Source organism: Clostridium sp. CM037, assembly GCF_055081095.1.
In genome coordinates, this window is sequence record NZ_CM143650.1 from 2,654,808 (window position 1) to 2,770,150 (window position 115,343).

The following is a 115,343-nucleotide window of genomic DNA, read 5'->3' on the forward strand; positions in this document are numbered from 1 at the left end:
GAGGCGCACGTAAGATGTATAATGATGTCATCAAAAAATCGCCTGATATAGTGTTAATAGAATTTGGTGGTAATGACTGTGACTATAACTGGAATGACATCGCTAAAAATCCTGATATGGAATACAGACCTAATACTGATATTTCTATCTTTCGTGAAACACTACTAACAATGATAGACACATTAAAAACTAATCACATATTCCCTATACTTATGACGTTGCCACCACTAGATCCTTTGAAGTATTTTAAATGGATTACAAAAGAAGATTCTACTTCAGAAAAAAATATCTTACAGTGGTTAGGCACGAAGGATAGACTCTTTAATTGGCATAACTCATATAGTAAAATCATTACTGAGATAGCCGCTGAAACTAGCACTGTTCTTATAGATGTACGCACAGAGTTTTTAAAGTACAGCGACTATAGTCAGTTTTTATGTAAAGATGGAATACATCCCAATATTGAAGGTCAATCATTAATAGCAAATGTTATATTAAAATTTTTAAAAGAAAACTACAACTTTTTATTACAACATTAAAAATGTTGATACGCTCATAGAACATATATTCAGACGTAGCATATAATTCCTTAGCAACAAAGATTGGAAATTAACTTTCAATTTTTGTTGCTTTTGTTATTTTTTAAATACAATTCATTAAGTATAATTTGTTAAATATGATTTTTTTTAAAATGAAACTTGCATTTTCATAAAATCATGGTACAATTTATATAATTCATTTATAAAATTCATTTATAAAAATCATTTATAAAATGAAAAAGGGGGTAATATCATGAGTAATAGCATTGGTTATCCTGAAAAGCAAGGATTGTATGATCCGGCCTTTGAAAAAGATAATTGTGGCGTTGGCTTTGTAGCAAATATCAGAGGTGAGAAAACCAACGGTATTATAAAAAAAGGGTTAAAAGTTCTTGTGAATTTAACTCATAGAGGTGCAGTGGGTGCAGATCCTAAAACTGGAGATGGTGCAGGTATTTTGGTACAAATTCCTGATGAATTTCTTAGGATTAGCTGTGACAATTTAGGCCTAGAGTTACCAATGGCAGGCAGCTATGCCGTAGGAATGATTTTTTTGCCAAAGGAACCTGCATTAAGATTTCAATGTGAAGGAATACTTGAAAGAATTGCCGAAGAAGAAGGACAAAAAATATTAGGTTGGAGATCTGTTCCTATAGATAATAGAAACATTGGAGACACAGCAAAAGGAACAGAGCCAATAATTAGACAGATTTTTTTAGGATCAAATTTTAAAGATCCGACTCTAACAGATGAGCAACTTCAAGAAGAATTTGAAAGAAGACTTTATATTATAAGAAAAAGAGCAGAAAAAGAAGTAATCAAATTGGTTAATAGAAGCACAGAATATTTCTATATCTGCAGTCTTTCTAGCAGAACAATTGTTTACAAGGGCCTTTTACTTGCCGACCAAATAAAAGGATTTTACATTGATTTACAAGACATAAATTTTAAGAGTGCGATTTGCCTTGTTCATCAAAGATATAGTACAAACACCTTTCCAACTTGGGATTTAGCACAACCCTTTAGATATTTGGCTCATAATGGCGAAATAAATACAATTAGAGGAAATAGAAACTGGATGAATGCTCGCGAAGGAGTTTTAAAGTCCAAGGTGTATGGAAAGAACATAAAGAAATTATTCCCAATTATTAGCCCTAATGGTAGCGATTCAGCTTCCCTGGATAATATGTTAGAACTTTTAAAAATGGATGGAAGATCTCTACCTCATAGCATAATGATGTTGATTCCTGAAGTTTGGATGTCAAATAATGATATGGAAGATTATAAAAAATCTTTTTATGAGTATCATGGTTCGTTAATTGAACCTTGGGACGGTCCTGCTGTTGTTGCATTTACAGATGGTATTCGAATAGGTGCAACACTCGATAGAAATGGACTTAGGCCCGCAAGATATATAATAACAAAGGATGGCTTTGCTGTTCTTGCATCTGAAGCTGGAGTACTTAAGTTTAAACCAGAGAATATCAAAGAAAAAGGCAAGCTTCAACCAGGAAAGATGTTTTTGATTGATACAAATGAAGGCAGAATAATTGAAGATGAAGAAGTAAAAAAAACAGTTTGCACAAACAAGCCTTATGGTGAAATGATTTTAAAAAATAAACTTTATCTAGAAGATTTTGATGCTGTAATTAATGACGTTAAAATAGACAAAGATATTTTAAAGGAAAGGCAACAAGCCTTTGGATATTCTCTAGAAGATTTAAGGATTATACTATCTCCTATGGCAAGAGATGGTAAGGAACCCATTGGCTCTATGGGAAATGATACACCACTGGCTGTATTATCTAATAGGCCTCAACTCTTATTTGCTTATTTCAAGCAACTTTTTGCTCAGGTTACCAATCCACCAATAGATCCAATTAGAGAAAAAATGGTAATGTCACTTATGAACTATTTGGGATCTCAAGATAATGTTTTAAATCAAGATCTTACTGATAACCCATTTATAGAAATAAAGAGCCCTATCTTAACTAATTTAGAAGTAGCTAAGATTAAAAATTTAAAAGATAACGCTTTTAAAACTACAACAATTCCCATAACTTTTAAAGCAGATACTGGAATTGAAGGATTTAAAGATGCCCTAGACAAGCTTTGCAAAAGAACATCTGCAAGAATTGAAGAAGGCTATAATATTATCGTTCTTAGTGATAAATCAGTAGACTCTTATGATGCTGCAATCCCAAGCTTACTTGCATTATCTGCCGTTCAGCAGCACTTAACCCGCAAAAAGACCAGAACCTCTGTTTCTATTATAGTCGAAACAGGAGAAGCTAGAGAAACAATGCATTTTGCCTTATTAATTGGCTATGGGGCAACAGGTGTTAATCCATATCTTGCATTTAAGTCTATTGATAATATTATAAATGATGGCGATATAGAAAATGTTTCTATAGAAAAAGCCCATGAAAACTATATACTTGCAATATCACAAGGGCTTCTAAAAATATTATCAAAAATGGGAATTTCAACTATACAGAGTTATCATGGAGCACAAATTTTTGACGCAGTTGGCTTAAGTTCTGATTTACTCCAAAAATATTTTGGTGGAACTTCTTCTAGAATTGGTGGAATTGGTGTAGATACCGTAGCAAGAGAAGTATTAATTAGGCATAAAAATGCCTTCAACAAATTAAGAAAACCTATAGCTGAACTTGATGTAGGAGGGGCATATTCTTGGAGAAAAGGTGGAGAACACCACTTATTTAACCCGGATACAATCTTTAAACTTCAAGTTGCTACAAAATCAAATGATTATAATTTATATAAAGAATATGCAAAAGTGATAAATGAGCAGGACAAGAACTTATGTACAATTAGAGGATTATTTGAACTTAATTATGGGAACGGAATTCCAATAGAAAGTGTTGAACCAATTAGTGAAATAGTAAAACGCTTTTGCTCAGGTGCAATGTCCTTTGGGTCCATCAGCAAGGAAGCCCATGAAACTATGGCTATAGCTATGAATAGGCTTGGTGGAAAAAGCAACACTGGTGAAGGTGGAGAGGATGCCGAAAGATTCAAAGTTGATGAGAATGGTGATTTAAGAAGAAGTGCAATTAAACAAATAGCTTCCGGTAGATTTGGTGTAACTGCTGAATATCTTGTAAATGCAGACGAATTGCAAATAAAAATAGCTCAAGGAGCAAAACCTGGTGAAGGTGGTCAACTACCAGGCAAAAAAGTTGATGCAAATATAGCTAGGCTAAGGCATTCAACCCCTGGGATTGATTTAATTTCCCCACCACCTCATCACGATATATATTCTATTGAAGATTTAGCTCAGCTTATTCATGATCTAAAGAGTGTAAACCCTAGGGCCAGAATAAGTACAAAATTGGTTTCAGAGTTAGGTGTTGGAACCATAGCCGCCGGAGTTGTTAAGGCACATTCAGACGCTATAGTAATAAGTGGTCATGATGGAGGAACAGGTGCTTCCCCACTTTCCTCAATAAAACATGCGGGGCTACCTTGGGAGCTTGGACTTGCTGAAACCCAGCAGGTATTGCTTTTAAATAATTTAAGAAGCAGAGTAACCGTTCAAACTGATGGTCAGCTTAAAACAGGACGCGATGTTGTTATTGCAGCACTTCTTGGAGCAGAAGAATTTGGGTTTGCAACTACAGCTCTTGTAGTGCTCGGTTGTACTATGCTAAGAAATTGTCATTTGAATACTTGTGATATGGGCATAGCTACGCAAGATCCAGAACTTCGTAAGAATTTCAAGGGAAAACCTGAATACGTGGTGAATTTCTTTACATTTATTGCCAAGGAAATAAGAGAGCATATGGCGAGACTTGGTTTTAGAACTATGAATGAAATGATAGGTAGAGTAGATAAAATTAATCAGAAAAAGGCTATAGACCACTGGAAAGCAAATGAACTAGATTTATCAAATATTCTATATAAACCTGATATGCCCAAAAGGATTAAGCGGTACTGTGTAATATCACAAGATCACGGGTTAGATACTTCTTTAGATTTCAAGCTTATTGAAATGGCAAAAATATCCCTAGAAAATGGAATGAAAAGCACCTCTAATTTAGAAATTGAAAATGTTAATCGTTCTGTTGGTGCAATGTTAAGTGGAAGAATTGCTATGAAATATGGCGCCGCTGGACTTCCTGACGATACAATAACATTAAATTTTGTTGGGGCAGCAGGTCAGAGTTTTGGAGCCTTTGGTGCTAATGGATTAACATTAAACTTAGTAGGAGATGCAAATGATTATGTTGGCAAAGGATTATCAGGTGCTAAAATAATTGTAAAGACACCAGAAAATTGCAGTTTTATTCAAGACGAAAACTTCATCGCGGGTAATACAATTCTTTATGGAGCGACTTCTGGTAAGTTGTTTATAAACGGATTAGTAGGCGAACGCTTTGCAGTAAGAAATTCAGGAGCCCAGGCTGTAGTTGAAGGAATTGGAGACCACGGTTGTGAGTATATGACAGGTGGAATTGTAGTTATTATCGGAAGAACAGGCAGAAACTTTGCAGCCGGAATGAGCGGTGGTATAGCATACGTTATCGACGAAGATGAAACATTAAAATCAAACTGTAATATGGAAATGATAGAAGTAGAATTAATAACTTCAGAACCAGATTTATTACAACTCCATTCGATAATAAAAGAACATTTTGAAACAACTAACAGCCATAAAGCAAGTAAAATTCTAAATAACTGGAAAGAATACAAGTTAAAGTTCAAAAAAGTAATACCAACCGCTTACAAAGCAATATTAGAAGGTAAATAGAAGCTATAGAACTGTCTCTCTTTAGGGACGGTTCTCAGTTTTCAATTTTTGGAGGTGTTAAATTTGGGAAAATTGTATGGTTTCAAAGAATTCAAAAGAGAAACTGCAAATAAACGCCCTGTAAAAGATAGAATTAAGGACTCTAAAGAATTATTCATAGAATTTCCAGTTGAAAAACTGCGTCAGCAAGGTGCAAGGTGCATGGAATGTGGTGTTCCTTTTTGTAACTGGAGTTGCCCTCTAGGAAACTTAATTCCAGATTGGAATGACATGGTATATAAAGAAAAATGGGAAAAAGCATATAACAGGTTAACCCTTACAAATAATTTCCCAGAGTTCACTGGCAGGATTTGTCCCGCCCCTTGTGAAGGTTCATGTACATTAGGAGTTAATGGAGACCCTGTTGCAATAAGGGAAATAGAATTAAATATTATAGAAAAAGCATTTTCACAAGGATGGACAAACCCTTTAGAGCCTAGAGTTCGGACTGGTAAAAAGGTCGCTATTGTTGGTTCGGGTCCATCGGGCCTTGCGGCAGCTGCTGAACTTAACTCTGTAGGCCATGATGTAACTGTTTTTGAAAGGGACGATGAAATAGGCGGGCTTTTAAGATATGGCATACCAGATTTTAAATTAGATAAAAGCATAGTTCAAAGAAGAGTGGATTTTATGATTGAGGCAGGAGTTAGCTTTAAAACTAATGTAAATGTCGGAGTTGATTATTCTGTAGACACTCTTTTATCTGAATTTGATGCAGTAGCTTTAACTGGTGGTAGTACAATTCCTAGAGATTTATTAGTTGAAGGCAGAGAATTAAAAGGTGTACATTTTGCTATGGATTATCTAAAACAACAAAATAGAAGAGTTTCAGGCAAAACAATAGAAGCTAGTGAGATAAATGCTAAAGGCAAAGTTGTACTGGTACTCGGAGGCGGAGATACTGGCTCAGATTGTATTGGAACTGCAATAAGGCAAGGAGCTAAGAGCGTATATCAATATGAAATTATGCCAAAGCCCCCTGTAGATAGAGACGACACAATGCCATGGCCTTCATACCCTAGAACACTAAAAACTACTACTTCTCATGAAGAAGGTTGCAACCGCGATTGGAATATTACTACAAGAAAATTCACTGGTGAAGATGGCGAAGTTACTACGCTCCATGCATCTAAAGTTGAGTGGACACGTAATGAAAAAGGTATGCAACAAATGAGTGAAATACCAGGTTCAGAATTTGAGCTCAAAGTTGACTTGGTTATTTTAGCTATGGGTTTCTTGCATCCACAACATGAAGGTATGCTTACGGACTTAACTTTAGACTTTGATAACCGCGGAAACGTTATTGTAGATGATAATTATATGACTAATTTACAAGGCGTTTTTGCAGCTGGAGATATGAAAAAGGGCCAATCATTAGTTGTTTGGGCAATATATGAAGGTCGCGCAGTTACTAAAAATATTGATAAGTATTTAATGGGGGAAACCTCATTAAGGGGGTAATAATAAATAGGAGTGCGAGAACTATGAACTTTCTCCTGCGTGACTCCAAATAAGAGTTTGAAACGTGAAATTCCATTAAATGTTTCTACTCTTCTTATTCAACACACCTAGGTACGAAGTCACTTCCGGAGAAAGTTCATACTATATCGCATATATAGTAATTAGTACATCCTATGGTATGTATTTTAATAATATAAAAGATAAGCCGAAAGTTTAAACACAGCCTTCTGCTTATCTTTTATATTTTGCAATCTTTAAGAAAATCCGCAAATTTTGAGTTTCCCTTAATTCGGATTATGAGAAGAATACGTAGTATGTTGACTAAAGATTATATTATTCAGCAACTTTCATACGCCACCAAATTTCCTCGTCTGTTTCCTTATATTTTTCCATTCCACACTTTTGCAAAACTCTGTGTGAAGCAATATTGTCTTTTTCTGTTTCCGCAATGATAATAGAAACATCATGTTGACTAATAGCCCACTCACAAATAGCCTGTGCTGCCTCGGTCATATACCCACTATTTTGATAGGTACTATTGATACCATATCCTATTTCAACCTCACCATTTTCATTTGGACATTTCATAAAACAAGCACTACCAATAGCCTTATTTTCTGATTTTAAAATAATCTGCCAATTTGTGTACCAACAATATCTATCTCTATTTTTTACAGCTTCTTGATATAATCCCTCCATGGCTTCTTGAGTATCTCCATCTAAACATTCATTTGAAGCACTTAATTTTAATTCCTTCTCCATTTTATCAATTCCATCAAGCAATAATTTAAACTGATGAAGTGTCAAGGGGATAATTTTTAAACGTTCTGTACTTAACTCCATTTAATTTTTCTCCTTTTCTTTTTATATGAGTAAAATATTCTATAATTAATTCGCCATTTTTTACGAGTACAACATAGCTATTTTTATGCGAAAAATATTAGTAGAACTCTACCTTTAATTCTCCATTAAAATATTTTTCGGCTTTTAACAAAAGCTGTAAGGTTTTGTCTGCATAATCACCTAAGTTAGTTTTACTATCTTGAAAGTTACTCCATACGACCGTTAATGGAAGCTCAATTTCTCCTGTAAGACAATCCCATAGAGCATCTAGATTTTTGCCATAATAGTCAGGGAGGTTTAGCGCTGATTTAAATATTAAATGAAGTTGCTCCATATTAGTAAAATCTTTACCGTCTAAAACTATTGTTTTCATGTTAAATCCCCTTAGAACCATAGTTGTCATAATAACATATAAATGTCTGATAGTGATCTATTGTACCATAAATCATACCATCATTTGAGTATAGTATTCTATCAGCACCTCTATGTCCACCAAAATAATTAATATCACATTCATGCCATACTCTACCATGTGCATCTGGCAAAACTCGTTCTGAATTAGTAAATATATCTCCTCCTATACTTTTATATGGAGCATATTTCCATAAATCCTCACCTGGGCGCCATCCTAATTTAGATGACTGAGTCTTAGTAATGTAATTGCTTGGTAATTTCCGCTGTGCATGAATATAATCCGCTACACCTTGAAAACTATTTATACCTGGATTAATATTAGTACTAGCAATGACTGAATTTTGTGGTGAAAAACCTATTAATCCAACAAGCAAAACAACAAAAGCAATACAAAGTTTTTTTAAATACTTTTTCATACCAAATACCATCCTTCCCTTTTAATTTAATCCTTATATGCTTATATCATATTTTAGTTTTTATGGGTAAGGGCACACTGCTAATATAAACACATCTACATTATACTCTTTTTTTGTAACAAGTGTATTATATTGTAATTACATTACTAAAATTTATATAAAAGCCACAGATGAGAATTTTACTCCTAACCTCAGGCTTTAACGACATTTCAGAAGGAAAGGGTAAATAAGTCCACCTAGAGAATATCTAAAATAAATATATCTAGAAGAGACGGTTACTATAAGAATTGATGATTCAGGAACGCATGTTGTGAAATTTAATCATGCACATGTGAAGTAGTAATTCAAAAAAGGAAAATACATATGGAAAAGGTATAATTAAACTTTAATAATTTTATTCTTTATTGGATAATATAACCCATTAAAAAGTATAGGTACACTCTTGCCTTTCCAATATTGTCCATCTTCACATTTTGATACTTGCATATGCAAATGAGGCCGAGGGGTTAACCCACTGTTCCCTATAATTGCTAATCGTTGCCCTGGTTTTACATCATCACCTACTTTTACAGTTATGCTATCCTTCTCCAAATGTCCCATAACTATATAATAATTATCTATTTTTAATATTACCCGATTTCCAACATTATAAGGATATTTCCCACCAAATGGAATATTATCTTCTATTCCATTTACTATTTCAACTACAGTAGCCTCACATGGGCAATATACCTTTTCATGAAATATCTCATAGATGTATTTGATTTTCCACTTTTATGTATCTGAGCTTTATTATGATAATTGAGTAATGAGCTAATCTTACCATCCCCACCATCCGTAATAATATATTTACCATCTTTAAATGGTAATAATAAATTTACACAATCCTCTGGCTTCTTTGAAGCACGAATAGCACTAATATTAAAATACATTAAGATTAAAGATGGAATTAAAACTAAAACATCTGTAAAAACTTTAATATCAAATATACTTTGTATGCCTGTATTAATAAAAATAAAATTTCTGCAAGCAACTATTAAATAAATCAAAACTAAAAAATATCTAATATAGTAGTTTGTAAATTCCCAAGGAGCTGTCTTAAATAATAATAATATGAAATTACCTACAAAGAAAATATATATAATATTATCAATGAGATTACCTTTTCCAAATTCAAAAATACCAAATAAAATTAGTATAGGTAATACTATATTTAATATTTTTGTTGCAATAAATAATTGAACTCTACTTAAAAACATTACTATTCTCCCCCGTCGTTATTAATTCTTCACAATAGCTTACAATTATGTATGTATCGCTCTTTTATGATATAAATAACCTTTAATAAAATTATAACATATTTTTCATATTATACTTAAGTAATTATTTAATAATCAACATAGAATTAGCACATTCATGAATTGGATAAACTTCGCCTTCTATACACACTCATAATAATGCCTACGGATACCATATTAATAATCCCTAAAGGGCCTCCATAGCTTATAAAAGGAAGTGCAGTTCCTATCATAGGGAATAAATTTAGATTCATTAATATATTTGCTGCGAATTGAACTATAAATATACTAATCAAACCGCTTATAAGTAATCGTCCATAATTATCTCTAACATATTTTGAAACATGTAGAATTCTATATATGAAAGAAACAATAATAGAAATAATAACCGCGGCTCCAAGCCACCCAAAAGTATGTACTATATAAATAAAAACAAAGTCTGATTGCATCTCAGGTACTTTTAACAGTGCCTCATTTGCAGAAAACCCATGTCCGAAAATTCCCGATGTATGAGCTATTTGTACATCTGTACATTTAAGAATCCTACTCCTCTTGCATCCGAGAATGGGTGTAAAAAAGTAAAAAACCTACTTATTCTATATGGTTCTGATACAATATAATACAGAAAACAAATAGTATTAAGTGCAACAATGTAAATTACATATCTTTTTTTCAGATTAGATTTAAGAGCTAAAACTATAAATGTAATAAAATAAATTCCACAGTAACCTAATCCTTGAGCAGCCAGCATTAAAAGCATTGGAATAATTAAATACCCTACAGCTTTAATTAAATTCATTTTTTTATTCCAGTCATCGTTATTGAATATACCTGCTAGTGCTATTATAAATACATATAAACTAATTGCTTTAATATCAAATGTAAATCTCCCTACACTAATAAAAGGACTTCCATTTATAGGGTGACTTATAAAAAATGATAAGGCAAATAATAAGCACATGCACCCCCCCTTATATTTTTATGGCATATGATACCATTTATACCTAGTAATCCGATACATCGATATCATAAATATAATAATAACATTATATTCCAAAATATCAATATAGAATATAATATTTTTTAATTTTAGGGACTATATTTCTCTTAAAGAAGATAATAATTAACGAAATTGTATTAAATGAAATAACAATAGACAATAATGCTGATGTTGTACTTCCATGTGAATGGAGTATATTTTCAATTATGTTTTTAACAATACCTCTTCTATAAGCTACTTCCAAATCCTTCAAAATAAAAACACCTAGAAGAATTTCTTCTAGGTGTTTTTATTTTGTCATATATTACATATCATTACTTTTAGGATTCATGATTTTCTACCCTTCCATTGTCGGGCAGGGGTCACTCATTTGAATAACTTTCTTTAGAACTAGCACAGTTCTACTAGGTGAATACACTATAATCCCAGGTTTATTCCCCTTATTTCGTAATGTTTTCGCGCTGTATATATAATCTGTTGCAATTCTGTGTTGGCCACCGAATATCGTTTCATCACTATTAAAGATAATCTTATATTCACCCATCTCGCCAGTAGGTAGTTCATATTCTGAGAAAGAAGCAGATGGATTAAAATTAAATAAAAATACTAATTCACCTTTTCTGAAAGCAATCATATTTTGCTTATCATCAGTCCAAAGATTTTGGAGGTCTGTTGCACTTAAAACATTATATGTTTTTAATAAAATTAGCATTTCTTTATCAAAATTTGACAAATATTCATACTTAAGATCTTTATTATCCATCAGACTCCATTGTCTTCTTGCGTAATTATAACTCCAATTATTACCTTCTCTTGGGAAGTCAATCCATTCCGGGTGACCAAATTCATTCCCCATGAAATTTAAATAGCCTTCACCAGCTAAAGTTATAGTAATAAATCTAATAAGTTTATGAAGTTCTACTGCTCTATTTATTATTAAATTATCATCACTTTTTAGCATGTGAGAATACATTTCCTTTCCGCCTAAACGGAACATTAAGGTCTTGTCACCTACAAGTGCTTGATCATGTGATTCAGAATACCCTATATTCTTTTCCTCAGGCCGTCTATTAGTTAACTCGTGCCACAATTGACACATGCTCCATTTTTCATCTGGCAGTTCTTTTAACAATTTCACCCAAAGATCAGGCACTCCCATAGACAAACGATAATCGAAGCCGATGCCACCAAAATCAACTGGCAGACACATTCCAGGCATTCCGCTCATATCCTCTGCAATAGTTACTGCATTAGGTTTTACTTCTCTTACTAAGTCATTAGCAAATTGAAGGTAAGTAATTGCTTCTATATCCGTATCCATACTAAAGTATTTACTGTAATCCGAGAACACTACTCCAAGCCCTTGGTGGTGATATAACATCGATGACACACCATCAAATCGATAACCATCAAAATGGTATTCCTCTAGCCAAAACTTAATATTCGACAAAAGGAAATGAAGAACTTCTGGTTTCCCATAATTAAAAAGTTTTGTACCCCATGCTGGATGATTCCCCTTAACTCCAGTATGGAAGAATTGATAATCAGTTCCGTCAAACTCATTAATCCCCTCAGCTATATTCTTAATTGAATGAGAGTGTACTAAATCAAGTAATACCGCAATTCCCATAAGGTGGGCAGCATTAACTAATGTTTTAAGCTCTTCAGGGGTTCCAAACCAAGATGAAACAGCAAAAAAATTAGATACTTGATAACCAAAAGAGGCATAATATGGATGTTGCATTACCGCCATAAGCTGCACAGTATTATAACCAGCAGCCTTTATCCTTGGAAGAATATTTTCTGTAAACTCGCTAAAAGTACCCATTCCTTCTTTTTCCTGGGACATACCTACATGAGCCTCATATATAAACAATGGCAATTCGCTATCAACATGAAATTCACTATCCCGCCACTTAAATTCAAAGTCTGGTTGCCAAATTTGTCCTACAAAATCATTAGTAATAGGATCCTGCATCGTCCGCTTAATATAAAGAGGAATTCTATCTCTTGATACACCTTTAGCCACTACCCTTACCTTAACATAGGATAAATGTTTTAGGGCTTGTACCCCTGGCAAAAAAATCTCCCAATTTCCACTTTCTTTTCTTATCAATGGATGTGTTTGAGGATTCCAAGAGTTAAAATCGCCAATTAAATAAAGAGCATCAGCCATAGGGGCCCATTCTCTATAAACCCATCCACCCTTAATTAAATGGAACCCGTAAAATAAGTCGCCACTCGCAAAAGAGTCAAAGCTTTGATTATTACCAAGTAATTCTTTTTTACAAGATGTATAACGTTCCACTCTAATCCTAATATCACTTTCAAACGGCTTGAGATATGGATCAATCTCTATTATTTTGATGTTTTTATTTTTATAATCCTCCATTTAAAAATTCCTTTCGTATTTGAAATTATTGCAAGCCAAAATATTTATTACTAATATATCTAATTCGACTAAATATTATCAATTCCTTTGTTCTTCAAATAAATAAATAAATAAATAATAAACTCAAAAATAATTATAACGACTTAAATTTAGTCTATTAGTAATGAAATTATTATATCTATTATATTTTTCTCACTTGATATTATCTTGTTTTATAAGGGCGTTTATTATAGCTGAACTAGCTATAAATAATAACCCAGCTTGTGGTGCAATCATTGTGAAGTCAACCAGTCCATGCCCAATTATTACAGCTTGAATACCTGCCAACATTGGAACTAATCTACAATTTTGTGCATGAAGTATCTTTAAATTTCGGAATAAATTAATTTTCATATAGGTATATATGAGAAGCCCAACAGCTCCAAGTGTTGTCATAATAGTAATCCAGATATTGTGACCGTGGTATAGGGTTGCATAATAATACCCTTTCATGAAGCTTTCTCCATGGTCAGTTATCCCCATAATACCCCAACCCGTAAAAGGCTTAAGTTTTATCATTTTTAAACATCCATCCCATATTCCAAAACGACTATTGAATGAGGTATCGAAATCATGTCCGGTTAAATTTTTAAGCATTTCTGGTGGTACAAAAGTAATTACAGCCGTAATTATAAATATTGTGATAAACAGCCATATATCTTTTTTATTACCTTTAAGTAGATAAAATATAAAAACGCCAAATAATAGCCCCATAAAAGCACCCCGAGATCCCGTTAAACACAATGCAATAACAAAGAGGATTGTCGCTGTCTCATAAAATAATTTTGCAGTTTTTGATTTAATGCTACAAAAATAAATACCTACAAGAATCATTATAGCAAACCAGTTCCCCGCTACATTAGGATTTCCAAAGGTGCTATATATTCTACCATTAACTGCTGGCTGAGCTGTGCTTTGAAGAAATCCCCCCCAAATATTAAAATTAAAATACTCATATAACACTTTCTCAATAATTCCAAAAATTGCTGAGAACAGAGAAAAAAACACTAAATACATATATATCTTTTCCACCATATTTTCATTTGTACAATAATTTTGCAAAAAAATACTAACACATAGATATATAAAGAGAGCAAAAGATGCAACAATTGATGTAAAACTATAATTTATAACTCCTACTATTAAAGACCAAATAAATAGTAAACAAAGTCCTATATTCCAATAATTTTTATCTATCTTAATTTTTTTAAATAACACCATATATATCATATATAATAATGGTATTATGGTCGTATAAGGAGAAATGATTGTTAATAAAACTAAAATGCCCATAATAAAGCCACCTTCATCTCTAGTAATTTTTTTTCGTAAGCATAATGATAAGTGCCCAAGAGAATTAACTTATCATTTTGTAAACTGCAATTCCATTAAGTACTAATATTAACCTTGTCACCTCTTTCTATTATATACTAGCCTTGGTATTATTGTTTACTTTATTAAAAGGGTATATTATTATTCTACAACATATAAGCCCTAAAGCTACACCGACTAAAATATCTGTAGGATATCATTTTTATTATCCCCCTTCCTCCATTATATCTCTTTTCCCATATTGTTTCAAAAAAATAAATGTAGCAAAGGATTACCCTTGCTACTAAAATGGCATAATAAAAGTTTTACCCGTTTTAGGATTTTTAGTTATATATACATCTAATCCGTAAACCTCTTTAATTATATCTTCTGTTAATACTTCCTCTGGAGTTCCATCTTTGTAAACTAAGCAATCATGCATTAGTATCATATGATTGCCATATGCAGCCGCTATGTTCAAATCATGTAGCACAGCAATAATTGTTATGTTTTTATTTTCATTTAATTGTTTTAATTGATTCATCATTTCAATTTGATGATGAATATCTAGGTGAGAAATAGGCTCATCTAAAAGAATTATTCCTGTTTCTTGGGCAATCGCTCTTGCCACTACCACTCGTTGTCTTTCTCCGCCACTTAATGCATTTATGCTTTTATTTCTAAGACCCCAAGTGTTTGTCATTTTCATAGCTTTTATAGCTATTTCCATATCTTTTTCACTTTCTGAGCAGAATCTAGAAATATGAGGCGTTCTTCCCATAAGAACTATATCTTGTACTGAAATATCGAATTCGATTTCTGTGCTTTGCGGTACCACTGCTATTTTCTTTGCTAAAACCTTTGATTTCATTTGGGCTAAGTCCTTTTCATCAATAAAAACTTCACCCTTTTCAGGTTGCAGTGATTTTGATAATATCCTTAGAAGTGTAGTTTTACCTGAACCATTTGGACCTAGAATAGTGTGAAATTTTCCTCTTTCTATGTTTATACTAATATCCTTTAATACTTCCTGTTCAAAGGAAAAACTTACGTTATTTATCTCTATCAATTACATCGCCTTCTTCTTTGTTCTATATAATAAATATATAAAAAATGGAACTCCAAAAATTGAAGTAATAATTCCTACTGGTATTTCTGATGGAGGCACTACTGCTCTTGCAAGCGTATCGCAAATTATTAAAAATATAGCTCCCCCAAGTGCAGAAAATGGTATAACCACCCTATTATCTGGTCCAAAAATCATTCTAATAGAGTGCGGCACTATAAGGCCTACAAATCCAATTATTCCACTTACAGATACGACTGCTGCCACCATCAAAGTACTTATTAAAAGTATATACTTTTTTAATCCATTTACATCTACACCAAGACTTCTAGCACTCTCTTCTCCAAGAACCATGATATTCAGATCTCTTGAAAATGTAAAAATAAATAAAATTGAGGGAACTACTATTATAAACAGTAAAATTACCTCGTGATATCCAGCTGTTGAAAAACTTCCCATCGTCCACATAACTATTTTTTCAATATTATCTCTATTAAAGGTCATCATTAATGAAATAATGGATGATAATAAATAATTTATGGCAACACCCGATAGTAAAAGTGTGGTAACTGGAACTTTAGTACCGACTCTCGCAATATTATAAACCAGAAAAGTAGTTATTATAGCACCTACAAAAGCATTGAATGCCACCATGCTCATCCCTAAAAAATTGATTTCATTAAGAAAAACCATGGTTATAGTGGCCCCAAGTGCAGCCCCTGATGAAACTCCGAGAATAAATGGATCTGCCATTGGATTTTTGAAAATACCCTGAAAAGAGGTACCAACCACTGAAAGTGCTGCTCCTACTAAACAGGATAAAATGATTCTAGGAAGTCTTAACTTTACCAATATGATTGCAGATGTAGGATTAATTCCATCTAAGGATACACTGTTATTTAATATTGGAATTTTGCTTATAATAATTAGGGCTGTCTGTTTTAAAGAAATATCTGCTACCCCAAAATTTGTTGCTACAATCATTACAATTAGGAGTAAAAATACCCCTACTGCAAAAACTCGTCGATAATAACTCTTATTTTCTATAAACGTCATGGTTATTTAACCCCTTTTATTTAAAAAGTTCAGGATGAACTAATTTAGCAATTGCTTCAAGTCCTTCTGCAAGTCTCGGTCCCTGCCTAACAATAATGTTTTCATCAATCTCCAATAATTTGCCGTTCTTAACTGCATTCAAATCTTTGTAACCATTGGTAGATTTTATACCTTTTTTTGAATCATAGAGCTTTGAACAAATTAGCACATCAGGATTCTTTTCTACAAGCTTTTCTACACTGTAGTTCCAACCAACTACGTCGCCCGCAGCATTTTTTCCGCCAGCAATGTCTATCATACTACCTATAAATGTATCTTTTCCTGCTGTAAAATCACCACTCTTGCCAAATCCTGCTACATAGTACACTGTTGGCTTCTTAGCATCCTTAACCTTATCAGTTATTTCTGCAACTTTCCTTTTCATATCTGATATTATTGTCTGGGCTTCCCCACTAGCATTTACAACCTGACCAAGTTTTGACATTGTGTCATACACACCATTAAAATTTTCTTCACCACCAAGCGCTACAACCTTTACATTAAGATCCTCTAATTTTTTAATAATAGCCTTATCAAAAAGAGCTGATACAATAACTACATCAGGTTTTAATTCAACAATTTTCTCTACACTTGGTTGCAATAAGTCACCAACAGATGTAACCTTAAGGGCCTGAGCTGGGTAATCATCGTAATCACTTCTACCAACTACACTGCTTCCTTTACCAAGTGCATATATTCCCTCTGTTATATTTGGTGCAATTGTAATAATTCTTTTAGGTTCTTTTTCAATGATAACCGTTCTATTATATGAGTCAAATACCTTTAGCGGATATACTACAGCGTTAGTTTCCTTTTTAGTAGTATTAAGAGACCCTTTATTCTCACCTTTGCTGCCACACGCGCTAAATACAACACAAACAAAAACAGCTAAAACTAGACTTATTATACCTTTTCTTTTAAACATAAGTTGCCTCCATAAATTGTATTTTTTTAATTACTTATTTAATTTTAATTGGGATACCACAAACCACCATGTGAACTTCCTGAGCCCTTGATGCAATATACTGATTAACTCTACCCGCAATATCTCTAAAAACCCTTGCCATCTTGTATTCTGGTACAATTCCAGAGCCAATTTCGTTAGTTACAAGAATTATTGTTTTTAAGTTTTTTTCTGCTTCGTCAAGAAATACTGCTACCTCTTGTAAAATCCCTTTTTCCATTGCACTTATAGCTTGATTATTAAGATCATCGAAATTATCCCCCGCTTCATCAAACATAAGATTTGTAGTCATTATTGTAATACAATCTAATAAAATCGTATCAAACTGCATTTCTTCGTTATAGAATACCTGTTTTAAATTCTTATAGCCTTCAAAAGTATACCAATTAGCTGGTCTTCTTTCTTTATGTTTTTTTACTCTGTCCTTCATTTCATCATCAAACGGAATTGAAGTTGCAATATAAAGTACGTTGCCCTTCTCTTCTTTGGCTAGCTTCTCAGCATATGTACTTTTCCCACTCCTTGCTCCACCTGTTATAAGTATAATTTTTTTCATAGTATGCTCCTTATTATTTTAATAATATACTCTAATGTAAAAAAATCAACAAAGAACAAAATCTCCCTACGGTCGAGTATTAAAGTGATGCTCCACAAATAGTGTGGCATCACCTCTTAATTATCATATCTGAACCACATTCTATACACAAAACAATAGGACTACCACTTTTCTTGTCATATTCTTCAGGCGTATAACATTCAAACGCAACAAAGTCAGGCACTTCTTCTTCAAACCCACATTTTTTACATTTAAAAAGTATCATTTTATCACGTTCTTGTGGTCGAAATGGTATGCTATCCTCATTCACTTTACCTTTAAAAATTCTTTTAATACGTTCCCATATCATATATATACCCATACTTTCTATGCCATATTTGCCACAATTCCATTAGCTGGCCGCATTTTAAACACTTTCTCGGATCTTTGGAAAAATTAATAATCATTAATTCTCTATAAGTCATTTTTCTTGTTTCCTTTTTCCAATTTATTTTTAGTGTGAACTGAATTGCCTTAAGACCACTTTTTATGTATTGCAAAAGACCAAAACACTTCCGAACTTTTACACTTATACTGCCTGAATATACTCCGTATAGTCTAACCATCTTGAAATATTTAGGGGTAATATGCATTAATAATCTACCTACGAATACTTGCGCTGTAACTGTTTCTTCTACTCTCTCATTGGTTTCATGACTCTTATACCAAAACGTTACATTTTTCTCATCATAACTAAGTATTCTATATTCTGCTATCGCAGGCCTTGCTAAGTATCTGCCTATATATCTTGCTGCACCTCTTGCACTTTTCATTCTTGATTTTGCATTTATATAGAATCCATCAGGATAATCTTTAAACATTTTTAAGTATTCTGCGTTCTTCTCTGGCTTTTTACTTATCATATAATTTATTAATTTAAACTGCCAAACTTTTCTGAAATATTTGTAGTCAAGGTATTCCATCTCCTTAACTTCATTGCCTTTTGTTTTTATTTCTGGAACCAATGCATGGACATGTGGATTAAAACCTACATTCCTTCCAAATGTATGCACTACTCCTATCATTCCACTTTGCCAAAGTACTCCTCCTTTTTTACCCCTTTTCTTTTTCTGATACTCTTCTCTATTTTTATAGTTTACACCATTCGCAAACTCGTTTATAGCCTCATATACCATGTCTTGTAAATCTTTTAAGCACTCCCTATTCCAGTAAAAATAATTCCTATATTCAGCTGGTATTGTGAATACACAATGTCTATGCGGTACATCTAAAATCTTGTTTACTTGTTTTTCTACCCATTCACTTATGTACTTTTTCCCACATTTACTGCAAAATCTACTTTTGCATGTAAACCCTATTTTAAATACTTCTAAACATTTTAAGCATATATACGCAACAAAACCTAATGAAATATCTCCACATCCTATCATTTTCATTACTTCGATATTCATATGTTCTCTCATCTTTTCAGGATACTTTTCTTTATTCAATTTCCAAAACTCTGGATAATTATCTTCAAATATTTGTTTTATAGTAATCTTATTTATTTTCATGATTTAATCATCTCATATTTATCTGATTTTTTCTATCTATTTTTTAGCTAGAATGTTATCCACAGCGGTTTCCGCAAGCTGTTTCCTATATAATAAAAAAACCACATCTCAAGGATGTGGAATAATGCAATTAAATTTTTCACATATTGGATAACCCAATATTATTGTTAAATCATGCATTTTTCATCCTCCCTCCGAAGACTAAAATTTCAAGCAATAGGCAGGTTTACTGGCTTTAGCATCATCTTACTCTCCAACCTTCTCAGTTTCCCAATGGTTCTTTGGATTTCATCCTCTAATACAGTAGCGGTGGGCTGCAGTGGTTTTATAATCACTTTCCCTTTTAACCCCTGTTACAGGGCACCTAAAACAATATTTAATTTTTATTAAGTTGACTATTTTTATTGTAACATCAAAAAAATATTAAAGCAATGTAAATCATTCTACCTACTTTCTAACGCTATTTCAGTGTTTTATTTAAGTAATATTCCATTACTCCTTTTACAATAGGTACCACATGGTGACTTCCACCTTTCTCTTTAACGTTTTCCATTAACATTGATACTACTATTTTAGGACTCGCTGTATCCATACATATAAACCATCCATTTTCTTCTGCAGCTTTATCCTTGTCATCTTTCTTAAGTTCCGCTGTTCCAGTTTTACCCGCGAGAGCTTGCCCATCAACTTTTGCCGCATGACCTGTACCATTTGGGTTATCGATAACTCCAGTGAGACCATCTTTTACAAATTTTATATTATCCGCGGAAATTGCATTAGCTTTCCATACCTTAGCCTTTACCTTTTCATTCAAACTTTCTAAAGTTGGAGACATAATATTTCCATCGTTAACAACTGCGCTATACGATAGTGCAAGGTGAAGTGGGCTCATAAGGACCTCCCCTTGACCATAACCAGTATCTGCTAATGCTACATCATTCTTAATGTTGTTACCATTGGCTACTTGTGAATTTGCTATTGGATAATCTATTGGAAGTTTTTGACCTATTCCAAAATTGTTGCATCCTTTTATAAATTCCTCTTTACCTATATTAAGAGCTGCCTTTGCGAAATATATGTTATCAGAGTATACAAATGCATCCTGTAAATTCACTGACTCTCTCGGTTCACCAACCCTAGTAACCTTATTGAGTCCCCATGATTTATCTGGTTGCCATTCGTTTCCCGGTATGTTAATAAGTTCACTAGGTTTTATCTTCCCTTGCTCTAACCCAACTGCAGCCGTTATCAGTTTAAATGTAGACCCTGGAGAATATACAGCCTTAAATCTATTTTTAAATGGATCCCCTGTTTTTTCCCATTCTGCCTTTTGGGTATTAGAAACATAAGTAGTAATTGCATTTGAATCATATGACGGGGAACTTACTAAAGCCAATACCTCTCCAGTTTTTGGATTTATTGCTGCACTGGCTCCCGGCTCTTTATTCATCCCTTCATATATTTTCTTCTGTAGTTCACTATCTACTGATAATGTTATATTTTCACCTGCTTTTGATTCTTTTTTAAGAATTACAACCTTATTGTTATTATTTTGTTTTGATATATATATTGTTGCCCCATTTTCACCCTTAAGCTTGTCTTCATAAACCTGTTCAAGACCTGCCTTTCCTATTAAACTAAATGAGTTATACCCTTTACTAGAATTCTTTTGTAGTTCCTCAGCGGTTATCGGCTTTATGTATCCTATAAGCGACCCCAAAGCTTCCCCACCTGGATATACTCTACCTTTAGGCTTGTTCTGGATTACCCCGTCAAGCTTCATAACTCCATCTATTTTTACTTTTTCAGTGCGTAGTATGTTAATAATCGGTATAAATTGATCAGAATTTTCATTATCCTTTAGTTTATTTTCTATAACCGAAGCATCAACATCTAGTATCTTAGCCATCTGCGATATATTAGCATCCTTATTTTTAATAAATGTAATGGGTTTTATTCCAATCGTAACAATTAAATCATTTATTGCAAGTGGTTTTTTACTCCTATCATAAATTTCTCCACGTATAGCCACTTCTGGCTCTACCCTAACCTTATCTCCCGCTTCCATACTAGGAAATATCATTTTCTCATTCCAAACTAATGTCCATTGCTTTTTATTGTTAACTTCTTCCTTCACCATAGTAGCCTGGTAGCCTGGCATTTTTAATTGCCCTGCTGCAGTATCCATAACTATAGAAAATGGTATATTTATAGCTTTTTTATTTCCTTCCTTAATTTTATCTTCATTCTCCACATTAATAGATATACTTTTAGCCTCTATTCCACTATAAATAGCATTGTATTTGTCTACAAATTCCTTTTCAGTTATTGTTTCCTTAGTTTTAACTGAAAGCATGCTATACATTGTTTTGAAATCCTGCTTTACCCACTTATTCTTATATGTATCAAATGTTTTTGTTGCACTATCCACTTTTGTAAAAAAATTAAACATAAGTACTGCCATTACTATTAATATAATCCCTATCGTTGTAAAAAGTATTACTTTTAAGTTTTTTTTCGACATTTTTTTACCACCCCTTACTTATTATAACACTTGAACCGTATAATTAAATAGTATGATTTTTAAAAGTTTATTTTTTGCATATTAAACAAATATATTATAAAATAAATTATATTAACTAGAGAATTAATACCCTCAGGATACTATTTTCAACACATCTTTACCCCTGTTGCTTATAATGTATTTAGTATATAATAACTATTAATTGGTGCAATAAATATTATACTCATTATTAAGGAGGCATTATTATGGATAATAAAGTTTATACTAAAAAAAGTAAAGAAGAACTAAAGAAGATCTTAACTCCAATTCAGTTTGAAGTAAGTCAGGAAAGCAGCACAGAAAAATCTTTTGAAAATGAATTTTGGAATAATAAAGAAGAAGGCATTTATGTAGATATTAATAGTGGAGAGCCCTTATTTACATCTCTTGATAAATTTGATTCAGGTTGTGGGTGGCCTAGTTTTACAAAGCCTGTTGAGGATGCTAACGTTAAAGAAAATAAGGATGCAACCCATGGTATAATGAGAACAGAAGTAAGGAGCAAATATGGTGACAGTCATTTAGGACATTTATTCAACGATGGTCCGATTTCCCAGGGTGGATTAAGATATTGCATAAATAGTGCTTCACTAAAGTTTATACCAATTCATAAGCTCTGCGATGAAGGGTATGGAGATTACTTAGAATTATTCAATAAATAAGGAGAGCGTTTCTCGCTCTCCTCCAAAACTGTCGTTACAAGTATACCTATACTTGTAATCCATTAATAGCTACTTGCTGATTATACAAAGCAAATGTCTTATCTTTCCATTTTAAAGTATTTAAAACATATCCTAAGGAGTCTGCATGGTATCTTCCAGCTATTTTTTGATAACCCAATAGCTCATATACTTTATCTGAATCAAAATCCACAGGATATAAGCCGCTTATAGGATCAACGAATCCGTTGATTGGATTCTTTAGCTTTCCGTTTTCGTCGTATATTTCATTTAAATAATCGGCGTCCTTGTTGGATATATCTATAATGTATTTTTGGTTATTTTTCTTACTGATAACTTCAACCTTGTAATCGTCTTTATAAGTAACATCGTATTTATATTGCTCATTATATACATTAAAGTCAAATAGTAATTTTACTTCATTGTTAATAAACGAATAAATGTAATAGTACATTATTCCACCACTACCACCTGTTGCAATACTTATTAAAATATCATCTACACCATCTCCTGTAAAATCCCCCAAAAATAGTGTAGGATTGTATCCTGTATTTTCACTAAGTGGCATACTAGCAAAATCACCTGTTATTCCATCTTGAATTAAAAGGATGATATTTTGAGTATATGGACTATCTGGTGTCTTTATACCTGTTAAGTACACAGCATCTGTTATTCCATCACCATTTACATCTCCACTTGCATAACTAACAACGCTCGGATTTATCCTATTATATCTATTATACATAACTGCTCCTTTGCATTATAAGATTTATAAAATATCTTATGAGCCAAGCAATAAATTGTTCCATTTATTGATTTTTATATGCCTTGTAATTGGGCGAATCTTCGCCAACTAATTTATCTAATTTCCAGTTATATCCCTTGTCAGCATCGTAAACAAGAAAATATAGCGCTACAAAAGAAACGTTTTTGTTTTCATTCTTTTTCTCATCTTTATAAGTAATACTTCCATAAACATATTTTATATTATCTAATCCCTTCTTAGACAATATTTCATTAGATTTAAAGGTCTTCGCTTCTTTAGCTGTTATTTTATGGTTATTAGACCACCAGAAAAATAAATTACTCCCTTCAATTTCGGCATTGGTAATAGAGGGTACTATTATCTCCGTAGGCACATTGTTTATTGTCCCACTATCAACGGTAGTTTTTGACCTGTTTAAAAAAGATATATTGGCGAAAGATATTGAGAAAGTATAATTAGTTGATAATACCAACTTTATTTCTCCCACTATACTTTCCCTCTTAGCATTAACAATTAATGTTCCATTTTGTACATCAAACTTTTTATCAGATATATTAATACTCTTAGTAAATCTATCATTTATAGCAAACCCCTTGCCACCAAAAAAACTTGAATAGGATACTGTTTCTCCCACTCCTTGTTCTTTTATAGTTTCAATAACCTTTTCATCAGAAAAAGTTGGTGATAAGACTAATTTAGATCCCTCTGCGCTGTTTTCTTCAATGTTATCAATTCTCCAAGTTTCATTTTCAAAAACAAGGTTACACTTTATCTTTCCTGTAGAAACCAGAAGTCCACTGTCTATAGAAGCTGTCACCAAAATTTCTTCTTTTTTGTTTTCTAAATCCGGTGTTCTTGAAACCATGCCAAGATTTGTGACATCTTGTCCGCTTAATACTTTTGGTATATCTGCAATATTAATACTTAATTTTTTTAATCCAACCCAAAACTTCTTTTCATTCATACCTACCAACGGTTTCAATGAATTAACGCTCTCAACTATAATTTTAGGGCTAATCTTCCATTGATTTTTTCCTTCATCATTATATACTAGAGCCAAAGAAGTCTTTGCCTCAATAGCGCCATTGTTTAAAGTTAAATCTACTTTTATGTCATCCTTGCCCTTATATGTATTCCTACTATTTATCTTAAAGCTTTTCATATCATTTTTGCTTATTTTTATTACTGTTCCTTTAGGAAGAGTTACTACTTTTCCTAGCAAGTCGTCTTTTATTTTCACTTCATCCACTGGTTTAACAATAAAAACTGTGTATGCAAAGACTGCGACTGAGGTAACAACTAATAATGATATTATAGGTATAATTACTTTCCTATGCACAAATGTTTTTTTAAAATAAGCAAAAACCTTATCCCTTTTATCCTTTTTTATGTTTTCCTCAGTTATTGCAGGCATCGCTATCGTCTCCTGATGTTTTTCCTCTTTTTTGTCCGCTCCAACTGTCTTTTCTTTATCCCTGTTATTATTTTTATTAGTAATCTGTTCATCTTCTAAATCTATTTTTTCTTCTATTTTCTCTCCACAATATGGGCAAAATTTTAATCCATTAATATTAGTAAATTCATTCTTACAGCTGTAGCAAACCATTTTCTCCCTCCAAACATTTATATAAAATAAACAATATGTTGTATTTAATATATTATAGCCTGTTTGCATACTATGTTCAAACATATTCACATCACTGACTGTAGATAATATTAAAAACTAATATAAATAGTAAAATAAAAATATAATTTTGACTTACTAATTTTCTTCATATGAAACTGGCACGTTATTTATTCCAAGTTCTTGCGCTGCTGCATATTGATCATGGCCCGATACAATTACAAAGCTTCCTTTTTTAATAACAATAGGTTTGTTAAACTTTTTATTATTCTTCATATAATTTATTGCTTTGTTTTTTGAACGTTTTATTGACAAATCTTCATTTTCATTTACTAACTTTGAAATATCCATTATTTCGTCTGTTCCAATTGGCATTTCGTAATTTAAATCTATTTGACCATTCGCATCTTTTAACAGATTGAATATTTTAATTGATGATGCTTCAACTGAAATAAAAGGGGTTCCCTTGCTATTTACGCACGCTTTTAATTCACCTTTAATTACAAAATAATTTACATCCTTCATACCTATTACTGCATCTCTCCAATAATCTTTTTTGACAATTACTCTATAAATTGAATTCATATCATCATAAGTTCCTATTTTAAATAGTAAATTAACATCTCCATTCTCTAACCTATTTGTTTTTACAGGTAATCCCTTAATTATAATCTCACTCTTATTCATATTTAAACTCTCCTTTTAATTGTATATATTTTAGCTCTTGAATTCCAAAAATAAAACACCTAGAAAGCTCATAGCCCTTTCTAGGTGTTTTTAACTATATTATAATTTAACTTCATATTAGTTTTCACGCAAGTAAATTTACCTATGACTATGTTAGACGTTTTTAGATATTTTTCAACTGTAGAATTTTTTTCATTATAAGCTAACACAGACTTCACCCCATTCGTAAATTCAAAAATTTTATTTGTAAATCTTAACTATTACTTATCACTATTCTTACCTATACATCTATTATATCATTGTATGCATAAAGTTACAATTCAAACCCTACAATTGCAGGAAATAGCATACTTTTAGGGTTTGAACTATCTTTTTATGCTACTATTTGCCACTTACTTAACGAAACTTTCCAGTACTTAAATCATCTCCTGCAAAGCTACACAGCTTCTAAAATGTCGTTAAAATACAGTTCTAAACTGTTCAATATGAGTAATTGTATACTCCATGCATCCCATGCCCATTGCAAAGAATGATAACATTATTATCAGCATTATTGCGCCAAAATCGTATTTCATTGCTTCTTTTTTGTTTATTAAGTAGGCTACAATAATTTCAATTCCTAGTAGAACTAAAACTAGTGGCCACATCGATGCTATTAGTAAATATTTAATACTTGGATTTATTAATCGTAGTAAAAACATTATTCCAAATATAACTAAAACTATTCCAGTAGTAAATGTTCCCACTCTACGTCCCTTAATCATTCATATCACACTCTTTTTTCTTGCCTATAATAAGTTTCGCACCCACAACAATTATTACAATACCTATTATTACTTGAGGAGCCACTCTTGTTACCTCATTAATAATATTATATAGTTCTCCCGATATATTCATACGTCCAAGTAAGGTGATTATGATGTTATTCCATATTAAATAAATGCCTAGAAACACTAGTAATATCCCTGCAATCAAGCTGTGTTTCTTAAACATTCCTTTATCTATTTTCACTAATTCATCGAGAGAAAATAAATAATTGTCCTCTAAAAGTAAAAACTCCTCATCCGTTGAATAACGTTTATTCATACAATCGAAAAACGAATAAAACCAAATCAATGGTAAAACGAATAGTAGTGGCCCTATCGAAAGCCAGCTAGAAAGAAATATTAAAAAGAAGAATGCTGTCATAAGTGATAAACCCATCTTCATAAATCCCATATACATGTGACCTGCGCCAGGTAACATTGAAAAGCTAAAGGTTAAAAATTTACTTTTTTCCTTTTTCATTATTAAAAACCTCCAAGTTAATTATTTTTTGCGAGAAATTATTAAGACTTTCATTAATTGAGTTTATGGTACTTAAACTCATAGGGGTTACCTCCAGTGTTTCACTTTTAGCATTGGCCACAAAATTTAATGGATTTGAAAAAACGAACATTAATGCTATACTTGCTGCCATTACTACTCTAAGAGAATAAAAGATAAATTGAGTATTAATTTCTTTTTCCTTATTTATTTTGTTTAGTATTTCCTGCTCAAATCCTAAAGGAGCATCAGTAAGCTCATTATCATCAAAACTATTAGCTAAAGCATCAGCACAGCCTTCACAATGGCAAATATGTTCTGATAATAAAATTAGTTCATTATCACTTAGAGATCCCTCTTTAAGTCCTTTTATTGATATTTTACTTAAGTGTCCGTTTTCTTTAAATAATGTACCACTCACATAAACTCCTCCTTCCATAAAACTTTCAACATCTTTTTGGATCTATAAAGATGTGTTTGCAATGTTTTCAAACTTTGACCTGTGTTTTTTGCCATATCAGAAAGTTTAATATCTTCACAAAAATAGTTTACTGACACCGCCCTATAAGGCTCTTTTAATTTCTTACATAAACTATATATTTTTTCGCTACTATGTTTTTTTAAAAGCGACTCCTCAGGTGTTTCCCCCTTATCCTTTATACCCTCAAAATCTTCATCAGGGATGCTGTGAATTTTTCTTGCAGGACTTTTAAGAAAATCTTTACATTTATTCACTGCAATTGTTGTAAGCCAAGCTTTAAAATTTACCCCATCAAATTTACCAAAGCTTGTATATGCAGACAAAAAAGTTTGTTGTGCCAGATCTTCTGCATCAAAGTAATTTTTTGTAAAGGATAGACAAATAGTAATGATTAAACGTTCATATTGTTTTATATAGTTTGCAAACTGTTCTTTTTGAATAACCATCACCCCCTTTTTTGCCCTTACACTTAATATAACGATTGAGAAATAAAAAACACTTCAATTATAACATTTAAAATGTAATGTTATTAAAATTAATGTTACAATTATCATGTAAATAAAGTACAATTTAATAAGCAATAGCTGTTAGGCTATTGCTTATATATTTATATAGTATAGTCGGAAAACAATAATTAACAATTTCCATATTTAAGTATTAAAAGTGCTTATTTGAATGAAAAGTTATATTTGAATTAATTACGGACATGACAAAAAGACTTTTTTATACACTATTTTAAAAAAGCCGTAGGCTGGTTATTGAATTGAAATTTATTTTAAATTACGCAGCTATATTTTTAAGAGTTGGGAAAATATCGGCAAGGGCTATTAATCTTTCTGATGCCCAAGCATCTATGAAACAGCAAAATGCACCAAGAAATACCCTTGTTATTCTACACCCAACAGAATAAATAATTGCATCTTCAGCATGAAAATTGTTATTTATTCTATCCCAACATCTTTCAGTAGTTGAACGTCTTTTATAAAGAGATTTCCATTGTTTTGAACCTCTTAATATTGGAGTGAAATACCTTGGGTTGTCTAATGTTTTAGTGTAATAAGATTTATTGCTTTTCATAGGACATTTTTCACAGTTTTCACATTGAACTGGGAATAACCATTTATGTCTATATTGTTTACTAATAATTCCCCAATTACGAAGCTGATGTCCACAAACAGTTCCGTGTGGAATAGCATTCTTATCAAGTTTAACAAATTCACTATTTGATGAAGGTTTTGAAGAACGTGAATTTAAATCAATAATAGGATTTATTCCATAATGCATGCATAAAAGATAAAAAGCATTAGCATCATAAGCAGAATCTAAGGCTACAGAATGAAATTTAATTTCAGGATATAAATCCACAAGTTCTTTAAGTGCATAAACGCCAGTAACAGCATCATGGCGTGCCGCGCTAACAAATTTAATATGGATAGGTAGGCTGTAAAAGCTATCACAGGCAGTAAATCCGTGATAGGTATGACCATAGTAATAATGTTCATTAAAGCTATCCCAACCCCAGCTAGCACTGGGGTCGGTAAACTTTCGATAACAGTCACAATGTTCTCCTGGTTTAAGTTTGCAATCACAAACTTTTTTACCGTAAGGCGAAGCCTGTGTTGGCATACAGGTTCCGTCGCCAGCAATATTTAGTTTAGAAGGATCGCCCAAAATACCCATTGATAAAGAAGGAATAACAAATAATTCTTTAAGTATGTTGTTCATTTTGGATTCGCTTCTGTCAAGGAGCTTTGAATTATCATATTTTAAGATTCTTTTAACTAAACGGTCAACTACACCAGACTTGGAGTTATTCATCTTTTGGTTTTTCTTTTGTTTTTTACGTGGTTTACGTTTAATTTTACGCAGTTTGGATTTATTAAGGATCTTATCCTTATGAATCAGCCTATCCATAAAATCATAAAAAGTACCTACACCAGGAATTCGGTCAACATGTATGCCTTCGGCTTTAGAGTCTGAATAGCAAGCGGGTATAAAGCCAGATAAAATTGAATAGAAAGGGTCTGAACGTAATGTTTTTACCCAAGATGATATACTAGTTTCTTTACAATAAGCCATGATAATAAGTGACCTGAGTAATGCTACCGCATCTTTGGGCGGAGCCCCTTGATTAGATTTAGAGTAAGTACTTTCTATTAGAGGGACAATTCCGGTTAGGTCGGTAGACCAGATTTTAGTTATTTGTGAACTACGCTCAAACAAAGTGATTTGTTGATTGGTTTGAATATAGAATTTTTCTAAAAATGTTTCAAGAAAATATTGATATTGAGAATGAGAAACCTTAACAGTTAACATAAAAACACTCCTCGCAAATGAAATAATGTAAAAAAATATACATATTTAATTTTGCGAATTTTTACTAGCTGTCAAGTCTTATTTCACAATGTTTAAGTAAAAAAGATTAAAAGTAATACGAATAGCTTAAATTTTCTAGGTTATTCGTACAATATGAGGCACCACGAATTTTTGAGGTGAAGTTGATTTTTGAGCAAAATGAATCAAGAGTTAGCAGTACCTTAAGAGTTTCCGAGAGTGCACATTTATATGATGAGAGGTAACAGTATGTTTAAATTAGCAATGAGTTCACTCATAATAGTTCTGGGAATAACACTCATTTTATTAGGAATTTATAATACTCAAAAAAAACACTAGAAATAAACATTCAAGACAAGAATGTACTAAATAAATATCTAAAACATCAAAAAGTTTCAACTGTTATAGCTGGATTTAGTTTTCTACTATTAGGTATATTATCTATATTAAATTTACTAACTGGTGAACAGATCGGGCTTTTGGGCAGTTCTATTATTAAGTAGAGTAACCGATTTTGCATTTGAAAAAAAATACCCAACAACAAATTTGTAGTTAATACTAATATATGTTATTCCCTATCCTATCTGCTTCTAATTGATTACTTATGCACTTTTTAATAATTACCTTTAAAGTAGTACCACGTCCAAGGCAATATTCGATACAAAGTGTGCACTAATTATAATAACCCTCATATTATATCAGTAGATATTAATACTATAGGAGTTAGTAATAATGAGTAAAAAAGTATCAATTAACCTGCCAGATCATGTGTATAAATTAGCACTGCGAAAATCTAAATTAACTCATGGAGAAAATAATTTTTCAGGTTATTTACGTGAATTAGTATGCAAGCAATTTACAGATAATGAACTAGAACATGAGCTTTTAAAACTTAATGAACCCCTATGGTTAGGGATTACAAAGACAGCTGAGTATAACTCTACTTGTCAGGTATGTACTAATTCCATTTCTCCTGGAGAATTAATTTGTTATACTGACTTAGGATTTCAAGAAGACTATAAAAATTGGGTTCACAAGAATTGCTGCAGAAAAGATTAATAAGTAGAACTAGAGATGACAAATTAACCTCACCCTAACTTGCTACATACACTGAATCTAATAACGTAAAAAAATAGGCCTTTTAAAGGCCTATTTTTACAGACCGTTGACAAACATAAAATGTAAAACACTCTAATTTAAAATTGGAGTGTTTTTTTCATATTCAAAAAGGATTTTAGGACATCAATGTCGAATATATATAGTATACAAACTTTATAATTCGGAGGGCATTATTATGATTAATGAAAAGAACTTCACACAACAAAAACTAGAAATGGTGTATTTAGAAGATTTAGTTCCTAAAGACCATATTCTGAGAAATATAGATAAATACATGGATTTCTCTTTTATAAGAGAACTGACTAAAAAATATTACTGCTTAGATAATGGAAGACCTGGCGTAGATCCTATTATACTTTTTAAAATGCTGTTTATTGGGTACTTATTTGGAATAAAATCTGAACGACAACTTGTAAAGGACATTGAAGTAAATGTGGCTTATAGATGGTTTCTAGGACTAAGTCTTACTGATCCTATTCCAGATCATTCAACAATTAGCCAAAATAGACGTAGACGGTTTAAAGGTACAGATGTGTTTCAAAAAATATTTGACAAAGTAGTATTTAAGGCTATAAATCTTAAGATGGTAACCGGTAAAATACTTTACACAGATTCTACACACCTAAAAGCAAATGCTAATAAGCGAAAGCTTGTGAAAATTGAAGTTGAAAAAACGCCGAAAGAATATATAGCTGAACTTAATAAAGCAGTAGAAGAAGATAGAATAAACCATGGTAAAAAACCTTTAAAAGAAAAAGAACCTGTTACCAAAATAAAAGAAACTAAAGTTAGCACAACCGACCCTGACAGTGGATATATGATGAGAGATGGCAAGCCGGAAGGCTTCTCATATTTAGATCACAGAACTGTCGATAGCAGACATAATATAATTACTGATGTGTATGTTACTCCTGGAAACATAAATGATGTTGATCCTTATATCGATAGATTAGATGTGCAAATAAAAAAGTTTAATTTTAATACAAAATATGTTGGTGCAGATGCTGGTTATGCTACAAATCTTATATGTAAAAAACTATATGAGAGGGAATTAAAATCTGTAATGGGATACCGTAGGTCTCCACATACAAAAGGAATGTACACAAAAAATAAATTCCAATATGTTAAAGAGCAGGACATTTACGTATGCCCTGACTTAAGGGCTTTACATTATAAAACAACAACAAGAGAAGGATATAAAGAATATGTTGGTAATGCAAAATATTGCGACATATGTCCAAACAGAGCTCAATGCTTTTCTGCAAAAAGCAAGTTTAAAACTATTAGAAGACATGTTTGGGAAACGTATAAAGAAGATGTTGTAAAGTTCACCAGAACAGATAAAGGCAGAAATATATATAGAAGAAGAAAAGAAACTATAGAGCGAAGCTTCGCAGATTCAAAACAACTGCATGGGCTTCGCTATTGCCATATGCGTGGATTAGAAAATGTGCAAGAGCAGTGTCTGCTTACAGCAGCAGTGCAGAATATGAAAAAGATAGCTAGCCTGCTATCTTTACTGTTTTTTGATTTTCTAACTAAGAAGATAGTTGTTATTTTAAATTTATCCATAACTCAAAATGCTATCGCATAATTGCATGTAAAAAGCCCAGTATAATAAAAAAATTATACTGGGTTTGTAAACAACCTGAAAAAATAGGCCTTTTAAAGGCCTATTTTTAATAAATAATCTATTTAGCTAAATCTTCTATAGAATTAATGTTCATATATTTAGGAACAACTAACCCTATTTTAGCTCCCTCTAGATTTGGACCTAGATCTTCAACTTTACCTTTGTAGTCAGCCATATATTTAGCGTGTGTTCCTGGTAACCATGCTGCAACAATAGCATCTACATCTCCAGTAGCTACAGCCGCCCACATAGGACCTGATTCTACTTGCGTAAGTCTAACTTTGTATCCCATATCTTCAAGTACTAATGCAATTACATTAGTAGATGCAATTTCTGTATCCCAAGAAACATAAGCAAGCTTGACTTCCTTACCATCCACTTTTTTTGCACCCGCTGTCCACTTACTTACTTTATCTTTATTGTCAGTAATCCATTGTCTTGCAACTTTCTTTACATCTTCACCCTCGTTAACTTTAAGCATAACAGCTTCCATATCATCAGCTGTCCATGAAAATTGGTCTAAAATTTTATAAGCATCTGGCTTATCTTTTTTTAATCCTAAGCGTGCAATTGTATTTATATTTTCAGCACCACCGAAAGATCCCTTAGGGTCCTTTAAGTATTTCAAATCATATTTACTAAACATCCAGTGAGGTGACCAACCAGTTATTATAATTGGCTCCTTATTTTTAATTGCATCTGAAAGTGCTTGTGTCATAGCAGCGCCTGAGCTAGTTTGCACTTTATAATCTAATTTATAGTCTTTAACAGCTTTTTCAGCAGCTTGCACTACGCCCGCGCCCGCATCTATACCTGTAATCTTATAATTTAATTGTTTTTCAATACTTGAATTATCAGTCTTTTTTACTTCGCCACTTTTACTACTACATCCTACAAAAGTCAGAGCTATTAGACTAAATGTTACTATTCCAAATTGTTTCCAATTATTTTTAATCATTAATTTACTTACTCCTTTTATTTTATTTTGAAATGTCGTTAAATCATCTTCTTCGAAGCTGCTATATTAACAACTTCAGAAGGAGATTTACACTCCCAATTATAGAAGTGGAGACTTTCCTTCTGAAATGTCGTTAAAACCTTATGTAGTGTGTTTTTTATTTAGCGCTTGAGTAATACGATCCAATATCATCGCTAATATAACAATAGCTAAACCTGAAGCAAATCCTTGTCCGGCTTCATTTCTTGTAACCGCTCTAAAGACTTCAACACCTAACCCGTCAGCACCAATCATAGAAGCTATAACAACCATAGATAGTGCTAACATAATTGTTTGGTTAACCCCTGCCATAATTGTATTTTTCGCAATCGGAAGTTGAACCTTAAATAATTTTTGTGCAGGAGTTGACCCAAAGGCATCTGCTGCCTCAATAAGTTCTGTTGAAACTTGACGAATACCAAAATTAGTTAACCTTACAACTGGAGGCATTGCAAATATAACAGATGCAATAATTCCAGGTACCATTCCTATCCCAAAGAAAGAAACAGCTGGTATTAAATAAACAAAAGCAGGCATAGTCTGCATAATATCTAATATAGGCGTTACTATATCTTGCACCATTCTGCTTTTTGACATCCAAACTCCAAGAGGAATACCAATCAAAATTGATATTGAACTAGATGTTAAAATCAATGAAAGGGTAAGCATGGTTTGTTCCCAATATCCAAGATTTAGGATTAATAGCAACCCCAATAATGCAAATATAGATAAACCCCATTTTTTCTTAGTTATAAATATAGTTAATGCTACGATAATCAGAATAAAAACCACTGGAGGGATAGCTATTAATGCGTCACTTAACCCATTTACAACAGCATTTAGAGTATCTTTAATTGGTTCAAAAAACCACTGAGCGTTATCTCTTAACCATGCTACAAGCATGTCAGCCCATTTAACTATTGGTATCGTTGGTATTTGTTTCATCGTTATTCACCTCATTTCCTGCAAGAGCCGCGAGTACCGCACCTCGAACTATAATTCCTTTTAATATTTTTTCTTCAACAACAGCTACTGGTACAGGAGAATCGTGTATTATCTCAAACAAATCATTTAATGATAAATCTGGAAGAACCACAGGAACATCCGTAATCATAACATCATAAATATCTTTAGTTCCATTTTTCACTGCTTCAGCTGCTGCATCTGCAGTTACAACTCCTAAGAACTCTTTGTTTTTATTAATAACATAGATACTTGAAATTCCGGCCTGTCTCATACGTTTTAATGCAACTCGTGGACCATGTTTTTCTACATCTATGGTCTCTGGGCGTTTCATAACATGTTGTGCAGAAAAAACCTTGGATCTATCTACATCCTCAACAAACTTTCTAACATATTCATCAGCAGGATTTGTCATAATTTCTTCTGGAGTACCAACCTGCACAATTAAACCATTTTTCATAATTGCTATTCTGTCTCCAATTTTAAGTGCTTCATCTAAGTCATGCGTAATAAATATAATTGTTTTATGCATAGTTGCTTGTAAATCTATAAGCTCATCTTGCATCTCTTTACGATTTAAAGGATCTAGTGCTGAAAAGGCTTCATCCATTAATAAAATATCTGGATTATTAGCTAGAGCCCTCGCAAGACCTACTCTTTGCTTCATCCCTCCTGATAATTGACTAGGATATTGATCCTCGTATCCTTTAAGCCCTACCATTTGTAATGATTCAAGGGCTTTTTCCTCAATTTCTTTTTTATCCATACCTTGTATTTCTAATCCGAATCCGGCATTCTCCAAAATAGTACGATGGGGAAATAATCCAAATCCTTGAAAAACCATGCTTAGTTTCTTTCTTCTAGTTTCTCTTAATTTATGTTTATCCATTTTCGCCAAATCCTCACCATCTACTAACACACTACCTGCATTTGGCTCGATTAGACGATTAATCAATCTAACAAGGGTGGACTTCCCACTTCCTGATAATCCCATAATGACAAAAATTTCTCCAGAGTGTACTTCAAACGATACCCTATTTACACCTACAGTCATTCCTGTTTCTTTTAAGATATCTGGTTTTGTTTTTCCTTCTTGTAAAAGTTTTATTCCTTGTTTAGGGTTTTTACCAAAAATCTTGGTCAAACCTTTAACTTCAATTTTCAACATTTATTCACCTCTTTGATTATTTAATCTATGTATTATTTGTAAACACATCCCTTTAGATTTAAGCGATATTCTTACATTGTACTAGACCTCGACAGTAAATACAAGTTTTCGACAATCGCATTTTCCCTATTATATTACATATATGCTATGAATAAGGTATTTGCACACTTATTCAACCTCCTGAATTATTAAAAATAATTAACATAAAAAGGTGTTCTTTATAAACACCTTTTTTTGTTGGATCTATTTTGTTATTGTGTTACATTTGTTGTTTTTCTATACAATGTTTTTACATTTAAGTTTTTTAATACTTTTCCATAAGAAGAATGCGGTTAGTGCAGTTGCGATCAAATCTGCACAAGGTTGTGAAAGCCATAATCCATCCAATTTAAAAAATAATGGAAGAATAAGAATAAGTGGAATTAGTACTATGACCTGTCTTAATATGCTTAAAATCATTGAGGTTTTTGCCTCATTTATTGCTTGAAAATAGCTTGCCCCTAAAATTTGAAACCCTAATATAGGTAAAAAGATTAAGTCTATTCTAATTCCACGTGCACCTAGATTTATTAGGTCAGTATTACTACCTACAAATACGCCAATAATCTGCTTCGCAAATACTTGTACTCCTATAAATCCAATTATAGCAATGCAAGTGCCAAAAGTTATGGCAAGCTTTAAAACCTTTAAAACCCTTGGATACAATTTAGCCCCATAATTATATCCTATTATAGGCTGAATCCCTTGACTTATACCAAATATAGGCATAAAAATAAGCATTGATATACTATTTAATATTCCCATTGCAGCTATTGCAAGATCTCCTCCGTAAGAATAAAGACCTTTATTATATAAAATAATTACAAAACTTGATGCAATTTGCATTGAAAAAGGCGCCATGCCAATAGCAAAAATATCTTTTATAATATGTTTATGCAGCTTTAAATTGGTTTTCTTTATTTTTAGCACGCTTCCACTGCTTTTAGATGTAAAATATTTCAATACTAAGATAGTATTAAAAGCTTGAGAAATTATGGTTGCTATTGCAGCACCTTGAATTCCCATATCAAAAACGAATATGAATATTGGATCTAATATAATATTAATAATTGCACCAAATACCATTGTAAGCATTGCCATTTTAGGATTACCCTCTGCTCTAATTATATTATTAATACCAAATCCTATATTTTGAAAAACAGCTCCCATAAGTATGATTTGTATATATGCTTTTGCATAGGGGATACTATTTTCACTTGCTCCAAATAAGATTAGAAGTTTATTTAAAAACAAAACTCCAAGTATACTAATCACTAATGATATTATCGTTATAAGTATAAAGGCATTTCCCAAAATATTATCTGCCGCTTCCTTGTTTTTTTCTCCTAGTTTTATTGATATAACTGCACTAGCACCTATCCCAATAAGCATTCCAAAAGCCATTATAATAACTGATATGGGGAACGTTATAGCAAGTCCTGAAAGTGCATAGGATCCTACCCCTTTAATATGCCCTATATACATTCGATCTACAATGTTATATAACGCATTTACAATCATCCCTGTTATAGCCGGCACCGAAAACTTAACCAATAGTTTTCCTATACTTTCTGTTCCTAATTCTTTTGTTTGATTCATAAAAACATTCCTCCATACTAAAAATATAAATTTAAAATGTCAGTAAGAAACTTTTACAATTTCCAGTAATTTTATATTATTCTATTTAAGTCACATATGTTTAGATATGCGGCATTAACCATTGATATACCTATTTTATAGTATAACACATGTTCTACATTTTTTCTTATTCTGCAAGCCTAAATTATTCAATCTACTTCAGGGCTCATTAACAACAAAATATATTGCAGTTTTTATAAATATAGTTTGTAATGTTTATTAGAATACATTCAAATAAACATTAACTTCAAAATTACATTTAATATATTGTCCAAAAATGTGATATAATAATTCTTTATTGTCTTCTCTATATTTAAAAAAATTTGATATGTCTAATTTATTTTAAAATAGAAGACAGAATCATATACGCAAAAATTGTTAGGAGTGACAAAACTATGAAAAATACAATATTAACACCTAGTGGAGTAATAAAATTAGAGGAAGAATTATCCCTTCGCACAGGAGAAAAAAGAAGAGAAATAACAGCCGCAATTAAAGAAGCAAAGGGCCATGGCGATTTAAGTGAGAATGCAGAGTATGATGCAGCTAAAGATGAGGAAGCAACCAATAATGATAGAATAATTGCAGTTCAAGAGTTACTTAGGAACTCTACAGTCGTAGATGATTACAGTAGTGACGACCAATTAGGTCTTGGAGGTCAGGCTGATATTAAATTTCTTGACACAGGTGATATTGAGAACATACACCTGGTATCAACAGTAGAGACCAACCCTGATTTAATGAACATAAGTATTGAATCCCCTCTTGGAATGGCAATATATAAAAAGGCACTTGGGGAAAAGTGCTCTGTTATATCTCCTGAAGGCAATTATGAAGTAAGTATAGAAAAAATTTACGAGTAAAAAAATTTAAGCAGAGATCACTCTCTGCTTAAATTTTTTTTATTAATTCTTGTTTTGTAAATTTAAAATTACCCCTTATCATTGCTTTTATGAATTCACATTTCAAACCCTTATTTCAAGGCACGGCGGAGAAACTTCATACGGATGCACGACACCCTTTACTTATTATCCACCATATTTTTTTCTGCTGCCTCTACCATTCTCTTTACCATTTCTCCACCGACATTACCTGAATTTTTTATTTTATTTACAATATTACTTGGCACATCGCCCATATCTACATTTCTGCTTTCAATATTATCTACTGCCATATCTTGTGCTACTTCCATCTTAAATTTTTGAAGTTTTCCCGCTGCTTCTGGTACTAATGTTCTTTTAGTCATTTTACTACCTCCATATAATTTTATATTGTAAATACCCAAGATATATTGTAATAATTTTGATCTCAACCTTGTATATCTACAACTAGTATTTTTTAAAACGAACTTTTTATTCATTAATTCATCTTTAAAATTTTTATTTAGTTTTATTAATTTTGATTGTGTTTGAAATAAAATAAAGAAGATAACTTTAATTATCTCCTTTTTCTATTATATTTATTTATAATAGTTATCTATTTTTTTATGCGGCTTATAAACTCTACCATTAATGATTTTTATCAGTAGAAGATGTCTTGAAACTTTTTTCAAGCCTATCCACAACTTTAGTATACTTGTCCTTTTCATTTGCTGGAAATTTAAAAATAAAAGTATTTGTTGAAGCTTTTCCTACTACTTTTTTTTGATATACTATTTCGTCACCTTCAGTATAAGATATTACAAACCAACTACCACCTTTAGCTTTATAATACATATTATTATTTTTAATTGCTTTATTGTATATTGAATCAATAGTATCATTTGGTGCATTATTAGTTCCATATACCTGCAAATAAACCTTTCCATCGTCAGATTTAAGTATATTACCATTTGCAGTATCATTAACTACTTTAAGATCATTAGGATACATAATTGAATATGAAAATTTTTCATTACTATAACTTTTATATTCATCTTCCTTAAGTTGATTCCCCTGAGACTTTGCCTCTAATATTTTTTTAGTCTCGATTGCTTTTAAATCCGATGTTTTTTTTGCCTCCGCCGCTTTTGCATCTTCTATTATTTTATCTGCTACTATTTTTGCATCTGCTATTTTTTTATCCGCTACTATTTTCGCATCTGAAATCCTTTTATCCGCTATTTGCTCTGGTGTTCCTGTTGCAGCTTCTGATGATACTTGTGATGGTGGTGTTGAGACTATTCTGTATATACTTACTACTATAACTAATAGTACTATGAGTGATAAGATTACAAGTGCTTTTACTGACTTTTCCATTTGTTTTTTCTCCTCGCATATGCTTTTATAGTGATAACTTTATAATCATAATTATTTAAAAGTTATTTGTTTTTTTTAATAAAAATGCTAAATACAATTGCTATAATAAACCCAATTAAAAACGACACCCAGATTGGCATAATTTAAACCCTCCTTAACCATCACATTAAAAAGGATACAGACTTCATGTCTATACCCTAATCAATTGTAGTCTCTAAACTTTTAAGCTCAGCTTTTTCTATTTTAGATCACTTATGAAATTTGGAAGATCAAAGCAAGATTTTGCAATCTCCTTTGTTAAATAACGAGTTTCAAGAGGCAATTTATTTACGTCCATGTTACTAGGATCATAAACATCTGAAGCCATTGTAAAACTCCATAATCCACCTGGATAAGTTGGAACAAACGCTATATAGGTTTTTACAATTTTAAAGTTATTCTTTAATATCCTTCTTGTATTCTCAATTATATTACGATGAAGCATTGGAGATTCACTTTGACATACCATTACTCCATCAGTTTTTAATGTTCTTTTTACATTTTTATAAAATTCTTCTCCAAACAAATCCTTAGCAGGACCCTCAGGGTCTGGTGAATCGACCATGACTATATCATACTTAATATCGGTCTTCTTTACGTATTCAACTCCATCACCGAATTTAAAATTGATTCTTTTATCAAAACCTGCGCCTCCGCTTATTTCCGGAAGAAATTTTATGCTTTCTTTTGTTACTACTTCGTCGAGCTCAACCATGTCAATTGTCTCAAGTCCTTTATACTTTGATAATTCTCGTACCGCTCCACAGTCTCCTCCACCAATTACCAATACGTTTTGTGGATTTTTATGTGTGATTACTGGAATATGAGTAATCATTTCATTATATATAAAACCATCTGCTGAAGTAGTCTGCATTGACCCATCAAGCACAAGACATGGACCAAATGCCACAGTATCAATCAAAGCTACCTCTTGATAGGGCGATTTGCTATATGAAAAACATTTATTAATTTTGTAAGTAATTTTCAAACTTTTTTTCTCAACTTCAACTTCCTCAAACCACAGTTCATTATCAATTTTTTTAAAATACTTTGGCAATTCATCCATTTTCATAATAATTCCTCCATTATAATAAATTTAAGCTTGTAAAGATGCAACTCTATTATAGTTAATTCAACAATTACAGCTTTAATGTTTTCTTTTGTATCTCCGAAAGCCACCACTTCAAGTATATCATAGATATTCGAAAGTTCAACTTGGATATGCTAATGATAACCCAGCACCACAATATCTTATTCTATTTAAATCTCCATCAACCAATAATAGCCAACTGAAAGTTATCCCATGGTCACTCAAGAAAAAAAGCTGAACATTATAATTAGGTTAATAATATTAATATCATGTTATTTTTTTCTAAAACCCTTTTTAAAACATAATTAAGAAAAAAGAATAATAGAAAATAATTATAATGTTTTGCGCAAACTAGAGGATGTAGATGTTGCTACTGTGGAGATGAAAATAAACAAAAATCATTAACTAAATGATAAAAAAGGCATTGATAACTCAAAAGAAACAAAAGCCACCTGCATAAAGGTGGCTTTTTATACTATAAATGTTAATTATTTATATTGCTGAAACATTCTCACATTTCAACAATTGAAGTAGCATCTTCTTTCGATTTTATTAAAATGTTTGAAATTACAAAAGCTAGTAAAGAAGGTACAAGCCATGAGAATCCTGCACTTGCTAGAGGAATAAATTTAATAAATGCGATGTTATTCCCACATAAACCATTTACTGTATCTAAAATAGTTATTATTAAAGCTGTGTATACAGTTATAGCAACAATCTTATCATTTTTCACTTTATCACCAAGAAAAGTAATAGCTATTAGAATAATTACAATTGGATATAAAATTTGTAAAATTGGAACTGCCAATATAACTATACTATCAACGCCTTTTGTAGCTATTACTCCACTTACTAAAGCCATAGAAATAGCATTAGTCGTGTAAGATACTTTGCCATTTGAGAGTTTAGTAAAGTATTTTGCTCCACTTGAAAGTAATCCTATAGAAGTTGTTAAGCATGCAAGACTCACAGATAAACTAAGAATAACGCTACCGATACTGCCTAAGTCTAGTTTTACAATTTGTGTAACTAGATTAGTTCTAGCTATATCTTCAGAGAACAAAGTAGATGTTTGAGATCCAAGATACATAAGTCCAGAATATACAAAGGCTAAACCCACTACAGCCACCATAGATGCCTTTATAGTCATCTTCATTATATCTTTTGGATTTTCATAACCCTTTGCTCTAACAGCTGAAAGAATTATTGATGCCAATATAACAGAGCCCATACCGTCCATCGTTTGATAACCTTCTAATAAAGATTTTGAAAATGCACCTTGGTAATGTGTATTTACAATTGGTCCAATAGGAAATATTATCCCTTTAAATATAATTATAGCGAGCATTAATAAAAGTGCTGGTGTAAGTATTTTACCTATATTATCAATTATTGAAGAAGGTTTAAGCACGAATGCAAGTGTTATTGCAAAATACAATATAATAGTTATGTTTTGCCCCATAAATGGGAATAAAGGCTGTATTCCAAGTTCGAAAGTCGTTGCGGCTGTTCTTGGAACTGCAAATAAAGGTCCTATAACAAGAATTAAAGCTACACCTGTTATTATTGCAAATTTTGAACCTACTCTATTTGCCATTTTATCGAAAGAACCATTAATTTTAGCACAGGCAATTATTCCAATTAGAGGAAGACCAACTCCTGTAAGGAGGAACCCTATAATAGCTATAATAAACTTGCTTCCTACCGCTTTCCCTAAGTATGGTGGAAAAATCAGGTTTCCTGCACCGAAAAACATTGCAAATAGTGCAAACCCTATAACCAAGGAATGTTTTGTTGAAGTTTTCATTTGTGTATACCTCCAGATGGATGAATTTATGTAATTTTAAAAAATAATTAAATACATACTATTATTTTAAGAATAAGGCTTACCTTATCTTTCTAAATTTCTAATTGATCCATAATGCATAGTAATGCTAGGTTGAACAATAGTTTTCCTATTTTACCGTTTTCAAAATCTGAATTCATGACAAAATCTCCTTATTAAATTATTCGAATAATAGCATTGTATAACAATGCGTGAATAATAACAACTATGAAAAGTATACCAATGAGCTAACTTCCGGATCACTGTGATGCACCCAATACATTTTTTTGCTGTTGCAATTCCCCTAGGCCATTGACATAATTACACATATTTTTTTATTTACAAACAAGCCTTTAAATGCTAAAATTAGTCCATAATTGTTATAAATTGTGAAGTAACAACATTTTTTTACACCTAGTATTAGTTACTGTAAACCTTACAGCATGATAGATTGTAGAATCTAATAAATTAAAAGTAAAAATTTGAAAATTTACATTAGTCAAGTGTATCATTATTTGAATATGTTCTTTTATCATCTAAGGAGAAGTGATTTAATGTATGAGTATTAAAATTAAAATAATTATTAGTTACCTAATATTAATTATACTTACAGCAAGTTTTTTAGGTATTTTAATTGGTAAAATATCAAAGGATGCAGTATTTAAAGAAGTTAAAGAAAAAAGTCAAACTGTAACAGAATTAATTAATACTACAATAAGTGTAAGAAATGATTCCATTATAGAAAAGTCTTATAGTAATTTAGATTCTGCTGAGAAGTTATTATGTAGTTTTGGTAATATAAACGTAGATAATACCCAAAGTATAAAAGTAGGGGATTATTATTTACCAGTTTTATATGCTGGAACACATAAGCTATCATTAGACACTAATATTGTTGATGATATACATAAATCTATAGGTAGCACAGCTTCTATATTTTTATTAAGTAATAATAAATTAATAAGGGTATCTACAACCCGTATTAAAGGCAACCAAAGACTTGAAGGGACATACTACCCTGCTGGCTCAGATATTTACAATACAATAATTAATAATCAAGAGTATTGGGGCGTAAATTTATCTGAAAATGAAAGTTATTTGTCAAGAATCAAACCATTACTTAATAAAGATAAAAAGGTTGTAGGAGCGATAGCTGTAGGGAATACGTTACTTAATGATTATCTAGAAAAAACAATAAATAACTTTAAAATTGGAAAAACAGGTTATGTATACATAATGGATTCTAATGGAAAAGCGATTGTCCATCCTACTGATAAGGGAAAGAATCTAAGCAACTATGAATCAAGTAAAAAAATAATTTCAAATAGAGATGGATTAATTGAATACACATATAAAGGTGTGCATAAATTAGCTTACTCTATGTATTTCGAACCTTGGGATTGGTATATTGTTACCACAGCTAACTATGATGACTTAGCATCGTCAAGTAAATCAATTTTGAATACCACATTATTAAGTGGGTTATTAATGATTTTATTAGGTGGGATTATAGCTGTGTTTATGGCTAACAACTTGGTTAAACCCATTAATAAATTAAAGTCATATATGGAGATTGCGGGCTCAGGCGATTTAACAGTACACTCGGACATAAAAAACAAAGATGAAATAGGGGTATTATCCGATAGTTTTAATAATATGATAACTGAAAATAAACATCTGATAGAAGAATTGGTACAATACGATAAATTAAAAACTGAATTTATTGCCAATATGTCTCATGAATTAAAGACACCGTTAAATATAATTTTTTCTACAGCACAATTATTTTCTGTATATATAAGCAAAGATATAACTTCAAATAACATGGACAAGTTAAACGAATATACAAATTATATAAAACAAAATTGTTATAGACTGTTACGACTCGTAAATAATATAATTGATATTAGTAAAATCGATTCTAAATTTATGGAGTTAAATTTAAAGAATCAAAATATAATACAAGTTGTTGAGGAAATAACCCTGTCAACTATTCCGTATGTGCAAGGCATGTCAAGAATAATTATTTTTGATACGGATATAGAAGAAAAAATTATGGCTTTCGATGAAGAAAAGATGGAGAGAATTTTACTTAATTTAATTTCTAATGCAACTAAATTTACTAGGCCTGGAGATAAAATCGAAGTTTGCGTTTACGATAAAGATAGTCACATTATACTTTCTGTAAAGGATAATGGCATAGGAATTCCAGAAGATAAGTTATCACAAATTTTTGAAAGGTTTAAGCAAGTGGACCCTATACTAAGTAGAGCACATGAAGGTAGTGGTATAGGACTTGCTCTAGTTAAATCTTTAGTTGAAATGCATGGAGGTATAATTAATGTACAAAGTAAGTATCAAGAAGGTACAGAATTTACAATAAGCTTGCCTGTTAATATAGTTGACGGTAACGATAATCCGAATTCAAAAATAGGTTTAATGAATCAAACAAACAGTGAAAAAATTCAAATTGAATTTTCCGATATATATAAATAAAAAAGCTGCATTGAATGCAGCTTTTTTATTATACCCTTTACTTTTTCTTTAATATTTGAATTTGTCCTAAAGATCTTTCCTCGCCATCATTCCCAACTCTAGTCATTATGTATATTTCATAAAAATCTCCGCTTACCTCAATATTATTTCTATCTATATACTCAATAAGACTTTTATAATACTTGCTAGTATCATTATAATCATCATCAAAATTTAATGTTATATATTCCCCCTTTGGCAAAGTTATTAAATTATCATCATTTGTAACACACTCGAAACCATTAATTAGCATATTATTATATATTAGTTCATTATATTTTTTTATATCTTCATATGATACAGCAAAAGCAAGTTCTTTAATTGAACTACTATACTTCTGCTCCATCGATACTAATATTTCACTTAGATTTATTTCAAATTCTTCTGTATATCTCTTTGTATTATTATATTTTTTGAATTTTCTTTCCTTGTTATATTTAATAAAAACATCATTAATACCTTCTTTTAAAGAATTTTTTATACGCTTCTCAAGAAAACTAATATTATTTTTTACTGTGTTTAAATCTTTTATTTTGGTATCTATCATTTCCTTTTGCTTACTTATTATATTAAGTATGGAATCAAATGAAGTATAATTTTCTATTAATTCCTTTATTTCATCTAAAGATAAGCCCATAGCCTTACATTGTTTTATTGAATTAAGTATTACAAAGTGTTTTGCAGAATAATATCTATATCTGCTCTTCTCGTCTATATATGACGGTTTTAGTAGTCCAATTTTATCATAATATCGTAATGTCTGAACTGATATATTTTGTAACTTTGACATTTCTCCTATTGAAAAGTTTGTCCCCATATTCTCACCTCATTTGTATTTAATAGTGCACTCTCGGAAACTCTTAAGGTACTGCTAACTCTTGATTCATTTTGCTCAAAAATCAACTTCACCTCAAAAATTCGTGGTGCCTCATATTGTACGAATAACCTAGAAAATTTAAGCTATTCGTATTACTTTTAATCTTTTTTACTTAAACATTGTGAAATAAGACTTGACAGCTAGTAAAAATTCGCAAAATTAAATATGTATATTTTTTTACATTATTTCATTTGCGAGGAGTGTTTTTATGTTAACTGTTAAGGTTTCTCATTCTCAATATCAATATTTTCTTGAAACATTTTTAGAAAAATTCTATATTCAAACCAATCAACAAATCACTTTGTTTGAGCGTAGTTCACAAATAACTAAAATCTGGTCTACCGACCTAACCGGAATTGTCCCTCTAATAGAAAGTACTTACTCTAAATCTAATCAAGGGGCTCCGCCCAAAGATGCGGTAGCATTACTCAGGTCACTTATTATCATGGCTTATTGTAAAGAAACTAGTATATCATCTTGGGTAAAAACATTACGTTCAGACCCTTTCTATTCAATTTTATCTGGCTTTATACCCGCTTGCTATTCAGACTCTAAAGCCGAAGGCATACATGTTGACCGAATTCCTGGTGTAGGTACTTTTTATGATTTTATGGATAGGCTGATTCATAAGGATAAGATCCTTAATAAATCCAAACTGCGTAAAATTAAACGTAAACCACGTAAAAAACAAAAGAAAAACCAAAAGATGAATAACTCCAAGTCTGGTGTAGTTGACCGTTTAGTTAAAAGAATCTTAAAATATGATAATTCAAAGCTCCTTGACAGAAGCGAATCCAAAATGAACAACATACTTAAAGAATTATTTGTTATTCCTTCTTTATCAATGGGTATTTTGGGCGATCCTTCTAAACTAAATATTGCTGGCGACGGAACCTGTATGCCAACACAGGCTTCGCCTTACGGTAAAAAAGTTTGTGATTGCAAACTTAAACCAGGAGAACATTGTGACTGTTATCGAAAGTTTACCGACCCCAGTGCTAGCTGGGGCTGGGATAGCTTTAATGAACATTATTACTATGGTCATACCTATCACGGATTTACTGCCTGTGATAGCTTTTACAGCCTACCTATCCATATTAAATTTGTTAGTGCGGCACGCCATGATGCTGTTACTGGCGTTTATGCACTTAAAGAACTTGTGGATTTATATCCTGAAATTAAATTTCATTCTATAGCATTAGATTCTGCTTATGATGCCAATGCTTTTTATCTTTTATGCATGCATTATGGAATAAATCCTATTATTGATTTAAATTCGCGTTCTTCAAAACCTTCATCAAGTAGTGAATTTGTTAAACTTGATAAGAATGCTATCCCCCACGGAACTGTTTGTGGACATCAGCTTCGCAATTGGGGAATTATTACTAAACAATATAGACATAAATGGTTATTCCCAGTTCAATGTGAAAACTGTGAAAAATATCCTATGAAAAGCAACAAAACTTATTACACTAAAACATTAGACAATCCAAGGTATTTCACTCCAATATTAAGAGGTTCAAAACAATGGAAATCTCTTTATAAAAGACGTTCAACTACTGAAAGATGTTGGGATAGAATAAATAACAATTTTCATGCTGAAGATGCAATTATTTATTCTGTTGGGTGTAGAATAACAAGGGTATTTCTTGGTGCATTTTGCTGTTTCATAGATGCTTGGGCATCAGAAAGATTAATAGCCCTTGCCGATATTTTCCCAACTCTTAAAAATATAGCTGCGTAATTTAAAATAAATTTCAATTCAATAACCAGCCTACGGCTTTTTTAAAATAGTGTATAAAAAAGTCTTTTTGTCATGTCCGTAATTAATTCAAATATAACTTTTCATTCAAATAAGCACTTTTAATTCTTAAATATGGAAATTGTTAATTATTGTTTTCCGACTATACTAATTTAATATTTCCAAATAGTGATGTTATTTTTTACTTTTAATGCATCTTCAAACTATTATTTTCCTTTAAGTTCCACATTTAACTCGGTTAAAACCGCTTGTGTAGAAGTTTTTATGTTTGCAATTAATTTTATAGTTATAAATGTTAAACTTTCGGATACTATTGCACTTATCCATATTCCATTTATTCCAAACATACCTCCAAATAAAGTTAAGCATATTGGCAAGAAAATAACTGATCTACATACACAACTTATATTTGCATACTTTGGTTTTTCTATAGCTTGATAATACACAAGAGTATTTAAATTTATTCCTACTACAAAATAGCTAAAACTTGCTATTCGAAGGGCCTTATATGCTAATTGTGCTATGTATGGATCTCTTGTGAATATTCCTATAATCTTCTGTCCAAAGCTAAAACTTGTTATAACAAAAAAACCACTTATTAAAATTGATGCTACGCATGTTATTTTAAAGAATCCTATCAATTTCTCAACATCTTTTCTTCCATAGCTGTAACTTAAAAGTGGTTGTACTCCGAGTGTTATTCCATAAAGAACCATATAAATATTTGTAGTTAAATAATTTATTATACTATATGCAGAAATCCCTACCTCCCCTACATATTTTGCTAAAGCTATATTATGCAATAACACAATTATTGAATAACTTGCTTGTGCAAAGAATGATGGAAACCCTATAAGTGAAAACTCTTTAATAAGTCCCTTACTAATCTTTACATTCCCAAAAGTTAATTGACCTTCTCCTTTTAAGAAATGACGGAATAGCATACATACCGTAACTATTTGACCAAGGCCTGTAGCTATAGCTGCTCCTTTTATTCCAAAACCAAGTTGAAATATAAATATATAATCTAATATTACATTAGTTATTGCACCACTTATTGTAGATACCATTGCAAGTTTTGGTCTTCCATCGTTTCTAACAAAACTACTAAGAACTATTCCCGTTAAATTAGGAATACAAAATAGTGCATAAAACCTTAAATACTCTACTGACAAACCCTGTAGCCTCTCTGTTGCTCCTAATAATTTTACTATTGGTTCTGTAAATATAACACCAATTACACTTATTACAACACTAATTATTAGCAGAAATTTAAATACTTGTCTAAATATATTTACTGCTCTTTCAGTATTATTTGCTCCAAAATTTTTAGAGACTAGAGCTCCTCCACCTATTGCAAACATAGAAGCTAATCCAAATAACATAACTGTAAATGGTAGCACTATGTTGACTGCTGCTAATGCTGAATCACCAACACCTTGTCCTACGAATATTCCATCAACAACTGTATATAAAGATGAAATAAACATAGCAAGTGCTGATGGAATAGCATATTTCAAAAATCTCTTTGTCATATATATCCACCTTTTTTCATTATTTTCACACTTTCTTATTATAAACTGTATTGTTACTATAGAGTCAACTTCTTTCTAAATAAGCAAAAGTATTACTAAAAAATAGAGCCAACAGATAAATTTTCATCCGCGACTCTATTTTTTTATTTTTTTGAATACTACAGAAATAACGTTAAAATGTCTAATTTATTATGCTCTATCCATTTAGAAAAACGTGTTTAAATAAATTTCTCAGCACTCTTCCAATGTTTTGAAGCTAAATCATACTTTTTAAAGTCTGGTATAGTTCCACCTGTTTCAAGTAAAGCTTTTGCCACTTTTTTAAAATCCCTTCTTGTTTCACATTTAAAAGAATTTGATTCTTCTATTGATTCCATTACATCTCCAATTTTTTGCTGAAAGCTATTCATTCTTAAACCTCCTTCTATTTTGATGTGATAGATAATAGCCCTGAATTTTATCTACTTCAGCTTTATTTCCCTACTAGAGCCTCATTTAATAAACACTAATGCCTTGATTGCGTAGAACTTTCACTTGATTTTATTTCTTCTTCTAAAGCGACATCAGTAATGTCACTAGACATATTAGATATGTTATACATAATAGACATCTCAGTGTTTGAAACGCCACTACTTCCTTTATTAGCATCTAATTGATTAATTGATTTTTTTGCTTTTCCTAACTTATTTTTATTCATTAGTATCTCCCTTCGAGTACTGAAATTACACTATATATTACACTATATAGTTTAACCATTTTGTTATAAAGTATAACAGGGAACTAATGAACTCTATTTTTAATAGGTTATTAAGTATGAGTCATATATGTAAATCAGATATAAATAAATATGTTTCAGCAATAAGTATAAATAGTATTTTTACACATACTATATTTATAGTAAAATTGGCGGTGAAGGATAAATGAAAATTTTATTTATGACAGTTACCCTAAGAGCATCGTGGTCGCATTCATTAAAAGAAAAAAGAATGGTTGTAAAAAGCATAGTTCAAAAACTAAAAAACAAGTTTAATATATCAGTAGCAGAAGTAGCTGAGCAGGATATTCATCAAACAATAGTTATCGGTATCGTAGGAATATGTGGAACTTCATCACAACTAGATTCTACAATGGAGCATATTATAACTTTTATAGAATATAATACTGATGCAGAAATAATTGATATTCAAAAGGAGGATATCCAAGGTATGTAGACTTTCTATTGATGCTATAATTGGTCTTGTTGCAAAAAAATCTGCATAACATATTCAATGTGAAGAGTTGTTGAATATGTTATGCAAGTGTTTTTTTGTATGTGGGTAAAAATCTTTTCCCTTATATTTCTATATCCTTCCAACACACCTTGAAACTAGTTTTCCAAAGAATTACATTAACTATCAAAAGCACGATCGCATAAATACCAATAAATGTCACATTATTTCTAATAACTACATGGATTCCAGCAAATACTAGAAGCAGCATAATTGTAATTACTGATGGTAGTATAAGTTTACCACTATCAGCTGTAGCAAACTTTACACTAAAGGGCATTGCCTTATTTGCTGCTTTAAAATACACCAATGATAATATTAAAAGAACTAGAAACATTACTATTAAGTCTAAAATTATAGACGGTCCTTTAAATATTGTGAACACTATAGATTCTAATATATAGAGTGGTAGTATTAGTTTGAATATAGTTCCTTTTACTGCCCCTTTTAATATTACTCCTGGATTTTCTATTGGCAATACCTTGTATATAAAGGCCCCCTTATAATTATCACTATTATTTATAAACGCTGTACAAAAGCATAATAGGAATATAGTTATATACATTAATAAATGAATTTTCCCACCATATCCTGTTTTAATATTAGCCATGAAGGATTTATCTTGTCCGCTACCCATAAACATAAATAGAACTGGCATAAATACTGCCATTGCAAGTGTTGGATACACCTTAAGCTTCAAGTTTCTTTCTGTAGCTATCATATTTTGAGTAAATTTAAACATACTCTTTTCAATCTTGTCCTTGCAAACAAGTCCTGCTATAAATTCTTTTCTAGTTTCACTTTTGCGACTTACGGCTCCCCCTCTATCATTTAATTTTTGGAGGTTCTTTTCAAAATAAGGTACTACGCTTTTAATATAAAGCGTCATCAACATAATCGGACCTAATATTGCGAGTGTACATAAAAATATTAGAAAAGGTTGTTTATTCCCATCTATTAGTATACCAAATGGAGATGCAAGCCACATAGATGGAAGTAATGCATGCCACAACTTGGGTATATATTCACTGTTCATATTTGTAGCATCAAAGACTCTTGCAACTAGTTGATATCCAAAAGCAAATACAAATGCTAATAATATTTGAAAATAGTTTATTATATCCTTTAATTTTTCTCCATCAAAAAATTCAAAACTAAAGTATATAATAAAGATGTTAAAGCTATAACTAAGAATACTACAAGTATATTGTCTATAAAAAATATCGCAGAAAATAAAGCCCCATATTTTACGCTGCCAATAACTAGTGGAATCAAATTTAATGACAGTGATAAACCTATTAAATATATACATATATGAGTAGTCTTTGCTGCATTAAATGTTTTACTATCGATTGGCTTAGGTAGTAATATATTTTTCTCTTTTACATCTAGTAATACTGCCGAAAAATCAGATATCATAAGTGATACCATCATAAATAAATTTATACCTATTACAATATTTGCAGCTTTCATAGATGACATATCACCTGTCATTATTAATCCAATAAAAATACTCATAAATACATTGAACATCAATAAGGATAGAAAATTATTCTTGTCCTTGCTTTCATCTCTCTTTTTATTATTCCCCATAACAGTACTTACTCTACGACCATCCGTGGTTAATTTTATCTGAAGAATCATTCTCATAGTCTTATAGTTAACGCCTAATTTTTCATATAATGATTGATATTTATCCAATATCGCGAGTACGGTGAAATTCTTCATAATTACACCTCGCAAACCAAAGAAACAAATTCTTTAGCAACCTCTGCATGCTCATTAAAGCCTGTTAGCTGATTGAATATTTCTTCAAGTGTCCTTTCCTTCTTATTATTCTTAAGCTCTTCAAAACTTCCATCAGCAACTATCTGGCCCTCATTTAAAAGTAATATTCTATCGCTTACCTTCTCTACAACATCCATTATATGTGAAGAATAAAATATAGTTTTTCCGCTCTTTGCAAGAGTCTTCATAACCTCTTTAAACACCATTACACTATTAGCATCTAGTCCAACTAAAGGCTCGTCAAAAAATAATATATCAGGATTATGAATTAAACTACATATTATAATTAACTTTTGCTTCATGCCTTTTGAATATGAAGATATTCTAGAATCTATAGCTCCCTCAATTCCAAATAAGCCCATTAACTTCGTTGATCTCTCAATAAGTTTTTTCTGTTCTAATCCATATATTCCCCCTAAAAAGCTTATATACTCATAAGCAGTTAAGTTTTCATATATATCTGCAAGCTCTGGTACATACCCGATCTTCTTTTTATACTCTATGCTTCCATTACTTATATCTTGTCCTAATATTTCTACTTTCCCCGTGTATCCTTCTAATATCCCAAGCATTATTTTTATAGTTGTGCTTTTACCAGCACCATTAGTCCCTATATATCCTATTATCTGTCCTCTTGGAATTTTTAAATTAATTCCATTAAGCACCTTTTTACTCCCATAGCTCATTTGTAAATCTTTAATTGATATTATGCTGTCTAATTTTTCCATAGAACCCTCCCCCTAAATGTATTTTTTATCTGTCTGTATAATTGATTATACTGCTTAATTTGGTAATTTCAACAAGTTTTTACTTATTGGTTGTATGTAAACCTTTTAATGACATTTCACAAGGAAATTCTTCCACTTCTATAAGTAGGAGTTCCACCTAAAAAAAATAGCACCAGCCTAAGCAGGTGCCAACACTTCATTCAGTTACTTTTTAATATTACCAATTAATATATTGCTTAACCTCTGCTTTCTCCCCCAAAGTCACGTCTTTTAAAACCCATTCCTTAAACACTGGATATCCTGTTCTATCAACAATATAACCTATGTGTTCTTTTCCTCCTGGAGCATTTGCATCCATATACTTATCGATATATGAATATGTGTTTTTTATTATTTTAATTATACTTTCCTCGTCCACCCAAGTTATAAAATCTTGAGCGAGCCTAGGATTTTTCTTGCCAGTCCTACCCATTATCACAAGTTTATAATATTTCTCATAACTTCTGCTCCAACAACTAGTTGGGCATTTGCCTATGCATTCTCCACATCCAATACACTTGTCATGGTCGCGAACTACTTTAAAGTTCTCCATTTTAAGTGCACCAGTAACTCTTTTTTTACAGTTAGCTACGCAGGATTTGCAACTGATACATCTATAGGATTCATATTGGGGCTCTGTCATTCCTATGATCCCAAAATCTTGTATTCTAGCCTTTATACAATCATTAGGACAACCTGTTAAAGCTACCTTCACATGGTAATCATTAGGGAATATTTCTTTTTCAATTCTTTTTGCAAATTTTGTAGTATTATAATTTGCAAAAGGACAGACATTTGCCCCTATACAAGCTGACACATTTCTAGTACCTGCGGCCAAGTATCCTGTATTTTCTGAAATCTGATTTATATCAAGACCTTCTATGACTGATTGAATCATCTTATTAACTTCCGGTATTTTATCTATATCAATATTTGGTATTTCAAAACCCTGTCTTATAGTTATATGAATATTTCCATCTCCGTAAGTTTCTGCTACTCTTTGCAAAACTTCTAAATGTTTGGCTTCTATATGCCCACCAGGTACCCTTATTCTTATAGCTGTTTTACCTCTTTTTTTAGTTATTCTGTATGCATTTTTCTTGAGCAACTTGGTATTAATATCCATTACGTTTTCCCCCTTAATCCACTAGATGAACTGCATCCAAATAGTTAAAAACAGGTCCATCTAAACATATATACGTATCATCAATTTTGCAGTGCCCACATTTCCCAACTCCACAACACATTTTTCGCTCATAAGATACCCATATATTTTTTTCTTTTACTCCTTTTTTTATAAATCCAGCTACTGTAAACTTAAGCATCATTGGTGGTCCTACTACAATAACCTGTACTTCATCCATATTCAGAACTTGAATATCTGCAATATATTTTGTTATGAGTCCTACAGTTCCAGTGTAGCCGTCATCAGCACTGTCTACAGTTAACGTTACACTGATACTCTTTTCCCAAACTTTGAAATTTTCTTTAAATAAGATGTCACTAGGCGACTTAAAACCTGCCATTAAATTAAAGCCCGTACATTCCTTTGGATTTTTCGCAAAATAATCTACTATCCCTTTTACTGGTGCCAGTCCAGTTCCCCCAGCAGCTACAATAACTTCTTTATTTTTATAAAGGTTAACATCAAATCCATTTCCATAAGGCCCTCTTAAAAACAAGGTTCCTCCTACAAAAAAGCTATGAATTACATCCGTAACAGTGCCGACACGTCTAATAGTAAAATCTACATAACCCTCACCTATCTCACTAACGGATATAGGTGATTCTCCAAATTTCGGTATGGATACTTCAAAAAATTGACCCGGCTTTACAACACCTTCGAACTCCATTCTAAATGTATAATCCGTTTCTGTATGCTTACTTATATTAAGTATCTTAGATTTAAAAGGCATGTATATATTTTTCATTTATTCCACCTCATCCATTGCTTTATTTAATTTGTTTACACAATTTGAGAAAGATATATATTCAGGGCATATATCATCACATCTACCACAACCTATACACATATGATATCCGGCTCTCTTTTTAAAATCATATACCTTGTGCATAATTTTGAATCTCATTCTGTCTTTTTTATCCTGTCTAAAGCCATGTCCGCCTGCCATGTCGCTGTATCCGTCTACATGACAAGATGCCCAAACACGCCTTCTTTCTCCTACGTTTTTATTTTCTTTATAGAAAATGTCCTGCATAGTAAAACAAGAACAAGTACCACATACAAAATTACACCTACCACAAGCAATGCATCTTGAAGAATATTCATCCCACATTTTTGATTTAAAAATTCTTTGATCTAAGTTTTCAGGTATATTAACCTTTACTTCATTAGTCAAAACAAACTCAGGCTCTACCACGACGTTACTAGGTTTATCTATGTTAAAGCACTTCATCAGTTCCTCGGATTTACAATTCACAAAGACCTCATCATCTTGAATTTTAGTGTACATATCATAATCTTCTATCATATTCGATCCCATACTTGCGCAAAAACAATTTTCAAAACTTTCACTACAACCCATAAGTACAAATTTAATTTTATCTCTTAAAACCTTATAATAATAATCTTCATTTCCATTTTTAAGGTAAACTTCATCTAATCTCTTTATAGCATGAATATCACAACTTCTTAAGAATATTAATATTTTCTTCTCATCGCATTTTGGCTCTACGCAATCATTTTCAGTAAAGTAAAATAATGTTTGAGTAATTGGCAATGTTATTTCTTTAGGAGAAAAACTAGATTTTAAATCAAACTCTACTTCCCTTATACTCTTTATTTCCTTATACCTAACAGTATCTGTATCCGCAAAAGTTCCTTTTCCCTTGAGCACTACTGGTGCATACACCTTATATTCATGTCGCAATGTTTCAAGATACTCATCAAACTTCTCTATTGTAAGCTTAAATCCCATAAATGCACACCTTCCATTATAATAAATTTTACCTAATCGCTAAATATTGTTAATTAATTAACTTTATTAGTTAGTTCCTATAAAAATTAAATTTATAACTAACTATGCATATTGTATTTTAAATCATAAAAAAAGTATGTGATTTTCATCACACACCTTTAAAGTATTTGCTTAACTTTTCTCTATTAACTATGAATTTTCTATATTTTATTCTAACCATATCCATGTTTTCAAGCTCTTTTACTGCCCTTGAAATTGTTTCACGAGAGCTACCTAACATATCTGCTAAATAAGTTATGTTTATTTTAATATCTATTAAAACGCCATCTTCTGTTTCTACTCCATAATCTTTAGATAGCTTCCAAAGCTTTGCGGCTACCCTTTTGTCCATTTTAGTAGGAACTGTGTTCTTAATTTGTCTATACACTCTTCTTATTTTTTTACTCATAGAGTTTAATATAATCTCTGTAAGCTTAAAATCCTGTTTCATAATATTTAATAAGTCTACTTTTGATATGCTTATAATTTCACTATCTTCAAACCCTTCACAATTAATAGATGTCGTAAAATTGTCAAAATTGACCTCGTTTATAATCTCACCTTTGTTTAGGATATAGATAACCCTCTTTTGACCCTTTTCCGATACTCTGTACATAGTTACCTTTCCCTCTAGCACTATATATATATTATTTGTGATTTCTCTTTCAGCAAATAACATTTGTGATTTTTTCAATTTTTTTACTACAACACTCTCTCTTATTAAATCCAAAGTTTTATCCTCAACACATTTAAATAAAGGAAGGTCTTTTAATTGCCTAAGCGATATTTGTGTCATATTAACTTCTCCTTATGATTTCATTTTATAATCTCATTATAATAAAAATACTAATATTCTTATTATATAGCAATAAGTTTTAAAATAAAACAAAAAAAGAAATTATACATTACTTACCTTTATTAATCCTAGCTTTAATAATATATATTTTTATTGTTTTATTTCTCTTTTGCTACGTACCAATATGCTGCTCCAATAAATACAGCTCCACCTACAAAGTTTCCTAGGGTAACCCAAATTAAGTTGTGCGCTAATCCTCCTATAGAAATCGCTGCGGTGTGAGGAATCATTAGTGCCGTTGTAAGCAAAGTCATATTCGCAACACTATGTTCGAACCCTATAGTTATAAATGCAAATAGGCACCAAAAAATCATTATAAGTTTAGCCGTTTCTTCCTTTAATTTAATAGCACACCATACGGCTAAACAGACTAACATATTACAAAGTAACCCTTTTAAAAATAATTCTATGCTTGGCGTTGCCATTTTCCCTTGTGATGTTTTTAAAATAAAAGTTGCTGTGCTACCCTTTGCAAGCCCAGAACCTACAAATATTGCTGCTAGCGCTGCTGACCCTATAAAGTTTCCTATAAAACTGTATATCCAAATATTTATTGAATCAAGTAAAGGAACTTTCTTTTCTAGATACCCTATGGTCATAATCATGTTATTTCCTGTAAAAAGTTCGGAGCCCGCCATTATTACAAGACTTAAGGCAATCCCAAAGGAAGCTCCCATAATAGTTTTTGTTGCCGGTGACTCAGCTGCTGCAAATGATCCTCCAATAGTAAATATCAATAAAATTCCAAATCCCACATAAGCACCAGCTAGGGCCGCTGCAGTGAGGTACCTCATTTTACTTTTCTTTAAAAGTTCAGATTTTTTTACCGCCGATATTGAAACTTTGTTAATTTCTTCACTAAACAAGACATACCACTTCCTTCTATAAAAGATACCCACATTCTATCATTACAGAAAAAGAAAATATGTGACTAATATCACATATTTTCTAAAATTATTTTTTACTAACAATCTAACTTCCAGGACGTTAGTTATTAATAAAAAAGAGCACTCAGGTAATCAATCCTTATGTGCTCTCATTTTAATATAAAATTATTTTTTAGGTCCTTTTTCTAATATTTTTATTCCAAAATCAGGAAAATCAGTAAATAAACCATCTACATCAGCTTCAAAGTAGAATTTTTGCATTAACTCTTCTACACTAGTTACATATTTAGGGATTTCATCTTTTCTAAATGTATATGGATGAACAACAAGATTATGTTTATGTGCATCTTTTACTAAATTAGGATTTATAACTGGTTCTTTATCGTTCTTCCCATTTTCATCTATTATTTGTTGGTACCAAGGTCCAATACCATTTGCATATTCAGCTACTTTTGCTAGTCCTTCATCCGACATCATTTTTTTATAATTTGCCCCTGGACAATCTGCTTCTTCACCAATTAGCTGGACCATTTTCATTTTTGCGCCCATTTCTGTCCTAACTTTTCTTAAGTAAGTTGGATCAAAACATTGTAAATAAATTTTTGATTCAGGCGTATCATATCCATATTTTCTAAGAACTTTTAATACCACAGATCCAATATCTTGTCCATTATCTGTATGAAATTTAGGCTCTTTTAATTCAGGGTAAATTCCTTTTTCTTGACCTGTACTTTTATTCAGCCCTTGTACAAGTTGTATCATTTCTTCTAATGTTGGAACTTCAAAATGAGCACTATTTAAAGGAAATCTATCAGGGAAAACAGGATCCTTAGACCCTTCTTTTGTACGTTCGTGCACGTTAAGTGTTTTAATTTCTCCTAGCGTGAAATCAATTACATAGTAATGTCCATCGCTTCGTTTTCTATTTGGGTAACGCTTTGCTACATCTGTTGTCGTATCTAACATATTATCATGCATTATTACTGGAACACCATCTTTAGATAAACAAACATCACTCTCTATGTAATCTGCCCCTAGCCCATAAGCTAAAGCATAGGACTCTAAAGTATGTTCAGGTAAATATCCAGAAGCACCCCTATGTCCAATCACTATTTTATTGCTTTTATTTTTTGTTGAAACAGTTGTGGTATTACTTGCTACTGGAGGAGACTGTTTAGACTTCTGTCTACATCCTGCGAATAATCCTGCTGTTATGGTAAGTGTACATGCTAGAGCAATTAGTTTTTTTTCGTTCTTCATGTTATATCCCCCTTGTATAATCTAGTTATACGTTTTCAAATCTTGTAGATGTGATAACGTTTTCTGTTAGCTACCAAATTGATTATAACTAAACCAAACGAAGAATTCAAGAAAAAAAACAGAAAATTTTTCTAGCATTTTCATATTTTATCACTAACTTTAAATTAACAGCGTATTTTACATAAATGTAAAAACAAGTTACCCGACGAATATTTATGAGGGAAGAACAACTGAATTCGCTACATCATCCATTATTTTGCTTTGCATTAATTTGGTTATTATGGTAATATAACATTAAATAATTAAGGGCGGAGAAAAGAGAGCCTTAATGTATGGGTATTTCATACCTATTAATTAAGGTTCTCTTTTTATTCGCATTTAGGAGGTAAGATAATGTTTGACGTAACTATTATTGGTGCTGGCATCATTGGATGCTCAGTATCAAGAGAACTATCTAAATATAATTTAAAAACATGTGTTATTGAAAAATCTAGTGATGTTGCTTCTGGTACAACAAAAGCAAATAGTGCAATAGTACATGCAGGGTATGATGCTAATCCAAGTACTATTAAGGGAAAATTAAACGCAAAAGGTAATGAAATGTATACAAAGCTTGCAAAGGAATTAGATTTCCCATTTAAGAGGAATGGATCATTGGTTCTGTGCTTTGACGAGAAACACATGAATGATCTTAAAGAATTACTAGAACAAGGCGAAAAAAATGGAGTACCTAATCTAGCTATTCTTGATGGAAATCAAGTTAGAGAAATGGAACCTAATGTAACATTGAGCTGTGTCGGTGCATTATATGCTCCAACAGGAGGAATTGTTTGCCCATATGAAATGACTATTGCTATGGCTGAAAACGCATACACCAATGGCGTGGAATTTGAATTTGGAACTGAGGTCCTTAATATAGAAAAAAAACAAAGTTGTTACGTTATAAAAACTAATAAAGGCGACATTGAAACAAAAGTAATAATAAATGCAGCCGGTTTATTTTCGGATGAAATTAATAATATGGTAAGCAATAACAAATTTAAAATACTTCCCAAGCTAGGAGAATATGTATTATTTGATAAAGCTTGCGGAGATTTAGTTACAAAAACTATTTTTCAACTTCCAACTAAACTTGGAAAAGGAGTTTTAGTTACTCCTACTGTTGATGGTAACCTTCTAATTGGACCTAATGCTGTAGATCAAGATAACAAAACTGATCTTAGTACAACTCGCGAAGGCATCGATGATATCGTTTTAAATGCTCAATTAAGTATCCAAATGCCACTTCCTATGAATATGGTTATAACTTCTTTTGCAGGGAATAGATCAAAATGCGCGGGAAATGATTTTATAATTGGGGAAGCAGAAGACGCTAAGAACTTTATTAATGTAGCAGCAATTGATTCTCCAGGTTTGACTAGTGCTCCAAGTATTGCTGTAATGGTAGCTGATATAGTAACAGAAAAATTAGCACCGCAGGAAAATGTGAAATTCAACCCTATACGAAAAGGTACAAGAAAATTTAGAGAAATGTCAAACGATGAGCGAAAAAAAATAATCAAGGAAATACCTGAATATGGAACAATTGTTTGTAGGTGTGAAACCGTAACAGAAGGTGAAATTATAGACTCTATAAGAAGACCTCTTGGAGCAAAAACACTTGATGGAGTTAAAAGAAGGACAAGAGCTGGAATGGGGAGATGCCAATCGGGCTTTTGTGCAACAAAAGTTGTAGATATTCTTTCAAGAGAACTTAATATACCACGATGCGCCATTACAAAATCAGGCGAAAATTCTATACTGCTCACTGGCAAAAATAAACAATCTTTATAAATTGGAGGAATATATATGCAAGAATATGATTTAATCATAATTGGTGGAGGTCCAGCAGGCCTTGCAGCTGCAGTTTCTGCAAAGGATCAAGGGATAAACAGCATTTTAATTATAGAAAGAGATAATCAATTAGGTGGTATTCTCAATCAATGTATTCATAATGGTTTTGGTCTTCACACCTTTAAAGAAGAACTTACTGGTCCTGAGTATTCACAACGATTTATTGACAAGGTTATTGCACTTAATATCGAGTATAAACTAAATACGATGGTTCTAGATGTAAATGATAGTAAACAAGTTACTGCTGTAAATACAGAAGATGGTATATTGGAGCTCCAGGCAAAAGCAGTTATACTTGCAATGGGATGCAGAGAAAGACCAAGAGGAGCTTTAAACATACCAGGTGCAAGATGCGCAGGTATTTATACAGCCGGAACAGCTCAAAAATATGTTAATGTTGAGGGTCTAATGCCAGGAAAAGAAGTAGTAATACTTGGTTCTGGAGATATCGGGCTTATAATGGCAAGACGAATGACCCTCGAAGGTGCAAAGGTAAAGGCTTGTGTAGAACTAATGCCTCATTCAAGTGGACTTAAGAGGAATATTGTACAATGCTTAGACGATTTTAATATTCCTTTAAAATTAAGCCACACTATAACAAATATACATGGGCATGATAGACTTTGCGGAGTTACTATAGCTCAAGTTGATGACTATAGGAAACCAATTAAGGGTACTGAGGAATACATTGCTTGTGATACATTACTCTTATCTGTTGGCCTTCTACCCGAAAATGAACTTTCTAGAAAAGCTAATGTTAAACTTTCCAGAGTTACTGGGGGTCCTGAGGTAGATGAAAGCATGCAGACGAGCATTTCTGGAATATTTACCTGTGGCAATGTGCTTCACGTTCATGATTTAGTAGATAATGTAACCACTGAAAGCTACACTGCTGGTAGAAATGCTTCTGATTATATAAAAGGAATTTACCATGCTGGAAATAGTATTGAGATTTTCGCGACAGACGGAGTTAGGTATACAGTACCTAGTACTATCAATCCTGAAAATATCGGTAACGTAATAGATGTTAGATTTAGGGTTGGTGAGGTACATAAATCTGCTTATATATCTGTTTATTTCGATGATGTGCGCGAAATGCATTTAAAGAAAAAGATTCTTACACCAGGTGAAATGGAAAGCGTTAAATTAACTAAAGCAGTTTTGGATAAATATAGTAACTGTAAAAAGATTACCATAAAAGTAGAAAAGGAGTAGTTAACTATGAGTACAAGGGAATTAACATGCATAGGCTGTCCAATAGGTTGTGCACTTGTGGTAGCGCTTGAGGGCGAAGAAGTTATCAGTGTTAAAGGAAATACCTGTAAGATCGGAGAAACCTACGGCAAGAAAGAATGTACTAATCCAACAAGAGTCGTTACATCCTCTGTTTTAGTTTCAGGTGGCGAAAATGAGATACTTCCTGTTAAAACTGAGAGAGATATTCCAAAGGATATGATTTATGACTGCGTAAGAGCATTAAAAAATGTTATAGTAAAAGCTCCTATTTCTATAGGTGATGTGGTTCTAAAAAACGTACTTGACACCGGAGTGAATATTATAGCAACTAAGGATATTGGAGCTGCATAGTGGTATTAACGCGAAAATAATGGCAGTAGCCCAATAAGCAACAAGTTCAAGATGTATTTTAATAACAAAGAATGAAAGGATGATGAAAGACATGGGAAATTTATTTAATTTTTTAAAACCCGCTCTACCTATTGAGCGATTACCAAAAGAAAAAATTGATCCAGCTTACAAAAAATATCGTTTACAAGTATTTATAAGTATATATATTGGTTATATGGGTTACTACTTTGTTAGAAGTAACTTCTCACTAGCTAAGATATACCTCATTCAAGAAGGATTTACAAAAACGCAACTTGGATTCGTTGCATCTGCACTAGGGCTAGCTTATGGTATCAGTAAATTTGTTATGGGTAACGTATCAGATCGATCCAATGCGAGGTATTTTTTAGGTATCGGTTTAATTTTGTCTGGTGTTACGAATATATTTTTCCCCCTTACCTCAAGTCTTACAATAATGTTTATATTGATGCTTGTGAATGGATGGGTTCAAGGTATGGGCTGGCCTCCATGTGGAAGAATAATAACTCACTGGTTCTCAGATAAAGAACGTGGCGTTAAAATGTCTATTTGGAATACCGCACACAATGTGGGTGGTGGATTTATAGCTGTCGTTGCTCTTCTTGGTGTTCAGATATTCGGAAGTTGGAAAGGAATTTTTTATTTACCAGCTATTATTGCAATCGTGATTGGAACACTGTATATGGTTTTTGCAAAAGACACACCTCAATCTGTAGGACTTCCTCCTATAGAAGAATATAAAAATGATTACCCTGCTGTAAAAGTAGACAATCGAGAAAGAGAAATGACTGGAAAAGAAATATTATTTAAATATGTACTTAATAATAAATATCTATGGTATATCGCTCTTGCAAACGGTTTTGTATATATGGTGAGATATGGTATTATTAATTGGGCTCCAGTATACTTACAAGAAGTAAAAGGTTTTAATGTTACAGAGTCAGCGGTCGCATTCTCTTTATTTGAATATGCCGCAATTCCGGGAACTATACTCATCGGATGGATCAGTGATAAGATATTCCATGGTCGTCGTGCACCAGTAGGTGTAGCTTGCATGATAGGTGTTACAGCTGGTGTGTTCGTTTATTGGCAATCTTCAAGTATTTTAGCAATAAATATTACCTTAGCTTTAATCGGTGCCTTAATATATGGACCCGTTATGCTTATTGGAGTAAGTGCCTTAGATCTAGTTCCTAAAAAAGCCGCTGGGACTGCTGCTGGCTTTACAGGACTCTTTGGATATCTTATTGGACAAGTTTCAGCTGAAATTGTAATGGGAATGGTTGTAGATAAATACAATTGGGATGGAGGATTCACGCTTCTTATGATTTCTGCTGTACTTGCTATTGTATTTCTATCTCTTACTTGGAACGTACATGATAGGTCAAAACCAGAATCTGAAGATATTACGGCGGTTTAAAATTAATATTGCTTGGCTATAAACATTTGAGCAATAGCAAATAAAATTAAATCTTACATAAAAAAACTATTGATTTAATTTATTTCTTGTATTATGCAATTAAGACTGCATTTGATTAAACTGACATCAGTTAAATTAAATGCAGTCTTTTGTTATGTAATCTTGCATTAACAAAATGCGAATACCATACTCATGTCGAAATAGGCAATTTTCCATAAGGGTATGAAAGTAAAATTTATTTAATAAAAGACGAAAAGTTATTATCTCTATAGATAATAACTTTTCCAGACCGTTGACAAACATAAAATGTAAAACACTCTAATTTAAAATTGGAGTGTTTTTTTCATATTCAAAAAGGATTTTAGGACATCAATGTCGAATATATATAGTATACAAACTTTATAATTCGGAGGGCATTATTATGATTAATGAAAAAAACTTCACACAACAAAAACTAGAAATGGTGTATTTAGAAGATTTAGTTCCTAAAGACCATATTTTGAGAAATATAGATAAATACATGGATTTCTCTTTTATAAGAGAACTGACTAAAAAATATTACTGCTTAGATAATGGAAGACCTGGCGTAGATCCCATTCTACTTTTTAAAATGCTGTTTATTGGGTACTTATTTGGAATAAAATCTGAACGACAACTTGTAAAGGAAATTGAAGTAAATGTGGCTTATAGATGGTTCCTAGGGCTAAGTCTTACTGATACTATTCCAGATCATTCAACAATTAGCCAAAATAGACGTAGACGATTTAAAGGAACAGATGTGTTTCAAAAAATATTTGACGAAGTAGTATTTAAGGCTATAAATCTTAAGATGGTAACCGGTAAAATACTTTACACAGATTCTACACACCTAAAAGCAAATGCTAATAAGCGAAAGCTTGTGAAAATTGAAGTTGAAAAAACGCCGAAAGAATATGTAGCTGAACTTAATAAAGCAGTGGAAGAAGATAGAATAAACCATGGTAAAAAACCTTTAAAAGAAAAAGAACCTGTTACCAAAATAAAAGAAACTAAAGTTAGCACAACCGACCCCGACAGTGGATATATGATGAGAGATGGCAAGCCGGAAGGCTTCTCATATTTAGATCACAGAACTGTCGATAGCAGACATAATATAATTACTGATGTGTATGTTACTCCTGGAAACATAAATGATGTTGATCCTTATATCGATAGATTAGATGTGCAAATAAAAAAGTTTAATTTTAATACAAAATATGTTGGTGCAGATGCTGGTTATGCTACAAATCTTATATGTAAAAAACTATATGAGAGGGAATTAAAATCTGTAATGGGATACCGTAGGTCTCCACATACAAAAGGAATGTACACAAAAAATAAATTCCAATATGTTAAAGAGCAGGACATTTACGTATGCCCTGACTTAAGGGCTTTACATTATAAAACAACAACAAGAGAAGGATATAAAGAATATGTTGGTAATGCAAAATATTGCGACATATGTCCAAACAGAGCTCAATGCTTTTCTGCAAAAAGCAAGTTTAAAACTATTAGAAGACATGTTTGGGAAACGTATAAAGAAGATGTTGTAAAGTTCACCAGAACAGATAAAGGCAGAAATATATATAGAAGAAGAAAAGAAACTATAGAGCGAAGCTTCGCAGATTCAAAACAACTGCATGGGCTTCGCTATTGCCATATGCGTGGATTAGAAAATGTGCAAGAGCAGTGTCTGCTTACAGCAGCAGTGCAGAATATGAAAAAGATAGCTAGCCTGCTATCTTTAAGGTTTTTTGATTTTCTAACTAAGAACATAGTTGTTATTTTAAATTTATCCATAACTCAAAATGCTATCGCATAATTGCATGTAAAAAGCCCAGTATAATAAAAAAATTATACTGGGTTTGTAAACAACCTGGAAAAGTTATTATCTCTATAGATAATAACTTTTCTTATAATAATGTGGAGGACTAAATGAGGAACAAATATCCTTAAGGATGTAGATATGTTCTTTATAATTATATTAACAGTCACTGTTATTTTATGCATAAAAATATCTAAAACTAAATATATTTAATTTAAAGTTTTTATGTTTTCACCATTCGGCTAATTTCAATACAAAATCTGAGTTCAGAACTTCTTTTTATATTGTAAATATAAGAATTAACACTATTTATATTGAGGCTCTTGTTTTTGAATATATTTCTGTCTTCCCTTTAAAATGTCCATTGCAGAATCAAGTTGCTCTGCGATTTGTGTAAAATCATTTTTTGCTTGTTGATCCTCTGTTTCTAGAGAAAAAGTCTTCATTGTAGCAGAAGCGCTTTGCATTCCTGCAATTGCTTGTTGCATTTGAGTTCCTACAGTCATAGTTTTCACCTCCCTTCAAATATGTATTTAACCTTTGGGTTTAAATAGTATAGCACCAATAAATCCAAAAACTATCGCAGCAGAAATCCCCGAACTTCCTGTCTTGAAAATGCCAGTAAATATCCCTATAAATCCTGTTTTTTCAGCATCAATTAGGGCCCCTGTTACTAGAGTATTTCCAAAGCTGCTTATAGGTACAAATGCCCCTGCACCGGCAAGTTTTACTAAAGGATCATATAAACCTAGTCCTCCTAAAATTGCTCCAATTACAACTAGTGTACATGTAGTATGTGCAGGCGTAATCTTTAAAATATCCATTATAAGTTGGCCAATAACGCAAATTAGACCGCCTATTACAAATCCATAAATAAATTTTTCCATAAATAAACTCACACCTCTTTTTTACATTTCAATAGAAACTGCATGAGCAATGCAAGGTATGCTTTCCTTTTGTTGATAGGATATTGGAGACATTAGAGCACCAGTTGCAACTATTAATATTCTCTTTAATTCCCCTCTTCGCATACGGTTAAGAAAATGCCCATAAGTTACAGTAGCAGAACAGCCACAGCCACTACCTCCAGAAAAAACTGGTTGGTCCTTTTTATATATTAAAAGTCCACAGTCTGTAAATATATCTGATGGCATTTCTATACCATGGCTTTTTAATAAACTAATAGCGAGTTTATGCCCTACCTTGCCTAAATCACCAGTAGCAATAAGGTCATAATAGGAGGCATCAACATTTAAATCTCTAAAGTGTGCTTCAATTGTATCTACAGCCGCGGGTGCCATAGCTGCCCCCATGTTAAATGGATCTGAAATTCCCATATCTATTACTCTTCCTATTGTAGTCGAAGTAATCTTAGGTCCGAATCCTTCTCTTCCAAGCACCGCAGCTCCAGCCCCCGTTACTGTCCATTGAGCAGTAGGTGGTTTTTGTCCACCATACTCTGTAGGATATCTATATTGTTTTTCTGCAGCCGCATTATGGCTACTTGCAGATGCTATAACATATTTAGCTGACTTACTTTCTATCAATTGAGCAGCCATAGCTAAACCTTCCATGGAACTAGAACAAGCGCCAAAAATTCCTAAAAAAGGTATCCCTAATGTTCGTGCAGTAAAACTACTGGAAGTAATCTGATTCATCAAGTCTCCACTTATAAAAAAATTTATATCTTCTTTTTTTATACTTGATTTCTTTATCGCTCTTTCACAAGCATGTTCAAGAAGAACTCTTTCCGCCTTTTCATAACTATCCTGTCCAATCCATAAATCTTCATGAATTATATCAAAGTCATCAGCTAAGGCCCCATTACCTTCAAAAGGACCACCAACTGCCGCAGAACCTAATATTGTAGGTTTAGAATTGAAAATCCATGATTGATGTCCTTTAAGCATCTACATCACTCCCAACCATTTTATTGTGATTTTTATCGTAGCGACCACAAAAGCAGAAAAAACTCCATAAACAATGATTGCTCCAGCAAGCCTAAACATATTTCCAGCGACTCCAAGTACATATCCTTCGCTTCTATGCTCAATTGCAGCAGAAGCTATAGAATTAGCAAAACCTGTAATTGGAACAGCAGATCCAGCTCCAGCCCATTGGCCAATGCGGTCGTAAATCCCAAGTCCAGTAAGTAACGCTGAAACAAAGATTAAAACTACTGAAGTCGGACTAACTGCTGTTTTTTCATTAAAATTAAAGTAAGTGATAAAGAACACCTGTAAGCATTGACCAATGGTGCATATGATACCACCTACAAGGAATGCTTTAATACAATTTTTTAAAATAGGTCTTTTAGGTTCTATGCTTTTCACCAATTCACCGTATTGCAGTTGAGTTGGCGTTAGTTTTTTCTTTTTCATATTAGACATTATTTCACCTTCTAACGTAATAAATATGGTTTTATTTTTTTCATAACCTTTTCTAGATTTTCAGCATTTTTTAAGTACATAGATTTTGCTTCATCAGTTTCTGTTTCTAAAGCAAAGGACATAAGGTCTGCCTGACTTTTTTGAATACTGGCATATAGCATTTCTTTAATTTGTGATATTGGGACTTGAATCAAATCATCAAAAAGATCCAGATATAAATCTCCAGAAGAATCTACTTGACCAATAAAAACATTCTCAAGTGCTACTCCTTTGTTTTCTAACTCAGTCTTAAGCCACCCTTTACTCAATCCAATATTGGTAAGACCTTCATTTAACATATTCCCGTCTAAAATAACTGTTTGTGATTCAGCCTTAGACGCAACTTTTATTCCTAAATCATATGAGGTAACAGGCTTTTTATCAGCTTTTAAACTAACATTGATATCTCCTGTTGTTTCCATAACGGCAAATTCAACATCGGCTAAATCAAATGCTTTTTTTGAACGTAATTCTTGTAGAAACTCTTGCCCAGTCATCCTTTCTTTAGCTAGATTATCTTCCATGATTTTACCATTTTTAATTAATACCCTTTCCTTACCCTTTATTACATTGTAAATCCATTTACTTTTCATGGAGGAATAATCTAAGATAATAGGCATCAGTACCCAAACAGCTAGTGCAGTTAGTCCAAAATAAATATTCGTAATTATACCCAATGAAATTAAAGTAACTATAAGAGCAATAATTACATAAGAAATAAACTCAAAAGGCGTAACCTTAAATAAGTTTCTTTTTTTCATAAATCTTGTTAAAACCAATGTTAAAAAATATAAAATTATCGTGTTGAATAATATTGTTAACCAATTACTCATCATTTCACCTCACTTAGTCACCTTTGTATTGAGGCTCCTGAAACTCTATAGAGCCTACTCTTTTTTCCAAATCTATTTTAATTTTACCTATCTCTTCAGATGCCTCAGTATAAATAGCCCTAGCTTCTTTATTTCGTTCTTGCAATGAATATAATCTTAAAGTAGCTTCAGAACCTTTTAAAGTTGCTAATGTTTGCTTTACCTTAGAGCCAACAGTCATATGAACCTCCTTAATGCTTATCAATTCTTTTCCTCACGCAGTATAACTAATATGCTTTTATTAAAGTCTTTCTCTTTTTTTATTATTCATATATATTCTCCTATCTTCAATATTTTACTCATTAAACTTTAAATAGTTATATATTATTTACTTAGCTTTATTGAATTGACTATCTTTATGTTATTATGGCCAAAGTTTCCTTTGAAAGATGAAAACGATTGGTATTTGAGATAGTAGAAGAGACGAGGAGGAAACAACATGATTTTAAAAATTATTTAAACACCATAAATGCAATAGTAGAAATTACAAGTGAAAAAGAAGTTAAAAATGAATTGAACAAGTATATTATGTCTTTAAAATATTCGAATAATATTATAGAAGATATTATATATATATATATATATAATATTATTGTTAAACCTATAATCTACAATAAATTATGTGAATCGAATAGATTAAATATAAAATTCTTATTTAATGTAGCCAATAATACACTAGAAAACAGTCTAAATGATTATGAAATTTCAGATATGCTAAATAATCTATTGGATAATGCTTTTCAAGCTGTCATAAATAGCACTAAGGATAAGGTTGTTATATTAAATATATGTGAAGAAGAAAATGCTAATATTCTAGAGGTTAGAAATAGTGGAATAACAGTAAAGTTTGATAATATAGAAAAAATATTTGAAAGAGGCTTTTCTACTAAAGAAGGAGATAATAGAGGCTATGTACTTTATTATATAAAAGAAATAGCTGAAAAAAAAGGCAGTGATGTTCAGCTATTCTTTGAAGATAATTATACTGTTTTTAGAATATTGTTCAAACAAATTATTAGGGGGAGTAAGTTTTCAAAAAATCAAAGCAAGTAGCTGAGTTATGTAGAGTCATAGAAGTTACTCTTGTTACATATCTTCTATAGAAATAGCTCTGACTGGTGAACCATCAGCATTTTTATTTTTAAGTGGCATAATACTCAAAATAAAATACTCACTGCTAATGGAATCTAAATTTGCTAGGTTCTCAATAATTATGATGTTCTTTGGCATTAATATTTTATGAACTGCAAATGTGGTTGAGTTTATATCATCAATTGAAATTGCATCAATACCAATGCCTTTTAAATTAAATTTTGACAACCAATTGGCTGATTCTTCACTTAAAGAAGGAAAATCCTCAAAGTATTTTTTATCACCCCAGTATTTACTCCATCCTGTTTTTATTATAATGAACCCAACATTTTTTATCTTTTCCTCATAGGACCTTAGGCTATCAACATCTATTAGTTTCATACTTTCATCTGAAAAATCAAGAATAGTAGCATTTCCAATAAAATGTTCTATATCTAAATCATTTAAATAAGGACCATCACTGAGCATATGTGCAGGTGCATCTATATGTGTGCCTGTATGTGAGTGCATAGTGATTTTAGCCTCTTGAAAACCATCCTTTTCCAAAGTATTTGACTTGTCAAAAATCGGTTTCTCAGTTCCTGGAAAAACTGGCATGTCGGAACAAATAATATGTGTTAGATCAGTGACTTTCATAATAGCCCTCCCATAATATCTATGTCGTTAAATCAGCTTCGAAGCTGTTAAACCCTTTTAACCACAGCTTTTCTAACAAGCAAATAAATAAAAACCATTGTTATTATAAATAAACATATAAATGTCAATACAGCCATATAAGAGTTTCTTGTGCTTATCCCAAGTATCTTATCAATAAAAATCATTTCCTTTTCTCCAAGGTCAGGATTATTGCATGCAGCTCTTCCATATATAGCAATAGGTATTAAAGAAACTAAAATTTTCATTATTTTATTACACTTATAATATATCATAGTTATTAATAATCCTATTGCAAACGCTACAATGTAACCAGCAAATAAAAAGGTAACTGTCCCAAATAGTGCTTGCATGCTACTGCTTTGTATCCATACTGTGCCTACACTATAAGACTCGTTATAGGCCATATCATACATTGTTGGACTTACCATAAATATATTATACACTCTATTTATTATGACATCTAATATAGACATAGCGAGTCCTATTGATAAAATAGCTATTGCTGCAGCTTTAAAATAATCTACCCTAGTAATATTATTAGCTTGGGCAAAATGAAAATTTTCTTTAAAAAAGTTTAACCCTATCACAAATAAAAATACTACAGATGAAAATTCTAATCCTTTTGTATAACCATCTCCTCCATTTGAAAACTTATTTGTCATTTCTATACATGTTAATGCACCTATGAAAATAATGTAATAAATTATTATTGATTTTAGGCTGCTTTTAATATTGTATTTAGCAAGTTTAAAACTTTTCATTATTTTATTCTCCCGTCACTAGTCAAATGAATAAATAGTTTCTGTAGTTCAACCCTTGAAACTTCTAAATCTAGTTTTTTCTGTTGCCTTTTTTCATCATCTGCATTTTTCCCTGTTATAATAGCTGATTTAAAAGATGCCATTCCATCTACACTTACACAATTTTTATCTTTAATATAATCATCTATATTTTTATTTAATCCAGAAACGCAGTAGCACCCTTTTAATAGTTCTTCTACACTTTCGTCCTTAATTAATTTCCCATCTTTAATAATAACTACCCGCTCTATTAATTGTGCAACTTCTTCTATAATATGAGTAGATAATATAATAGTCTTAGGATTTTCTATATAACTTTCCATAAGTTCTTTATAAAACATCTCTCTATGATTAGCATCTAATCCTAAAACTGGCTCGTCGAACATTAATATTTCGGCACCTGATGCCATGGTATTTATAATTTTACATATGGAGGAATACCCAGTTGAAAGTTCCTTAATCCTTCTATTTATATTTAGTTCAAACTTTTTACAAAGCTCTAATGCATATGACCTATCAAAGTTTGGATAAAATTCTTTAGTCCAATTAAATAGCTCTTTTACTTTCATAGACTGTGGATATAAGTTTTGCTCTGTCATAAAATGAATTTTCCCTAGACCATTTCCATCCGAGGGCGAGCTATTATTATCTATAGAAATAGTCCCCTCATTCAAGAAAATTCTTTTGTTTATAACGTTTAAAAGAGTTGTCTTACCTGCACCATTTCTTCCTAATAATCCATAAATTTTATTTTCTTCTAATGTTAATGTAATATTATCTAATGCAAAGGTATCCCCATATTTTTTACTTGCATTTAAAACCTTTATTGTGCCCATATTAAATCCCCCCATCAATCATTTTAATAATATCTGTACTTGAAATATCTAATTTTTTAGCTTCCTCTATTAAGACTAATATATAGCTTTCATAAAAATTTTCTTTTCTTTTTTTCATTAACTTTTCTTTACTTCCAGTTACAACAAACATACCAACGCCCCTTTTTTTATATATAATGCCTTCATCTACAAGTATATTAAATCCTTTTGCTACTGTAGCTGGATTTATTTTATACTTAACAGATATTTCTGTTGTAGATGGAATTGCAGTTTCTTCCTCCAATACCCCCTTAAGAACATTGTTCTCAATAGCTTTAGCAATCTGCATATATATAGGTAGCTCATTATTAAAATCTAATTTCATATTATTACCTTCTTCACTTGCTTGGTTAATTACTTATGTAACTAACTGTATAACCAAACGACTCCATTGTCAATAGTAAATTGGTTTATTTCAGGTTGAAGCTAATAAGCTCACTTAGAAGATCCCCGGGGATATTAATAAATTACGAATATAATTTGTTTTGCTAATAATACATAAAAGACACAACAATACAGTTTTGTATTATTGTGTCTTTTATGTATTATTCATTTAATAAATTCTTAAAAGTATCACTATTACAGCAAATACCACAACTACATCTAGTATCACCAAATTGTAGAGAATAAGCTTGTGAAAGTTCGATATTTGATTTAGCTACTCCTTTAGCGAAATCCTCATTACTTTGTGATACCATTGCTAGAGCATTGGCTTTTTCTTGAGTATTTATTATGGCACCAGCAGGAACATATCTATTAGCAGGAATTCTTACCCCATCTGTAACAAGAGCTGCCAAATCAATGTAACAGCTATCTTCCACAATAGAATTAAAAACAATAGCGTTAAATCCAACAAAAGTATTATTTCCAATAATACATGGACCATGAACTAAAGCTCCATGAGCAATACTAACTTCATTTCCTATATAAATAGAATATTCTTTTTTATTTACAGAGAATTTCATGTTTTTCAACCCATGTAATATTACTCCATCTTGAATATTAGTTTTAGTTCCAATATAAAATGGTGTTCCTTCATCCGCTCTAAGAGTTGTATTACATCCAATTAATACTTTTGCGTCGATTCTTACATCGCCTATAATGCTCGCGAAAGGGCCTATGAAAGCAGTTTTATCAATACTGGGATACATACTAATAGGATTAAAAGACGTAGGTGGATTACTACTAACAAAATATGAATATACATTAGTTGGGCCTACAGGATTATATCTAACAATTTTATATTTACTCATAATATTTCTCCTAAATATTTGATACTATATTATACGTATCCTTTAGAATAATTGTGATAAAGTATTTAATGATGTTACTGTTACCGCTCATATTATAGTGGCGCAGATGTATAACCAATGCTGATATGCTTGCAACAATACAAATATTAATAATGTGCATTATTAATTAAATTAGTCTGCTTGAGATGTGTATTTATGACCAGCCACATGGGCAGTTGCCGCAGCATTAATGATATAATTAGATATATTTATTTTAACCAAATAAAAAACACTAAGTTTATAACTTAGTGTTTTTTTCTTACCTGGCGACAACCTACTCTTCCACAAGGTCACCCCTGCAGTACCATCGGCGCATTGAAGCTTAACCTTCGTGTTCGGTATGGGAACGGGTGTTACCTTCATGCCATAATCACCAGATTGAGAATATAAATATTCTCTGAAAATTGCACAGTGAATTAGTCTTTTCGCTCACGCTCAAAGCCTCGCTTCTTTCTTACGAAAGAAGTATATCGCATTACTTTTAATTATATATTTAGGTCAAGCCCTCGACTTATTAGTATTAGTCAGCTGAACATGTTACCATGCTTACACCTCTAACCTATCAACCTGGTGGTCTTCCAGGAGTCTTACTAACATCGCACTTACGTGCGAGTTATGGGAAATCTCATCTCAGGGTGGGCTTCACGCTTAGATGCTTTCAGCGTTTATCCCTTCCAAACATAGCTACCCAGCGATGCCACTGGCGTGACAACTGGTGCACCAGAGGTTTGTCCATCCCGGTCCTCTCGTACTAAGGACAGCTCCCTTCAAATTTCCTACGCCCGCGACGGATAGGGACCGAACTGTCTCACGACGTTCTGAACCCAGCTCGCGTGCCGCTTTAATGGGCGAACAGCCCAACCCTTGGGACCTACTTCAGCCCCAGGATGCGACGAGCCGACATCGAGGTGCCAAACCTCCCCGTCGATGTGGACTCTTGGGGGAGATCAGCCTGTTATCCCCGAGGTAGCTTTTATCCGTTGAGCGATGGCCCTCCCACGAGGTACCACCGGATCACTAAGCCCGACTTTCGTCCCTGCTCCACTTGTAAGTGTCGCAGTCAGGCTCCCTTCTGCCTTTGCACTCTTCGCGCGATTTCCAACCGCGCTGAGGGAACCTTTGGGCGCCTCCGTTACTTTTTTGGAGGCGACCGCCCCAGTCAAACTGCCCACCTAACAATGTCCTGTGACCAGATTCATGGCCTCCAGTTAGAACCTCAGTACTGTCAGGGTGGTATCCCAAGGATGACTCCACACAGGCTGACGCCCATGTTTCTCAGTCTCCCACCTATCCTGTACAGACAATACCGAAATTCAATGCTAAGCTACAGTAAAGCTCTACGGGGTCTTTCCGTCCAATCGCGGGTAGCAAGCATCTTCACTTGCACTACAATTTCGCCGGATGTGTTGTTGAGACAGTGCCCAAATCATTACGCCATTCGTGCGGGTCGGAACTTACCCGACAAGGAATTTCGCTACCTTAGGACCGTTATAGTTACGGCCGCCGTTTACTGGGGCTTAAGTTCATACCTTCGCTTGCGCTAAGTAATCCCCTTAACCTTCCAGCACCGGGCAGGCGTCAGCCCCTATACATCAGCTTTCGCTTTAGCAGAGACCTGTGTTTTTGCTAAACAGTTGCTTGGGCCTATTCTCTGCGACCTACTTACGTAGGCACCCCTTCTCCCGAAGTTACGGGGTCAATTTGCCGAGTTCCTTAACAACAATTCTTCCGATGGTCTTAGGATTCTCTCCTCACCTACCTGTGTCGGTTTGCGGTACGGGCACCAATATCCTCGATAGAGACTTTTCTTGGCAGCGTGGAATCAGATACTTCAGGAATAAATTCCCTTCCCCATCACATCTCAGCGTTAAGAGCAAACGGATTTGCCTGCTTGCTCCGCCTAAATGCTTAGACACACATCCAATAGTGTGCACATCTTATCCTCCTGCGTCATCCCATTTCTAATAACGTCCATTGGTGGTATCGGAATATCAACCGATTGTCCATCACCTACGCCTTTCGGCCTCGGCTTAGGTCCCGACTAACCCTGAGAGGACGAGCCTTCCTCAGGAAACCTTAGGTTTTCGACCGTTAAGATTCTCACTTAACTCTCGCTACTCATGCCAACATTCTCACTTCTGTACCGTCCACCACTCCTTACGGTATGACTTCAGCCAGTACAGAAAGCTCCTCTACCGCGTACACAATTGTGTACACCCATAGCTTCGGTGGTAAGTTTTAGCCCCGGACATCTTCGGCGCAGGATCTCTTGACTAGTGAGCTATTACGCACTCTTTAAATGAGTGGCTGCTTCTGAGCCAACATCCTAGTTGTCTTAGAAATCCCACATCCTTTTCCACTTAACTTACACTTTGGGACCTTAGCTGATGGTCTGGGCTGTTTCCCTTTTGACTACGGATCTTATCATTCGCAGTCTGACTGCCGAAATAAAAGTATATGGCATTCGGAGTTTGATAGGGTTCAGTAACTGTTGTCAGCCCCTAGCCCATTCAGTGCTCTACCTCCATTACTCAATTAATCGACGCTAGCCCTAAAGCTATTTCGAGGAGAACCAGCTATCTCCGAGTTCGATTGGAATTTCTCCGCTATCCACAGCTCATCCCATGGTTTTTCAACACCAACGTGGTTCGGACCTCCACGGAATTTTACTTCCGCTTCATCCTGGCCATGGATAGGTCACCCGGTTTCGGGTCTACGACATGCAACTTCGTGAACTTGCGTTCACAACGCCCTATTCAGACTTGGTTTCCCTTCGGCTCCGTACCTTAAGTACTTAACCTTGCTACATATCGTAACTCGTTGGCTCGTTCTACAAAAAGCACGCCGTCACACATATAAAGTGCTTCGACCGGTTGTAGGCACACGGTTTCAGGTTCTATTTCACTCCCCTTCCGGGGTTCTTTTCACCTTTCCCTCACGGTACTTCTTCACTATCGGTCACTAGGTAGTATTTAGCCTTGGGAGGTGGTCCTCCCAGCTTCCCACAAGGTTTCACGTGTCTCGTGGTACTCTGGATTAGATCTGACTGTTTTTCCTTTTCATTTACAGGCCTATTACCTTCTGCGGAGCAGCTTTCCAGCTATCTTCAATTAAGGAATTGCAGTATTTATGATCTATCCTCAACCCCCAGATCAAAGACCTGGGTTTGGGCTCTTTCCCTTTCGCTCGCCGCTACTTAGGAAATCGATGTTTCTTTCTCTTCCTCCGGGTACTTAGATGTTTCAGTTCCCCGGGTCTACCTCTGCATACCTATTTATTCAGTATGCAGTACATAGTTGTTACTATGTGGGTTCCCCCATTCGGAAATCTTTGGATCACAGGCTATTTGCGCCTACCCAAAGCTTATCGCAGCTTAACGCGTCCTTCTTCGGCTCCTAGTGCCAAGGCATTCGCCATGCGCCCTTTGTAGCTTGACCTTGATTCTGTCTATTTACATAGACGGTTATATTAATTTTGCGAAATTGTATTAAATTAATTTATAAACTACTTGCGTAGTTTTAATTTTTTTAAAACAACTTTTTTCACTGTGCAATTTTCAAAGAACATTTTAAGAAAAACTATTCATTATCTAACTCCTAAGAGTTAGATAAAATTAGTCTCTCAAAATTAAACAGAGAACTAGGTACGATTAATTACAATAGATATTGTGCATCGACCGAAGTCAATACATCTACTCCCTAGAAAGGAGGTGATCCAGCCGCAGGTTCTCCTACGGCTACCTTGTTACGACTTCACCCCAATCATCAATCCCACCTTCGGCCGCTGGCTCCATAAACACCTAAGTGTTAGGTTACCTCACGGACTTCGGGTGTTACCAACTCTCATGGTGTGACGGGCGGTGTGTACAAGGCCCGGGAACGTATTCACCGCGACATGCTGATTCGCGATTACTAGCAACTCCGGCTTCATGTAGGCGAGTTGCAGCCTACAATCCGAACTGGGATGAGTTTTTGAGTTTGGCTCCACCTTGCGGTCTTGCATCTCTTTGTACTCACCATTGTAGCACGTGTGTAGCCCTAGACATAAGGGGCATGATGATTTGACGTCATCCCCACCTTCCTCCCGGTTAACCCGGGCAGTCTCACTAGAGTGCTCAACTTAATGGTAGCAACTAATGATAAGGGTTGCGCTCGTTGCGGGACTTAACCCAACATCTCACGACACGAGCTGACGACAACCATGCACCACCTGTCACCCTGTCCCGAAGGACTTCGCCCATCTCTGGGTTATGCAGGGGATGTCAAGTCTAGGTAAGGTTCTTCGCGTTGCTTCGAATTAAACCACATGCTCCGCTGCTTGTGCGGGCCCCCGTCAATTCCTTTGAGTTTTAATCTTGCGATCGTACTCCCCAGGCGGAATACTTAATGTGTTAACGGCGGCACCGAGGTTCGACCCCCGACACCTAGTATTCATCGTTTACGGCGTGGACTACCAGGGTATCTAATCCTGTTTGCTCCCCACGCTTTCATGCCTCAGCGTCAGTTACAGTCCAGTAAGTCGCCTTCGCCACTGGTGTTCTTCCTAATCTCTACGCATTTCACCGCTACACTAGGAATTCCACTTACCTCTCCTGCACTCTAGACACCCAGTTTCAAATGCAGCACCCAAGTTAAGCTCGGGTATTTCACATCTGACTTAAATGTCCGCCTACGCATCCTTTACGCCCAGTAAATCCGGACAACGCTTGCCACCTACGTATTACCGCGGCTGCTGGCACGTAGTTAGCCGTGGCTTCCTCCTCTGGTACCGTCATTATCGTCCCAGAAGACAGAACTTTACAACCCGAAGGCCTTCATCATTCACGCGGCGTTGCTGCGTCAGGGTTTCCCCCATTGCGCAATATTCCCCACTGCTGCCTCCCGTAGGAGTCTGGACCGTGTCTCAGTTCCAATGTGGCCGATCACCCTCTCAGGTCGGCTACGCATCGTCGCCTTGGTGAGCCGTTACCTCACCAACTAGCTAATGCGCCGCGGGTCCATCTCAAAGTGGAATTTTCCGAAGAAAAATCCTTTGATGTTTCGATCATGCGACCAAAACATATTATGCGGTATTAATCTCCCTTTCGGGAGGCTATTCCCCTCTTTGAGGCAGGTTACCCACGTGTTACTCACCCGTCCGCCGCTAATCCACCCCGAAAGGTTTCATCGCTCGACTTGCATGTGTTAGGCACGCCGCCAGCGTTCGTCCTGAGCCAGGATCAAACTCTCAATTTAAAAGTTTACACTTTTTTAGTTGAAATGATTAATCTGCGACAACTGTTAAGTTGTTACGCAAGCTCATTACATACTTTTAGTCTTACGACTAAATTTTACTTTATACTAAAGTAATTAACTGGTTTAACGAAATATTATTTCGCTATCTTTACCTATTTCTCTGTTTAATTTTCAAAGACCAATTTGCTTTGTCATCATGTGACGACTTCTACTATATTACTAGGTATTTCTTGTTTTGTCAACATTTTTTTAATTTATTTTAATTGAAAAATTTATTAAAAGTTATTAACAGTTAGCTTATCGTGCCACTCGTTTGTGATGACAAGGAGTATTCTATCACATAAATAAGAGCATAATTTCACAACATAGCTACTCTAGCTAGATTACATTCATATTTCTACATATTAGTCTAAATAATTCAATGTTTCGCATCCTGATACGCATGGCTAAATGCTAGAACTACCTCTTTATCTACCATAAAAAAACTTACGTCATTTGTAGTACTAGCTAAAAAAACCACTACTCCTATAAGTAGTGGTTACATTAAGAAATATTTTTTCTAATCTTTAAAAGACATACTCCGTACAATTCTATCAAAGCCAATAATAGTGTTTTTAAAAATGCCTTCTGCCCTATCTTTATACTCTTCCGGATTAATCATTGAAGGGCTAAAATGTGCTAATAAAAGTTCTTGTACATCTCCACTTAAAGCAAGTTCTGCCGCCTCACTAAATGTCATATGTTTGTTCCTTATGGCTTTTTCAATATCATTTTCATTACCATAAGTACCTTCACAAATGAACAAGTCACTTCCTTTAATAAAAGTGTTATTTTAGGAGTTGGTCTTGTATCTGTTATAAAACTAATCTTTATCCCTGTTCTTTCTTTTCCCATCACCATGCTTGGAAAATATGTTTTATCATGTTCATTTATAATCTCATTTTTTTGCAATCTACTCCAAAATCTCTTTGGTATTTCATTTTTAGCTGCACTTCCTACATCAAATTTTGGTTTTCTATTAAAATAGAGGCTATAACCCAAACAATTAGTTGAGTGCTCAAGTTCTAGTGTTGAAATTATTAAATCATTAAATTCTCCTACTGAAGTATTAATACATTTTAATGAAGCTTGTATTTTCACGGGTTCTTTAGGATTTTCTAAGATATTAAGTTCGTAAGGAAGATAAGGTGCTGCAACCCTTAGCCCTTTCACAATATTAGTAATACCTTTAGGCCCAATTATAGTAATGGGATCAGTTCTACCACTGTTACCAATCGTTGCAAGAATACCTGGAAGTCCTACAATGTGGTCTGCATGTCCATGAGTTATACAAATCACATCTATCGACTTAAACCCCCAGCCAAGTATTTCCATTGATACCTGGGTACCTTCTCCGCAGTCAATAAGTATTTTTCTTCCTTTATAGTTTATGAGAAGTGAAGATAAATATCTTTCGGGAATTGGCATTCCCCCTCCACATCCTAGCAGTGCTAAATCAACCAATTAAATCACCTCCTGCTGAACTGCATATTACTATATTTTTCACAAAAAATATATGTATTCCTTATAAGACTATATTCTATTACAGTCTTCTCATATTCACGAACCCTCATCCAAACTCTTTTATTCTAAACTTATTTATAGGTGCTATATTATGAAGAGATTAATAAAAAACACATCCAAGCTGTAGAATTACAAAACTACAATTGGCTGTGTTTTTGTTAGCCATTCTAATTTACCATTAAATTAGAAAAACGAGTTTTAAAACTAAACTTCTTTAACTATCTCATCGTAGCCTCTTCTATATGCTCTTGGATAAAGTGTCTTACTTTCATCTAAGTATCCAAGTGAGATTAGCATTACTACTGTCTTATTTTCATCAAGTCCAAATTCTTTTCTCACACCCTCAAAATCCATGCCACTCATTGGATGAGAATCTACTCCAAGGTTCTTAGCTGCATACATTATAGACATTGCTAGAAGTCCTGCATTACTCTCAGCGAACTTTAATTTATTTTCCTCTGATGTACCATATAAACTATGTGCAAACCCTTGTGTACCTGCTAATTTTTCTTTATCACCACCAAGTAGCTTTAACATATCCTTCCATGTAGGATTTGTTTCATCATATCCAGTTTTATTACCTACAATTATTAGGGTAACTGGGGCCTCTAATATCTTAGGCTGATTACTTGAAAGTTTATATAATTTCTCTTTAGCTTCTTTAGATTTCACTGCTATAATTTCCCAAGGTTGAAGGTTAAATGCTGATGGAGCTAATACCGCAAGGTTAATTATATCCTTTAGTATTCCCTCTTCAAGACCTTTATTTACATCAAAAAAATTGATAGCTCTTCTATTTTCAAAAACTTCTTTTAAATTCATTTAAATACACCCCTTAATTTCCTTTTTTAAGATTATTCATTACTAATAATTATTACTTAATTTATATTATTATACCGATAATTTACTGATTATGTCAAGCATATATTGAAATTATTTATATCTTTAATGATAGCACTCACAAATATTATAAGTTTATAGTAAGGGTCGTCATTCTAGCACTGTTAGCAACAGTAAATCAACTTGTATCAGAAAAGGTATAGCAAAAATTCTGCTATACCTTTTTTATGAATTCTGTATATAAACCTGTTGGTATTTCATTTTCTAATTCCATTTATAGATATTAAAAACCAGTTTATTTAATCTACTTAGGCATCTTTGACTTGTTATTTTGTTTCAGGAGCCTTAAATATATTCAACACTGAGCTAAGTGATTCACGGAGATTATCATCCCTTAGCATAGTCATAGCTGAATCAATTACTACACGGGTATCATATTGTCCCTTGTAAATAGGAGTAACCTCTTTATCTAACTTGAGAAGAGAATAAACTGCTGTTTGTGCTGATCTAACCGAGTAATCAACTGTAAAAACAACATCGTCAGGCATTTCACAGAACTGACCAATAAATGCCAAATTAGTTGATCCTTTTGGTACAACCGCAGGCCTATCTCCCATTGATCTAGGTAAAAATTGACTTGTTATAAAAGGCATTATACATGGTATACATGTAGATGTTTTAAGAATTAAAGGCATCTCTTCTTTCAAAGCAAGATGGCAACATAATTCTGTTAAAATCTCTTCACCAGTACATTCAGACATCTTTTTTTGCACATAGTTACCTTTTTTATTTGGAGACAAACAATATCCCCAACATATATTAACATTTTCAGGTTGATTATTATAATATGGTTGATGAGGTAAAACAACTGACATAAGCCAATTAGAGTCCTTGAAAGTAAATACAGAATTTTCATTAAAATTTTCCATTAATCTGAAAAATGTTGGATCTCTAAAAGTAACTGTGAATGATTCCCATAGCGATTCATCTATATGATCATCAAAAACGGATGGCTTACCAAACTCAGGTCTATTATTCGCTATATTTTCCCAAAGATTCCACGAGCCTCCTAATCTCTTAGTTTCAATCTTAGGTACAGTTGACATTGATCCAAGGCTTGATCCTGCTGTCATAGATCCAATGGTTACAAGAACATAGTCTCCGTTTTCAATCTGAATACTTTTTTGTTTTCCATTACAAGTATAATGAATACGTTCTACAGTTTTTTCATTTTCAGAAGTTTTAAAATCTAGATTAGTGACTTCACAATTCATTTCAAAGTGGACGCCTTGTTCTTTTAGCCATTTAACTATTGGCAAAACCATAGAATCATATTGATTGTACGGCGTACGACGTACACCAGATAAAGTGTTAATACGAGGCAACTCATGAATAAATCTATGAAGATATCTCTTAAATTCTACTGCACTATGCCATGGTTGAAACGCAAAAGTTGTACACCACATAAACCAAAATTTACTTTTGAAAAATGAATCTTCAAAACAATCTTTTACCCTGCTTGTTCCAAGTGATTCTTCAGATTGAGCCATAATTTTAATTAAATCCAATCTATTTTGTTGATTAAATCCAAGAGAAGATACATCAATTACTTCTTTATTTTCACCAACTAATCTAGCTTTAGCACTAGACTTAAATTTCTTATTGAATTCAACAAATTCATCATATAATGTTTTTTCTGAATCAGTTAATGACGGAATGCTTGATAAAAGATCAAAAGTGGCGGTGTAGGCTTCTTCATCGAACATTCTTCCTCCACGATAAACATACCCATCTTCAGCTGAACCCTGAGCATCTAGACTACCACCTGTTAGATTTGATTCTTCAAAAATAGATATATTTTTTCCAGAAACATGTCCATCTCTAATAAAATAAACAGCACTCGCAAGGGATGCAATTCCACCTCCAACAAGATAAGCTTTTATTTTATCATTATCACCATTAGAAAATTCATTTATATTTTTATAGTTTTGTTCCATTTTCGCCTCCTGTTTTTTGGTTTATTCACTAATACTTTATCATATTACTGTCTTAAATTACTTAACGCCTTTTATTACATTCATAGATGGACTTCCACCTTCAAACATATTTTTCACTCTCAAACCTATAAGTGGATTTAACTCTAAATGTGTCAAGATATAAAATTTTTCTTCCTCAATTGCCTTGAATATGGTTGCTCCAATTGTATCAATTGGTATGCCGCCTTTAATAACCTTATGTTTCTTTTGCTCTTCTTCTTTATACAAATCACTTTGATAATAAGGCTGACTCATGTCATTTTTATAAATATCTGGTCTGTGCCTCTCACAATTATCAAGGTCTGTTTGAATAAATCCTGGACAGAATACTGACATTTTTATTTTGTCCGTTTCGCACTGAAGATCTAAGTAGGTAGATTCAGAAAGACCAACCGCTGCAAATTTCGAAGTGTGGTAAGCTGACATTCCATTCAAATCCAAAAGTCCAGCTACAGAAGAAGTATTAACAATATGGCACTCAGTATCCTGTTTTAACATTATTGGAATGAACACTTTTTCGCCATGGATAATACCCCAGACATTAGCTTTCATAACCCATTCCCAATCATTTAAAGATAGTAACCAAGCTGGCCCTGCAACTACAACTCCTGCATTATTAAACAATAGATCTATATGTTGAAATTTTTCAAGAGCAATCTTCGCTAGCATCTCCATGTCTTCAAATTTCATGACATCCATTTCAACAGCTAATACTTCAGCTCCCTCTGCCTTAAGTTGTTCTTCTGCTCTTTTTAAGTCCCTTCCATCAATATCTGCTATTACTATTTTGATCCCTCTTCTTGCGCATTCCTTAGCTACTGCAAGGCCTATTCCATTTGCAGCCCCTGTAATAACTGCTACCTTACCTTTAAACTCTTTCATAATATAAATCCTCCTTTTTATACTGTTTTATAGAGTATCTTCCCACCAATCCCATTTTGAATTAGAATAAGGTAAATACGCAATTGGATCTACTTCTGCCAAAACCTTACCCCTTAAAAGTACTGAAGTTCCTACAGTGTAAGTGCAACCTAGCATCTTTACAACTTCTAATTCTGCCCAAGGGTCATGTGGTGAGTCTTTCAGATTCATCTCAAATTCTCCAGTTTTAAACACTTTATTATCCATAGTTGCACCTTGCTCTATAAGTAGTGGGCTTAAGTCGAATCCACTGCCATCTGGTGACTTAGAATATTTGAAATTAAATATAGGTAACCCCTTTCCATAATTATCAGCAATTATTTTCTGTCCATCTTTAGCATTACATTTTCCATTAAGATTTGCTTTTACACTAAAAAAGTTTATTCCATTTCGAGATACACTTCCGTAAACAGAGTCTCCATCTTTCTTAAGTTCAATTTCTGCCATCTTCTTTGGAAAACCATAAATTTCTCTGCCAAGCCCCATGGCCATGCCATCACTTATAGGCATTGAAAGACAATACATTCCAATTTGACCATTAAAATCTGCTGGTATAAATAAAGCTGCTTCCTTGTATGGGGGGCAAAAATTTGTTCTAGGATAATTAGCTACAAAAGCATGTACCAACGGTATTTTGAGAGGCTTTAGAGGCAATGGAAGTATACGTGCAATAATCTCGGGCTTTGTTTCCCAATAAGCTGTAAGCATCTGCGCATCGTAAAAAGTTGTAGGTTTACTAGCATATTTTTTAATATCACTTGGATTTTTTATAAAACTATTCATTAATGATACCTCCCTATATTTTATATTTCAGAGTTGTTTTACTAATATCTACATCATCGACATCCTTTCTTTAAATTTATATTTTTATACAAGAATTCTATGTTTATAATATAACTCTAATGCAGAAGGGGTTAAATAATCAGTTTCCATAATTTGTCTAAAAAACATACACTCTACTCAAAGTGTATGTTTTTTAGCAAAAATAAATGCTGCAGAACAGCTTTCATTAAAAAAGGTATAGCAAAATGAGAGAAACTTTACTTTTCCACTATGTTCTCAATTTCTATCTGCCAATTCTAGATTTCAAAGCCATCTATTAATTCAATAGTCACACCATTTGGATCTTTTATAAATAACATTTAATTCCTGCAGGAGTTTCAATTAATTCTCCAAGAAACTCAACAGCATTTTCCTTAAGATAACTGACAAGACCATTTAAGTTTCCAATCTCTATCCCAACTGCCTTCAGCACATGAGTTCCCGTCATAGCTTCTTTTACATCATTAGTATCTTCAGCAAGCTGAATAATTCCACCACTTTCCCCTTGAACAAATACAAATATCAATGCTGGATGTGGGCTAAATCTCTTAGACTGTTACACTCACCCCTTTTATGTATAGGCACATTTATATATAGCACTCAGATAGTTTGTCAACAGTATTTTTTGGCTTTAGTAGAAACTAAAAATTCATTTTTTCTTGCTTTATTAAAAAAAATAGCTATAATAGAACTAATTTAATTTTTAAACTACATATATTAATTAATCTGGAGGTATGCATAAATGAAAGATTCAACAAAACATTCCGTTATTATAGGTTTTGCACTATTTGCAATGTTTTTCGGTGCAGGGAACCTAATTTTTCCACCATTCTTAGGAAAAACTGCAGGAAGCGCATTTTTTGCATCCATACTAGGCTTTCTCATTACCGGCGTTGGTCTTCCACTAACTGGAGTAATTGCCTGTGCCAAAATTAATGGTACTTACGACAAAATGGCCAATAGAGTAGGTTCAAAATTTGCTATAATAACCGGTGTAGCTTTAATTCTTGTTATAGGACCGTTATTTGCGATTCCAAGAACCGCTGCAACAACTTTCGAGCTTGGAATACATCCTATATTTCCATCTGTGTCACAAAACATAGTCGTTATATTGTATTTCGCAATAGCACTTGCGTTTGTGCTTAAACCTTCTTCAATAATTGATAATATAGGTAAAATACTTACACCCGCACTTTTATTAATGCTCGCTATAATTATATTTAAGGGAATAATAGATCCTATTGGACCAATTGTAGCTACATCTTACAAAGGTGGATTCTCAAAAGCTTTAATAGAAGGTTATCAAACAATGGATGCTATGGCTTCTGTTATATTTGCAGGAATAATTATTTCATCTGTTAGAGCAAAAGGTTATAAAAATACAAATGATATAATGAAGATGACTATAAAATCAGCACTAGTTGCTGTAGCAGGTTTAACCTTTGTATATGCAGGCCTTATGTATCTTGGAACTCAAACAAGTACTTTGTTCCCCGCAGATATATCTAGAACTAATCTGGTTACCGAGCTTGTTAAGTTAGATCTAGGCAGCGTTGGTGCAGTTGTTCTTAGTTTATGTGTTGCTCTTGCATGCTTAACAACTGCTATAGGATTACTCGCAAGTGGAGCATCATTCTTTGCTAATCTTTCAAATAATAAAGTGTCTTACAAAACTGCTGCTGTTATTATGGCTGTAGTAAGTGGATTAATAGCTACGAAAAACGTTGATAGTATAATTACATTGGCAGGCCCTGTTTTACAAATTTTATATCCAATTGTAATTATCCTAATAGTTATTACATTACTTGGAGATATTGTGAAGAGTAATACGGTTGTTGCCATAACTACATACACAGCGCTAATTATAAGTATTTTAGATACTATAAATGGTATCTATGCAAATAGCATTGGATTTATTAAATTTATTCCTCTAGCAAGTGCAGGATTCTCATGGCTTATACCTGCTTTACTAGCTTTTATAATTTCTAACATTTTAATAAAACCAAAAGAAGTTATAAATGAAGATGAAGCTACTTCAATTTTTGAAGGGTAAGATAATGTAACACTGTTGATTAAGAATTAATATGGTAACATAGAGAAAATTCATTTTCTCTAAAGTAGGTTCCAGCAGATATACAAGCCTTAGGACAGCTTCTATCAGAAAAGGTATAGCAAAATTAAATCTTGCTATACCTTTATTCATTTTATATTACCGTTACTCCACTTTTAATTACAACGGCGCTCTAAATCCCCAATTAAGGATTTGTATGCTTCCTTGCCTTCATTAGGAAGAGCGAATAGTTAATTTTATTACCTTCTATAATTTTTTCTCCATAAAAAAAGGAATTCGATTCTATGTCGTTAAACCCAGCACTAATTAATATGCTTTTTAAGTTTTCTTGATTAAACCCATTATGACCATCAAAATCTGGATGTTCTTTATGAAAACTGCCGTCTTCTTCATCCAAATCTACAATACATAAATAACCATTTTCATTAAGTAATTCGTAAAAGCTCTTTATTATTGATGCAGTATTATGAATATGATGCAATACCATAGAATTATAAATAACATCAAAATTCATATCTAATGAATTCTTATCAGATATATCTAAATAATTAGTAAACATATTATTTACTTTGTATTTACTAATTTTAAAGTTGAGTATATCTATCATTCCTTTTGATGAATCAACAAGATTAATTCTTTTAAATTTATCATAAAGATTAAAACTTACAAGACCAGTCCCACATCCAAACTCCATAGCAGAATAATTCTTATCAATGTCAATTGATTTACTTATTTCATCTGCTACTATTTTTGCTCTATTAATTCTTTCATCGGTATCCCAATTTTTAGCATAGTCATCAAAACTCATTTTTAAATTGCCTCCCTAAATTTAGTTTCTCTTACGATAGTGCATCAATCATATATCTAAGTCTGAGTCCAATTCTAAATGGCGAAAATCTTCTGTTTGTTGCCGATGAAACCGTACTTTTGATACTCTTCTAACTCTTCCTTTGGGTAGGCTACAGTCCAATGGTAGAGCTGTATATCGTCTTCCTAATGTAAATCCAGAAAACTTCTGATTATTGATTTACCATAAAGTTTAAAATATGCTCTTCTAATGTTCTTAAATCAGTTTTATCACCATTCACCTTTATCATAATTCCATCTACTATTTCTATAGTCACATTCCCTATAGTATACTCTTTCACTTTATCTTTCTTATTAGTTTTAGTATCCTTGTCTTTATCTATTTTCTTAATTTTAACACCCTTCTCTTTTGCTACTTTCTTTAGTATTTTATACACCTCAAGTTCTAAGCTACTTCCTACTTTTAGCTCATGGGTGTTTTCTGCATTTTTCAGAAGATATAAAGTTGTATAAGTTACAAGTCTAGTTCCTGTTTGAATTGGTACTATACTATCTACTTCTTCTATAGATTCTAAGTTAATTCTTATGTAAATATCATTCTCAGTACCAGCTCTTGCTTTAAGTTCAGTACATTCTCTTCTCTTATATTCTTTGCACTCTTTTATCCTGCCAAAATATCTTATTCCACCACCATCTTTAAAACTTTCTTTTGATTGATAGAATGCTAAATACTCAACCGAATCTCTAACCTCTTTTAATTTCGCTATTGGAATATGATAAAAGAGATTTTCTTTATACTCTTTTAAATGCTCTTTATTCTTCACATTAACAAGCATTACGTTCAGATGTTTAAACTTCCCATAGTCATCATATTCATCTATAACTACCCTGTCATTTCTTGCATCCAGTGGGGATTGTTCTATTATTTTCTTTAACTGCTTGGTTATTAGCTTCGTACTTCCCGGTAGCATAGGAAAAGCTCCTATATTTACTTCTTCTATACTCTTATAAAAGTTATGTTCTTTAAACTTCTCCTCATCTCCATACGGAAACATAACATAGGCCCCAAAGGTATCATATTTAAATTGAACCTTGTTATTAAGTTTTGATACTATTGCATCCCTATATCTATGCATTACATTTATATCATCCTCAACTGGACCTATACTCCCTTTATCATCTACATTTATTCTATACTTAGCATCGAATATGTAAATTCTATTGTCATCTTTATTATTTAAATTTCTAATATTAAGTACAGTATCTGGTCTTTGATTAGTTGTTTGAGACGAATATGACTTGTTATACCATAACTCTAACCTATTCTTCTTGTTAGAATAAATCATCTTAGCTTCCGAGTCCTGTGATAGTGTTAAATAGAACCCATTGTCCTTATACTTTAATATTCCATATTCCTCTACTACATAACCTAAATCACTGAGAATATGATGTATTTTCATATAACACCACATCTCGTATAATAAATATAACTTTTTAGGAGTCATTTGATAAATGCCATCTCCTAAAGCTAGCCCCTTACTTAGCATAATATATTTTTTGTAAACTTCTCTATAGCCAGGAGCTATTTGAAAAACTAAACTCATAGTCTTTTTGCCTGTAAGATTACTAACATTACTAAATCCATTTTTTAGATGTTTTTCTAATATAGATATCTTATCCTTTAAAAACTTATGTAGTTTCACTTTATCATCAGGATTATTACCATTATTGTTGGCTTTATTGCAAAGCATATTTATATCTATATTTTTCACAATAACATTTAATCTTTTTATAATACTGGTTATCATGTACTTAACAAATCTATTTTCATATATATCTATAGTTGTGATTTTCCTTTTATCTACAACCCTAGTTGCAACGTAGTTTTTACCTTTCCCTTTAATAAATCCGTTTTGATGCTCTACAAGCACGCTCGAATGCTTCCTAAGATAAGAAATTGTATTACGGGAAGGTACTCTTGATTTTTCTACCCTTCTTATAGATTCAATAGTTTCTACGTTATGCTTAGGGTTTGCTATAATTCTTTTTATAGCTTTTTCTAGATCATCAAATATACATCTCAAAATACTAATAAATTCTGCATTAGTTTGATGATTAGTATCCACCAGCCTGGTTTCTAAATAAGTTTTACCCATAAGGGCAAATGCTAAAGAATATATCTCGTCATTTACTTCATTCATTATGTCTTTGTAATCTTTTTGATAATCGATTTTAGACGGAAAGACTTCTATATCTATAGATAATATATCCTTTCCATCCTTAGTAATTATAAAATTAGACAATCCAATATCTGACGAAAAATCAATCATTCCAATATAACAATTACTTATTTTCTGAAACCCATTATTTAAATTACTGCCCATATGAATTACTTCATAACTGCCCTTATCTTTAACTTCTAAGATGAGCTGATATTTCCCATTTTCATAAAAACATGGTTTAACATTAGGCCCACTAACTTCTGCTAACTCACCATTATCAGAAACGACTTTCACTGTAACTTTATTCTTATCTTTATATTCCAGTGCTACAGCAAGTGTTGCGGTTGTATTTATGTTAATACTTAAATCTCTTGCCTTCTTATTTATACTTTCACCACTAAATGTTAATGAGAATTCGCCACTACAATCTATTTCTAAAAGCTTATCATTACGCCCAGAAAGAAGTAAATCCATCATCATAACCTCTTAACATCATAAGTATTTTTTTAGCACTCTTCTTATACTTAATATTACCTGATTTAAGCTCTGTTTCACAATCTTCAATATAGTCCAATGAAGCGGTGACTTCTTTACCACTCGTATTACAGTAATTAAATAATTTAATTAGAATATCTTTAATTACAAGCTCACTCCCAGTTATAATTGGTAATATCTTTTGCATTATTTGAAAGTCAAAAGCTTCATCTTCACTTAATAAATCATTGATCTTGTTTTCTAACATATAAAATACAATCTCATCTCTAACTCTATATCCGAAATTCTTATTACCTTGCTCTAATATCTCATTTATATCTTTAACCTTACTATTAGTTTGCCTAACAAATGCATCATCACTATTTAAAGCATCCTTAATAGTTAAGAAGCTTGTCTTAAAGAAATCGTTATCTACATTAATGCTTTCACATTCTTCATTGCTAAAATCCAAAGCATCTAAATCTACATCTGAAAACTCAATAGTATTCGCTCTATCCAATACCTTTCTGCTAAAAGCAAAAGTTGTATCATCCATATTAACAGTACCTACGATATAAATATTTTCAGGTATTCTTAAATTTGCATACTCATTTCCTTCAGCTAAATACCCCTTAGAAAATAATCTATCTGTTTTAATATTATTATTCTCATCCAGTTCCCTAGACTCTATAATGCTTAAATATTCACTTAAGTAATACTCCACCCTAGCTAAGTTCATTTCATCTAAACATATAAAGTAAGGCTTATTAATATTCTCTTCTTTTGAAGCTCTAAAAATAATTTCAGTTAACTTACCAGGAACAAATTCATCATTTATATTCTTATAACCAAATAATTCAGTACTATCATTCCAATCAGGTTTAACACTAATAATATTATATTGACCATTTTCGGAGGTAGCACCGATAGCACTGGCAAATAATTTAACTAACTTAGATTTACCCGTTCCACTTATTCCTGCAAGGATGACGAATGGTTTCGTTTTAAGGGAGAGATAGAAGTTACAAATGGCTGCATTAGAGTAAATGAATGATTTCTTTTTAACGTATTCTTCAATGTTCTTTATTTTATTTTTGATAGTTTCTACATCTTCAAGTTTATCTGCATTTTTAATTGTTGTATTTTTGTTGCTTCTTAATAAGTTTAATAAGAATTCCCCCGTTTCTCTGTTAAATTGTATTGATTGACTTACTTTTTCTTGTATTTTTCTGTCTGGAGAACCATATGTGTCTATTTGCAAAAACTGTTTACCGTCTTTATTAATAAAAACTGAATATGAGCCATTAACTTCACTATGGATTTTATTTGTTTTTCTATCAATTCTTTTTATATTGTTTTTATTTATTAATGCCATAATACACCATCCTTAGATATGAATATATATATTATAAATGTAATTCTAGTGACTTCTCCGCAACAACTTATTTATTAATTTAATTTTTAAATAGAAATTTTAAAATCATCAACTATACCCCTATTAAAGTTTAATAATCTTTCATAAAAGTTCTGCTGATTAAATTATTTAGGCTTAATATTAATTATAAACAACACCTTATTTGCTGTATAGTAATAGATTTTGATATATTGGTTGTATACCCTAATAAGTAGTAATTAATTTTTTACTAGTTACTCCCCTACTTAATTTACTACCTATAATAATATCAAACAGGTCCCCCTGTGTTGGTTCATTTACTTCATTATCACAATTAACCTCCATTCTTCCGTATTGTGTATTAAAATAGAAAAAATGCATTAGCTACAAACTAATACATTTTTTCACACCCATTATTTCAAGAACTCTAACACTTTCTCAGCTATAGCTTTCCCAAGCAACGGAGGAACAGCATTCCCAACTTGTTGATATTGTGAGTCTTTTGTTCCTTTAAAAATATACGAATCAGGGAAAGATTGTAACCTTGCTGCTTCTCTTATGCTCACAGCTCTATCCATTTTAGGATGAATCCACATTGACTTCCTTACATTTACAACTGTTCCACATTGCGTGTCATATTTTAGTCTTTGATAAATTGTATTCTGAGTTCTGCTCGGATCAGTGTACGTGCTTTGTTGTTCCTTACTAAGATCATGGAAATTTTGTCCCTCTGATAATATTTTAAACCTTCCTAATGCAACTTCTCTAGTACTCGTATTTACATGGTTATATATTACTTCTGAATCAAAAACAAAATCTGAATATGTAAAAGGGCATTTAATGTCCGTATTTTGCTTTATCTTTCCAACTTCATTAACAATTTTATCTGGTACCATTAATTCTAAATCACTAATAGCATTAAATATCGTTGTGTACTCTTCTTGTTTGGTAAAGACTGCTAGTGGTAATTCCACTTTTTTCTTTGAATTACCAATTATATCATCTCTGGCACCAATAATGATTAATCTTTCTCTTGTTTGAGGAACCCCAAAGTTAACTGCCTTTAAAATTCCGCTATCAAATGTATATCCCGCTTTTCTAAATGATTCTAATAAAAAATCAAAAACGTTATAAGTTTCTACTTTTATCGTAATATTTTCATTTTTAATATAAAAACCGATCAGCTTAATGTTATGTTTAGAAATTTCATTAAATTTATTTAATACTTTTTGTGCCTCAATTATATTCTTTATATATTTTAAACACTCTTGTGGCCTATTATTATCAAAGTTTTCTTTTATTAAATACCACTGAGTTCTGTATTCTTCAATGTAATAATTATTATGAAAGCAATCCCAATTTGGAATTATTTTTTTTAATTTAACTAACTTGTCTTTTGCCTTCTTTTCATTTTTTATTATTGAATTCAGCTCAATATATATATCATTTCTTAAAGAAAATTTACATAAATTATTAATTCCATTTTCATTTACAAAATCAACAATTAATGATGTAAGTGTATTATTTATTCCAATATCTACTTCTTCAACTATTGTTTTCAAATTAAGTCTATTAATTAGTGCTAAATCATCTTTTCCAACAAAAAACTTATGTTTTACAGATCTTATAGCTTTTACATTTTCAAAGACAAATACCTTCGGTTTAATTGTTTCAATGAATTTTACGTATTCTTTAACAAGTTGGTTATTATTTGATATTAATGAACTCTTCTGCCTATTAGCATTTGAAAATCCTTGACAAGGCGGTCCCCCAACAACTACATCCATATTTACAAAATCTCTTTTTATTCTATCTATATTCTTAACTATATCAATGATATCACTCTCCATTCTTACGTTTGAATGGTTAGCAATATAAGTTTCTTGCATAAATCTATTTATTTCTACTGCTAAAGTAATCTCAAATTTTTTAGTACTTAGAAAACCCAAACTTAATCCACCTGCACCTGCAAAAAGATCAATAATTTTATATTTACTCATCGTGTTCCACCTATCTAGAAATATTTATTCTATTTAGCAGCATAACATCAAACTAAAAGAATTTCAATACTTAATAAATACCTTTATTGTAATTACCTAGGTGTACCTGTCTCCCACCTATAATGGCATTCAAAAGCTTTCTTGTTTATTTTCTTATCAAACCAGTTTTTTAATCCAAAGCTCAAACAAACAAATCATATGCATTATCATTTCTCCACAAATTTAATAAGTGCACCTTAACACAAATAAATTAAACTGTCGATTTATCACTTTATTTCAAACTATATTTCTTCTTTTATATATCTCTCTTTTAGCAATAACCAGCAATCTTCTTTTTTACACCATTGCCCTATATTTATACCTTTAACCTTTGGCTTTTCAAAATGATTGAAAATTTTATATGCTAACTCTTCGATTAATATTTCTAATTCAGCAGGTATTCTTTGATTTTTCCATATGTATTCATCGCTTACTTCATTTTGATGAAATTCTGATAGCAATGCTATCGTATAGTAATTGATTTGCGCTTTATATCCTCCAAATTTTAAACTATCAACAATTTTGTCACAACCTTGAAATAAAATAACTTTAGCAATCATATCTTTATAGCTTTGTTCACAAGGTGCTACTATTTCGTCAAGTTTTATTTTTTCTGAAAATTTAATAAAATTTGTCTCTAGACCTTTGCTAACAATATCAGGATATTTAAGCCAAGCCATAAGGCACTTTGCTGCAACGGTTTTAGATATACATTGACTTTTAGGATTTTGTTCTTTAAATTGACGTTTTGTACCTGCCGTAGGTTGTCTACCTAACTCAACCATATATTGACCTCTTGCTCTTTCATAAAACCATTTGCTAGTACTTTTACCCTTATCTGTCGGTATAAATATTTTCCTTGAAAGTCTTTCCATATCAATATGATACTCATCATTAGCACTAAAGTCTGACATATTAATTTTGTTTTGACTGTTCGCATATTTTGATATATTGCTTACAATTTCATTAGCTTTTTCTTTATTTTTTATTACAGTCAATTTCATTTGAACATTTACATTATCCAAGGAAATCTTATTTTGTAATGCATTGTATATAGACGCTGTAGTCTGTCCACCATTAACAATTTGCCATCCCTTTATTTCTTTAATTCTAACAAAATTATCTGTAGAATTTTGTTCATCCAATATAATTTCTTCAGCCACTGTAGAAATTCCATTATTGTAAGCCATAAACATTTCAGATGATTTAGACAACGTCTCTTTTAACCCTTTATTAATTTTACCTGTTGCCTGTAGAAATGACCGTACATTTTTTTCTATTAATCGTTGCCCTTCGTCTTTATAAATATTAGCTAAACATATACCTGGTATTATTCCTATGTAACAGTCATAAGTATCATTTGAACCCTCTACCTTTATCATTTTAAGACTATGCTTGTACTTATTTTGGAATCGTATAACAATATCTTCTTGTATTTTATTTTGATATATAAATTGACAAATCCGCTCTAAGTCCCACACATCATATTTAACAGTAACTTTATCTATATGTATATCATTAGGAATGTGACATGCCGCTTCCTTATTAGTTAATAAAACAACTTCTAATGTTTCTATAAACGATATTTTTTCTTTAATAAACTCATATGCACCATACCCGACACTTGATTCTTCTATATTTAGGAAATAATCTGTTTTACAATTTCTATAAAATTTAGTTGCTTGCTTTAAATTCTTGTCAATCTCTATTTTACCTATCTTATCAATACTCTCTCTATTATTGAAATCACTAATAATTAGCGTAAGTGTCTGGAAATATTCGTCATAAGCATATCCATTAATTCTCATTTTTTCACTTGTCTTTTTATAATTTAATATTTCACAATTTGACGCAAATGTTTCACCTGCACCAACAATGTATGATACAAAAACAGCAGTAAAAGCGTCTTCACTCCCTGTTTTATTAACCATCGGATGCAATTTTACTTCTTCAAGCAGTTCATTATTAAATTCTTTCATTTGCTCAGTTATCATTTTGGCACCTCTTTAGCGCATTATAGAGTTCTTCCTCACTTATTTGAAACTGTTCACAGATAGGCAGATCTAACTCATACGTTATATTTCCAATACCTGTTGGTAAGTCTTTACTAACGATTTTAGGAAACTGACCATTTATTTCATAATTACACATTTCTCTCTGTTTAAATCCAATATTATATAACTCAGGATGTTCTTTAATGAACCCGTATTTATACAATTTATTATTAAATTCTTCTATGTTACCTTGATGATCCATAACTGTAGTTTTTATTTTTTCAATTAATTCTGGCAAATGTTCTCCATCTGTTTCACTTTTCCTTAGCGCAATAAATTTCAAAAACAACCTACCGTTGACATCCATAGGATCTAATTGATACTCGCTACTAATATTTATCTTATACGGTCCTTTTGTACTTGTGGTCTTCACTTCTACAGCATTAGTATCTATATAAAAATCATGGGTCTCCATATTACAACCCGTCCACCAATGTACTGCCTGTTCACCATACTTCTTAATTAATTGCTCGAGCAATAATAATTCTCCATATAACCCTTGTTGCTTTATTTCAGACATTTTAATTTCTGGCTGAATGAGAAAAAACTTTTTCCATTTTGTAAGAACATTTATTAAAGTTATAATTGTCCTATTAGGCTCTCTTAAGCATTTCAGTGTATCAAAAATGTCTTCAACTATTATTTCAAAAATGTAGTTTTCATATTGTTCTAATTGTTGAAAAACAATGCAGTCATAGTTTTCATCCTCATAATCATACATATGATTAATAGCTATCTCTATGCCTTTCCATTTAGGTAACGTATTTATAACCTCTCTACTATAATCCATATTTAATTTAATTCCAAATTCACGGGTTTTAGTATTTGCATCAACAAAGAAGATTGTTCTAATTGAATTGTCTAACACTTTAGATCTTGATAACTTTTTTTTACCTTCATAGATTGGAAGTATGAGATCGCATTCAATAGTCTTATACATTTCACTAATATAACTCATTTTCATCACCCCTAACTCCCACAGCATTTAGCTTATAAGAAACCAAATCTCCAAGCTTTTTATTATCAGGAAATACAATAGCAAAACCTATTGCTGTTTTAATAATTTCACCCTCAATTTTTAAATCTTTGACTTCCTCCACGTTAATTGGATAGATAATAATCAATCCATTAAGTCGATCTCTAATCGTTGCTCTTATGAATTCAGACGTAGTTTTTCCTTTGTCCTTTTCCTTTGCTACCTGTTTTTTTCTAACATCATCCATTTGAGCCTGTGTAAAATCATAATACTCCTGATCTTTTGAAGTTAATGTTCTTATAGAGCATATGTCACCGACCTTATCGAAACCTTTTTCCGTTCGTGTAATACCTTGGCCGATTGTCAAATCAGCAATTTTTAATTCTTTGTTTTTTCCAACATTTATTAAACATACTGTCCAATTAGTTAATCCTCCAACTTTCATTTGAGATTGTATATATTCAGCCATATACTTACTATTAGCCTTATTTGCATTTTTAGAAGTCTCATACTCTAAGAGAAAGTCCACAATATAATTACCATTTACATTCTCCCAAAACAGGTGGCTATTGGTGCTTTTCTCTCTCCCTTTTTTCTCCCAATAATGTTCTACATTCTTCCCTAATGACTTAATAAATTTTTCTGTAGCAACAAAATTTATACGATATTTTTCTGCATTTATATCAATTGATCTAGTTTGACTCAACGTATTGCTAAATGACATCCTTCTATCATCACCACTTTTAATTTTTTTCTCATTTGATATTTTTAATCCTGGATGCGTCGCTACTCTTAACCCAAAGTTCTCAGGTGTTTCTTCAATATTATTCATATAATCAATTTGGTTTCTAAGATCCTCCGTTGCAAAAGATATTTCTTGAAACCAAAGGAAAAGATTTTTCTGAGTGTATATTCTACATAAATCAGCATATCCAGGTCTAAAGCCAAACCATCTCCCCATTTGCATTAATGTATCATACATTTTAGATTCCCTTGTAAAATAACTTACGGTAAGACCTTCAAGCGTCAATCCCCTTGATAACTTATCGCCACCAATTGCAATCACATTGTATTGCTTGCTTTTATGTTCTTTATATAATAAAGCATCTTTACTTTTCCCATTAATACTATACACTTTTATCATATTATCACACATTATATTCTTTATTTCACCAAAAATATCTTTCCATTCAATTATTTTAATATTATCCATATATTTTTTATGTTTTTGTAACATTGTAGATGTCGTTTTTTTATAATCACTAATCCAAAAATCATGCAATTTATCCGCAATTTCTGTATCTCCACCTTTTATTTGGCACATTAAATCCTCATAGTATGTTTTAACTTTACGATGTACCATTTTTTGAATATCAGTTAACCTGGTGATATGAATTAACATAGTATTGGGTTTACCTTTTTCTCCTCTGCAATTTCTTGTGGCAATAGATATTATAAATGACATAATAGCTTTTTCTAATTCTTTAGGTAACTCACTTCTTACAGATTTCTTTTTTGAATCAATAAATGTTAAATCCTTTACTTCCCTATATAATGGCATACCTGGCTGTTCTTCACTTCCAAAAAACTCCACAGCGCCTATATATTTATTAGGTTTTGGAAGACTAAGTATAAAATCTTTTGGAAACAAATCGCTACCATATTGATCATCATATACTTTATCAGGAATAAATATATTAGCATATGGTGTAGCTGTATATCCTACGTAAGACCTACAATCAAATAATTTAAATAGTACTCTTATTAATCTATTAATTGTAGATGGATCATACTCTGAGCGTATATTTCCATTTTCATCAAAAGCATAATTCGTATTTATAGAAGCCTGATCTGCTTCGTCATCAATTATTAGAAGTGGATAATTAGGTGTGATATGTACAGTATTCTTTTCAAAGTTAACACTAGCAATATGATTATTTTTAAAATTTTCAATTAAATTTTTTAAGACAGACACCTGTTTTTTTACAACTAGTAACACTGGATTTTGTGGGATAACGCTTATTCTAGACTTTGCTTTATTAAAATCACCATTTTCATCTCTAGATGTAAGCGGTTGAACATAGAAATCTGTTTTTGATCGTGCTCCTACTCCAACTCCTATTTCGTTTTTTATAAGCTCTACTTGTTCACTTAGGTACTTTGTACTTGTTTCAAACCCTAATACTTCCTCATCTATTCTTGATTGTGTTTGACTACGCAAATTATTATGCATTCCTGCTAAGACTATTATGATTTTGTATCCTGCATCTACCGCTTTATTTATCAATCCAATATAATGAGCCGTTTTACCTGATTGTACATACCCCACAACCATACCCTTTCTTTCCTCTTCTATATTAAGAAGTGGGTTAGCCATTGCATTTAAAACTTTATCCGTGGTATTATCAATGCCGATATCAATGGCCCCCCTGTCCCATCCTTTTTCAATTAAATAGTTATAGTATCTATTCCAGAACTGAGACTCTATCGTCTTCTTGTAATCTTGCCACCACGTAACATCTTTCACTTCAGGACCTACTAAAAAAGATTCCCTATCATATTCCATACTAATCTGCTCAAATAAATAATTATTAAGTTTTTGAGAATCATTAACTTGTGCTCCCATAAATTTCATTGTTTCATCAATAGCATCCTTTATTAACATATTATTTTTAGCAATCAATCCCATACAAAAATCATATGCAGAACGATAAAACATTTTATCATTACTATCAACCTCACAAATATTAACCATTTGTTTTTCCTCCTAAATAATTTGTTTAATCTCGTCTTTTAAATATATATAGTTTTTCATATCCATAAGTGTTGATAATATCTCTTCCTTTATATATCCATTTTCAAGGAATATTTTGATCAAACTTCTAATATGCAATAAATCCTTTTGTTTTGCTATATCATCAACAATGCTCAAACTATTATTCTTCCTTAAATTATGCATAGCGTCTGCCACCCCTGAAAGCATGACTGGAGAAAAATTTTCCACCAATGCTAAATAAGAATTGAGTATGTTTTTGTTTTCTTCATCTAAGGACTTCTTTAAATTTAATAAAAGTGAATGTTTCTTATTCAAATAAAATTTATATTCTCCTGTGCTACTTTTCCTTTGTTCCCAAACATAACTTAATTGAGGTGAATTAGAATTTGCATTTTTTAAATAAGTACCTCTTGAATTATATACACTGGCTGACTTCTCCCCACATATATTAGCCACCTGTTCAATAAGTTCTTCTATATATACAGGTGGAACGGCTTTCGATTTTTTTATATCTATCTGCCAATCCAAATCACTATCTGCATTAATATCTAGTTTAATACGTGCAAGATTAAAAGACGGTTCCTTCTTAAAAAGTCCAAACCATGTCCCATAAACTAATAATCTTCTATTCCTATAAACATAAAAACCCTGATGCTGCTGCCAACCTTTGATACCACCAGCATCTTTATATCCCTTATCTGAGTCAAATTTATTTTTATGTGGCAAAATAAAAGGTTCTATATTAATTTTCTTACCTTTCTCGTAATGAATCTCCGGACTTAATTCCTGTGTAGCAGTATTACATAATACAAATGGGTCCCAAGCAAGAACTAAATTTCCATTAACATTAATAAATACATCATCTTCATTGATAAATCTATGAAATACTAACCCTATGTGCTTACTTACCTTATTCATAGTATTATAAAATTTAGTTTTTGATTTAATAATATTATTTTCATCTATCATTTTATCTAACATCTCAATAAATACAATTGTTCCATTTTCTATATTTTCTAGCATACTGTTTGCATTTCCAATGATTTTTTCATCATCTTTACAAATAATTAAATCCCATTCACGTGTTGTTTCAATATAATCTAAATCCCAACATGCATTAGCTACTACTCCATTTTTTTTTGTAATTACGGTAAGCCGCTTTCCCAAAGAAAATGCAGCTGTTTTCATACCCATTCCAAATCTACCAAGATCGTAATATCCACGTTGTTCATTAGGATCTGAAGACCCTATTCTCATTGACTTAAATAGTTCTTCTGAATCCATACCTATTCCATTATCAATAATACTAATTCTCTTATTGTTCCAATCAAATTCTATATTAATTTCAGTAGCTTCCGCTGAAATACAATTATCTACAATATCAGCTATTGCTGTCTCTTCTATATACCCAACTGCCCTTAGTGAAGATAATAATAAATGGGCATCTGGTATGGATGATTTAATTGTTTTTTTATTTTTCATAATTACCCTCCTCTATGGTTTATTAAAGTTATTTTCATAAACTAACCCTTAATACTACTTCATTATACACTTTTTTTGTTTTATTTTCCCATATTGTTAGCAAACAGAACTTGTCTACCTCGTGACCAATTTATGTAATGGGGTCAGACCCCATGAAAAAACTGCAAACAGTTTCTTCTTACTAAATCTTTATATTGATTATCATATTTTTTTAATCTTTCTTTTAAGTTTGCTATGGTTTTCTCGATTTCAGCTTTACTTAGTAGTTTGTTTTCAGTGTTTTCTATTAATCTATCATTTATTTCTAAGTCTTGCATGTATTCATTAATTTGAGCTTGTACTTTCTCTTTCATTACCGTAAGCTTACGTTTACTAATATGTCTTCGTTTTGACGCAGAAGCTTCTATTTTTGTTCCATCTATAGCCACTAGTGATTTCCCATATAATCCGATTTCATTGCAAAAATCAACAAACACATCAAATACTTGTTTTATAGCATTGGTGTTTTCTTTTCTGAAGTCAGATATAGCCCTTTGCTTTGGTTGCACTCCTTTTAGTAACCAGATAACTTCTCTATTAATTATGGTTTGTTTTTGTAGTTTTCTTGAAGATCTTATTCCATTATAATATCCGTAAATGTAAAGTTTAAGCATATCCTGTGGGCTGTATTTAGGTCTACCTGTTTCATCATTCTTTCCTATCAAAAAACCAAGTGAATATAAGTCAAAGCTATCTACTAATTTGTCCATAACTCTAACTTCACTATCATCATGTACATATTCTTCAATGGATTCAATAAGAACTTGATCTCTTTGTTTTCCAAATACATAATTCATTTAACCCACACTACATCCACTTATTATAGTTATATAACACCATAATTAGACAAATATTGATAGTTTTCGCTCAACCTGCCGGGGTACGTCACCTAATTGTAAACACAATTTGTTTTGCTACAGACTGCATTATTATGTTTACCCTTTGTAGCTAAGTTGTATATGTAAATTGGGATCAATGGGAATATTTTACGTTCCATAATGTTTGAAATTCATACTACCGCTATAAACTTTTAAAAAATAACTAAAAACCCAATTTGCAGATTCTTTATTTTTTAAATTAGATTTATAATATAATTAATCTAAGATACTTTAAATTGTTTGATTTTTATAGACTCTCTATACTGCTCTGCATCTGGTATTTCAACGAATTCTACAGTTTTATCAAATTCAGCCTTTACTACTTCTTTAATTTCATTTAATGTTACCTTAAAAAATTCTCTTCTTTTATTTACCATATTGATTTTTTTATTGTCAAAGGCTTTATGTAGAGCGTTTTCTAGTTTAGGTGCATCGTCCGTAAATATCATAGCGTGAACATCAAATCTAAATGGAACTGAAGCATCACCTAATTCATCTACTCTATCCTGAGGCTCTAAACGTCGTGTCATGCCTATTTTATAAACATTTTCTCCGAACGCTCCTATATTACTTATAATATAAACATATCCTGCTCTTTGATTTGCTTGTCTATAATCAACATCTCTTAAATTATCATTTAATGTTACGAGCTGAGCCTCTAATTCTATTTTCTTCAAAAGTAATAATTCCTTTTGCTGCTTATCTAAATTTTCATTTGCTAATTGCTCTACTACTTTACTTAATGCATTATCATAATGTTTTAATTCTTTATCTATATTTTTTTTCATTTCTTCTAATTCCTTTTGTAATTTTGCTTGTTCTCTTAATTCCTCACGAATACTTTTTTGTTCTTCTTTTTCTTCTTGTTTTTTTACTAAATATTTATACGCTAGATTTAACTCTTGCAATTTTAATTCTAGGAAACTATTTCTTATAGATACCTTATTGGTTTCATTAAGTTTGTTTAATGCATCATACGCTTTAATAATCCTTTTTCTCATACTTTCGATATTATTAAATTTAACTCTATCTGTAGCATTTTCACATTCATTATTAAAACACCTTAAAATTTGCTTAATATTATCATTAGTCATCTTTTTACCTTTAGCTAGGCTTCCATCTACTGTCCATGATTGTGAATAACTAACTGCACTCTTATCTTTTATTTTGTTTTTTTGTAATTGTCTTATAGATTCTAGTTTATCTTTATACATTTCAGCATTAGCAAAGTCATATGTCGGTTTATATAATCCGAATTCTTGCATCAATAGCACTTCATCTAAAATAATTAAATCAGATTTTTTTTCATTCGTTTCTTTCTCTAATCTCGATTTTTCCGTAGTTAAACGTTGCAACTCATTTTTTAAATTATTTTTATCTAAGTTAAGATACTTTATTTCTCTGTTTAGCTCCTCAATTTTATTATGTTCTGGTAATAGCTTTGACTTTAAAGATTCTATTTCACTATGTAATTGTTCGTTTTCTTTTGCTTTAAACAAATCCATTATTCCCATATATTTTTAAATCCCCCTCTTGATTGTTCATATATTGTTATCATTACGGTCTAAATTATATCACATTTTGCTCAACCATTTATAGCAAATTCACTCCATTCATAAAAACCCCAGGGGTACGTAAACAAATTGTGAACACAATTTGTTTTACTATAATTCAAACAGATTTATATATAAAACGTTTTAAATATAGAAGATTTGCTTGTTTTAAACAAAATATCTCCTCAAAATAAATTTGCATATCTAAACATCCAATACACACCTGTCACACTATAATCATCCATCGCCAGCATATATAGAATCCCAGGAAGGTCATACCTCGTTCGCATGTTTTCGAGAAAGGTGGATAAAGATAGAATTATCACTCTATATATATTATCTTTTAGGCTCTCATCAAACTATTAAATTGTATGTTTTTCACCTTTCAAAAACCATCATTATTATTTACAATTATCCTTGATCTCTCTAATATAATTAAATTAAAACCTGAAACTCCCACGCTTAAAAGCATGGGGTTCTTAGGTACTAAATAACTTTCTTTAATATCACGAATGATATTAACACTAATTATTTTCCCCAAAAATTTCACCATCAAGGATTGCAACCAACCCGTTAGCGATAGCATAATGCCCGTTTCAAGACATTTTTTTATTCTAAACTCCCATACTACTTAAATTATCTAATCCTTGCAATCTTTTAATTTCTTTATTATGCAACAATAAAAACTTTTCAAAATCTTTATTACATGCATCAAAATTTATACTGCATAGATCATCATTAACATTTTTAATTAAGTATGCCGAATATATATCCCGTTGGACTTTAATTTGTTTACCATTATGTTCAAAATAATTCCACCTTTGTGATAATTTCTTTTTACTATATTGTTGATTTAAGTGGTTATACTGTGAAGCTTTCACTCGCCATGTATTAATTTCAAAGTATTTTCCACCTTTAGATTTTAGCTTGTTTTCTAGCATTGTTAAAAATTTACTAGGTGCTTTATTTGCTAATGATTTGCCAAATCTCTTTTTCTTGTTAATCCTTCCAGTTTTATCATTAGTAGTTGTATTTTTAGCACGTTTTTGCAATCCTTTAAAGTTCATTTCTTCAACATAGACTGCATTGCAATTTTTTACTATTTCATTAATCATTATATTATGATCTTGTTCTCTTATATCCCTTTGTTTCCTTTATACATCTTTAAGTTTATTCTTAGCTTTTACGTATTTATTTGAATATTTCCATTCTAATTTAACACCTTTTTTTATAGTGCAATTTTCATCGAAATTATTAGGATTAGTTTTTCTCTTACTTCTATCCATATATCTTTGAATTCTACGTTTTTCACTTTCAATGTTTTGTACATGTGGAGCCAATTCATATAGCTTAACATCAGATTCACAAGTATAAGCAATTGTCTGTGTGCCTATGTCAATTCCACAATATCCAAGGCCTATATCATTTCTAATTTATCCTGTCGCTTGGTTAAACTTAGTAGGAGCTACTCCATCTAAAACTATTTGAAGTATATATTTATAATGCCCTCGTACAAATTTTCTTTTAATTCTACAGAAACATATTTTATTCCTTAAAGCATCTATCTCATATTGGTTATTTATATTAAGCATTGTTTTAATCTTTAACCCTTTCCATTTAAGCGTATTTGTTTCAATATCGTATCTTATTCCAGTACCATTAGATTTACCTTCTAATGAATTTAACGGATTGTTTCTGCCTTTAAAGTGAACTTGTTCACCTTTACCAAACAAATTAGTTTCTAAAGATTTCCATACTCTAGATGCAATCTTCTGAGCAGTGAAGCTGTCTAAATTATATTTAAATGTATGTTGCGTTGATTTTACATCTTCATGAAGTGAATATTCGATTAGCCTAAATTCTTTAAGCATTGCATTTTTAATATCAAAATACGGAGTGCAAAGCTTACTCAATTCTTTCTTGTCCCATTTATTTTTATAAATATTTGATAATTCAGATTGATTTTTCCTCCAGTTTTTAGTCTTGCTCATTTTATTATACCTACTTAGAGTTTTACCTAAAACTGAATTATAGATTTTTCTTCCGATTTCAAATCTTTTATCCAATATCTTTTCTTCAAAATTTTCAAGATTAAGCTTTAGGTTCAATACGAACCGTCGTTTGGCTTCTTTTTTTGCCACTGAATATTCACCTCCTTTTCTATAGTTGAAGTTTCAATTTTAACGACATTTCAGAAGGAAGTCTCCCACTTCTATAAGCTGGAAGTACATACCCTAACAAACAGAAAACTTCAGTGGAAGTATAAATCTCCTTCTGAAGTCATTAATGCATCTTCTACGAAGATGTTGCAGCTCCGCAGGAGACGATTTAATCCCCTTAGTTATGTATTTAAGTCTTCTTCTACCCTAGATATTAATAGTATTTTCTCCTATCCCTTGGACAATATACAAAAATGATAATTAATTATAGTGTTGTATTTGTTCCTTTATTATTTTTTTTATAATTCTTTTATTGCCTATCGACAAGTGCTATCCATCCCACACCTTAAGGAGTGGGCTTTCCGCACAAATTCATTGTAAGAAAACCCACAACTAATTGAATAGTTGTGGGTTTTACTGTATAATAAATACGATTTTAATACACTTTAGCTATAATTAATTCTGACAAAGAATCAAAAAATTCAGTCCAACGCTTTCTTTTAAGAATATATACATTATTATATAAATATTTATTCCCAATGGCACAAAAATAAATAAATAAATAAATAAATAAATAATATTTTCTATTCCTACTCTAGATTTTTTCCGTCTAACAAGTAAAGTTTATCAGCATATTTAGACTCATCTGAAATCTTCAGCTCAGAATTTTTAGCCGCTTGTTTAACCTGAGCACCAGCCATGTTAGGTTTGACAATACACCCAGCTCCAGCCACACAGCCACCCGGACACGCCATTCCTTCAATGAGATATCCATCATACTTTCCTTTTATGGCATCATTACACATCTCCCTACATTCTCTCAGTCCATTCGCAGCTTTAATCTTTACTTCTCGCCCTGGATGTTCTTTTTTTATCAAATCAGCTACAGCCTTAGCGACTCCACCTGCAACCGCAAAGCCTCTTCCTGAACCAGTTGCTTCATTACTCAAGCTCATATCTGTACCAATTATTTCTACTTCTTTGGCTTCCAACATTCCAGATAACTCCTCATATGTAATTACAAAATCAACTTCACTTTTTACGCTTTTTCTGGAAGCTTCTAATTTTTTCGCACTACATGGCCCAACAAAAACAATCATTGCATCTTTATGTTTTTCCCTCACAAGTCGAGCAGCAAAAACCATTGGAGTCAAAGTCATTGAAATATTTTCAGCATATTCAGGATATAATTTTTTAGCCATAACAGACCATGAAGGGCAGCATGAAGTACCCATAAAGGAAAGTTTTTCAGGTACATTTTCTATAAAATCTTTTGCCTCATCAATTGTACAAATATCTGCACCAATCGCAACTTCAACAACATCTTTAAATCCAATTGTAATCATCGCTCTTTTAAAATCATTAAATCCAACATTTCTACCAAACTGCCCCACATATGATGGAGCTACAATTGCAATTACTTCTTTCTTTTGATTAATTGCCTGAATTAGTTGAAATATTTGGCTTTTATCGGATATTGCTCCAAAAGGACAATTTACCAAACACATTCCACAGCTAACACATTTATCATAATCTATTGATGCTCTGCCATATTCATCCGTATATATTGCATCCACTCCGCATGCCATGGCACATGGACGCCCATGTTTTATTATTGCTGAATACGGACACACTTTAGCACATAAACCACACTTTATACATTTTTCCTGATCAATAACACTTTTCCCATTAGCCATACTAACTGCGCCTTTAGGACAAACTTCTACACAAGGGTGTGCTAGGCAACCACGGCACATATTTGTAACTTCATAGCTATTTGTTGGACAAGAATTACAAGCAAATTTTATAATATTTACAAGTGGCGGTTCATAATATTTTGAAGGTTTTGTTGCCTCCTCTAATCCCTCCGTAATTGATCTTGGTTTATCACTTGGTCTTAAATTTAGTCCCATTGCCAAACGGATTCGCTCACTAACTATTGCTCTTTCAAGAAATGTACTTTCTCTATACTTACCCACCTCTCCACGAATGATCTCATATGGAATATTCTCTATATCTTTTAAATTGTCTTCAAAGGCCATCTTACTTACGGCCGTAAAAACTTTGTGTCTAATATCAGTAAGTGTTTTATATTCGTATTTCATTATTACTCCTTTTATGCTTTAATATTTATAAAAACTACATATATATATTCTTCGTTAGAATATCATATAGTAATAATTCAGTCAAATTTGTTTATGTATTTATTTTACTTATAGTTTTTATATTATAACTGGTTAATTATCATGAATTTTTCTTTAATTGCTGTGATTGCACCTTGAACAGCGCTCTTACCTTTTTTCTATATGACTATCCCATTACAATGGTCTACTTCATGTTGAATAATTTGAGCAATCCATCTTTTTTTATTATGCCCGAAAAGTAAAAAAGGATCAAGATTTCTGCCATAATCGGCTAAAATCTCGATGCTTTTTCATCTACGCTGTTAAAAAACGGGAGCTGTCTCAATTTTCATTTGAGACAGCTCCTTTTTATGATTATGATATGCGATTTCGCATTCACCATCGACATTAACAAGTAACTTTGATAGTTCCTGTATTTACAAACAAATACCTGTTATGCTTTTGGAGGTGTTCCTTCAGCGTTTGCTACAACTACATCGATTTGGACTAAAGCATCTTTAAGTAAAGCTGATACGCCAACTGTTCTTCGTGCAGGAACACCGCTTGGGAAGAATGTTGTGTAAACTTCGTCTACAGCATCAATATCTGCAATATTTTTAAGGAATATATTTACTTTAACCACATCGTCGATAACGTGATCGACACTTTCTATAATTGCCTTGATATTTTTTAAGCACTGTCCAGCTTGCTCTTTTACACCACCAGCTACCATTTCACCAGTTTTTGGGTCTAAAGGTAATTGAGCTGAAATATGACTGTAATGAGAAAAAGCTACAGTTTGTGTATATAGAGAACTTTTTGGTGCATTTTCCGTATTGTTTGCTGCTATGATGAGTCCATGCCTGTCTTCAACAAGTTGTGGTGGTGTACCATCTCCGTGTGACACCACTGCTTCAATTTGTACCAAAGCATCCATAGGCAAAGCTGAAGCTGCAACTGTTGTCCGTGCAGGGACATAGGCCACGGCCCTTGCGATAGCCGAGTCTGGGAAAAATGTTGTATAAACTTCGTTTACGGCTTCAATATCCGAGAGGTTTTTAAGGAGTATATTAATTTTAACAATATCGTCAAAAGGAACGTCGATACTTTCTAAAATTGCCTTGATATTCTTTAAGCACTGTCCAGCCTGCTCTTTTACACCACCAGCTACCACTCTACCATATTTTGGATCAATAGGTAATTGAGCTGAAAGATTATTGTAATGAGAGAAAGCTACAGTTTGTGAATATGGACCGATACCTTTTGGAGCATTTTCCGTATTTCTTGCTAATACTGTGTTATAACCACTCATGATAGTATTCCCCTTTTGTAATATTTATTGATAGAATCATTAAAATTCATCTAAGTAAATCATAAACCTTGGACTAGCTCTAATGTCAATAGGTTACATTCATATTTTTTAATAGCTTTAATGTTACTTAGTGGTTTATAATAATAGTGATAAATAGTTTAATATTTATAGAATGGAAGTGACATAATTATGAAGGATACTTTTTTAATTGGAGAATTAGCGAAGCTTTTTAATATAATCACAGATACCTTAAGGCATTATGACAAAATCGATCTTTTAAAACCTAATTGTGATGTTGTAAATAAATACAGATTCTATAGTGTTCGGAATTTTTTCAAACTAAGCAGAATCCTATTTTTTAAAAATCTTGATATTTCATTACAGGATATTAAAAGATATATGAATAATAAAAACACAAATAACTTAATGACCTTACTAAAAAATAAGGAAGAGGAAATTGATGTAAAAATAAATAAGTTAGTCAATTTAAAAAACAAAATAAATACAAAACTTGAGCTACTCGAAAATATAAAACATGAGCTGAATATTGTAAAGATAAAGCGCTTGACTCAAAGAATTGGAGTGGTTTTAGACATTAAAGATAGTAAAAACGAGTACGAACTTAAAGAATCCGTTAAAAAAAACGAAAAATATTTAAAGCTCAGTTCCTGGCTTATTGAAGGTCAAGTATACACTTCTCTTTCAAGAGAAAACATGACAAGTGGAAATTTTAATAAATTTAAATATTTCATCGAAATCTTGTCAACTGAAAATATAGTAGAGTTGGATTTGATAACGATTCCAGAAAATGAGTTTGCTTGTGTTGTTTTTTTAGGACCCTATAAAGATATCGAAAAAAATATAGTAGATTATGACTTTTCAGATTCTGAAAATGAATATGTATCTGAAATACAAATACCTATTAGAAAATTCGCTTCGCTCATAAAAACCCCTGAATAGCAAACATAAACTTACAGTTTATGTAACGACCTCAGAGGTCGTTGTAAAAACTGAAAGTTTTTACTTTTTTATAACATCTTATTTAAAATTACTTACAAAAAAAGATTCCACCAAGTTAATTCTTAGCGAAATCTTTATTATTATGCTAAAGTCACAAAAATAAATAAATAAATAAATAAATAATATGATTGCACCTTGAACAGTGCTCTTACCTTTTTTCTATATGACTATCCCATTACAATGGTCTACTTCATGTTGAATAATTTGAGCAATCCATCCTGAGTATTTTCCCCTTCGCTTCTTAAATCCCGAATCAAAATACTCTACTTCTATCTCTTTGAATCTATTAGTTTTTCTAACACCTATAAGTGAAAGACATCCTTCTTCTGTTTCATATTGACCCGATTTATTCACTATCACAGGATTAATCATCGGAACGTTCATATCACCCATACTGATCACAATAATTCTTTTTTTGACACCAATCATATTAGCTGCCATTCCTACACAGCCTTCTTTATTTGCTTTAAGCGTATCAAGCAAATCCTGTATCACCTGAGCATCTGCTTTTGTAGCAAGTTCTGATTTTTGATTAAGAAAGAATATGTCTTTCATAATTGATCTAACCATATGTTATACTCCTTCTTTAGTCTTATTTATATTTTTAAATGATTCCTCTATTGTACAAATACATTATGGAGCTTGTATTAGGAAATGCATAGCAAAATTTGATTTTACTATACATTTTCTATGAATTCAATATAATTTCTTAATTAATAATGGTAACTTATCTAATTTTTCACTATATCTTTCTTCATTAAATAACTCCTCGTTTTTCAAAACATAATATAGCTCTTCCACTAAAACTGCTCCAATCATTTTCTTTGCCATATCTTGTGCATATCCACAAGCTACTAATTTTCCAAAAACTTCAGTTGTACATTTAGGATTGTTATCCTTTATTTGATTTTCAACAGTTTCCATAATATGGTCTTTTAATTTATCCTTTACCAAGATTGCATTTCCCCTTTATTTAGTTATTGTTTATCGCAAACATTGTTCTCTAAATACTAAACATCTATATCAATGATAACATAGCTGATAAGAAATATTAATACATTCATCCCTTTTATACTATCTTCTTTTATTGTAAATTCAAAACTGTAATTAGTTTTGAAAAATATATTGACTTCAAATTGAATAGTAGTTTGTAAATGTTACAATAAGCCTGCGAATTTTTCAGTGAGATAATAAAATCCAAAGAATAAAAAGACATTTAGGTGTGCAGTGGTTTATATTAATAAGCTTAGGGAGAAGAATGCTTATGTAGATTTTATTGCAGATGATAACATGGTGGATTGACTATACGAATATATTAAAAGGAAATTCATTTGAATTCCCTTTTAACTTGTTAAAGACTAGAAATGCAGTAAAAATAAAATAAACATTATCTACTCTGCATCAACATGATTTGATTAAGCCACTCAAATGTTGCAGTATATATAATTAAAATATCCTCTTTAGATTCTCTAAAATTCACATTATATCTTGGCTCTGATACCCATCTAATAATTTCAAATTTCCTTTCGACTATTATATTCGGCACCTGTGTCCCTTTAGGAAGAGACGAAATTAAATAACTTATATTATATGTCTTATACTTTCTGTCAGTCAAATCATTCCCATTAAGCTCTAAAAGTGCTTTAATTATTTTTTCAATTGCTTGATTTACATGATAAGCCGCATAATTAATTTCTACTTCGTCTGTGCAATTTGTAAGACCAAAATTCGCATACTTCAAATCACTCTTAGCAAGATGCAGATAATTGCTCATATATTCTTACCCCTTTCGCCCAAGCGTTCCTATAAAAATTATTATTTTCCATATCACTAAGGAATAGTTTTTTATTATATCCAAATAAATCAATTTCTCCAAACTCGTGTAAATCTACAGTTGGATAAAACTCAGAAAAATCACCTAAAACGATTATATCAATATCACTAAAGCTACTACAGAAAAGCGTTGTGGCACTACCAAACACTATAATATCAGTGATGTGCTTACCAACATTATCTTTTAATAATAGATTAGCAATTTCATAAACTTTCCTTTGTTTGACTGGATGTATACATTCATAATTATCCAACCCAATTAAATTTTCAAATCTATAATTGGTATTATTACTTGTATTAAAAATATTATCTAATGCATAGAAATCTTTTAAACATTCTATCATAATATTTCACCTTCCTATTCTTATATTGTATCACTACATAAATTGAGTGTAAATAACAAAGGGTGACTGTCACTTGTCGAAAGGTGTAAAGTTAGTTGTTTTAAATCAAATTATCTATACCATTAACCGTAGTTTGTTCATTGTCATTAATAGGAATAACTATGCATTTTTGGCCATTAATTATTTGAGATTTTATTTGAGATACTTTTTCGGGTTTTACTTGTAGTATAACATCATACTGAGGGGTACCATTATTATCTTCTGAATATGCATCTGGAACTTTCTCTAAATTAGTTTCTAGAGCTTCTTCTAAAACCACATTATCATCATTAACTTCTGTAGACAGGTGAGTTTCATTATCTATAGTATTCTCTTGTTTAACTTGATCAAGTCTAGCTTGAAGTATTTCTACTTGTTTGTAAAGGCGTTCTTCCTTTTTTCTTTGCACATTTGCCTTAAGAGCCTTTGCGTCAATTAAATTTTTAGCTATTGTGATATCATCACCAAAGTTCTCTACATAGGAATTTTCAATCTCAGTAGTAATTTCCTGGGGAACTTCACTTTCTATTAAAAGTTTTTGTATATCCTTCTTTGTTAAGCTTATAGGTTCACAATCTGCATCATCGTTTAAATCATTGTATTCTTCTATCATAGTGCTTAGATTTTCTTGTATATCCATAAAAATTTTATCAGCTTTATTTTCATCAGAACTAAAAGAATCTTTAATAATTGATTGGAATGTTTCCTTTTGCACCGTAGCCGTTTGTTTTGAAAGACAACCTAGAACATTTTCCATTAATTCAGTATGTGTATCCTTTGCATTTTTTGTATAATACATAATAGAGTTAACATCTGAACTACGATCAATAAAAGCAGGAAACACAAAGCCATTAGTTGGGGACTCGACTACCCAATCTCTAATACGTGCTTTAATTTCGTTTTTTTCTTCAAAGTATCTAAGACCAGGCTCTGAAAGTGAAACTGGACATATTGCACATAACACATATTCATATACTTCTTCAGATTCATCTATCTTTATATTATCTCTGGTTTTGCTAACAACATCATAAGCATCATGAAAAAAGAGTATTAAAAAATTACCAGTGTAATCATAATTGTCTATAATTAAATCATAAAGGTTACCTACAAGAGCATCATCTTTTAATTGACTGTTTTTAAGCTGCATAAGCGAAATTTGTCTTTCATTTGTAAAATCTTCATCAGTTGAAAAATTAAGTTCTAAAATATTATTCCCAATAGTTCCAGACATTACTTTTTTAGCAATATCTAAATATTTAAAGTATTCATCCTCATCTAAATTTAGAAAGCTTTCTCTAAATTTTAAAATAGTATGTTTTTCTCCATTAACATAGCAGCCACACATTTTAGTGAAGGTACATTGTTCTTTTTTAAAACGTCTTTTTAACTCAAGTATATCTTTTCTTCTCATGTATAAGCTCCTCAATTTATAGACAAACCTTACGTAAATTTATAGTTGAAGTGGTTTGTCTTTAGTATTTTTTGTTTGTAGCTATAATTAATATATTATCGTTATTAATTATAGTATTTTTTTTACAGAAAATAAAGGATTTATATATCAGTTTTTTAAATGATTTCTATTGAGAATAGAATAGCAACATAGTTTGTCCGTTTCACTTCCAATTTATATAAGGCGCCAGGCCCTTGCCAGAAACTGGAACAGTATTTGTTCTAATTTGGAAGAGATATCAATTAAAACTCTTATTTTTAAATTTTTTTTAATTTATGGTATTTGTTTTTCTAACCCTATAGTATGAATTATTGGTAATTAATCTTTGCAATCTCACCAATAGACTGTGCGAAAACACAACATCATGGTATAATTTTATATAGTATAAAATTTTATAATAAAAAAAACAATATGAAGGAGCAAAAAAATGAATGGATTAATGATACTTATTGCTATTTTATTTATTTGCTTGTATGGAAGCATAAATTATTATATAGGTTTAAGGATGTGGCAGAACCTATTTCGCCATATTCCTTTTATAAATCCCAAAATATATTGGATACTGTTTTCAATAATAGCATCATCATATATTGTAACAACGCTTATACCTTCTTTCATACCAGCAATAATATCAACTAAATTAA

The 115,343-nt window shown here is 32.0% G+C and carries 102 protein-coding genes, 3 rRNA genes, 2 pseudogenes and 1 riboswitch (2 of these 108 cut by a window edge); of the genes and pseudogenes, 19 read left to right on the plus strand and 88 right to left on the minus strand.

Going from position 1 to position 115,343, the window contains the following annotated elements; translation table 11 throughout:
• The 3 genes from ACWJKP_RS12915 to ACWJKP_RS12925 all read left to right on the plus strand — a co-directional run.
• Positions 1–539 carry the 3' portion of an SGNH/GDSL hydrolase family protein gene (locus ACWJKP_RS12915; protein ID WP_165414043.1) on the plus strand. Its footprint begins 178 nt before the window's first position, so the window shows 539 of its 717 coding nt (coding positions 179–717); its start codon lies off the left edge, out of view; its stop codon occupies positions 537–539.
• A gap of 253 nt (positions 540–792) precedes the next feature.
• Entirely contained in the window at positions 793–5,313 is a 4,521-nt protein-coding gene (gene gltB, locus ACWJKP_RS12920; protein ID WP_165414042.1) for a glutamate synthase large subunit, read from the plus strand.
• A gap of 63 nt (positions 5,314–5,376) precedes the next feature.
• Entirely contained in the window at positions 5,377–6,813 is a 1,437-nt protein-coding gene (locus ACWJKP_RS12925) for a glutamate synthase subunit beta (protein ID WP_165414041.1), read from the plus strand.
• A 333-nt stretch (positions 6,814–7,146) separates the two neighbouring features.
• On the opposite strand, the gene ACWJKP_RS12930 is transcribed toward ACWJKP_RS12925, so the two are convergent.
• The 18 genes and pseudogenes from ACWJKP_RS12930 to ACWJKP_RS13015 form a co-directional block, all read right to left on the minus strand.
• Positions 7,147–7,656, minus strand: coding sequence for a GNAT family N-acetyltransferase (locus ACWJKP_RS12930; protein ID WP_165414040.1), 510 nt, complete (start codon positions 7,654–7,656; stop codon positions 7,147–7,149).
• A gap of 97 nt (positions 7,657–7,753) precedes the next feature.
• Positions 7,754–8,029 (minus strand): barstar family protein, encoded by a 276-nt coding sequence (locus tag ACWJKP_RS12935; RefSeq protein ID WP_165414039.1) that lies wholly within the window; start codon positions 8,027–8,029, stop codon positions 7,754–7,756.
• A gap of 1 nt (position 8,030) precedes the next feature.
• Positions 8,031–8,486 (minus strand): ribonuclease, encoded by a 456-nt coding sequence (locus tag ACWJKP_RS12940; RefSeq protein WP_165414038.1) that lies wholly within the window; start codon positions 8,484–8,486, stop codon positions 8,031–8,033.
• Between the two features lie 378 nt (positions 8,487–8,864).
• On the minus strand, positions 8,865–9,251 hold the full coding sequence (locus ACWJKP_RS12945) for a peptidoglycan DD-metalloendopeptidase family protein (protein ID WP_165414052.1): 387 nt from the start codon (positions 9,249–9,251) through the stop codon (positions 8,865–8,867).
• A complete protein-coding gene (locus tag ACWJKP_RS12950; RefSeq protein WP_165414037.1) occupies positions 9,191–9,745 on the minus strand; it encodes a hypothetical protein in 555 nt (184 codons plus the stop codon). The genes ACWJKP_RS12945 and ACWJKP_RS12950 overlap by 61 nt, the downstream gene beginning before the upstream one ends.
• A gap of 155 nt (positions 9,746–9,900) precedes the next feature.
• Positions 9,901–10,350: an FtsW/RodA/SpoVE family cell cycle protein gene (locus tag ACWJKP_RS12955; RefSeq protein ID WP_165414051.1), complete on the minus strand. Its 450-nt coding sequence runs from the start codon at positions 10,348–10,350 to the stop codon at positions 9,901–9,903.
• The gene (locus ACWJKP_RS12960) at positions 10,299–10,745 is read right to left on the minus strand and encodes an FtsW/RodA/SpoVE family cell cycle protein (RefSeq protein ID WP_462961203.1); all 447 of its coding nucleotides are present in this window, start codon (positions 10,743–10,745) and stop codon (positions 10,299–10,301) included. The genes ACWJKP_RS12955 and ACWJKP_RS12960 overlap by 52 nt, the downstream gene beginning before the upstream one ends.
• Positions 10,746–10,845: 100 nt before the next feature.
• Complete coding sequence (locus ACWJKP_RS12965; protein WP_165414035.1) at positions 10,846–11,037, minus strand: hypothetical protein; 192 nt, start codon at positions 11,035–11,037, stop codon at positions 10,846–10,848.
• Between the two features lie 84 nt (positions 11,038–11,121).
• Positions 11,122–13,176 (minus strand): alpha-amylase family glycosyl hydrolase, encoded by a 2,055-nt coding sequence (locus ACWJKP_RS12970; protein ID WP_165414034.1) that lies wholly within the window; start codon positions 13,174–13,176, stop codon positions 11,122–11,124.
• A 192-nt stretch (positions 13,177–13,368) separates the two neighbouring features.
• On the minus strand, positions 13,369–14,508 hold the full coding sequence (locus ACWJKP_RS12975) for an O-antigen ligase family protein (RefSeq protein ID WP_462961204.1): 1,140 nt from the start codon (positions 14,506–14,508) through the stop codon (positions 13,369–13,371).
• A gap of 322 nt (positions 14,509–14,830) precedes the next feature.
• The gene (locus ACWJKP_RS12980; RefSeq protein WP_165414032.1) at positions 14,831–15,595 is read right to left on the minus strand and encodes an ABC transporter ATP-binding protein; all 765 of its coding nucleotides are present in this window, start codon (positions 15,593–15,595) and stop codon (positions 14,831–14,833) included.
• Positions 15,596–16,648, minus strand: a complete 1,053-nt coding sequence (locus ACWJKP_RS12985; RefSeq protein WP_165414031.1) for a FecCD family ABC transporter permease — start codon at positions 16,646–16,648, stop codon at positions 15,596–15,598. It abuts the gene before it with no gap.
• A gap of 16 nt (positions 16,649–16,664) precedes the next feature.
• Positions 16,665–17,612 carry an ABC transporter substrate-binding protein gene (locus ACWJKP_RS12990; protein ID WP_165414030.1) on the minus strand — a complete coding sequence of 316 codons (948 nt, stop codon included), beginning with the start codon at positions 17,610–17,612 and terminating at the stop codon, positions 16,665–16,667.
• Positions 17,613–17,646: 34 nt separating this feature from the next.
• On the minus strand, positions 17,647–18,207 hold the full coding sequence (gene cobU, locus ACWJKP_RS12995; RefSeq protein ID WP_165414029.1) for a bifunctional adenosylcobinamide kinase/adenosylcobinamide-phosphate guanylyltransferase: 561 nt from the start codon (positions 18,205–18,207) through the stop codon (positions 17,647–17,649).
• A gap of 109 nt (positions 18,208–18,316) precedes the next feature.
• Positions 18,317–18,556: a hypothetical protein gene (locus ACWJKP_RS13000; RefSeq protein ID WP_165415064.1), complete on the minus strand. Its 240-nt coding sequence runs from the start codon at positions 18,554–18,556 to the stop codon at positions 18,317–18,319.
• Complete coding sequence (locus tag ACWJKP_RS13005) at positions 18,537–19,760, minus strand: IS91 family transposase (RefSeq protein ID WP_165415065.1); 1,224 nt, start codon at positions 19,758–19,760, stop codon at positions 18,537–18,539. The genes ACWJKP_RS13000 and ACWJKP_RS13005 overlap by 20 nt, the downstream gene beginning before the upstream one ends.
• Before the next feature lie 202 nt (positions 19,761–19,962).
• Positions 19,963–20,143, minus strand: a riboswitch (cobalamin riboswitch).
• A pseudogene (locus ACWJKP_RS13010) lies at positions 20,103–20,165 on the minus strand (hypothetical protein); the annotation flags it as partial. Its footprint overlaps the riboswitch before it by 41 nt.
• A 55-nt stretch (positions 20,166–20,220) precedes the next feature.
• Positions 20,221–22,284 (minus strand): penicillin-binding transpeptidase domain-containing protein, encoded by a 2,064-nt coding sequence (locus ACWJKP_RS13015; protein ID WP_165414787.1) that lies wholly within the window; start codon positions 22,282–22,284, stop codon positions 20,221–20,223.
• 245 nt (positions 22,285–22,529) lie between these two features.
• Between ACWJKP_RS13015 and msrB the strand changes: the two genes are divergently transcribed.
• Positions 22,530–22,985: a peptide-methionine (R)-S-oxide reductase MsrB gene (gene msrB / locus ACWJKP_RS13020; protein WP_462961205.1), complete on the plus strand. Its 456-nt coding sequence runs from the start codon at positions 22,530–22,532 to the stop codon at positions 22,983–22,985.
• 46 nt (positions 22,986–23,031) lie between these two features.
• On the opposite strand, the gene ACWJKP_RS13025 is transcribed toward msrB, so the two are convergent.
• From ACWJKP_RS13025 to ACWJKP_RS13065, 9 genes are all read right to left on the minus strand, one after another.
• On the minus strand, positions 23,032–23,748 hold the full coding sequence (locus ACWJKP_RS13025; RefSeq protein ID WP_165414789.1) for an FG-GAP repeat domain-containing protein: 717 nt from the start codon (positions 23,746–23,748) through the stop codon (positions 23,032–23,034).
• A gap of 64 nt (positions 23,749–23,812) precedes the next feature.
• A complete protein-coding gene (locus tag ACWJKP_RS13030; RefSeq protein ID WP_165414790.1) occupies positions 23,813–25,375 on the minus strand; it encodes a hypothetical protein in 1,563 nt (520 codons plus the stop codon).
• A gap of 156 nt (positions 25,376–25,531) precedes the next feature.
• The gene (locus ACWJKP_RS13035; protein ID WP_165414791.1) at positions 25,532–26,080 is read right to left on the minus strand and encodes a ParB N-terminal domain-containing protein; all 549 of its coding nucleotides are present in this window, start codon (positions 26,078–26,080) and stop codon (positions 25,532–25,534) included.
• A gap of 80 nt (positions 26,081–26,160) precedes the next feature.
• Positions 26,161–26,289: a hypothetical protein gene (locus ACWJKP_RS13040; RefSeq protein WP_258280698.1), complete on the minus strand. Its 129-nt coding sequence runs from the start codon at positions 26,287–26,289 to the stop codon at positions 26,161–26,163.
• Positions 26,290–26,538: 249 nt separating this feature from the next.
• Positions 26,539–26,844: a LiaF transmembrane domain-containing protein gene (locus tag ACWJKP_RS13045; protein WP_165414792.1), complete on the minus strand. Its 306-nt coding sequence runs from the start codon at positions 26,842–26,844 to the stop codon at positions 26,539–26,541.
• Positions 26,837–27,367 (minus strand): hypothetical protein, encoded by a 531-nt coding sequence (locus tag ACWJKP_RS13050; RefSeq protein WP_165414793.1) that lies wholly within the window; start codon positions 27,365–27,367, stop codon positions 26,837–26,839. Before ACWJKP_RS13050 ends, ACWJKP_RS13045 begins: the two co-directional genes overlap by 8 nt.
• On the minus strand, positions 27,348–27,806 hold the full coding sequence (locus tag ACWJKP_RS13055; RefSeq protein ID WP_165414794.1) for a hypothetical protein: 459 nt from the start codon (positions 27,804–27,806) through the stop codon (positions 27,348–27,350). Before ACWJKP_RS13055 ends, ACWJKP_RS13050 begins: the two co-directional genes overlap by 20 nt.
• Positions 27,803–28,315 carry an RNA polymerase sigma factor gene (locus ACWJKP_RS13060; RefSeq protein WP_187351458.1) on the minus strand — a complete coding sequence of 171 codons (513 nt, stop codon included), beginning with the start codon at positions 28,313–28,315 and terminating at the stop codon, positions 27,803–27,805. Before ACWJKP_RS13060 ends, ACWJKP_RS13055 begins: the two co-directional genes overlap by 4 nt.
• Before the next feature lie 331 nt (positions 28,316–28,646).
• Entirely contained in the window at positions 28,647–30,182 is a 1,536-nt protein-coding gene (locus tag ACWJKP_RS13065) for a transposase (RefSeq protein ID WP_224578784.1), read from the minus strand.
• A gap of 750 nt (positions 30,183–30,932) precedes the next feature.
• Here ACWJKP_RS13065 and ACWJKP_RS13070 point away from each other — a divergent pair.
• The gene (locus ACWJKP_RS13070) at positions 30,933–31,259 is read left to right on the plus strand and encodes a hypothetical protein (RefSeq protein WP_165415071.1); all 327 of its coding nucleotides are present in this window, start codon (positions 30,933–30,935) and stop codon (positions 31,257–31,259) included.
• A gap of 235 nt (positions 31,260–31,494) precedes the next feature.
• Positions 31,495–32,913, plus strand: a complete 1,419-nt coding sequence (locus ACWJKP_RS13075) for an IS1182 family transposase (protein WP_224578821.1) — start codon at positions 31,495–31,497, stop codon at positions 32,911–32,913.
• Positions 32,914–33,010: 97 nt separating this feature from the next.
• Here the strand turns inward: ACWJKP_RS13075 and ACWJKP_RS13080 are convergent, their stop codons facing one another.
• The 4 genes from ACWJKP_RS13080 to ACWJKP_RS13095 form a co-directional block, all read right to left on the minus strand.
• Positions 33,011–33,910 carry a glycine betaine ABC transporter substrate-binding protein gene (locus ACWJKP_RS13080; RefSeq protein ID WP_165414527.1) on the minus strand — a complete coding sequence of 300 codons (900 nt, stop codon included), beginning with the start codon at positions 33,908–33,910 and terminating at the stop codon, positions 33,011–33,013.
• Between the two features lie 141 nt (positions 33,911–34,051).
• Positions 34,052–34,894 (minus strand): ABC transporter permease, encoded by an 843-nt coding sequence (locus ACWJKP_RS13085; protein WP_165414528.1) that lies wholly within the window; start codon positions 34,892–34,894, stop codon positions 34,052–34,054.
• A complete protein-coding gene (locus ACWJKP_RS13090; protein WP_165414529.1) occupies positions 34,863–36,080 on the minus strand; it encodes a quaternary amine ABC transporter ATP-binding protein in 1,218 nt (405 codons plus the stop codon). The genes ACWJKP_RS13085 and ACWJKP_RS13090 overlap by 32 nt, the downstream gene beginning before the upstream one ends.
• Before the next feature lie 276 nt (positions 36,081–36,356).
• A complete protein-coding gene (locus ACWJKP_RS13095; RefSeq protein ID WP_165414530.1) occupies positions 36,357–37,718 on the minus strand; it encodes an MATE family efflux transporter in 1,362 nt (453 codons plus the stop codon).
• Positions 37,719–38,152: 434 nt separating this feature from the next.
• On the opposite strand from ACWJKP_RS13095, the gene ACWJKP_RS13100 reads away from it, so the two are divergent.
• Positions 38,153–38,620: a GreA/GreB family elongation factor gene (locus tag ACWJKP_RS13100; RefSeq protein WP_165414531.1), complete on the plus strand. Its 468-nt coding sequence runs from the start codon at positions 38,153–38,155 to the stop codon at positions 38,618–38,620.
• A 158-nt stretch (positions 38,621–38,778) separates the two neighbouring features.
• Here ACWJKP_RS13100 and ACWJKP_RS13105 read toward each other — a convergent pair whose 3' ends face one another.
• The 4 genes from ACWJKP_RS13105 to brnQ (ACWJKP_RS13120) form a co-directional block, all read right to left on the minus strand.
• Positions 38,779–39,003 carry an alpha/beta-type small acid-soluble spore protein gene (locus ACWJKP_RS13105; RefSeq protein ID WP_165414532.1) on the minus strand — a complete coding sequence of 75 codons (225 nt, stop codon included), beginning with the start codon at positions 39,001–39,003 and terminating at the stop codon, positions 38,779–38,781.
• Positions 39,004–39,265: 262 nt separating this feature from the next.
• Positions 39,266–39,994, minus strand: coding sequence for a hypothetical protein (locus tag ACWJKP_RS13110; protein ID WP_165414533.1), 729 nt, complete (start codon positions 39,992–39,994; stop codon positions 39,266–39,268).
• A gap of 238 nt (positions 39,995–40,232) precedes the next feature.
• Entirely contained in the window at positions 40,233–41,105 is an 873-nt protein-coding gene (gene speE, locus ACWJKP_RS13115) for a polyamine aminopropyltransferase (protein ID WP_165414534.1), read from the minus strand.
• Between the two features lie 529 nt (positions 41,106–41,634).
• Positions 41,635–42,930 (minus strand): branched-chain amino acid transport system II carrier protein, encoded by a 1,296-nt coding sequence (brnQ, locus tag ACWJKP_RS13120; protein WP_165414535.1) that lies wholly within the window; start codon positions 42,928–42,930, stop codon positions 41,635–41,637.
• A gap of 576 nt (positions 42,931–43,506) precedes the next feature.
• On the opposite strand from brnQ (ACWJKP_RS13120), the gene ACWJKP_RS13125 reads away from it, so the two are divergent.
• Positions 43,507–45,444 (plus strand): Cache 3/Cache 2 fusion domain-containing protein, encoded by a 1,938-nt coding sequence (locus tag ACWJKP_RS13125; RefSeq protein ID WP_165414536.1) that lies wholly within the window; start codon positions 43,507–43,509, stop codon positions 45,442–45,444.
• 37 nt (positions 45,445–45,481) lie between these two features.
• Here the strand turns inward: ACWJKP_RS13125 and ACWJKP_RS13130 are convergent, their stop codons facing one another.
• The gene (locus ACWJKP_RS13130) at positions 45,482–46,300 is read right to left on the minus strand and encodes a MerR family transcriptional regulator (RefSeq protein WP_165414537.1); all 819 of its coding nucleotides are present in this window, start codon (positions 46,298–46,300) and stop codon (positions 45,482–45,484) included.
• 268 nt (positions 46,301–46,568) lie between these two features.
• On the opposite strand from ACWJKP_RS13130, the gene ACWJKP_RS13135 reads away from it, so the two are divergent.
• The gene (locus ACWJKP_RS13135; protein ID WP_224578897.1) at positions 46,569–48,104 is read left to right on the plus strand and encodes a hypothetical protein; all 1,536 of its coding nucleotides are present in this window, start codon (positions 46,569–46,571) and stop codon (positions 48,102–48,104) included.
• Between the two features lie 224 nt (positions 48,105–48,328).
• Here the strand turns inward: ACWJKP_RS13135 and ACWJKP_RS13140 are convergent, their stop codons facing one another.
• From ACWJKP_RS13140 to ACWJKP_RS13150, 3 genes are all read right to left on the minus strand, one after another.
• Positions 48,329–49,657, minus strand: coding sequence for an MATE family efflux transporter (locus tag ACWJKP_RS13140; protein WP_462961206.1), 1,329 nt, complete (start codon positions 49,655–49,657; stop codon positions 48,329–48,331).
• 218 nt (positions 49,658–49,875) lie between these two features.
• A complete protein-coding gene (locus tag ACWJKP_RS13145) occupies positions 49,876–50,067 on the minus strand; it encodes a hypothetical protein (RefSeq protein ID WP_165414454.1) in 192 nt (63 codons plus the stop codon).
• A 95-nt stretch (positions 50,068–50,162) separates the two neighbouring features.
• Positions 50,163–50,354, minus strand: coding sequence for a hypothetical protein (locus tag ACWJKP_RS13150; protein WP_165414453.1), 192 nt, complete (start codon positions 50,352–50,354; stop codon positions 50,163–50,165).
• A gap of 223 nt (positions 50,355–50,577) precedes the next feature.
• Between ACWJKP_RS13150 and ACWJKP_RS13155 the strand changes: the two genes are divergently transcribed.
• Positions 50,578–50,868 carry a DUF503 domain-containing protein gene (locus tag ACWJKP_RS13155; RefSeq protein ID WP_165414452.1) on the plus strand — a complete coding sequence of 97 codons (291 nt, stop codon included), beginning with the start codon at positions 50,578–50,580 and terminating at the stop codon, positions 50,866–50,868.
• A 121-nt stretch (positions 50,869–50,989) separates the two neighbouring features.
• On the opposite strand, the gene ACWJKP_RS13160 is transcribed toward ACWJKP_RS13155, so the two are convergent.
• The 9 genes from ACWJKP_RS13160 to glpQ all read right to left on the minus strand — a co-directional run bounded on the left by ACWJKP_RS13160 (position 50,990) and on the right by glpQ (position 59,461).
• The gene (locus tag ACWJKP_RS13160; RefSeq protein ID WP_165414451.1) at positions 50,990–51,961 is read right to left on the minus strand and encodes a hypothetical protein; all 972 of its coding nucleotides are present in this window, start codon (positions 51,959–51,961) and stop codon (positions 50,990–50,992) included.
• A gap of 89 nt (positions 51,962–52,050) precedes the next feature.
• The gene (locus tag ACWJKP_RS13165; protein WP_165414450.1) at positions 52,051–52,653 is read right to left on the minus strand and encodes a hypothetical protein; all 603 of its coding nucleotides are present in this window, start codon (positions 52,651–52,653) and stop codon (positions 52,051–52,053) included.
• A 2-nt stretch (positions 52,654–52,655) separates the two neighbouring features.
• Entirely contained in the window at positions 52,656–53,441 is a 786-nt protein-coding gene (locus ACWJKP_RS13170; RefSeq protein ID WP_165414449.1) for an ABC transporter ATP-binding protein, read from the minus strand.
• Positions 53,442–53,658: 217 nt separating this feature from the next.
• Positions 53,659–54,606, minus strand: a complete 948-nt coding sequence (gene asrC, locus ACWJKP_RS13175; protein WP_165414448.1) for a sulfite reductase subunit C — start codon at positions 54,604–54,606, stop codon at positions 53,659–53,661.
• 13 nt (positions 54,607–54,619) lie between these two features.
• On the minus strand, positions 54,620–55,411 hold the full coding sequence (asrB, locus tag ACWJKP_RS13180; RefSeq protein WP_165414447.1) for an anaerobic sulfite reductase subunit AsrB: 792 nt from the start codon (positions 55,409–55,411) through the stop codon (positions 54,620–54,622).
• Positions 55,412–56,419: an anaerobic sulfite reductase subunit AsrA gene (gene asrA, locus ACWJKP_RS13185; protein ID WP_165414446.1), complete on the minus strand. Its 1,008-nt coding sequence runs from the start codon at positions 56,417–56,419 to the stop codon at positions 55,412–55,414.
• Positions 56,420–56,567: 148 nt separating this feature from the next.
• Complete coding sequence (locus ACWJKP_RS13190; RefSeq protein ID WP_165414445.1) at positions 56,568–57,254, minus strand: Crp/Fnr family transcriptional regulator; 687 nt, start codon at positions 57,252–57,254, stop codon at positions 56,568–56,570.
• Positions 57,255–57,412: 158 nt separating this feature from the next.
• The gene (locus ACWJKP_RS13195; protein WP_165414444.1) at positions 57,413–58,180 is read right to left on the minus strand and encodes a formate/nitrite transporter family protein; all 768 of its coding nucleotides are present in this window, start codon (positions 58,178–58,180) and stop codon (positions 57,413–57,415) included.
• A gap of 186 nt (positions 58,181–58,366) precedes the next feature.
• Complete coding sequence (gene glpQ / locus ACWJKP_RS13200) at positions 58,367–59,461, minus strand: glycerophosphodiester phosphodiesterase (protein ID WP_165414443.1); 1,095 nt, start codon at positions 59,459–59,461, stop codon at positions 58,367–58,369.
• Positions 59,462–59,854: 393 nt separating this feature from the next.
• On the opposite strand from glpQ, the gene ACWJKP_RS13205 reads away from it, so the two are divergent.
• The 5 genes from ACWJKP_RS13205 (at position 59,855) to ACWJKP_RS13225 (ending at position 66,219) form a co-directional block, all read left to right on the plus strand.
• The gene (locus ACWJKP_RS13205; RefSeq protein WP_165414442.1) at positions 59,855–61,294 is read left to right on the plus strand and encodes an NAD(P)/FAD-dependent oxidoreductase; all 1,440 of its coding nucleotides are present in this window, start codon (positions 59,855–59,857) and stop codon (positions 61,292–61,294) included.
• A 15-nt stretch (positions 61,295–61,309) separates the two neighbouring features.
• Complete coding sequence (locus ACWJKP_RS13210) at positions 61,310–62,569, plus strand: NAD(P)/FAD-dependent oxidoreductase (protein ID WP_224578894.1); 1,260 nt, start codon at positions 61,310–61,312, stop codon at positions 62,567–62,569.
• Positions 62,570–62,575: 6 nt separating this feature from the next.
• Entirely contained in the window at positions 62,576–62,941 is a 366-nt protein-coding gene (locus tag ACWJKP_RS13215) for a DUF1667 domain-containing protein (RefSeq protein WP_165415027.1), read from the plus strand.
• A gap of 91 nt (positions 62,942–63,032) precedes the next feature.
• Positions 63,033–64,379: an MFS transporter gene (gene pgtP, locus ACWJKP_RS13220; protein ID WP_411955879.1), complete on the plus strand. Its 1,347-nt coding sequence runs from the start codon at positions 63,033–63,035 to the stop codon at positions 64,377–64,379.
• 421 nt (positions 64,380–64,800) lie between these two features.
• Positions 64,801–66,219: an IS1182 family transposase gene (locus ACWJKP_RS13225; protein ID WP_224578694.1), complete on the plus strand. Its 1,419-nt coding sequence runs from the start codon at positions 64,801–64,803 to the stop codon at positions 66,217–66,219.
• A gap of 308 nt (positions 66,220–66,527) precedes the next feature.
• On the opposite strand, the gene ACWJKP_RS13230 is transcribed toward ACWJKP_RS13225, so the two are convergent.
• Genes ACWJKP_RS13230 through ACWJKP_RS13255 form a run of 6 tightly spaced genes read right to left on the minus strand, consistent with a single transcriptional unit; the run spans position 66,528 to position 69,704 of the window.
• Positions 66,528–66,728 (minus strand): DUF1657 domain-containing protein, encoded by a 201-nt coding sequence (locus tag ACWJKP_RS13230; protein ID WP_165414803.1) that lies wholly within the window; start codon positions 66,726–66,728, stop codon positions 66,528–66,530.
• 27 nt (positions 66,729–66,755) lie between these two features.
• Positions 66,756–67,109 carry a stage V sporulation protein AE gene (spoVAE, locus tag ACWJKP_RS13235; RefSeq protein WP_165414804.1) on the minus strand — a complete coding sequence of 118 codons (354 nt, stop codon included), beginning with the start codon at positions 67,107–67,109 and terminating at the stop codon, positions 66,756–66,758.
• Positions 67,110–67,130: 21 nt separating this feature from the next.
• Complete coding sequence (gene spoVAD / locus ACWJKP_RS13240; protein WP_165414805.1) at positions 67,131–68,132, minus strand: stage V sporulation protein AD; 1,002 nt, start codon at positions 68,130–68,132, stop codon at positions 67,131–67,133.
• Positions 68,133–68,612: a stage V sporulation protein AC gene (spoVAC, locus tag ACWJKP_RS13245; RefSeq protein ID WP_165414806.1), complete on the minus strand. Its 480-nt coding sequence runs from the start codon at positions 68,610–68,612 to the stop codon at positions 68,133–68,135. It lies immediately after the preceding gene.
• An 11-nt stretch (positions 68,613–68,623) separates the two neighbouring features.
• Positions 68,624–69,484 carry a DUF421 domain-containing protein gene (locus ACWJKP_RS13250; RefSeq protein WP_165414815.1) on the minus strand — a complete coding sequence of 287 codons (861 nt, stop codon included), beginning with the start codon at positions 69,482–69,484 and terminating at the stop codon, positions 68,624–68,626.
• A gap of 13 nt (positions 69,485–69,497) precedes the next feature.
• Entirely contained in the window at positions 69,498–69,704 is a 207-nt protein-coding gene (locus tag ACWJKP_RS13255; protein ID WP_165414807.1) for a DUF1657 domain-containing protein, read from the minus strand.
• Positions 69,705–69,922: 218 nt separating this feature from the next.
• On the opposite strand from ACWJKP_RS13255, the gene ACWJKP_RS13260 reads away from it, so the two are divergent.
• On the plus strand, positions 69,923–70,576 hold the full coding sequence (locus ACWJKP_RS13260; RefSeq protein WP_462961207.1) for a sensor histidine kinase: 654 nt from the start codon (positions 69,923–69,925) through the stop codon (positions 70,574–70,576).
• Positions 70,577–70,609: 33 nt separating this feature from the next.
• On the opposite strand, the gene ACWJKP_RS13265 is transcribed toward ACWJKP_RS13260, so the two are convergent.
• From ACWJKP_RS13265 to ACWJKP_RS13330, 14 genes and pseudogenes are all read right to left on the minus strand, one after another.
• Complete coding sequence (locus tag ACWJKP_RS13265; RefSeq protein ID WP_165414810.1) at positions 70,610–71,251, minus strand: cyclase family protein; 642 nt, start codon at positions 71,249–71,251, stop codon at positions 70,610–70,612.
• A gap of 47 nt (positions 71,252–71,298) precedes the next feature.
• The gene (locus ACWJKP_RS13270) at positions 71,299–72,033 is read right to left on the minus strand and encodes a hypothetical protein (protein ID WP_165414811.1); all 735 of its coding nucleotides are present in this window, start codon (positions 72,031–72,033) and stop codon (positions 71,299–71,301) included.
• On the minus strand, positions 72,033–72,908 hold the full coding sequence (locus ACWJKP_RS13275; protein ID WP_165414812.1) for an ATP-binding cassette domain-containing protein: 876 nt from the start codon (positions 72,906–72,908) through the stop codon (positions 72,033–72,035). The genes ACWJKP_RS13270 and ACWJKP_RS13275 overlap by 1 nt, the downstream gene beginning before the upstream one ends.
• Position 72,909: 1 nt before the next feature.
• The gene (locus ACWJKP_RS13280) at positions 72,910–73,272 is read right to left on the minus strand and encodes a GntR family transcriptional regulator (protein ID WP_165414813.1); all 363 of its coding nucleotides are present in this window, start codon (positions 73,270–73,272) and stop codon (positions 72,910–72,912) included.
• 220 nt (positions 73,273–73,492) lie between these two features.
• Complete coding sequence (locus tag ACWJKP_RS13285) at positions 73,493–74,200, minus strand: LbetaH domain-containing protein (RefSeq protein WP_165414814.1); 708 nt, start codon at positions 74,198–74,200, stop codon at positions 73,493–73,495.
• 300 nt (positions 74,201–74,500) lie between these two features.
• Positions 74,501–74,617, minus strand: a 5S ribosomal RNA gene (gene rrf / locus ACWJKP_RS13290).
• 116 nt (positions 74,618–74,733) lie between these two features.
• A 23S ribosomal RNA gene (locus tag ACWJKP_RS13295) occupies positions 74,734–77,676 on the minus strand.
• A 265-nt stretch (positions 77,677–77,941) separates the two neighbouring features.
• A 16S ribosomal RNA gene (locus ACWJKP_RS13300) occupies positions 77,942–79,473 on the minus strand.
• Together the 16S, 23S and 5S rRNA genes form the textbook arrangement of a ribosomal RNA operon.
• Before the next feature lie 559 nt (positions 79,474–80,032).
• Positions 80,033–80,976, minus strand: a pseudogene (locus tag ACWJKP_RS13305) (ribonuclease Z).
• A 264-nt stretch (positions 80,977–81,240) separates the two neighbouring features.
• Entirely contained in the window at positions 81,241–81,858 is a 618-nt protein-coding gene (locus ACWJKP_RS13310; protein ID WP_165412305.1) for a nitroreductase family protein, read from the minus strand.
• Between the two features lie 344 nt (positions 81,859–82,202).
• A complete protein-coding gene (locus tag ACWJKP_RS13315; protein WP_165412304.1) occupies positions 82,203–83,873 on the minus strand; it encodes an oleate hydratase in 1,671 nt (556 codons plus the stop codon).
• 57 nt (positions 83,874–83,930) lie between these two features.
• Positions 83,931–84,794 (minus strand): SDR family NAD(P)-dependent oxidoreductase, encoded by an 864-nt coding sequence (locus tag ACWJKP_RS13320; protein WP_165412303.1) that lies wholly within the window; start codon positions 84,792–84,794, stop codon positions 83,931–83,933.
• Between the two features lie 27 nt (positions 84,795–84,821).
• The gene (locus tag ACWJKP_RS13325; protein WP_165412302.1) at positions 84,822–85,616 is read right to left on the minus strand and encodes an acetoacetate decarboxylase family protein; all 795 of its coding nucleotides are present in this window, start codon (positions 85,614–85,616) and stop codon (positions 84,822–84,824) included.
• Positions 85,617–85,962: 346 nt separating this feature from the next.
• Positions 85,963–86,181, minus strand: a complete 219-nt coding sequence (locus ACWJKP_RS13330; protein ID WP_165412301.1) for a hypothetical protein — start codon at positions 86,179–86,181, stop codon at positions 85,963–85,965.
• A gap of 216 nt (positions 86,182–86,397) precedes the next feature.
• On the opposite strand from ACWJKP_RS13330, the gene brnQ (ACWJKP_RS13335) reads away from it, so the two are divergent.
• A complete protein-coding gene (gene brnQ / locus ACWJKP_RS13335; protein WP_165412300.1) occupies positions 86,398–87,708 on the plus strand; it encodes a branched-chain amino acid transport system II carrier protein in 1,311 nt (436 codons plus the stop codon).
• 202 nt (positions 87,709–87,910) lie between these two features.
• Here the strand turns inward: brnQ (ACWJKP_RS13335) and ACWJKP_RS13340 are convergent, their stop codons facing one another.
• The 15 genes from ACWJKP_RS13340 to ACWJKP_RS13410 form a co-directional block, all read right to left on the minus strand.
• A complete protein-coding gene (locus ACWJKP_RS13340) occupies positions 87,911–88,534 on the minus strand; it encodes a class I SAM-dependent DNA methyltransferase (RefSeq protein ID WP_165412299.1) in 624 nt (207 codons plus the stop codon).
• A 211-nt stretch (positions 88,535–88,745) separates the two neighbouring features.
• Positions 88,746–91,232: a restriction endonuclease-like protein gene (locus ACWJKP_RS13345; protein WP_165412298.1), complete on the minus strand. Its 2,487-nt coding sequence runs from the start codon at positions 91,230–91,232 to the stop codon at positions 88,746–88,748.
• Positions 91,204–92,604, minus strand: coding sequence for an McrB family protein (locus ACWJKP_RS13350; RefSeq protein ID WP_165412297.1), 1,401 nt, complete (start codon positions 92,602–92,604; stop codon positions 91,204–91,206). Before ACWJKP_RS13350 ends, ACWJKP_RS13345 begins: the two co-directional genes overlap by 29 nt.
• A 431-nt stretch (positions 92,605–93,035) precedes the next feature.
• Positions 93,036–94,622, minus strand: coding sequence for a DNA cytosine methyltransferase (locus ACWJKP_RS13355; protein WP_165412296.1), 1,587 nt, complete (start codon positions 94,620–94,622; stop codon positions 93,036–93,038).
• A gap of 281 nt (positions 94,623–94,903) precedes the next feature.
• Positions 94,904–96,655: an AIPR family protein gene (locus tag ACWJKP_RS13360; protein WP_165412295.1), complete on the minus strand. Its 1,752-nt coding sequence runs from the start codon at positions 96,653–96,655 to the stop codon at positions 94,904–94,906.
• On the minus strand, positions 96,645–97,673 hold the full coding sequence (locus ACWJKP_RS13365) for a PD-(D/E)XK motif protein (RefSeq protein ID WP_165412294.1): 1,029 nt from the start codon (positions 97,671–97,673) through the stop codon (positions 96,645–96,647). The genes ACWJKP_RS13360 and ACWJKP_RS13365 overlap by 11 nt, the downstream gene beginning before the upstream one ends.
• On the minus strand, positions 97,660–100,446 hold the full coding sequence (locus ACWJKP_RS13370) for a Z1 domain-containing protein (RefSeq protein ID WP_224578890.1): 2,787 nt from the start codon (positions 100,444–100,446) through the stop codon (positions 97,660–97,662). Before ACWJKP_RS13370 ends, ACWJKP_RS13365 begins: the two co-directional genes overlap by 14 nt.
• 12 nt (positions 100,447–100,458) lie before the next feature.
• A complete protein-coding gene (locus ACWJKP_RS13375) occupies positions 100,459–101,949 on the minus strand; it encodes an ATP-binding protein (RefSeq protein ID WP_165412293.1) in 1,491 nt (496 codons plus the stop codon).
• A gap of 143 nt (positions 101,950–102,092) precedes the next feature.
• Positions 102,093–102,785 (minus strand): transposase, encoded by a 693-nt coding sequence (locus ACWJKP_RS13380; RefSeq protein WP_165412292.1) that lies wholly within the window; start codon positions 102,783–102,785, stop codon positions 102,093–102,095.
• Positions 102,786–103,087: 302 nt separating this feature from the next.
• Positions 103,088–104,380, minus strand: a complete 1,293-nt coding sequence (locus tag ACWJKP_RS13385) for an SNIPE associated domain-containing protein (protein WP_165412291.1) — start codon at positions 104,378–104,380, stop codon at positions 103,088–103,090.
• Positions 104,381–105,033: 653 nt separating this feature from the next.
• The gene (locus tag ACWJKP_RS13390) at positions 105,034–105,534 is read right to left on the minus strand and encodes a hypothetical protein (RefSeq protein WP_224578887.1); all 501 of its coding nucleotides are present in this window, start codon (positions 105,532–105,534) and stop codon (positions 105,034–105,036) included.
• Between the two features lie 39 nt (positions 105,535–105,573).
• Complete coding sequence (locus tag ACWJKP_RS13395) at positions 105,574–105,759, minus strand: hypothetical protein (RefSeq protein ID WP_224578886.1); 186 nt, start codon at positions 105,757–105,759, stop codon at positions 105,574–105,576.
• A gap of 93 nt (positions 105,760–105,852) precedes the next feature.
• Positions 105,853–106,560, minus strand: coding sequence for a hypothetical protein (locus tag ACWJKP_RS13400; RefSeq protein ID WP_224578884.1), 708 nt, complete (start codon positions 106,558–106,560; stop codon positions 105,853–105,855).
• Between the two features lie 608 nt (positions 106,561–107,168).
• Positions 107,169–108,683 (minus strand): 4Fe-4S dicluster domain-containing protein, encoded by a 1,515-nt coding sequence (locus ACWJKP_RS13405; protein ID WP_462961208.1) that lies wholly within the window; start codon positions 108,681–108,683, stop codon positions 107,169–107,171.
• A gap of 472 nt (positions 108,684–109,155) precedes the next feature.
• Complete coding sequence (locus ACWJKP_RS13410) at positions 109,156–110,013, minus strand: RidA family protein (protein WP_224578882.1); 858 nt, start codon at positions 110,011–110,013, stop codon at positions 109,156–109,158.
• Between the two features lie 189 nt (positions 110,014–110,202).
• Between ACWJKP_RS13410 and ACWJKP_RS13415 the strand changes: the two genes are divergently transcribed.
• Positions 110,203–110,973 (plus strand): MerR family transcriptional regulator, encoded by a 771-nt coding sequence (locus ACWJKP_RS13415; RefSeq protein ID WP_165412289.1) that lies wholly within the window; start codon positions 110,203–110,205, stop codon positions 110,971–110,973.
• 219 nt (positions 110,974–111,192) lie between these two features.
• Here the strand turns inward: ACWJKP_RS13415 and ACWJKP_RS13420 are convergent, their stop codons facing one another.
• From ACWJKP_RS13420 to ACWJKP_RS13440, 5 genes are all read right to left on the minus strand, one after another.
• Positions 111,193–111,603, minus strand: coding sequence for a peptide deformylase (locus ACWJKP_RS13420; protein WP_165412288.1), 411 nt, complete (start codon positions 111,601–111,603; stop codon positions 111,193–111,195).
• A 126-nt stretch (positions 111,604–111,729) separates the two neighbouring features.
• Positions 111,730–111,987 carry a hypothetical protein gene (locus tag ACWJKP_RS13425; protein ID WP_202881859.1) on the minus strand — a complete coding sequence of 86 codons (258 nt, stop codon included), beginning with the start codon at positions 111,985–111,987 and terminating at the stop codon, positions 111,730–111,732.
• A gap of 433 nt (positions 111,988–112,420) precedes the next feature.
• A complete protein-coding gene (locus ACWJKP_RS13430) occupies positions 112,421–112,807 on the minus strand; it encodes a HEPN domain-containing protein (protein ID WP_165412287.1) in 387 nt (128 codons plus the stop codon).
• Positions 112,782–113,210, minus strand: coding sequence for a hypothetical protein (locus tag ACWJKP_RS13435; RefSeq protein WP_165412286.1), 429 nt, complete (start codon positions 113,208–113,210; stop codon positions 112,782–112,784). The genes ACWJKP_RS13430 and ACWJKP_RS13435 overlap by 26 nt, the downstream gene beginning before the upstream one ends.
• Before the next feature lie 100 nt (positions 113,211–113,310).
• The gene (locus ACWJKP_RS13440; protein ID WP_165412285.1) at positions 113,311–114,660 is read right to left on the minus strand and encodes a DUF4317 domain-containing protein; all 1,350 of its coding nucleotides are present in this window, start codon (positions 114,658–114,660) and stop codon (positions 113,311–113,313) included.
• A gap of 466 nt (positions 114,661–115,126) precedes the next feature.
• On the opposite strand from ACWJKP_RS13440, the gene ACWJKP_RS13445 reads away from it, so the two are divergent.
• Positions 115,127–115,343: the start of a metallophosphoesterase gene (locus ACWJKP_RS13445; RefSeq protein WP_165412284.1), read on the plus strand. It continues 944 nt past the right edge of the window; the window shows 217 of its 1,161 coding nt (coding positions 1–217); the start codon lies at positions 115,127–115,129; the stop codon falls past the right edge of the window.

Excerpts from the sequence above, each read along its gene's own strand:
- gltB (WP_165414042.1), top strand. The coding sequence starts at position 793 with ATGAGTAATAGCATTGGTTATCCTGAAAAGCAAGGATTGTATGATCCG.
- ACWJKP_RS12930 (WP_165414040.1), bottom strand. The coding sequence starts at position 7,656 with ATGGAGTTAAGTACAGAACGTTTAAAAATTATCCCCTTGACACTTCAT.
- ACWJKP_RS12935 (WP_165414039.1), bottom strand. The coding sequence starts at position 8,029 with ATGAAAACAATAGTTTTAGACGGTAAAGATTTTACTAATATGGAGCAA.
- ACWJKP_RS12940 (WP_165414038.1), bottom strand. The coding sequence starts at position 8,486 with ATGAAAAAGTATTTAAAAAAACTTTGTATTGCTTTTGTTGTTTTGCTT.
- ACWJKP_RS12950 (WP_165414037.1), bottom strand. The coding sequence starts at position 9,745 with ATGTTTTTAAGTAGAGTTCAATTATTTATTGCAACAAAAATATTAAAT.
- ACWJKP_RS12960 (WP_462961203.1), bottom strand. The coding sequence starts at position 10,745 with ATGTGCTTATTATTTGCCTTATCATTTTTTATAAGTCACCCTATAAAT.
- ACWJKP_RS12970 (WP_165414034.1), bottom strand. The coding sequence starts at position 13,176 with ATGGAGGATTATAAAAATAAAAACATCAAAATAATAGAGATTGATCCA.
- ACWJKP_RS12975 (WP_462961204.1), bottom strand. The coding sequence starts at position 14,508 with ATGGGCATTTTAGTTTTATTAACAATCATTTCTCCTTATACGACCATA.
- ACWJKP_RS12985 (WP_165414031.1), bottom strand. The coding sequence starts at position 16,648 with ATGACGTTTATAGAAAATAAGAGTTATTATCGACGAGTTTTTGCAGTA.
- ACWJKP_RS12990 (WP_165414030.1), bottom strand. The coding sequence starts at position 17,612 with ATGTTTAAAAGAAAAGGTATAATAAGTCTAGTTTTAGCTGTTTTTGTT.
- cobU (WP_165414029.1), bottom strand. The coding sequence starts at position 18,207 with ATGAAAAAAATTATACTTATAACAGGTGGAGCAAGGAGTGGGAAAAGT.
- ACWJKP_RS13000 (WP_165415064.1), bottom strand. The coding sequence starts at position 18,556 with ATGATATGGGAACGTATTAAAAGAATTTTTAAAGGTAAAGTGAATGAG.
- ACWJKP_RS13005 (WP_165415065.1), bottom strand. The coding sequence starts at position 19,760 with ATGAAAATAAATAAGATTACTATAAAACAAATATTTGAAGATAATTAT.
- ACWJKP_RS13015 (WP_165414787.1), bottom strand. The coding sequence starts at position 22,284 with ATGTCGAAAAAAAACTTAAAAGTAATACTTTTTACAACGATAGGGATT.
- msrB (WP_462961205.1), top strand. The coding sequence starts at position 22,530 with ATGGATAATAAAGTTTATACTAAAAAAAGTAAAGAAGAACTAAAGAAG.
- ACWJKP_RS13025 (WP_165414789.1), bottom strand. The coding sequence starts at position 23,748 with ATGTATAATAGATATAATAGGATAAATCCGAGCGTTGTTAGTTATGCA.
- ACWJKP_RS13030 (WP_165414790.1), bottom strand. The coding sequence starts at position 25,375 with ATGGTTTGCTACAGCTGTAAGAATGAATTTACTAATATTAATGGATTA.
- ACWJKP_RS13035 (WP_165414791.1), bottom strand. The coding sequence starts at position 26,080 with ATGAATAAGAGTGAGATTATAATTAAGGGATTACCTGTAAAAACAAAT.
- ACWJKP_RS13045 (WP_165414792.1), bottom strand. The coding sequence starts at position 26,844 with ATGATTAAGGGACGTAGAGTGGGAACATTTACTACTGGAATAGTTTTA.
- ACWJKP_RS13050 (WP_165414793.1), bottom strand. The coding sequence starts at position 27,367 with ATGAAAAAGGAAAAAAGTAAATTTTTAACCTTTAGCTTTTCAATGTTA.
- ACWJKP_RS13065 (WP_224578784.1), bottom strand. The coding sequence starts at position 30,182 with ATGTTAACTGTTAAGGTTTCTCATTCTCAATATCAATATTTTCTTGAA.
- ACWJKP_RS13070 (WP_165415071.1), top strand. The coding sequence starts at position 30,933 with ATGAGTAAAAAAGTATCAATTAACCTGCCAGATCATGTGTATAAATTA.
- ACWJKP_RS13075 (WP_224578821.1), top strand. The coding sequence starts at position 31,495 with ATGATTAATGAAAAGAACTTCACACAACAAAAACTAGAAATGGTGTAT.
- ACWJKP_RS13080 (WP_165414527.1), bottom strand. The coding sequence starts at position 33,910 with ATGATTAAAAATAATTGGAAACAATTTGGAATAGTAACATTTAGTCTA.
- ACWJKP_RS13085 (WP_165414528.1), bottom strand. The coding sequence starts at position 34,894 with ATGAAACAAATACCAACGATACCAATAGTTAAATGGGCTGACATGCTT.
- ACWJKP_RS13090 (WP_165414529.1), bottom strand. The coding sequence starts at position 36,080 with ATGTTGAAAATTGAAGTTAAAGGTTTGACCAAGATTTTTGGTAAAAAC.
- ACWJKP_RS13095 (WP_165414530.1), bottom strand. The coding sequence starts at position 37,718 with ATGAATCAAACAAAAGAATTAGGAACAGAAAGTATAGGAAAACTATTG.
- ACWJKP_RS13100 (WP_165414531.1), top strand. The coding sequence starts at position 38,153 with ATGAAAAATACAATATTAACACCTAGTGGAGTAATAAAATTAGAGGAA.
- ACWJKP_RS13105 (WP_165414532.1), bottom strand. The coding sequence starts at position 39,003 with ATGACTAAAAGAACATTAGTACCAGAAGCAGCGGGAAAACTTCAAAAA.
- ACWJKP_RS13110 (WP_165414533.1), bottom strand. The coding sequence starts at position 39,994 with ATGGAAAAGTCAGTAAAAGCACTTGTAATCTTATCACTCATAGTACTA.
- speE (WP_165414534.1), bottom strand. The coding sequence starts at position 41,105 with ATGAAAATGGATGAATTGCCAAAGTATTTTAAAAAAATTGATAATGAA.
- brnQ (WP_165414535.1), bottom strand. The coding sequence starts at position 42,930 with ATGAAAACTTCAACAAAACATTCCTTGGTTATAGGGTTTGCACTATTT.
- ACWJKP_RS13125 (WP_165414536.1), top strand. The coding sequence starts at position 43,507 with ATGAGTATTAAAATTAAAATAATTATTAGTTACCTAATATTAATTATA.
- ACWJKP_RS13130 (WP_165414537.1), bottom strand. The coding sequence starts at position 46,300 with ATGGGGACAAACTTTTCAATAGGAGAAATGTCAAAGTTACAAAATATA.
- ACWJKP_RS13135 (WP_224578897.1), top strand. The coding sequence starts at position 46,569 with ATGTTAACTGTTAAGGTTTCTCATTCTCAATATCAATATTTTCTTGAA.
- ACWJKP_RS13140 (WP_462961206.1), bottom strand. The coding sequence starts at position 49,657 with ATGACAAAGAGATTTTTGAAATATGCTATTCCATCAGCACTTGCTATG.
- ACWJKP_RS13145 (WP_165414454.1), bottom strand. The coding sequence starts at position 50,067 with ATGAATAGCTTTCAGCAAAAAATTGGAGATGTAATGGAATCAATAGAA.
- ACWJKP_RS13150 (WP_165414453.1), bottom strand. The coding sequence starts at position 50,354 with ATGAATAAAAATAAGTTAGGAAAAGCAAAAAAATCAATTAATCAATTA.
- ACWJKP_RS13155 (WP_165414452.1), top strand. The coding sequence starts at position 50,578 with ATGAAAATTTTATTTATGACAGTTACCCTAAGAGCATCGTGGTCGCAT.
- ACWJKP_RS13160 (WP_165414451.1), bottom strand. The coding sequence starts at position 51,961 with ATGAACAGTGAATATATACCCAAGTTGTGGCATGCATTACTTCCATCT.
- ACWJKP_RS13165 (WP_165414450.1), bottom strand. The coding sequence starts at position 52,653 with ATGAAGAATTTCACCGTACTCGCGATATTGGATAAATATCAATCATTA.
- ACWJKP_RS13170 (WP_165414449.1), bottom strand. The coding sequence starts at position 53,441 with ATGGAAAAATTAGACAGCATAATATCAATTAAAGATTTACAAATGAGC.
- asrC (WP_165414448.1), bottom strand. The coding sequence starts at position 54,606 with ATGGATATTAATACCAAGTTGCTCAAGAAAAATGCATACAGAATAACT.
- asrB (WP_165414447.1), bottom strand. The coding sequence starts at position 55,411 with ATGAAAAATATATACATGCCTTTTAAATCTAAGATACTTAATATAAGT.
- asrA (WP_165414446.1), bottom strand. The coding sequence starts at position 56,419 with ATGGGATTTAAGCTTACAATAGAGAAGTTTGATGAGTATCTTGAAACA.
- ACWJKP_RS13190 (WP_165414445.1), bottom strand. The coding sequence starts at position 57,254 with ATGACACAAATATCGCTTAGGCAATTAAAAGACCTTCCTTTATTTAAA.
- glpQ (WP_165414443.1), bottom strand. The coding sequence starts at position 59,461 with ATGAAGAACGAAAAAAAACTAATTGCTCTAGCATGTACACTTACCATA.
- ACWJKP_RS13205 (WP_165414442.1), top strand. The coding sequence starts at position 59,855 with ATGTTTGACGTAACTATTATTGGTGCTGGCATCATTGGATGCTCAGTA.
- ACWJKP_RS13210 (WP_224578894.1), top strand. The coding sequence starts at position 61,310 with ATGCAAGAATATGATTTAATCATAATTGGTGGAGGTCCAGCAGGCCTT.
- ACWJKP_RS13215 (WP_165415027.1), top strand. The coding sequence starts at position 62,576 with ATGAGTACAAGGGAATTAACATGCATAGGCTGTCCAATAGGTTGTGCA.
- pgtP (WP_411955879.1), top strand. The coding sequence starts at position 63,033 with ATGGGAAATTTATTTAATTTTTTAAAACCCGCTCTACCTATTGAGCGA.
- ACWJKP_RS13225 (WP_224578694.1), top strand. The coding sequence starts at position 64,801 with ATGATTAATGAAAAAAACTTCACACAACAAAAACTAGAAATGGTGTAT.
- ACWJKP_RS13230 (WP_165414803.1), bottom strand. The coding sequence starts at position 66,728 with ATGACTGTAGGAACTCAAATGCAACAAGCAATTGCAGGAATGCAAAGC.
- spoVAE (WP_165414804.1), bottom strand. The coding sequence starts at position 67,109 with ATGGAAAAATTTATTTATGGATTTGTAATAGGCGGTCTAATTTGCGTT.
- spoVAD (WP_165414805.1), bottom strand. The coding sequence starts at position 68,132 with ATGCTTAAAGGACATCAATCATGGATTTTCAATTCTAAACCTACAATA.
- spoVAC (WP_165414806.1), bottom strand. The coding sequence starts at position 68,612 with ATGTCTAATATGAAAAAGAAAAAACTAACGCCAACTCAACTGCAATAC.
- ACWJKP_RS13250 (WP_165414815.1), bottom strand. The coding sequence starts at position 69,484 with ATGAGTAATTGGTTAACAATATTATTCAACACGATAATTTTATATTTT.
- ACWJKP_RS13255 (WP_165414807.1), bottom strand. The coding sequence starts at position 69,704 with ATGACTGTTGGCTCTAAGGTAAAGCAAACATTAGCAACTTTAAAAGGT.
- ACWJKP_RS13265 (WP_165414810.1), bottom strand. The coding sequence starts at position 71,251 with ATGAAAGTCACTGATCTAACACATATTATTTGTTCCGACATGCCAGTT.
- ACWJKP_RS13270 (WP_165414811.1), bottom strand. The coding sequence starts at position 72,033 with ATGAAAAGTTTTAAACTTGCTAAATACAATATTAAAAGCAGCCTAAAA.
- ACWJKP_RS13275 (WP_165414812.1), bottom strand. The coding sequence starts at position 72,908 with ATGGGCACAATAAAGGTTTTAAATGCAAGTAAAAAATATGGGGATACC.
- ACWJKP_RS13280 (WP_165414813.1), bottom strand. The coding sequence starts at position 73,272 with ATGAAATTAGATTTTAATAATGAGCTACCTATATATATGCAGATTGCT.
- ACWJKP_RS13285 (WP_165414814.1), bottom strand. The coding sequence starts at position 74,200 with ATGAGTAAATATAAAATTGTTAGATATAATCCTGTAGGCCCAACTAAT.
- ACWJKP_RS13310 (WP_165412305.1), bottom strand. The coding sequence starts at position 81,858 with ATGAATTTAAAAGAAGTTTTTGAAAATAGAAGAGCTATCAATTTTTTT.
- ACWJKP_RS13315 (WP_165412304.1), bottom strand. The coding sequence starts at position 83,873 with ATGGAACAAAACTATAAAAATATAAATGAATTTTCTAATGGTGATAAT.
- ACWJKP_RS13320 (WP_165412303.1), bottom strand. The coding sequence starts at position 84,794 with ATGAAAGAGTTTAAAGGTAAGGTAGCAGTTATTACAGGGGCTGCAAAT.
- ACWJKP_RS13325 (WP_165412302.1), bottom strand. The coding sequence starts at position 85,616 with ATGAATAGTTTTATAAAAAATCCAAGTGATATTAAAAAATATGCTAGT.
- brnQ (WP_165412300.1), top strand. The coding sequence starts at position 86,398 with ATGAAAGATTCAACAAAACATTCCGTTATTATAGGTTTTGCACTATTT.
- ACWJKP_RS13340 (WP_165412299.1), bottom strand. The coding sequence starts at position 88,534 with ATGAGTTTTGATGACTATGCTAAAAATTGGGATACCGATGAAAGAATT.
- ACWJKP_RS13345 (WP_165412298.1), bottom strand. The coding sequence starts at position 91,232 with ATGATGGATTTACTTCTTTCTGGGCGTAATGATAAGCTTTTAGAAATA.
- ACWJKP_RS13350 (WP_165412297.1), bottom strand. The coding sequence starts at position 92,604 with ATGGCATTAATAAATAAAAACAATATAAAAAGAATTGATAGAAAAACA.
- ACWJKP_RS13355 (WP_165412296.1), bottom strand. The coding sequence starts at position 94,622 with ATGAGTAAATATAAAATTATTGATCTTTTTGCAGGTGCAGGTGGATTA.
- ACWJKP_RS13360 (WP_165412295.1), bottom strand. The coding sequence starts at position 96,655 with ATGATAACTGAGCAAATGAAAGAATTTAATAATGAACTGCTTGAAGAA.
- ACWJKP_RS13365 (WP_165412294.1), bottom strand. The coding sequence starts at position 97,673 with ATGAGTTATATTAGTGAAATGTATAAGACTATTGAATGCGATCTCATA.
- ACWJKP_RS13370 (WP_224578890.1), bottom strand. The coding sequence starts at position 100,446 with ATGGTTAATATTTGTGAGGTTGATAGTAATGATAAAATGTTTTATCGT.
- ACWJKP_RS13375 (WP_165412293.1), bottom strand. The coding sequence starts at position 101,949 with ATGAAAAATAAAAAAACAATTAAATCATCCATACCAGATGCCCATTTA.
- ACWJKP_RS13380 (WP_165412292.1), bottom strand. The coding sequence starts at position 102,785 with ATGAATTATGTATTTGGAAAACAAAGAGATCAAGTTCTTATTGAATCC.
- ACWJKP_RS13385 (WP_165412291.1), bottom strand. The coding sequence starts at position 104,380 with ATGGGAATAATGGATTTGTTTAAAGCAAAAGAAAACGAACAATTACAT.
- ACWJKP_RS13390 (WP_224578887.1), bottom strand. The coding sequence starts at position 105,534 with ATGATTAATGAAATAGTAAAAAATTGCAATGCAGTCTATGTTGAAGAA.
- ACWJKP_RS13405 (WP_462961208.1), bottom strand. The coding sequence starts at position 108,683 with ATGAAATACGAATATAAAACACTTACTGATATTAGACACAAAGTTTTT.
- ACWJKP_RS13410 (WP_224578882.1), bottom strand. The coding sequence starts at position 110,013 with ATGAGTGGTTATAACACAGTATTAGCAAGAAATACGGAAAATGCTCCA.
- ACWJKP_RS13415 (WP_165412289.1), top strand. The coding sequence starts at position 110,203 with ATGAAGGATACTTTTTTAATTGGAGAATTAGCGAAGCTTTTTAATATA.
- ACWJKP_RS13420 (WP_165412288.1), bottom strand. The coding sequence starts at position 111,603 with ATGGTTAGATCAATTATGAAAGACATATTCTTTCTTAATCAAAAATCA.
- ACWJKP_RS13430 (WP_165412287.1), bottom strand. The coding sequence starts at position 112,807 with ATGAGCAATTATCTGCATCTTGCTAAGAGTGATTTGAAGTATGCGAAT.
- ACWJKP_RS13435 (WP_165412286.1), bottom strand. The coding sequence starts at position 113,210 with ATGATAGAATGTTTAAAAGATTTCTATGCATTAGATAATATTTTTAAT.
- ACWJKP_RS13440 (WP_165412285.1), bottom strand. The coding sequence starts at position 114,660 with ATGAGAAGAAAAGATATACTTGAGTTAAAAAGACGTTTTAAAAAAGAA.